Source organism: Pantoea sp. BJFS-204 (assembly GCF_049310725.1).
Lineage (GTDB): Bacteria > Pseudomonadota > Gammaproteobacteria > Enterobacterales > Enterobacteriaceae > Pantoea > Pantoea agglomerans.
On record NZ_JBMOWE010000002.1, the window covers coordinates 56,697 to 169,375 of the forward strand.

Annotated in this window: 120 protein-coding genes (2 of these 120 cut by a window edge); 41 read left to right on the top strand and 79 right to left on the bottom strand. The window is 56.0% G+C overall.

Annotation, left to right across the window (positions count from 1 at the left end; all coding sequences use genetic code 11):
• Positions 1-583, top strand: partial view of an MBL fold metallo-hydrolase gene (locus tag ACO6VX_RS06915; RefSeq protein ID WP_010246210.1) — the 3' portion only. The gene continues 80 nt to the left of window position 1, outside the view; the window shows 583 of its 663 coding nt (coding positions 81-663); the start codon falls outside the window, past its left edge; its stop codon occupies positions 581-583.
• Here the strand turns inward: ACO6VX_RS06915 and ACO6VX_RS06920 are convergent, their stop codons facing one another.
• The 3 genes from ACO6VX_RS06920 to ACO6VX_RS06930 all read right to left on the bottom strand — a co-directional run bounded on the left by ACO6VX_RS06920 (position 584) and on the right by ACO6VX_RS06930 (position 1,759).
• Entirely contained in the window at positions 584-997 is a 414-nt protein-coding gene (locus tag ACO6VX_RS06920; protein ID WP_010669877.1) for a GNAT family N-acetyltransferase, read from the bottom strand.
• 14 nt (positions 998-1,011) lie between these two features.
• Positions 1,012-1,395 (bottom strand): hypothetical protein, encoded by a 384-nt coding sequence (locus tag ACO6VX_RS06925; RefSeq protein ID WP_033757330.1) that lies wholly within the window; start codon positions 1,393-1,395, stop codon positions 1,012-1,014.
• Between the two features lie 184 nt (positions 1,396-1,579).
• Positions 1,580-1,759, bottom strand: a complete 180-nt coding sequence (locus ACO6VX_RS06930; protein ID WP_010246220.1) for a hypothetical protein — start codon at positions 1,757-1,759, stop codon at positions 1,580-1,582.
• A gap of 214 nt (positions 1,760-1,973) precedes the next feature.
• On the opposite strand from ACO6VX_RS06930, the gene ACO6VX_RS06935 reads away from it, so the two are divergent.
• From ACO6VX_RS06935 to ACO6VX_RS06945, 3 genes are all read left to right on the top strand, one after another.
• Positions 1,974-2,303: a hypothetical protein gene (locus tag ACO6VX_RS06935; protein ID WP_010246223.1), complete on the top strand. Its 330-nt coding sequence runs from the start codon at positions 1,974-1,976 to the stop codon at positions 2,301-2,303.
• A gap of 61 nt (positions 2,304-2,364) precedes the next feature.
• Positions 2,365-2,922, top strand: a complete 558-nt coding sequence (locus ACO6VX_RS06940; RefSeq protein ID WP_236352278.1) for a hypothetical protein — start codon at positions 2,365-2,367, stop codon at positions 2,920-2,922.
• A gap of 23 nt (positions 2,923-2,945) precedes the next feature.
• On the top strand, positions 2,946-3,956 hold the full coding sequence (locus ACO6VX_RS06945) for a Ppx/GppA phosphatase family protein (RefSeq protein ID WP_236351819.1): 1,011 nt from the start codon (positions 2,946-2,948) through the stop codon (positions 3,954-3,956).
• Positions 3,957-3,976: 20 nt separating this feature from the next.
• Here the strand turns inward: ACO6VX_RS06945 and ACO6VX_RS06950 are convergent, their stop codons facing one another.
• On the bottom strand, positions 3,977-4,189 hold the full coding sequence (locus ACO6VX_RS06950) for a DUF2767 family protein (RefSeq protein ID WP_010246232.1): 213 nt from the start codon (positions 4,187-4,189) through the stop codon (positions 3,977-3,979).
• Between the two features lie 212 nt (positions 4,190-4,401).
• Between ACO6VX_RS06950 and ACO6VX_RS06955 the strand changes: the two genes are divergently transcribed.
• The 4 genes from ACO6VX_RS06955 to ACO6VX_RS06970 all read left to right on the top strand — a co-directional run bounded on the left by ACO6VX_RS06955 (position 4,402) and on the right by ACO6VX_RS06970 (position 6,753).
• Positions 4,402-4,650, top strand: coding sequence for a DUF883 family protein (locus tag ACO6VX_RS06955; RefSeq protein ID WP_010246235.1), 249 nt, complete (start codon positions 4,402-4,404; stop codon positions 4,648-4,650).
• 169 nt (positions 4,651-4,819) lie between these two features.
• Entirely contained in the window at positions 4,820-4,990 is a 171-nt protein-coding gene (locus tag ACO6VX_RS06960; protein ID WP_010246238.1) for a hypothetical protein, read from the top strand.
• Between the two features lie 363 nt (positions 4,991-5,353).
• A complete protein-coding gene (locus ACO6VX_RS06965) occupies positions 5,354-6,415 on the top strand; it encodes a glycosyltransferase family 9 protein (protein ID WP_010246242.1) in 1,062 nt (353 codons plus the stop codon).
• A complete protein-coding gene (locus ACO6VX_RS06970) occupies positions 6,415-6,753 on the top strand; it encodes a DUF1493 family protein (protein ID WP_061704069.1) in 339 nt (112 codons plus the stop codon). Before ACO6VX_RS06965 ends, ACO6VX_RS06970 begins: the two co-directional genes overlap by 1 nt.
• Here ACO6VX_RS06970 and ACO6VX_RS06975 read toward each other — a convergent pair.
• The 3 genes from ACO6VX_RS06975 to icd form a co-directional block, all read right to left on the bottom strand.
• Entirely contained in the window at positions 6,747-7,754 is a 1,008-nt protein-coding gene (locus tag ACO6VX_RS06975) for a glycosyltransferase family 9 protein (protein WP_124889860.1), read from the bottom strand. The genes ACO6VX_RS06970 and ACO6VX_RS06975 overlap by 7 nt on opposite strands.
• Positions 7,755-8,387: 633 nt before the next feature.
• Positions 8,388-8,585 carry a hypothetical protein gene (locus ACO6VX_RS06980; RefSeq protein WP_236351820.1) on the bottom strand — a complete coding sequence of 66 codons (198 nt, stop codon included), beginning with the start codon at positions 8,583-8,585 and terminating at the stop codon, positions 8,388-8,390.
• Positions 8,586-9,108: 523 nt separating this feature from the next.
• Positions 9,109-10,359, bottom strand: coding sequence for an NADP-dependent isocitrate dehydrogenase (gene icd, locus ACO6VX_RS06985; RefSeq protein WP_010246256.1), 1,251 nt, complete (start codon positions 10,357-10,359; stop codon positions 9,109-9,111).
• Between the two features lie 104 nt (positions 10,360-10,463).
• Between icd and rluE the strand changes: the two genes are divergently transcribed.
• From rluE to ACO6VX_RS07025, 8 genes are all read left to right on the top strand, one after another.
• On the top strand, positions 10,464-11,126 hold the full coding sequence (gene rluE / locus ACO6VX_RS06990; protein WP_029519000.1) for a 23S rRNA pseudouridine(2457) synthase RluE: 663 nt from the start codon (positions 10,464-10,466) through the stop codon (positions 11,124-11,126).
• A 44-nt stretch (positions 11,127-11,170) separates the two neighbouring features.
• Positions 11,171-11,644, top strand: a complete 474-nt coding sequence (locus ACO6VX_RS06995; protein WP_010246262.1) for an NUDIX domain-containing protein — start codon at positions 11,171-11,173, stop codon at positions 11,642-11,644.
• Positions 11,645-11,686: 42 nt separating this feature from the next.
• Positions 11,687-12,799, top strand: a complete 1,113-nt coding sequence (gene mnmA / locus ACO6VX_RS07000; RefSeq protein WP_010669869.1) for a tRNA 2-thiouridine(34) synthase MnmA — start codon at positions 11,687-11,689, stop codon at positions 12,797-12,799.
• A gap of 42 nt (positions 12,800-12,841) precedes the next feature.
• Complete coding sequence (hflD, locus tag ACO6VX_RS07005) at positions 12,842-13,483, top strand: high frequency lysogenization protein HflD (protein WP_010246266.1); 642 nt, start codon at positions 12,842-12,844, stop codon at positions 13,481-13,483.
• Between the two features lie 44 nt (positions 13,484-13,527).
• On the top strand, positions 13,528-14,898 hold the full coding sequence (gene purB / locus ACO6VX_RS07010) for an adenylosuccinate lyase (RefSeq protein WP_010246268.1): 1,371 nt from the start codon (positions 13,528-13,530) through the stop codon (positions 14,896-14,898).
• Between the two features lie 104 nt (positions 14,899-15,002).
• Positions 15,003-15,671 carry a two-component system response regulator PhoP gene (gene phoP, locus ACO6VX_RS07015; protein ID WP_010246270.1) on the top strand — a complete coding sequence of 223 codons (669 nt, stop codon included), beginning with the start codon at positions 15,003-15,005 and terminating at the stop codon, positions 15,669-15,671.
• Positions 15,672-15,673: 2 nt separating this feature from the next.
• A complete protein-coding gene (gene phoQ, locus ACO6VX_RS07020) occupies positions 15,674-17,134 on the top strand; it encodes a two-component system sensor histidine kinase PhoQ (RefSeq protein ID WP_010246272.1) in 1,461 nt (486 codons plus the stop codon).
• A 57-nt stretch (positions 17,135-17,191) separates the two neighbouring features.
• Positions 17,192-18,316 (top strand): cupin domain-containing protein, encoded by a 1,125-nt coding sequence (locus tag ACO6VX_RS07025; protein ID WP_010246274.1) that lies wholly within the window; start codon positions 17,192-17,194, stop codon positions 18,314-18,316.
• Between the two features lie 66 nt (positions 18,317-18,382).
• Here ACO6VX_RS07025 and pepT read toward each other — a convergent pair whose 3' ends face one another.
• The 5 genes from pepT to lolC form a co-directional block, all read right to left on the bottom strand.
• A complete protein-coding gene (gene pepT, locus ACO6VX_RS07030; RefSeq protein ID WP_010246276.1) occupies positions 18,383-19,612 on the bottom strand; it encodes a peptidase T in 1,230 nt (409 codons plus the stop codon).
• A 236-nt stretch (positions 19,613-19,848) separates the two neighbouring features.
• The gene (gene cobB / locus ACO6VX_RS07035; RefSeq protein WP_010246278.1) at positions 19,849-20,682 is read right to left on the bottom strand and encodes a Sir2 family NAD+-dependent deacetylase; all 834 of its coding nucleotides are present in this window, start codon (positions 20,680-20,682) and stop codon (positions 19,849-19,851) included.
• Positions 20,683-20,827: 145 nt separating this feature from the next.
• The gene (gene lolE, locus ACO6VX_RS07040) at positions 20,828-22,072 is read right to left on the bottom strand and encodes a lipoprotein-releasing ABC transporter permease subunit LolE (protein WP_022625849.1); all 1,245 of its coding nucleotides are present in this window, start codon (positions 22,070-22,072) and stop codon (positions 20,828-20,830) included.
• The gene (lolD, locus tag ACO6VX_RS07045; protein ID WP_010246282.1) at positions 22,072-22,776 is read right to left on the bottom strand and encodes a lipoprotein-releasing ABC transporter ATP-binding protein LolD; all 705 of its coding nucleotides are present in this window, start codon (positions 22,774-22,776) and stop codon (positions 22,072-22,074) included. The genes lolE and lolD overlap by 1 nt, the downstream gene beginning before the upstream one ends.
• Positions 22,769-23,968: a lipoprotein-releasing ABC transporter permease subunit LolC gene (gene lolC, locus ACO6VX_RS07050; RefSeq protein ID WP_022625850.1), complete on the bottom strand. Its 1,200-nt coding sequence runs from the start codon at positions 23,966-23,968 to the stop codon at positions 22,769-22,771. The genes lolD and lolC overlap by 8 nt, the downstream gene beginning before the upstream one ends.
• A gap of 248 nt (positions 23,969-24,216) precedes the next feature.
• On the opposite strand from lolC, the gene ACO6VX_RS07055 reads away from it, so the two are divergent.
• Both ACO6VX_RS07055 and mfd read left to right on the top strand, forming a co-directional pair.
• A complete protein-coding gene (locus ACO6VX_RS07055; protein ID WP_003849845.1) occupies positions 24,217-24,426 on the top strand; it encodes a hypothetical protein in 210 nt (69 codons plus the stop codon).
• Positions 24,427-24,654: 228 nt separating this feature from the next.
• Complete coding sequence (gene mfd / locus ACO6VX_RS07060; protein WP_418795773.1) at positions 24,655-28,098, top strand: transcription-repair coupling factor; 3,444 nt, start codon at positions 24,655-24,657, stop codon at positions 28,096-28,098.
• A gap of 144 nt (positions 28,099-28,242) precedes the next feature.
• Here mfd and ACO6VX_RS07065 read toward each other — a convergent pair whose 3' ends face one another.
• Entirely contained in the window at positions 28,243-28,785 is a 543-nt protein-coding gene (locus ACO6VX_RS07065) for a glycine zipper 2TM domain-containing protein (RefSeq protein WP_003849847.1), read from the bottom strand.
• Positions 28,786-29,193: 408 nt separating this feature from the next.
• Positions 29,194-29,766, bottom strand: coding sequence for an Ail/Lom family outer membrane beta-barrel protein (locus tag ACO6VX_RS07070; protein WP_010246294.1), 573 nt, complete (start codon positions 29,764-29,766; stop codon positions 29,194-29,196).
• A gap of 819 nt (positions 29,767-30,585) precedes the next feature.
• Here ACO6VX_RS07070 and ACO6VX_RS07075 point away from each other — a divergent pair.
• Complete coding sequence (locus ACO6VX_RS07075) at positions 30,586-30,819, top strand: SymE family type I addiction module toxin (protein ID WP_010246296.1); 234 nt, start codon at positions 30,586-30,588, stop codon at positions 30,817-30,819.
• A 176-nt stretch (positions 30,820-30,995) separates the two neighbouring features.
• Here ACO6VX_RS07075 and ACO6VX_RS07080 read toward each other — a convergent pair whose 3' ends face one another.
• From ACO6VX_RS07080 to hinT, 7 genes are all read right to left on the bottom strand, one after another.
• Entirely contained in the window at positions 30,996-32,300 is a 1,305-nt protein-coding gene (locus ACO6VX_RS07080; RefSeq protein WP_010246297.1) for an NAD(P)/FAD-dependent oxidoreductase, read from the bottom strand.
• A 212-nt stretch (positions 32,301-32,512) separates the two neighbouring features.
• Entirely contained in the window at positions 32,513-33,055 is a 543-nt protein-coding gene (ycfP, locus tag ACO6VX_RS07085) for an alpha/beta hydrolase YcfP (protein ID WP_010246299.1), read from the bottom strand.
• Between the two features lie 40 nt (positions 33,056-33,095).
• A complete protein-coding gene (gene nagZ, locus ACO6VX_RS07090; protein ID WP_422458001.1) occupies positions 33,096-34,136 on the bottom strand; it encodes a beta-N-acetylhexosaminidase in 1,041 nt (346 codons plus the stop codon).
• Positions 34,137-34,175: 39 nt separating this feature from the next.
• A complete protein-coding gene (thiK, locus tag ACO6VX_RS07095; protein ID WP_031293013.1) occupies positions 34,176-34,958 on the bottom strand; it encodes a thiamine kinase in 783 nt (260 codons plus the stop codon).
• 16 nt (positions 34,959-34,974) lie between these two features.
• Positions 34,975-35,568, bottom strand: coding sequence for a penicillin-binding protein activator LpoB (gene lpoB / locus ACO6VX_RS07100; protein ID WP_022625861.1), 594 nt, complete (start codon positions 35,566-35,568; stop codon positions 34,975-34,977).
• Positions 35,569-35,579: 11 nt separating this feature from the next.
• Positions 35,580-35,948: a YcfL family protein gene (locus ACO6VX_RS07105; RefSeq protein ID WP_010246307.1), complete on the bottom strand. Its 369-nt coding sequence runs from the start codon at positions 35,946-35,948 to the stop codon at positions 35,580-35,582.
• 20 nt (positions 35,949-35,968) lie between these two features.
• The gene (gene hinT / locus ACO6VX_RS07110) at positions 35,969-36,319 is read right to left on the bottom strand and encodes a purine nucleoside phosphoramidase (RefSeq protein WP_009090851.1); all 351 of its coding nucleotides are present in this window, start codon (positions 36,317-36,319) and stop codon (positions 35,969-35,971) included.
• Between the two features lie 358 nt (positions 36,320-36,677).
• On the opposite strand from hinT, the gene ACO6VX_RS07115 reads away from it, so the two are divergent.
• Both ACO6VX_RS07115 and ACO6VX_RS07120 read left to right on the top strand, forming a co-directional pair.
• Positions 36,678-38,276 carry an MFS transporter gene (locus ACO6VX_RS07115; protein ID WP_010246312.1) on the top strand — a complete coding sequence of 533 codons (1,599 nt, stop codon included), beginning with the start codon at positions 36,678-36,680 and terminating at the stop codon, positions 38,274-38,276.
• 3 nt (positions 38,277-38,279) lie between these two features.
• Complete coding sequence (locus ACO6VX_RS07120; protein WP_010669859.1) at positions 38,280-39,419, top strand: glycoside hydrolase family 88/105 protein; 1,140 nt, start codon at positions 38,280-38,282, stop codon at positions 39,417-39,419.
• Positions 39,420-39,473: 54 nt separating this feature from the next.
• On the opposite strand, the gene ptsG is transcribed toward ACO6VX_RS07120, so the two are convergent.
• From ptsG to yceD, 14 genes are all read right to left on the bottom strand, one after another.
• Entirely contained in the window at positions 39,474-40,910 is a 1,437-nt protein-coding gene (gene ptsG, locus ACO6VX_RS07125; protein WP_010669858.1) for a PTS glucose transporter subunit IIBC, read from the bottom strand.
• Between the two features lie 289 nt (positions 40,911-41,199).
• Entirely contained in the window at positions 41,200-41,991 is a 792-nt protein-coding gene (locus ACO6VX_RS07130) for a metal-dependent hydrolase (protein ID WP_033757273.1), read from the bottom strand.
• 18 nt (positions 41,992-42,009) lie between these two features.
• The gene (holB, locus tag ACO6VX_RS07135; protein WP_422458003.1) at positions 42,010-42,999 is read right to left on the bottom strand and encodes a DNA polymerase III subunit delta'; all 990 of its coding nucleotides are present in this window, start codon (positions 42,997-42,999) and stop codon (positions 42,010-42,012) included.
• The gene (gene tmk / locus ACO6VX_RS07140) at positions 42,999-43,631 is read right to left on the bottom strand and encodes a dTMP kinase (RefSeq protein ID WP_187495676.1); all 633 of its coding nucleotides are present in this window, start codon (positions 43,629-43,631) and stop codon (positions 42,999-43,001) included. The genes holB and tmk overlap by 1 nt, the downstream gene beginning before the upstream one ends.
• Positions 43,621-44,640: a cell division protein YceG gene (gene yceG / locus ACO6VX_RS07145; protein ID WP_033757268.1), complete on the bottom strand. Its 1,020-nt coding sequence runs from the start codon at positions 44,638-44,640 to the stop codon at positions 43,621-43,623. The genes tmk and yceG overlap by 11 nt, the downstream gene beginning before the upstream one ends.
• Positions 44,637-45,452 carry an aminodeoxychorismate lyase gene (pabC, locus tag ACO6VX_RS07150; protein WP_061901578.1) on the bottom strand — a complete coding sequence of 272 codons (816 nt, stop codon included), beginning with the start codon at positions 45,450-45,452 and terminating at the stop codon, positions 44,637-44,639. Before pabC ends, yceG begins: the two co-directional genes overlap by 4 nt.
• 91 nt (positions 45,453-45,543) lie before the next feature.
• Complete coding sequence (gene fabF / locus ACO6VX_RS07155; RefSeq protein WP_422458005.1) at positions 45,544-46,785, bottom strand: beta-ketoacyl-ACP synthase II; 1,242 nt, start codon at positions 46,783-46,785, stop codon at positions 45,544-45,546.
• A gap of 85 nt (positions 46,786-46,870) precedes the next feature.
• Positions 46,871-47,107: an acyl carrier protein gene (gene acpP / locus ACO6VX_RS07160; RefSeq protein ID WP_003849865.1), complete on the bottom strand. Its 237-nt coding sequence runs from the start codon at positions 47,105-47,107 to the stop codon at positions 46,871-46,873.
• 154 nt (positions 47,108-47,261) lie between these two features.
• The gene (gene fabG, locus ACO6VX_RS07165) at positions 47,262-47,996 is read right to left on the bottom strand and encodes a 3-oxoacyl-ACP reductase FabG (protein WP_010246337.1); all 735 of its coding nucleotides are present in this window, start codon (positions 47,994-47,996) and stop codon (positions 47,262-47,264) included.
• 10 nt (positions 47,997-48,006) lie between these two features.
• Positions 48,007-48,939, bottom strand: a complete 933-nt coding sequence (gene fabD, locus ACO6VX_RS07170) for an ACP S-malonyltransferase (RefSeq protein ID WP_010669852.1) — start codon at positions 48,937-48,939, stop codon at positions 48,007-48,009.
• A gap of 16 nt (positions 48,940-48,955) precedes the next feature.
• On the bottom strand, positions 48,956-49,909 hold the full coding sequence (locus ACO6VX_RS07175; RefSeq protein ID WP_010246341.1) for a beta-ketoacyl-ACP synthase III: 954 nt from the start codon (positions 49,907-49,909) through the stop codon (positions 48,956-48,958).
• A complete protein-coding gene (gene plsX, locus ACO6VX_RS07180) occupies positions 49,910-50,950 on the bottom strand; it encodes a phosphate acyltransferase PlsX (RefSeq protein WP_022625870.1) in 1,041 nt (346 codons plus the stop codon).
• Positions 50,951-50,975: 25 nt separating this feature from the next.
• A complete protein-coding gene (gene rpmF, locus ACO6VX_RS07185) occupies positions 50,976-51,146 on the bottom strand; it encodes a 50S ribosomal protein L32 (protein WP_003849870.1) in 171 nt (56 codons plus the stop codon).
• Between the two features lie 14 nt (positions 51,147-51,160).
• Positions 51,161-51,682, bottom strand: a complete 522-nt coding sequence (gene yceD, locus ACO6VX_RS07190; RefSeq protein ID WP_010246346.1) for a 23S rRNA accumulation protein YceD — start codon at positions 51,680-51,682, stop codon at positions 51,161-51,163.
• 140 nt (positions 51,683-51,822) lie between these two features.
• Here yceD and ACO6VX_RS07195 point away from each other — a divergent pair, with 140 nt between their 5' ends.
• Positions 51,823-52,410 (top strand): Maf family protein, encoded by a 588-nt coding sequence (locus ACO6VX_RS07195; RefSeq protein ID WP_052270907.1) that lies wholly within the window; start codon positions 51,823-51,825, stop codon positions 52,408-52,410.
• Between the two features lie 11 nt (positions 52,411-52,421).
• Here ACO6VX_RS07195 and rluC read toward each other — a convergent pair whose 3' ends face one another.
• A complete protein-coding gene (rluC, locus tag ACO6VX_RS07200; protein WP_010669849.1) occupies positions 52,422-53,378 on the bottom strand; it encodes a 23S rRNA pseudouridine(955/2504/2580) synthase RluC in 957 nt (318 codons plus the stop codon).
• 573 nt (positions 53,379-53,951) lie between these two features.
• Between rluC and rne the strand changes: the two genes are divergently transcribed.
• Positions 53,952-57,410, top strand: coding sequence for a ribonuclease E (rne, locus tag ACO6VX_RS07205; protein ID WP_422458008.1), 3,459 nt, complete (start codon positions 53,952-53,954; stop codon positions 57,408-57,410).
• 413 nt (positions 57,411-57,823) lie between these two features.
• On the opposite strand, the gene flgL is transcribed toward rne, so the two are convergent.
• The 11 genes from flgL to flgB all read right to left on the bottom strand — a co-directional run bounded on the left by flgL (position 57,824) and on the right by flgB (position 67,795).
• Positions 57,824-58,789, bottom strand: a complete 966-nt coding sequence (gene flgL / locus ACO6VX_RS07210; RefSeq protein ID WP_422458009.1) for a flagellar hook-associated protein FlgL — start codon at positions 58,787-58,789, stop codon at positions 57,824-57,826.
• Positions 58,790-58,803: 14 nt separating this feature from the next.
• A complete protein-coding gene (flgK, locus tag ACO6VX_RS07215) occupies positions 58,804-60,453 on the bottom strand; it encodes a flagellar hook-associated protein FlgK (RefSeq protein ID WP_010246355.1) in 1,650 nt (549 codons plus the stop codon).
• A 123-nt stretch (positions 60,454-60,576) separates the two neighbouring features.
• Positions 60,577-61,539: a flagellar assembly peptidoglycan hydrolase FlgJ gene (gene flgJ, locus ACO6VX_RS07220; protein ID WP_010246357.1), complete on the bottom strand. Its 963-nt coding sequence runs from the start codon at positions 61,537-61,539 to the stop codon at positions 60,577-60,579.
• Complete coding sequence (locus ACO6VX_RS07225; protein WP_031592460.1) at positions 61,539-62,648, bottom strand: flagellar basal body P-ring protein FlgI; 1,110 nt, start codon at positions 62,646-62,648, stop codon at positions 61,539-61,541. The genes flgJ and ACO6VX_RS07225 overlap by 1 nt, the downstream gene beginning before the upstream one ends.
• A gap of 9 nt (positions 62,649-62,657) precedes the next feature.
• Entirely contained in the window at positions 62,658-63,368 is a 711-nt protein-coding gene (locus ACO6VX_RS07230) for a flagellar basal body L-ring protein FlgH (RefSeq protein ID WP_029518984.1), read from the bottom strand.
• Positions 63,369-63,428: 60 nt separating this feature from the next.
• Positions 63,429-64,211, bottom strand: a complete 783-nt coding sequence (gene flgG / locus ACO6VX_RS07235; protein ID WP_003849881.1) for a flagellar basal-body rod protein FlgG — start codon at positions 64,209-64,211, stop codon at positions 63,429-63,431.
• Between the two features lie 17 nt (positions 64,212-64,228).
• Entirely contained in the window at positions 64,229-64,984 is a 756-nt protein-coding gene (locus tag ACO6VX_RS07240) for a flagellar basal body rod protein FlgF (RefSeq protein ID WP_010669843.1), read from the bottom strand.
• 20 nt (positions 64,985-65,004) lie between these two features.
• The gene (gene flgE, locus ACO6VX_RS07245) at positions 65,005-66,261 is read right to left on the bottom strand and encodes a flagellar hook protein FlgE (protein ID WP_033766926.1); all 1,257 of its coding nucleotides are present in this window, start codon (positions 66,259-66,261) and stop codon (positions 65,005-65,007) included.
• 26 nt (positions 66,262-66,287) lie between these two features.
• Positions 66,288-66,962, bottom strand: a complete 675-nt coding sequence (gene flgD / locus ACO6VX_RS07250) for a flagellar hook assembly protein FlgD (RefSeq protein WP_010669841.1) — start codon at positions 66,960-66,962, stop codon at positions 66,288-66,290.
• Between the two features lie 12 nt (positions 66,963-66,974).
• Positions 66,975-67,379, bottom strand: a complete 405-nt coding sequence (flgC, locus tag ACO6VX_RS07255; RefSeq protein ID WP_013357440.1) for a flagellar basal body rod protein FlgC — start codon at positions 67,377-67,379, stop codon at positions 66,975-66,977.
• A 2-nt stretch (positions 67,380-67,381) separates the two neighbouring features.
• Complete coding sequence (gene flgB / locus ACO6VX_RS07260) at positions 67,382-67,795, bottom strand: flagellar basal body rod protein FlgB (protein WP_009090882.1); 414 nt, start codon at positions 67,793-67,795, stop codon at positions 67,382-67,384.
• A 154-nt stretch (positions 67,796-67,949) separates the two neighbouring features.
• Here flgB and flgA point away from each other — a divergent pair, with 154 nt between their 5' ends.
• The 3 genes from flgA (at position 67,950) to flgN (ending at position 69,459) form a co-directional block, all read left to right on the top strand.
• Positions 67,950-68,609: a flagellar basal body P-ring formation chaperone FlgA gene (flgA, locus tag ACO6VX_RS07265; RefSeq protein WP_207253962.1), complete on the top strand. Its 660-nt coding sequence runs from the start codon at positions 67,950-67,952 to the stop codon at positions 68,607-68,609.
• Between the two features lie 104 nt (positions 68,610-68,713).
• Positions 68,714-69,022, top strand: a complete 309-nt coding sequence (flgM, locus tag ACO6VX_RS07270; protein ID WP_010246375.1) for a flagellar biosynthesis anti-sigma factor FlgM — start codon at positions 68,714-68,716, stop codon at positions 69,020-69,022.
• A gap of 5 nt (positions 69,023-69,027) precedes the next feature.
• Positions 69,028-69,459 (top strand): flagellar export chaperone FlgN, encoded by a 432-nt coding sequence (gene flgN, locus ACO6VX_RS07275; RefSeq protein ID WP_010246377.1) that lies wholly within the window; start codon positions 69,028-69,030, stop codon positions 69,457-69,459.
• A 306-nt stretch (positions 69,460-69,765) separates the two neighbouring features.
• On the opposite strand, the gene murJ is transcribed toward flgN, so the two are convergent.
• The 4 genes from murJ to rimJ all read right to left on the bottom strand — a co-directional run bounded on the left by murJ (position 69,766) and on the right by rimJ (position 73,594).
• Positions 69,766-71,304, bottom strand: coding sequence for a murein biosynthesis integral membrane protein MurJ (gene murJ / locus ACO6VX_RS07280; RefSeq protein WP_010246379.1), 1,539 nt, complete (start codon positions 71,302-71,304; stop codon positions 69,766-69,768).
• 122 nt (positions 71,305-71,426) lie between these two features.
• On the bottom strand, positions 71,427-72,347 hold the full coding sequence (locus ACO6VX_RS07285; RefSeq protein WP_346454462.1) for a Gfo/Idh/MocA family oxidoreductase: 921 nt from the start codon (positions 72,345-72,347) through the stop codon (positions 71,427-71,429).
• Between the two features lies 1 nt (position 72,348).
• The gene (locus ACO6VX_RS07290) at positions 72,349-72,987 is read right to left on the bottom strand and encodes a YceH family protein (RefSeq protein ID WP_033779429.1); all 639 of its coding nucleotides are present in this window, start codon (positions 72,985-72,987) and stop codon (positions 72,349-72,351) included.
• Between the two features lie 16 nt (positions 72,988-73,003).
• Positions 73,004-73,594: a ribosomal protein S5-alanine N-acetyltransferase gene (gene rimJ, locus ACO6VX_RS07295; RefSeq protein WP_010246386.1), complete on the bottom strand. Its 591-nt coding sequence runs from the start codon at positions 73,592-73,594 to the stop codon at positions 73,004-73,006.
• 299 nt (positions 73,595-73,893) lie between these two features.
• Between rimJ and grxB the strand changes: the two genes are divergently transcribed.
• The 9 genes from grxB to ACO6VX_RS07340 all read left to right on the top strand — a co-directional run bounded on the left by grxB (position 73,894) and on the right by ACO6VX_RS07340 (position 80,562).
• Positions 73,894-74,541, top strand: coding sequence for a glutaredoxin 2 (grxB, locus tag ACO6VX_RS07300; RefSeq protein WP_033757257.1), 648 nt, complete (start codon positions 73,894-73,896; stop codon positions 74,539-74,541).
• Between the two features lie 114 nt (positions 74,542-74,655).
• Positions 74,656-75,219, top strand: coding sequence for a lipoprotein (locus tag ACO6VX_RS07305; protein ID WP_010246390.1), 564 nt, complete (start codon positions 74,656-74,658; stop codon positions 75,217-75,219).
• Positions 75,220-75,637: 418 nt separating this feature from the next.
• On the top strand, positions 75,638-76,681 hold the full coding sequence (gene pyrC / locus ACO6VX_RS07310; protein WP_404562587.1) for a dihydroorotase: 1,044 nt from the start codon (positions 75,638-75,640) through the stop codon (positions 76,679-76,681).
• Between the two features lie 62 nt (positions 76,682-76,743).
• Positions 76,744-76,989, top strand: coding sequence for a DNA damage-inducible protein I (gene dinI / locus ACO6VX_RS07315; protein ID WP_010246395.1), 246 nt, complete (start codon positions 76,744-76,746; stop codon positions 76,987-76,989).
• A 145-nt stretch (positions 76,990-77,134) separates the two neighbouring features.
• On the top strand, positions 77,135-77,407 hold the full coding sequence (locus tag ACO6VX_RS07320) for a hypothetical protein (protein ID WP_010246397.1): 273 nt from the start codon (positions 77,135-77,137) through the stop codon (positions 77,405-77,407).
• Positions 77,408-77,653: 246 nt separating this feature from the next.
• Entirely contained in the window at positions 77,654-77,908 is a 255-nt protein-coding gene (gene bssS / locus ACO6VX_RS07325) for a biofilm formation regulator BssS (RefSeq protein ID WP_010246399.1), read from the top strand.
• A gap of 94 nt (positions 77,909-78,002) precedes the next feature.
• Entirely contained in the window at positions 78,003-79,115 is a 1,113-nt protein-coding gene (gene solA / locus ACO6VX_RS07330) for an N-methyl-L-tryptophan oxidase (RefSeq protein ID WP_022625882.1), read from the top strand.
• A 294-nt stretch (positions 79,116-79,409) separates the two neighbouring features.
• Complete coding sequence (locus ACO6VX_RS07335; RefSeq protein WP_029519566.1) at positions 79,410-79,985, top strand: cytochrome b; 576 nt, start codon at positions 79,410-79,412, stop codon at positions 79,983-79,985.
• A 1-nt stretch (position 79,986) separates the two neighbouring features.
• The gene (locus ACO6VX_RS07340) at positions 79,987-80,562 is read left to right on the top strand and encodes a YceI family protein (RefSeq protein ID WP_228312204.1); all 576 of its coding nucleotides are present in this window, start codon (positions 79,987-79,989) and stop codon (positions 80,560-80,562) included.
• A 39-nt stretch (positions 80,563-80,601) separates the two neighbouring features.
• On the opposite strand, the gene ACO6VX_RS07345 is transcribed toward ACO6VX_RS07340, so the two are convergent.
• A complete protein-coding gene (locus ACO6VX_RS07345; protein WP_010246407.1) occupies positions 80,602-81,651 on the bottom strand; it encodes a rhodanese-related sulfurtransferase in 1,050 nt (349 codons plus the stop codon).
• 252 nt (positions 81,652-81,903) lie between these two features.
• Here ACO6VX_RS07345 and ACO6VX_RS07350 point away from each other — a divergent pair, with 252 nt between their 5' ends.
• From ACO6VX_RS07350 to ACO6VX_RS07360, 3 genes are all read left to right on the top strand, one after another.
• Positions 81,904-82,827 (top strand): Kdo(2)-lipid IV(A) acyltransferase, encoded by a 924-nt coding sequence (locus ACO6VX_RS07350; RefSeq protein ID WP_010246409.1) that lies wholly within the window; start codon positions 81,904-81,906, stop codon positions 82,825-82,827.
• Positions 82,828-83,356: 529 nt separating this feature from the next.
• Positions 83,357-83,623 (top strand): hypothetical protein, encoded by a 267-nt coding sequence (locus tag ACO6VX_RS07355; RefSeq protein ID WP_010669830.1) that lies wholly within the window; start codon positions 83,357-83,359, stop codon positions 83,621-83,623.
• Between the two features lie 130 nt (positions 83,624-83,753).
• Positions 83,754-84,155, top strand: a complete 402-nt coding sequence (locus ACO6VX_RS07360; RefSeq protein ID WP_010246413.1) for a MysB family protein — start codon at positions 83,754-83,756, stop codon at positions 84,153-84,155.
• Here the strand turns inward: ACO6VX_RS07360 and ACO6VX_RS07365 are convergent.
• The 3 genes from ACO6VX_RS07365 to ACO6VX_RS07375 all read right to left on the bottom strand — a co-directional run bounded on the left by ACO6VX_RS07365 (position 84,146) and on the right by ACO6VX_RS07375 (position 88,600).
• The gene (locus tag ACO6VX_RS07365; RefSeq protein ID WP_010669829.1) at positions 84,146-84,385 is read right to left on the bottom strand and encodes a YceK/YidQ family lipoprotein; all 240 of its coding nucleotides are present in this window, start codon (positions 84,383-84,385) and stop codon (positions 84,146-84,148) included. The genes ACO6VX_RS07360 and ACO6VX_RS07365 overlap by 10 nt on opposite strands.
• A 134-nt stretch (positions 84,386-84,519) precedes the next feature.
• Positions 84,520-87,072 carry a glucans biosynthesis glucosyltransferase MdoH gene (gene mdoH / locus ACO6VX_RS07370; protein ID WP_010669828.1) on the bottom strand — a complete coding sequence of 851 codons (2,553 nt, stop codon included), beginning with the start codon at positions 87,070-87,072 and terminating at the stop codon, positions 84,520-84,522.
• Positions 87,065-88,600, bottom strand: a complete 1,536-nt coding sequence (locus tag ACO6VX_RS07375; RefSeq protein WP_170933489.1) for a glucan biosynthesis protein G — start codon at positions 88,598-88,600, stop codon at positions 87,065-87,067. The genes mdoH and ACO6VX_RS07375 overlap by 8 nt, the downstream gene beginning before the upstream one ends.
• Before the next feature lie 268 nt (positions 88,601-88,868).
• Between ACO6VX_RS07375 and mdoC the strand changes: the two genes are divergently transcribed.
• Complete coding sequence (mdoC, locus tag ACO6VX_RS07380) at positions 88,869-90,002, top strand: glucans biosynthesis protein MdoC (protein ID WP_010246421.1); 1,134 nt, start codon at positions 88,869-88,871, stop codon at positions 90,000-90,002.
• Between the two features lie 296 nt (positions 90,003-90,298).
• Here the strand turns inward: mdoC and ACO6VX_RS07385 are convergent, their stop codons facing one another.
• Positions 90,299-91,759 (bottom strand): phospholipase D family protein, encoded by a 1,461-nt coding sequence (locus ACO6VX_RS07385; RefSeq protein ID WP_010246423.1) that lies wholly within the window; start codon positions 91,757-91,759, stop codon positions 90,299-90,301.
• A gap of 155 nt (positions 91,760-91,914) precedes the next feature.
• On the opposite strand from ACO6VX_RS07385, the gene ACO6VX_RS07390 reads away from it, so the two are divergent.
• Positions 91,915-93,078 (top strand): beta-glucosidase, encoded by a 1,164-nt coding sequence (locus ACO6VX_RS07390; RefSeq protein WP_010669826.1) that lies wholly within the window; start codon positions 91,915-91,917, stop codon positions 93,076-93,078.
• On the opposite strand, the gene ACO6VX_RS07395 is transcribed toward ACO6VX_RS07390, so the two are convergent.
• From ACO6VX_RS07395 to ACO6VX_RS07505, 23 genes are all read right to left on the bottom strand, one after another.
• Positions 93,066-93,239 carry a hypothetical protein gene (locus ACO6VX_RS07395; protein ID WP_010246427.1) on the bottom strand — a complete coding sequence of 58 codons (174 nt, stop codon included), beginning with the start codon at positions 93,237-93,239 and terminating at the stop codon, positions 93,066-93,068. The genes ACO6VX_RS07390 and ACO6VX_RS07395 overlap by 13 nt on opposite strands.
• A 39-nt stretch (positions 93,240-93,278) precedes the next feature.
• A complete protein-coding gene (locus ACO6VX_RS07400; RefSeq protein ID WP_010246429.1) occupies positions 93,279-93,422 on the bottom strand; it encodes a hypothetical protein in 144 nt (47 codons plus the stop codon).
• Positions 93,423-93,554: 132 nt separating this feature from the next.
• A complete protein-coding gene (locus ACO6VX_RS07405; RefSeq protein ID WP_181882715.1) occupies positions 93,555-94,790 on the bottom strand; it encodes a beta-ketoacyl-ACP synthase in 1,236 nt (411 codons plus the stop codon).
• Entirely contained in the window at positions 94,787-95,518 is a 732-nt protein-coding gene (locus ACO6VX_RS07410; protein WP_060679923.1) for a 3-ketoacyl-ACP reductase FabG2, read from the bottom strand. Before ACO6VX_RS07410 ends, ACO6VX_RS07405 begins: the two co-directional genes overlap by 4 nt.
• Positions 95,515-95,991 carry a 3-hydroxy-fatty acyl-ACP dehydratase gene (locus tag ACO6VX_RS07415; RefSeq protein ID WP_010246435.1) on the bottom strand — a complete coding sequence of 159 codons (477 nt, stop codon included), beginning with the start codon at positions 95,989-95,991 and terminating at the stop codon, positions 95,515-95,517. The genes ACO6VX_RS07410 and ACO6VX_RS07415 overlap by 4 nt, the downstream gene beginning before the upstream one ends.
• Positions 95,981-97,141, bottom strand: a complete 1,161-nt coding sequence (locus tag ACO6VX_RS07420) for a beta-ketoacyl-[acyl-carrier-protein] synthase family protein (protein WP_187495684.1) — start codon at positions 97,139-97,141, stop codon at positions 95,981-95,983. Before ACO6VX_RS07420 ends, ACO6VX_RS07415 begins: the two co-directional genes overlap by 11 nt.
• Positions 97,138-97,710 carry a DUF3261 domain-containing protein gene (locus ACO6VX_RS07425; RefSeq protein ID WP_031593666.1) on the bottom strand — a complete coding sequence of 191 codons (573 nt, stop codon included), beginning with the start codon at positions 97,708-97,710 and terminating at the stop codon, positions 97,138-97,140. Before ACO6VX_RS07425 ends, ACO6VX_RS07420 begins: the two co-directional genes overlap by 4 nt.
• Positions 97,707-100,013, bottom strand: a complete 2,307-nt coding sequence (locus tag ACO6VX_RS07430) for an MMPL family transporter (RefSeq protein ID WP_052270896.1) — start codon at positions 100,011-100,013, stop codon at positions 97,707-97,709. Before ACO6VX_RS07430 ends, ACO6VX_RS07425 begins: the two co-directional genes overlap by 4 nt.
• Positions 100,000-100,608 (bottom strand): outer membrane lipoprotein carrier protein LolA, encoded by a 609-nt coding sequence (locus tag ACO6VX_RS07435; RefSeq protein WP_167432690.1) that lies wholly within the window; start codon positions 100,606-100,608, stop codon positions 100,000-100,002. The genes ACO6VX_RS07430 and ACO6VX_RS07435 overlap by 14 nt, the downstream gene beginning before the upstream one ends.
• On the bottom strand, positions 100,602-101,015 hold the full coding sequence (locus ACO6VX_RS07440) for an acyl-CoA thioesterase (protein ID WP_031594668.1): 414 nt from the start codon (positions 101,013-101,015) through the stop codon (positions 100,602-100,604). Before ACO6VX_RS07440 ends, ACO6VX_RS07435 begins: the two co-directional genes overlap by 7 nt.
• Positions 101,008-102,717, bottom strand: a complete 1,710-nt coding sequence (locus tag ACO6VX_RS07445) for a glycosyltransferase family 2 protein (protein WP_346556261.1) — start codon at positions 102,715-102,717, stop codon at positions 101,008-101,010. Before ACO6VX_RS07445 ends, ACO6VX_RS07440 begins: the two co-directional genes overlap by 8 nt.
• Positions 102,711-103,058: a 3-hydroxyacyl-ACP dehydratase FabZ family protein gene (locus ACO6VX_RS07450; RefSeq protein WP_111533662.1), complete on the bottom strand. Its 348-nt coding sequence runs from the start codon at positions 103,056-103,058 to the stop codon at positions 102,711-102,713. The genes ACO6VX_RS07445 and ACO6VX_RS07450 overlap by 7 nt, the downstream gene beginning before the upstream one ends.
• Positions 103,045-104,364: an AMP-binding protein gene (locus ACO6VX_RS07455; protein ID WP_191921496.1), complete on the bottom strand. Its 1,320-nt coding sequence runs from the start codon at positions 104,362-104,364 to the stop codon at positions 103,045-103,047. The genes ACO6VX_RS07450 and ACO6VX_RS07455 overlap by 14 nt, the downstream gene beginning before the upstream one ends.
• Positions 104,361-104,924: a hypothetical protein gene (locus ACO6VX_RS07460; protein ID WP_033757233.1), complete on the bottom strand. Its 564-nt coding sequence runs from the start codon at positions 104,922-104,924 to the stop codon at positions 104,361-104,363. Before ACO6VX_RS07460 ends, ACO6VX_RS07455 begins: the two co-directional genes overlap by 4 nt.
• 7 nt (positions 104,925-104,931) lie before the next feature.
• Positions 104,932-105,186, bottom strand: a complete 255-nt coding sequence (locus tag ACO6VX_RS07465) for an acyl carrier protein (protein ID WP_045140531.1) — start codon at positions 105,184-105,186, stop codon at positions 104,932-104,934.
• A gap of 16 nt (positions 105,187-105,202) precedes the next feature.
• Positions 105,203-105,460, bottom strand: a complete 258-nt coding sequence (locus ACO6VX_RS07470) for a phosphopantetheine-binding protein (RefSeq protein WP_010669816.1) — start codon at positions 105,458-105,460, stop codon at positions 105,203-105,205.
• A gap of 13 nt (positions 105,461-105,473) precedes the next feature.
• The gene (locus ACO6VX_RS07475; protein WP_307380296.1) at positions 105,474-106,274 is read right to left on the bottom strand and encodes a lysophospholipid acyltransferase family protein; all 801 of its coding nucleotides are present in this window, start codon (positions 106,272-106,274) and stop codon (positions 105,474-105,476) included.
• A complete protein-coding gene (locus ACO6VX_RS07480; RefSeq protein ID WP_307380298.1) occupies positions 106,267-106,998 on the bottom strand; it encodes a beta-ketoacyl synthase chain length factor in 732 nt (243 codons plus the stop codon). Before ACO6VX_RS07480 ends, ACO6VX_RS07475 begins: the two co-directional genes overlap by 8 nt.
• Before the next feature lie 230 nt (positions 106,999-107,228).
• Positions 107,229-107,615, bottom strand: a complete 387-nt coding sequence (locus ACO6VX_RS07485; protein ID WP_191924301.1) for a hypothetical protein — start codon at positions 107,613-107,615, stop codon at positions 107,229-107,231.
• A 266-nt stretch (positions 107,616-107,881) separates the two neighbouring features.
• Positions 107,882-109,267, bottom strand: a complete 1,386-nt coding sequence (locus ACO6VX_RS07490; RefSeq protein ID WP_370881057.1) for an efflux transporter outer membrane subunit — start codon at positions 109,265-109,267, stop codon at positions 107,882-107,884.
• Positions 109,264-110,358: an HlyD family secretion protein gene (locus ACO6VX_RS07495; RefSeq protein ID WP_010669812.1), complete on the bottom strand. Its 1,095-nt coding sequence runs from the start codon at positions 110,356-110,358 to the stop codon at positions 109,264-109,266. The genes ACO6VX_RS07490 and ACO6VX_RS07495 overlap by 4 nt, the downstream gene beginning before the upstream one ends.
• A complete protein-coding gene (locus tag ACO6VX_RS07500) occupies positions 110,355-112,040 on the bottom strand; it encodes an MFS transporter (protein ID WP_029518976.1) in 1,686 nt (561 codons plus the stop codon). The genes ACO6VX_RS07495 and ACO6VX_RS07500 overlap by 4 nt, the downstream gene beginning before the upstream one ends.
• Positions 112,041-112,042: 2 nt before the next feature.
• Positions 112,043-112,474: a MarR family winged helix-turn-helix transcriptional regulator gene (locus ACO6VX_RS07505; protein WP_010669811.1), complete on the bottom strand. Its 432-nt coding sequence runs from the start codon at positions 112,472-112,474 to the stop codon at positions 112,043-112,045.
• A gap of 145 nt (positions 112,475-112,619) precedes the next feature.
• Between ACO6VX_RS07505 and ACO6VX_RS07510 the strand changes: the two genes are divergently transcribed.
• Positions 112,620-112,679: the 5' portion of an AraC family transcriptional regulator gene (locus ACO6VX_RS07510; protein WP_052270889.1), read on the top strand. It continues 789 nt past the right edge of the window; only the first 60 of its 849 coding nucleotides appear in the window; the start codon lies at positions 112,620-112,622; its stop codon lies off the right edge, out of view.

Consider the following 112,679-nt stretch of genomic DNA (forward strand, 5'->3'; position numbering starts at 1 on the left):
TGGCTTTATGCTGCGTCACCCTCGCGGCAATCTGTTGATTGGCCGCGTAGAAAATCCGCTCGATCATGAAGTCATGGCCGATACCGGCGGCGTGATCCGCCACTACCTCACCCACTGGCATGAATCCGCGCCCGGTGCGGCGCTGATCCAGCAGCGCTTCAGCAGCGCACTTTACTGCCATAGCCGATCGCTGGGCCCCATCAGCCGTTTTGCTGAGCCTGATGACACCTTTTCGCAGCAGGAGACGCACTTCGGGGATTTCCATCTGCTGCCAACGCCAGGACACACACCGGGCAGTTGCAGCTATCTCTACACCTCGCCGCTGGGGCTGACCTATCTGTTTGTTGGCGATACCGTGACGCGTTCGCATGACCGCTGGATCACGGTGCTGGTGCCGGACAGTAATCCGGCTGAGCTGAGCCAGACGCTGGAGTTTTACCGCTCCCTGCGTCCCGACGTGGTGCTGATGAGTACCACGCGCGGGCATCTCTCCTGGAAAAAAGTTACGCTGCAGAGCTGGCTGGCCGCGATTGATGAAGCAGAACAGCATCCGCTGGATTTGCGTCAGCAACCATTATTCTGATTACAGGGCTTTCGTCAGATAGTGGCGCTGATGATGCCGCGGATAGTTATCCAGGCTAAAGCGCAGCGTATAGCCGAGCTTTTCATAAAATGGTCGCGCCTGAAAACTGGCGGTATCCACCTGGGCAAAGCGGCAGCCGCGATCCCGCGCCTCCTGCTCTGCCGCCTGCATCAGCTTACTGCCCGCCCCCTGCCCGCGTAGCGCCTCACTCACCCACAGCATATCAATCCGCAGCCAGTTTCCGGCGGTTGATCCGGTCAGTCCGGCCAGCTTTCTGCCCTGGTCATCACGAATAAACACGCCGATCGATCTGATCTCATCAATATTAATATATTTGCTGTTGAACGCAGTCAGACCCAGCCTGACTTCATCCAGATCCTGCGTTGTGACCTTATCGGTAATCTCGGGTTGCATAGTGGCTCCGTGGGTTAAGTATCGGAGTGCTGACGATCGTCGTAGCGCTCCAGGCTCAACGCATCAACATCGCGTTTTTCGCTGCGGCTGCAGGGCAGCAGTTTATCGCTGTCGCGGTAGACAAAAAAGGTCGCCTGGTTGCGCTGGTTCACAATCAGCTGATCGCCATTGCGAAAGCGGGTAATCGCCACCTTATCACCCGCCTCTAAACGGGTACGCTGCTGACCGGCGGCAATCTGGAAATGCCCCGGCGGCCACATTAACGTGGTTAACCCATATTCGGCACGCGAAACGGTCATGGTTGTCCGGCCGGGACAGTTAAGCTGAAATTCCGTCTCGCTCCAGGCGGGTGCGATGTGACAGGCCAGCAGGCCCAGGGCAATTAACGCTGCCTTCATGCTGTGTCTCCGCTGATTTTATTGAGGTTTTTTAGCTTAACACATCACAGGACGGAGAAGGGACGCGGGGCAACCCGCAGCAAGACCATTGAAAGATAGAATCGGCGTGCGAAGAAATCTGAAAGTTGAGAAAAAATAAAGTAATCCGGCCAGCGTAACAGGCTGCCACACTGACCGGATATGATTATTCGGCTGCTACCTCGGCGGCCACTAACATCAGTGCCAGCCCGGCATTCTCGCTATCATAAGCCTGCATTGCTGCACGTATATCCGCTGAACAAGCGATCACCTGTTGCTTCTTATCGGCTTCTAACTGGTCAATCGCATGGCGAATAATCATTAGACTTGCTTCTTCTTCGTTCATCATTTATCCCTGAATTTGCCTAAGTGGTGCGCAAAGGAGCCAAGAATAACGTTTATTGATAAGCAAAGTCACCCTTTTACATTCCTGTTGCTTAACGATTAAACAAATCACAAACAGGAAGCGCAGCGTAAACTGCTATGATTAAGTAATCAGTGACGCAGCAGGATAGACTCTGCGCCACGAAACTCCCAGGGATTGAAGCAGGTAGAAAATCATGATGCGTCTCAGCATTTTTATCCTCATCGCGATGGTGACTGGATGTTCATCTGGCCCGAAAGGGGTGGAATGTCCGGGTGAGGTCTCGACAATTTATGGTCAGTCGATGGGGCATACCCAGGGCGTGATTTTTGATCTGGTTAATAGCTTCACCGTGACCCGGGATAAGGTCAGCGTTAAGAGTGGCCCGCTGCAGTCGCTGGATCGCTTTAAATATGTTCCCTCCGCCGTCACGCCTGAGGGCTATTACGCGCAGCGCCTGTCAGATAAGCAGTTCCGCCTGATCAACCCTTACCAGGACACCCAAATCACCTGGACCTGTCCATAAGGGATGAATCCTGCTGCCAGATGGTTTATTGTCAGGAAACGTCAAGCAGCAGGTCTCCCCGATGGAAAAGCGTCTGGATAACAACGGTTATATCGACTTCCCCTTCCCCGCCACCCGCAATGCGGATGGCTCCGTGAATCCCTGTGGCTTTGATCTGACGCTGGAAACCGGTCGTCTTGAGGAGATCGCGGTGCTGAAACATTCAGTGAATCTGCGGCGGCTGGTCGAGGAGATCAATCTGCAGGAGGGGCTGTTTATGACCTTGGCCTGCGACTGGCAGCAGCAGGCAGATGCGGTCTGTGGCTTTATCGATGTGGCTTTTCGTCCCGACCTGCCGCAACACGGCTTTGAGGAGACGCTGCAGCTGGAAGCGAACTTTTATCGCTACCTGACCGGGCAGGAGCAGCAACATCAGATGCCCGCGGAGACGCTGGTCAATTATGCCCGTTCGGTACTCGACTGGAGCTGGTCGCCGTTGCGCCAGCGTCAGCGCGATTATGAAAAGATCACTATTCAGTTCTATTGCCCACAGGCGGATGACGCCGAATGGTGTTTTGATCATCTGCGTCACTTCCTGGTGAGCGTCTATCCGGCCTGCGTCGCCGCCCGTTCACTCTGATCTTCATTGCCCCCGGAGTCGCTATGCGTTCTGCTGCGCTGTCTGCTGTCACGCTGTTCTGCTCACTGTTTTTTGCCGCTGCTGCCCAGGCCGATCGCTGCCAGCAAATTCGCGCCGGTCTGGATATCGGTTCCGGCACCACCAAAATTGCGGTAGCCCGTGTCAATGCCTGCCAGCTGCGCATCGAAAAGATGCTGTATCAGGATCAGCGCGCCGTGGCCTGGAACGAGGCCTTAGCGCATTCAACAGATAATCAGCTCAGCCCGGCGATGACTCATGAAGGTGCCGCCGCCCTGCAGCAGCTTTTAACGCAGGCACGGCGCTTTCATCCACAGCGGATCAGCGGCGTTGCCACTGCGGTGTTCCGCAACGCCAGCAACGGACAGGCGGTCATCGATCAGTTGCAGCGCCAGACCGGTGCGCAAATCAGCATCATCTCGCAGCAGCAGGAAGCGAAACTCGGTTTCCTCTCTGCTAAAGCCGCGCTTAACGATCCGGCGATCCGTGATGAGCAACTGCTGGTCTGGGATATTGGTGGGGGATCGATGCAGATGACTGCCTGGCGACAGCAGGCGGGTCAGCCGGTTGCGGATATCTATCAGGGCAAACTGGCCTCGGTGACGCTGAAAAACTTTATTCTGACGGTGCTGAAGAACAGCCCGGAGGCCAAATCCCCTAATCCGATTGGCTCCTGGCGGCAGTCGGTGCTGCGCTTTGTGCAATTTTATGCCGCTAATGAGGTCAGTCCGCAGATTAAACAGGATCTGGCGAGCCGTCGGGTCATTGGCATCGGCGGCGTCCATGGTTTTTCAATCCGCAATCAGTTACCGGGCAAACCCCATCGTTACAGCCTGACGACATTAAGTCAGCTGTCGCAGCAGCAGGTCTGGAAAGGCGACAGTGAACTCCCGGGCGACTACCGGGCCACTGATGTCAGCAATCTCTTACTGGTTGAAGGTTATATGCAGGCGCTGAAAATTAATGAGGTTACGATTGTTGAGGCCAGTCTGATTCAGGGCGTGCTGCTGCAGTAGCGCAGCGTTTCCGCACTATGCTAAACCTCAGGCTTAATCAGCCGGATAGCATGATCCAGCATCCGCTGCTCATCCCGTTCACTGTGGGCCCGCTGCTGACGTATACGTTTAAGCAGGTCGTAGATTTCGCCACGGCGGGTGTCATGGCCGCGCTCCGACAGCACAATGACCGCATCGCCAATGACCCGGCAGACTTCGTCATAGTCGTCATCATTCAGTGCATCACGTTTCATTGCTTATCCTCCGGCTGTAGCTTTGGCTATGGCTGTGGCAGCGCCTGAGTGCGCCTCTCTTTCCAAAGGCTAGACAGTAAATCCCTTACCCGCAAACGCAGCGCCATTAACAGCCAGAAATGATTTTTTAGCCCATTTTCCTCCGCTGGAGGAGCAGAATTCACTATCTTTGCTACGCTTTGAGGGTCTCACTCAAAACCAAGGAGCAATAAATGTCAGGAAAAATCGAAGATAAAGTAAAAGAAGCCGCTGGCGCAGTTCAGGAACAATGGGGTGCAGCAACTGGTTCATCTGAGCATCAGGCTAAAGGCGCAGCACGCCGTTACACCAACCAGGCAAGCTATGCTGCCCGCGATGCTGCTGACTGTATCAAGGATCAGGTTCAATCCAATCCTGTTGCAGGTCTGGCCGTTGCTGCAGGCGTTGGCGTATTTATCGGCTTCCTGCTGGGCCGCAAGTAATCGCGCTGAACGTCAACAGAACGGGAGCCACTGGCTTCCGTTTTTTTTTGCCTGGACTCTCTCCGCCGGCTGAGAAACATCTGAAAGATAAGCCTTTTCAGGCCAGAATGCGGTAAGTATCTATGCTTAGTCTGGTTTCGTCTCTTTCTGACAACATCAAGGTGACCTTATGAAAACAATTCCTGCCCTGCTGCTGGTTGCAGCGACCTTAACCTCTCTGGCGGGCTGCTCGCAGAAGAGCGACGCAATTAAAGATGATGGCCGCCCTCATGCACCAAGCGGTCAGTCGTCACCGGGCGGTACGCTGGGTTCAGGCCCGGTGGGTCAGCCACAGTCGTAATACCCTGCCCCGGCACACGTGCCGGGGTTTGTTTTATCGCATGTTTTTTAATAGATAGAAGTCATAGAATAATTCCGCTAATAATTAACCTGCTATTAGTTATGGCCGAAATCAGAGTATTTTCCATACTTTCCTTTTTATAAGAATCATCCCATCTCTTTTTAATAATCTCTTACTTCTTTTACACAATTCTGTATATATACCCAGAATAAACAACATTAAAATTGTGGAAACAATTTAAACGAAATTTCTACGGCAGCGAAAAAATAAACCTTAATAATGAACTTTAGTCGCAGAAATATTCTCTAATAACTCACAACACCTTTTGTTAAATATTATTGATACGTTTAAGAGAATTCAGACGTGAAGAAAAAAAAGATTTATCTGATAGACCGACTTTTAACGCTCTATTCTCGATTTTCCAGCAGAACAAAACCACAGGCCTTGCACGACCTGGCCCCACAAACAGTGGTGATTTACTCCACCACGGCACTGGGCGACTTTCTGATGAATACGCCGGCTATCTGGAGCCTGAAAAATCGCTTTCCCGCCAGCAAGTTTATTCTGGTTTCCAGCAAGAAAAATAAGGATCTCGTCAGCCGTTATAACTGGTTTGATAAGATCTATATCTGGGATAACAAACTGGCGAATTTCCTGCCGCTTTTTTTCAAACTGCGCCGTCAGAAACCTGACCTGTCAGTAATATTACACGCCCATTTCCCCTACGATATTATGAGCTCGGTACTGACCGGCAGTAAGGTGATTGTGCGCGATCATTACGGCCGAGAGTCGCCTCTGCTAAATAAATATCTCGATCACTATTCAGGCTATTTTGACGACCATACCATCAAGCGTAAGCTGAAACTGATTGAAGTCCTGGGCGCAGAGACAGAGCAAACCCGGATGCACCTTCCGGCACTGAACAACAGTCCGACTGCAAAGGCTGACCATCGCCGTATCGGTTTTCAGTTAGGGGCATCAAAAGATATTCGCCGCTGGCCGCTGGCCTCCTTCAGCCAGCTGGCGACAGCCTTGCTTGAACGCTGGCCTGACACGGAAATTATCGTTACCGGCACCGCCGCTGAGCAGCCTCTTGAGCAGGAATTTATTGAAAGTTTGCCCCTGCACTACCGTCAGCGTGTGACCCCGATGGCGGGTAAAACGAATCTCAGCGGCCTGATTAGCCTGATTCGCACGCTGGATGTGCTGGTTACCGGGGACACCGGTCCACTGCACATCGCCGTGGCCGCGCAAACGCCGACGGTCAGCCTGTTCTCGACCGCCAATCCGCGTTATACCGGTCCCTGCCAGGACAGCGATCGGCACATCATTATTCACCGCCCGGATAAAACCGCCTCACAGCATCCGATGGCAACGATCAAGGCCGATGAGGTCGGGCAGGCCGTGGCGAAACTGGTGGGGTAATGAACGACCTTTCTCAATCCATCATTGCGCTGATTGAGCACCACAATCAGCCAACCGCACTGGGCTGGTTCCGTAAAGTGGATCGGGCGGGATTTCATCTGCAGCAGTTACCGCTGAGTGAGGTGGATTTCGCCATTCTGATGAGTGATTTTTTTATCACTTTCGGCGTCTGTTCAGAACAGTATGATGACGCCCGCTATTTTCCGGAGCCGCGCCGACGGCGTTTTGCAGTGGCAAACTGGTTTACTGCGGGCACAGCACAGCCTTATCGTCCACTGACGGTCGCCATGCTGTATGAAGCGGCCAGACTGGGACGCTGGCCTGAAGAGGCTTACTGAGTAATGGTATGGGCGAACGCGTCATAGACCTCGCTGCTGCTCAGCGCATTGACCTCACGTGACGCCGGTTGCAGCACCTGATAGTTAACCTGCCACGGGTGCCAGCATGCCGGATCGCTGTCGCCAAACAGCGCGACGACCGGCAATCCCAGCGCCGCACCAATGTGCATTGCCCCGCCATCACTGCTCACCAGCCCCTGACACAACGACATTGCTGCAATTAACTGCGGCAGGCTGGTGGTTGCCACCGCCTTGATCGGCAGATGCGGGCAGAGCGCCATAATTTCACGCGCTTTTTCATCATCTCCCGGATGACGCGGATTATCACGGCTACCGGGTGACCAGAGCAGCATTATCTGGCAGGGATGACGCGCCGCGATTTTTTCAGCCAGCCCGGCAAACCGCGCGGCTTCCCACTGCTGGCTCGGCTTGCGGGCGCTGATTTGCAATGCATAGACCGGAACAGCGGGATCAATCGCACAGCTGTCACGCAGGCTGGCCGCGATTGCCGCATCCGGCAGCAGCGTCAGTTTGCCTGGCGCTGTGGCGCTGAGATTGAAAGGCCGCCCCAGGCTAAACAGGGTTTCGCTGATATGACACGGCGACTGGCTGGGTTGCGGCAGCAGATCGGTAATCAGCGGATGGGGATGGCCCAGGGCGATCACTCTGGCAGGACGCACTGTTTTAACCCACTTCAGGCCATGCTGATCCCAGCGGCTTTTTGCCAGAATCACCACATCGTAACGCTGTTTTTTCAGGGTCAGCATCAGCTTCAGTCGCTGTAAGAGACAGGCCAGTCGTCCCTGCCCTGCCTCACGGTGATGCAGTTTAGTGTAATAGAAGAGCTGCCGGATATCGGGATTATGCTGCAACACTGGCGCAGCGTAATTGTTAGTCAGCACGTCGACCTGATGCTGCCCCGACTGCGCCAGCGCACTGATCAGCGGCGTGGTCAGTAAGGTGTCGCCAATATTATCCCGACAAATAATTAAAAACCGCATGTCTGACATCCTCTGCGCAAAGGCTACGCCGTTCTGGCTGAATAAAAGTAAGACTCGCCCGGTTAACGTTCTGAAAACGGTAACGTAACGGTATAGTCAGCAAATTAGTCAGCGCAGTGTCAGATTGGTTCCATAGTTGCGATATTGTTAAAATATGAGGCCAGCACGACAGGCCAGAGACAGGCCTGAATTATTAACCGGATTATTATTTTTACGGCGTCGGCCATGCCGGGCCAGCGTATAGGAAGGAAAAGGCCGCCCATGGCGTAATACTGGTCAGTTAAGATTAGATTTGTAAAGGCTGTCACGGTCAAACGTGCCAGCTTTTTTCCGGGCGAGCGAGCCGCAGTGCGGGCCAGCGCAGGCCGGGGTCGCTCAGGGGCAGGCAATCCGCAGCGCTGAACAGAATGAGTCTGCCAGGAGAGCCCGCAGGACGCGGGCGAAAGGCGGGGCGGCACAGGATGTGCCATCCCCGGCGGTCCGTCAGGCAGGCGAATGAAGTGAAGGAACCGCGCAGTGGCGCGAGGACCTCCAGCCCCTGAGCGGCACCAGACTGCGTTATCACCTGTCGCTTAACTGACTGGCATTACGCCCATGGCGGCCTGAGGTCTCTGGCTTGATGACCGGGATCGGTCAGTCGCCGCGGGTTGTCAGCAGGCTGATAGCCAGCTTCATCACGGGTTCCGGGTTGATTCCGGTAAACATTTGATGAATTTTTTCAGAAATGGCTTCACCAGTCACCGGCTTATTTTCAGCCACGATTTCCATCACCGCCTGTCCAAATAGCAGGCGACATGCCGCAATGGCATCACTTACCGCTTCATCATCCATAATGCTCTCCCTCTGTATCGGCAGAAGCGTACACGTCTGCGGCAACCGGATCATGCGTAACTCTATTTTTTTGTGGTACAGGTTACAAAAATGGATCAGCTGTAAGGAGCAAATAACGTGGCCCGACACATTTAATGCCGGGCGCTTAACTGGTACTGAAAGAGATTAACAGAGGGTCGTTTAACAAATCAGGCGTGACAGGGTGGATGACAGATATGCGTTCACTCACTCTTTTACCGTGGCATCAGACAATTCAATTTGCAGAGAGAGTAAAATGCCAGTCAGCGGGAAATGATTTAGCAGCACTCTCACGGAGTAAATGTCTTAAACAGCACGGTGCGAAAGCAATAAGCGCTTAGATGAGTAATCGCTATAACGATGATCGCGGCAAAGCCTGGATTGTGGTTGCTGCGTGAAGGTGATTTTATAAACCGTTTTGGGGAGATTTTGAGGAAAGAAAGCGGGAAGTAAAAAGCCAACACGATTTTTACATTCGTGTTGGCTGTATGTTACGTAATGCGGATTACATATTTTCGATGATCGCGTCACCAAACTCTGAACATTTCAGCAGTTTAGCGCCATCCATCAGGCGTTCGAAATCGTAAGTCACGGTCTTGTTAGCGATAGCGCCTTCAACACCTTTAACAATCAGGTCAGCCGCTTCGAACCACTCCATGTGACGCAGCATCATTTCTGCGGACAGAATAATTGAACCTGGGTTCACTTTATCCTGACCTGCATACTTAGGTGCTGTACCGTGGGTCGCTTCGAACAGCGCACACTCGTCACCGATGTTGGCGCCTGGTGCGATACCAATACCGCCAACCTGCGCTGCCAGAGCGTCAGAGATGTAGTCACCGTTCAGGTTCATACAGGCGATAACGTCATACTCAGCCGGACGCAGCAGGATCTGTTGCAGGAACGCATCAGCAATCACATCTTTAACGATGATCTCTTTGCCGGTGTTCGGGTTTTTGAATTTCATCCACGGGCCGCCGTCGATCAGTTCGCCGCCGAACTCTTCTTTCACTAACTGGTATCCCCAGTCTTTGAAAGAGCCTTCGGTGAACTTCATGATGTTGCCTTTGTGGACCAGGGTCAGTGAATCACGATCGTTAGTGATGGTGTATTCCACTGCCGCGCGCACCAGACGTTTGGTGCCCGCTTCTGAACACGGCTTAACGCCGATACCGCACTGCTCAGGGAAGCGAATTTTCTTCACGCCCATCTCTTCGCGCAGGAACTTGATCACTTTGTCCGCTTCGGCAGAGCCCGCTTTCCACTCGATACCGGCATAGATATCTTCGGAGTTTTCACGGAAGATCACCATGTCGGTCTCTTCAGGACGTTTAACCGGGCTTGGCGTGCCTTTGTAGTAACGTACCGGACGCAGGCAGACGTAGAGGTCAAGCTCCTGACGCAGGGCCACGTTCAGTGAACGAATACCGCCGCCGACCGGGGTGGTCAGTGGGCCTTTAATGGCCACGCGATATTCTTTAATTAAGTCGAGAGTTTCCTGTGGCAGCCAGACATCCTGGCCGTAGAGTTCAACTGACTTCTCACCGGTGTAAATCTCCATCCAGGAGATCTTACGCTCGCCGTTGTAGGCTTTCTTCACCGCCGCATCGACGACTTTCAGCATGACCGGGGAAACATCAACACCGATACCGTCACCCTCAATGTAAGGAATGACCGGATTGTTTGGCACTGTGAGCTTGCCCTGATTCAGGGTGATTTTCTGACCTTCCGCCGGAACAACTACTTTGCTTTCCATTAACCTCTCCTGGGCGTTTGTTAATGATTTGTAAGATGCGCGTCAATACTACTTGAATATTTCCGCCACGCCAATCACCGCAATTTCACGTTATAATGCGCCGAATGTTTCTGACTGCAAAGCCCATGCGAAAAACTTCTCAACGAATTCACCAGGATAAACGATTCAGCCGCCCGATGCGTGATGCGCGGCGTTCCCCTGCCCGCCCTGCGGCTCCGCGCCGCGTGATTCTGTTTAACAAACCGTTCGACGTGTTACCGCAGTTCACCGATGAAGCGGGCCGCCGAACACTGAAGGATTTTGTCAGCGTCGCAGAGGTTTATGCCGCAGGTCGCCTCGATCGCGACAGCGAAGGATTGATGGTGCTGACCAACGACGGCGCGCTGCAGGCTGCGCTGACTCAGCCCGGCAAACGCACAGGTAAGATCTATTATGTGCAGGTGGAAGGCGAGCCACAGGAGACGGATCTGCAGCCTTTACGGGATGGGGTTAATCTGAAAGATGGGTTGACGCTGCCCGCGGGCGTAGAAAAAGTGGCTGAGCCTGAGTGGCTCTGGCCACGTCAGCCACCTATACGCGAACGTAAAAACATCCCGACGCAGTGGCTGAAAATCACGCTGTATGAAGGCCGTAATCGTCAGGTTCGCCGGATGACCGCCCACATTGGCTTTCCCACATTGCGATTGATCCGGTACGCGATGGGGAGTTATTCGCTCGACGATCTGGCTCCGGGCGCGTGGCGTGAACTCAGCGAAAGTGCTCTCTGAAAACCGGTTTTTTATAACCTCAGGTTAACAATTGCGGAGAAGTGATGTTTAAACCTCATGTTACTGTCGCCTGTCTGGTTCAGGCAGAAGGTGAATTACTGGTAGTGGAAGAGACGATTAACGGTCGCCCCACCTGGAACCAGCCCGCCGGACATCTTGAAGCGGATGAAACTCTGCTGGAAGCCGCAGAGCGCGAACTCTATGAAGAGACCGGCATCGCCACGCCGATGCACTATTTCATCGCGATAAACCAGTGGATCGCACCCGACAGTACGCCTTTTGTGCGTTTTCTGTTTGGCGTGGATCTGGCGGAAAAAGCGCCAACCCAGCCGCAGGACAGCGACATCGATTGCTGCTGGTGGTTGCCGCCAGCGCAGATTCTCACTGCCTCTAACCTGCGTTCGCCGCTGGTCGCGGAAAGCGTACGCCTGTGGCAACAGGGCACGCGCTACCCGCTACATCTGGTCAGCCCGTTCCGGTGGCCGTTTCACGAGGGTGCGCGCCTGCCTTCTGCATGATAGAATGCGCCGCCTGTTTTTTTATCGTAATGCGAGCGTGTCATGTCTGACAACAGCCAGAAAAAAGTGATCGTCGGTATGTCCGGCGGCGTCGATTCTTCCGTTTCCGCCTGGTTACTGCAACAGCAGGGTTACCAGGTTGAAGGCCTGTTCATGAAGAACTGGGAGGAGGACGATGGCGAGGAGTATTGTACCGCCGCGGACGATCTGGCGGATGCGCAAGCGGTGTGCGACAAGCTGGGTATGAAGCTGCACAAAGTTAACTTTGCCGCTGAATACTGGGATAACGTCTTTGAGCATTTCCTCGAAGAGTACAAAGCAGGCCGCACGCCCAACCCCGATATCCTCTGCAACAAAGAGATCAAATTCAAAGCGTTCCTGGAGTTCGCGGCTGAGGATCTCGGCGCAGATTTTATCGCCACCGGTCACTACGTGCGTCGTCAGGACGTGGCTGGCCAGAGCCAGCTGCTACGCGGTCTGGATGGCAACAAAGATCAGAGCTACTTCCTCTATACCCTGAGCCACCAGCAGATCGCCCAAAGTCTGTTCCCGGTTGGCGAGCTGGAAAAACCGGAAGTGCGCCGCATTGCCGAACAGCTCGACCTTATCACCGCGAAGAAGAAAGACTCGACCGGCATCTGCTTTATCGGTGAGCGCAAATTCCGCGACTTCCTGGCGCGCTATCTCCCGGCTCAGCCTGGCGAAATAGAAACCACCGAAGGCCAGATCGTCGGTGAACATCAGGGGCTGATGTACCATACTCTGGGACAGCGTAAAGGCCTGGGTATTGGCGGCCTGAAAGAGAGCAAAGATGATCCCTGGTATGTGGTCGACAAAGATGTGGCGCGTAACCGCCTGATTGTCGCCCAGGGCGGCGATCATCCGCGTCTGATGTCCGTCGGCCTGATTGCGCAGCAGCTGCACTGGGTTGATCGCCAGCCGATTACTGCCCCGCTTCGCTGCACCGTGAAAACCCGCTATCGTCAGACCGATATTCCCTGTGAGATTATCCCACACGGCGACGATCGGATTGAGGTGCGTTTCGACGAGCCGGTTGCAGCGGTGACGCCGGGTCAGTCTGCGGTGTTTTACCTTGGTGAGGTCTGCCTCGGTGGCGGTATTATCGAACAGCGTCTGCCGTTAGTGGCGGAGTAAGCGGGCTCATCCCGCATTGATGACGCGTAAACAGGAGTAACCGTGGCGAAAAATTATCAGGAAATTACGCTGGCGCTGGCGGGCATCTGTCAGTCGGCCCATCTGGTGCAGCAGCTGGCTCAGCAGGGTCACTGCCAGCCGGAGGCGCTGACCGTGTCGCTGCGCAGCGTACTGGACCTCAATCCTGGCTCAACGCTGGCGGTGTTTGGCAACAATGAAGCCAACCTGCGCCTCGGACTTGAAACGCTGATGGCGGTGCTGAACAGCAGCAGTCGTCAGGGTGCAGGTGCAGAGCTGACGCGTTACACCCTGAGCATGATGGTGCTGGAGCGCAAGCTCAGCGCCAGTAAAACGGCCATGGCGACGCTGGCCCAGCGCATCACTCAGCTGGATCGCCAGCTGGCGCATTATGAACTGGAATCAGACACCATTCTCAGCGCGATGGCTGCCATCTATGTGGATGTGATCAGCCCGCTTGGCCCGCGTATTCAGGTCACCGGTTCGCCTGCGGTACTGCAGAATACGCAGGTACAGAGTAAAGTGCGCGCCACCCTGTTAGCCGGTATCCGTGCTGCCGTATTGTGGCAGCAGGTCGGTGGTGGCCGACTGCAACTGATGTTCTCGCGTCAGCGTTTGCTGCGTGAAGCGAAAACCCTCTTATCCCGGCTGCCACTGACTTACTAAGTCGGTGCGGCAAAACACTGCTAAATGATTCAGGAGTTGCACTGATGGAATTATCCTCTCTGACCGCCGTCTCACCTGTCGATGGTCGTTACGGCGATAAAGTCAGCCCGCTGCGTGCGATTTTCAGCGAATTCGGTTTGCTGAAATTCCGCGTTGAGGTTGAAGTTCGCTGGTTACAAAAACTGGCCGCGACCGCAGAGATCAAGGAAGTTCCTGCATTTGATGCCGACGCAAACGCTTTCCTTGATGCGATTGTCGCTGGTTTTTCCGAAGAAGATGCCGCGCGCATCAAAACCATTGAGCGCACCACCAACCACGACGTCAAAGCGGTTGAGTATTTCCTGAAAGAGAAAGTTGCCGACGTCCCTGCCCTGCATGCTGTTTCTGAATTTATCCACTTCGCCTGTACTTCTGAAGATATCAACAACCTGTCGCACGCCCTGATGCTGGAAACAGCCCGTCGTGACGTGATCCTGCCTTACTGGCAGCAGCTGATTACCGCTGTGAAGGATCTTGCCAGCGAATATCGTGACATTCCGCTGCTCTCCCGCACCCACGGCCAGCCGGCTACACCGTCGACGATGGGTAAAGAGATGGCGAACGTCGCTTACCGTCTGGAGCGTCAGTTACGTCAGCTGAAACAGATTGAGGTGCTGGGCAAAATCAACGGCGCTGTAGGGAATTACAACGCCCACATTGCCGCCTATCCCGAAGTGGACTGGCATGCGCTGAGCGAGAACTTCGTCACCTCGCTGGGGATCACCTGGAACCCTTACACCACCCAGATTGAGCCGCACGACTATATTGCCGAAATGTTCGACTGCATCGCCCGCTTTAACACCATCCTGATCGATTTCGATCGCGATATCTGGGGTTATGTGGCGCTGAACCATTTCAAACAGAAGACCATTGCGGGCGAGATTGGCTCGTCGACCATGCCGCACAAAGTGAACCCAATTGACTTCGAAAACTCCGAAGGCAATCTGGGCCTGGCGAACGCGGTAATGCAGCATCTGGCCAGCAAACTGCCGGTCTCACGCTGGCAGCGCGATCTGACCGACTCCACCGTGCTGCGTAACCTCGGTGTGGGCGTCGGTTATGCGCTGATCGCCTATCAGGCGACGCTGAAAGGCATCTCGAAACTGGAAGTGAACCGCGATCGTCTGCTGGATGAACTGGATCACAACTGGGAAGTGCTGGCAGAACCGATCCAGACGGTAATGCGCCGTTACGGCATTGAGAAGCCTTATGAAAAGCTGAAGGAGCTGACGCGCGGTAAACGCGTCGATGCCGCCGGCATGCAGGCCTTTATCGACAGCCTGGCGCTGCCGGAAGAGGAAAAAGTCCGTCTGAAGCAGATGACGCCTGCAAACTATATTGGTCGCGCTATCCAGATGGTTGACGATCTGAAATAATGCCCGCCGCAGACCGGCCCAGTCCGGTCTGCGTTAACATCTTGTTTAATACATTTCGCGTATACTTTCTGCAGGTTGACTCAAACAGAGTGTAAGGAATTTCTATGCGTGTTCTGGTTGTTGAAGACAATGCCCTGCTGCGCCATCATCTCGCCGTCCAGTTACGTGACATGGGCCATCAGGTCGATGCCGCCGAAGACGCCAAAGAAGCTGACTATTTTCTTCGGGAACATCTGCCCGATATCGCGCTGGTGGATCTCGGCCTGCCGGATGAAGATGGTATGTCTCTGATTCGCCGCTGGCGCAGCGATGCTGTGCGCCAGCCGATTCTGGTGCTGACCGCCCGTGAAGGCTGGCAGGCCAAAGTTGAGGCGCTGGAAGCCGGCGCGGATGACTACGTCACCAAACCGTTTCACATTGAAGAAGTCGCGGCACGCCTGCAGGCGCTGATGCGTCGTAACAGCGGACATGCCTCGCAAATCATCGATATGGCCCCGTTTCAGGTTGATCTCTCCCGCCGTGAACTGACGGTCAATGAACAGCCGGTGAAGCTCACGGCCTTTGAGTACACCATTGTCGAAACGCTGATCCGTAACGCGGGCAAAGTGGTGAGCAAAGACTCGCTGATGCTGCAGCTCTATCCTGACGCTGAACTGCGTGAAAGCCACACCATCGACGTTCTTATGGGCCGTCTGCGCAAAAAAATTCTGGCGTTGCATCCTACTGACGTGATCGCCACCGTGCGTGGCCAGGGCTACCGCTTTGATCTCTGACCATGTCCTGGTTTAATCGTTATCGCCCTATTTCGCTGCGCGCCCGCTTTCTGCTGGCCTCCGCAGCGATCGTCCTCTTCCTCTCACTCTCCTACGGCATGGTGGCGGTGATTGGCTATGTGGTCAGTTTCGATAAAAACACCTATCGCGTAATGCGCGGCGAGAGCAACCTGTTCTTTACGCTGGCGCAATGGCATGACAACAAACTCACCATCGCCCAGCCGGAACGGATGACGCTCAACTTCCCGACGCTGGTGTTTATTTACGATGAGCACGGCAAACTGTTGTGGCAACAACGCGACGTGCCAGAGATCCGCAAGAAGATCCGCCGTGAATGGCTGCTGAAGCCTGACTTCTACGAGATTGATACCAGTAACCGTACCAGCATGGTGGCAATGGGCAATAACCTGAATGCTCAACAACGACTCAACGACTGGGACAATGACAGCAACGATACCTTTACCCACTCGGTCGCCGTTAACCGTTACGATGCCACCACGAATCTGCCCGCACTCACCATTGTGGTGGTCGACTCTATCCCGCAGGAGTTGCAGCATTCTGATGTGGTCTGGTCGTGGTTCAGCTATGTGCTGGCAGCCAACCTGATACTGATCATTCCGTTGCTGTGGCTGGCGGCGCACTGGAGTCTGCGGCCGATTGGCGCGCTGACACAGCAGGTGCGCGAACTGGAGACCAGTCAGCGCGAAAATCTGGCGGATAATCCGCCGCAGGAACTGCGCAGTCTGGTGCGTAACCTCAATCTGTTGCTGACCAATGAGCGACAACGCTATACCCGCTATCGCACCACGCTTTCAGACCTGACCCACAGTCTGAAAACGCCGCTGGCCGTGTTGCAGAGCACCCTGCGCTCGCTGCGCAACGGCAAGGAACTGACGGTGGAACAGGCTGAGCCGGTGATGCTGGAGCAGATTAGTCGAATCTCGCAGCAGGTCGGTTATTATCTGCATCGCGCCAGTATGCAGGCCGATCACAATCCGCTGCAGCGCGATCTGCATTCCGTTTCCGGTCTGCTCGACAAGCTCTGCTCAGCCCTGAATAAAGTCTATCAGCGTAAAGGCGTGGCGATTTCGCTGGATATCTCACCGGAGCTGACCTTTGTTGGCGACCAGAATGACTTTATGGAAGTACTGGGCAACGTGCTCGATAACGCCTGCAAGTACTGCCTGGAATTTATCGAAATCAGTGCTTTTCAGAGCGAAAATGCACTCCATCTCTATATTGACGATGATGGTCCGGGCATTCCCGAGAGTAAGCGCGATTTAGTGTTTGTCCGGGGTCAGCGCGCCGATACCCTGCGTCCCGGTCAGGGACTGGGTCTGGCGGTGGTGCGCGATATTCTTGAGCAATATGAGGGCAACGTCATCGCCTCCGGTAGCGCACTCGGCGGAACACGCATGGAAGTGGTCTTTCAGCGCCAGGAAGTCGAACATCGCCGCGAGTAGAAAACCCTCAGGGCTGTTATACTTGCTGGCATTTACAGCCCTAAGCGGAACCCTTTTATGGACTATCAGCTCGATATTAACTGGCCCGATTTTATTCAGCGTTACTGGCAGAAACGCCCGGTAGTGCTGAAGCGTGGTTTTAAAAACTTTGTCGATCCTCTTTCACCGGATGAACTGGCCGGTCTGGCGATGGAAAACGAGGTGGATAGCCGCCTGGTCAGCCATCAGGATGGCAAATGGCAGGTCAGCCACGGCCCGTTCGAGAGCTATGATCATCTGGGTGAAAACAACTGGTCGCTGCTGGTACAGGCGGTCAATCACTGGCATGAAGCCTCTGCCGCACTGATGCGCCCTTTCCGTTTCCTGCCTGACTGGCGTGTTGATGACCTGATGGTGTCGTTTGCCGTGCCTGGCGGCGGCGTCGGTCCCCATTTTGATCAGTATGATGTCTTTATTATTCAGGGTGCTGGTCGCCGTCGCTGGCGCGTCGGTGAAAAGGTGCCGCTGAAGCAGCACTGTCCGCATCCGGATCTGCTGCAGGTTGAGCCATTCGACGCCATCATCGATGAAGAGATGGAGCCGGGTGATATTCTCTATATTCCGCCGGGGTTCCCGCATGAAGGCTACTCGCTGGAAAACGCCCTGAACTACTCCGTGGGTTTCCGTGCCCCCAGCGGACGCGAGTTAATCAGCGGCTTTGCGGATTACGCGCTGGCTAATGAGCTGGGCAGCCTGCGCTTCAGCGATCCGGATGTGCCTGCACGTGATTGCCCGTCGCAGATTCTGCCGCAGGAGATTGAAGGCGTACGTCAGTTGATGCTGGATGTGGTCAATCAGCCGGAGCAGTTCGCTCAGTGGTTTGGCGAATTCATTTCCCAGTCACGTCACGAACTCGATGTCGCGCCACCGGAACCGCCTTACCAGCCTGATGAAATTTATGATGCGCTGCAACAGGGCGATACCCTGAGCCGGTTAGGTGGCCTGCGTGTTCTGACGATTGGTGATGCGGTCTATGTCAACGGTGAGCGGGTTGAGTGTTCACATCCCGATGTGATGGCGGTCCTGGCGCGCCACTATCGCATCACACTGGACGATCTGGGCGATGCGCTGGATGACCCGTCGGTACTGGCGCAGATCGCTGATCTGGTCAATGCCGGTTACTGGTACTTCGGCGACGAATAATCTGAGCTGATACTGAATCAGGCTCTCTTGCCGCCGTGGCAGAGAGCCTTTTTTGTGTCTGCGGGTTTAATTCTTCTTCTGCGCCGCCAGCTCTGACAGCCGCACAATCACTTCCACCGATTTCGCCATGATATTCAGCGAAGCAAACTCATGCTTGCCGTGATAGTTATAGCCACCGGTAAAGATGTTCGGGCAAGGCAGCCCTTTCCACGACAGCGCCGATCCATCCGTACCGCCGCGAATCGGTTTCACTACCGGCTCAATGCCGCAGTCACGCATCGCCTGTAAAGCCAGTTCGATGATGTGCGGGAACGGCTCAACCTTTTCACGCATGTTGCGATAGCTGTTGGTGATCTCGACGGTGACCGAACAGTCCGGGTGCAGGGTTTTGTTGATCTCTGCGGCAATCTGCAGCAGCGTCTGTTTACGCTGTTCAAAACTCTCCGTTTCGAAGTCACGAATGATATAGAGCATCTCGGCGTGTTCAACGCTGCCTTTGATCTGATGCAGATGATAGAAGCCCTGATAGCCGTCAGTATATTGCGGTTTTTCGCTGGCCGGGACCGCGGCATGAAACTGGTTTGCCAGATCCAGCGCATTGACCATCACCCCTTTGGCGGAGCCAGGGTGCACGTTATTACCGACGATTTTGACGGTGGCCGAAGCAGCGTTGAAGTTCTCATATTCGAACTCCCCTAAATCACTGCCATCAATGGTGTAGGCCCAGTCAGCGGCAAAGCCTTCCACATCAAAGTGAGAAGTGCCGCGACCAATCTCTTCATCGGGCGTAAAGGCAACGCGGATCGCACCGTGCGGCGTATCGCTCGCAGCCAGTTGCGCCATCGCCGTCATAATCTCGGCGATACCTGCTTTATCATCCGCGCCCAGCAGGGTTTTGCCATCGGTGGTAATCAGCGTATGCCCAATCAGCTTGTGCAGCACCGGGAACATCACCGGCGAGAGAATTTCGTTGCCGTTACCCAGCGCAATGTCTCCGCCGCGATAATTTTCAATGATCTGCGGATTAACATGTTTCGCCGTAAAGTCTGGCGAGGTATCCATGTGAGAGATGAAACCGATGACTGGCGTCGGCCAGTCAACATTGGCAGGCAGTGTGCCCATGACGCAACAGTGATCGCTTAAGGAGACATCGACAAAACCCAGTGCCAGCAACTCCTCCTGCAGCTGACGCGCCAGCGTCCACTGCCCTTCACTGCTGGGCACCTGGCGCGCCTGCGGCTTAGCCTGTGTCTCAACGGCCACATAACTTAAAAAGCGCTCAAGTAACTGTTCCATATCCCATCCTTTAAAAGTGCCATCCGGTATTATTAACAGACCAGCCGGTTACAACGTTGCGTAAAATCATTCGCAGACAGGTTAGCGCTGTCGATAACCTTTGGGAAAGCAATAAGCCCGAAAAAAACGGCTGATTACGAGATTGTTGCGGCAAACCTCGCAATGTTGATAAACACCGGGCGGCTGAAATCAGTATGACGGGCAAGAAACGGCGAGGCGGCCATAGCCGCCCCTGCTTACTTATAAAGCGCGCGCAGCAGCTTATGCACAAACTCCGGCACCACTTCGCTCGCCAGGCCGTAATGCCGCTCGGCAAATTCGTTGCCCACCTGGCTTGGCTCCAGGTTCAGCTCAACAGTATGCGCGCCCTGCAGTTTGGCTTCATGGACAAAACCCGCGGCCGGATAGACATGGCCTGAGGTGCCGATAGCGATAAAGTAATCGGCCTGTTCCAGCGCCTGATAAATCTGCTCCATGCCCAGCGGCATCTCACCAAACCACACTACGTGTGGCCGCAGCGCCGAAGGGAACTGACAGCAGGTGCAGCGATCGTCCGGCGTGATATCACCGGTCCACTCAATGACCTGACCGCTGGTGACACAGCGCACTTTTAGCAGTTCACCGTGCATATGCAGCACCCGGCTGTTTCCGGCACGTTCATGCAGATTGTCGATGTTTTGCGTGACCAGCAAAAAGTTATCGCCTAATACCTGTTCCAGCTCCGCCAGCGCCAGATGGGCCGCGTTAGGCTGAATCTCTGCCTCCTGCAATTGCTGGCGGCGCGCATTGTAGAAGCGCTGCACCAGTGCAGGATCGCGCTGAAATCCTTCGGGCGTCGCAACATCTTCTACGTGGTGCTCTTCCCACAGGCCGTCAGCGGCTCGGAAGGTCCGGATGCCGGACTCCGCTGAGATGCCTGCGCCGGTCAGCACGACAACATGTGGCTGAGGATGGGCGGCCAGTTCGGCCTGACGATCGCGCTCAAATATGCGCTGGCGAAAGCGCTGATGCACTTTTCTCCGGGTTTTCTTCAGGCGGGCAAGTCGTATGCGGCGACGTGGTGTACGCATAAAATCTCCTGGCGTAGCAGCTGCGGCGAGCCGCTCTAAACAGATTCCGGGTTAACATCACCCGATAGTAACGGTTGCTGAGGGCCGCGCCCAACAGCAAAGGTCTTAAACAGATGCGGCGCGAAAGGATTCGCGCCGCGTTTTTTCACTGACCGCTTAATACCCGAGCCGGGTCAATGCGGCTGGCGCGTCTGGCGGGATACCAGCTCGCCAGCAGGCTCAGCAGAATCGCGGTAATCAATACTGAGAACACATCAATCCAGTGCAGTTCCGACGGCAGGAAATCAATGAAGTAGATATCACCTGCCAGCAGATGATGGCCGGTAACCGACTCCAGCCCGCGCACCAGTGAGGTCAGATTCAGCGCCACCAGCACGCCCGCGATCACGCCGCTGACGCTGCCCAGCAGGCCTGCCAGCAAACCGTACCAGATGAAGATGGCGCGGATCAGCCGGTCTTTGGCACCGAGGGTACGAAGCACCGCAATGTCACTGCTCTTATCCTTCACCGCCATCACCAGCGTTGAGACAATGTTAAAGCAGGCGACGCCAATCACCAGCACCATCGCCAGATACATGATGGCGCGGATCATCTGAATATCGCGGTACATATAGCCGTAGGTGCCAATCCAGCTCTTGATGTAGACGTAGGAACGGGTCGCTTCACCGGCATCCCGCACCAGTTTGACCGCCTGGAACGGGTCGGTCATCTTCAGGGCGATGCCGGACACGCTGTCACCCATCTCCAGATAGTGCTGTGCATCGGCGAGTGGCACCAGCGCCAGGCTGTGATCGAGCATGCCGCTCAGTTGCAGAATACCGCTGACCTGAAGCCGGATACGTTTAGGCTGAAGCAGTTTGTTATCACCATCGTTGTTGGGGATCATGATGGTGATCCAGTCGCCCTGCTTCACGTTCAGCGATTTAGCAATGCCGCCGCCCAGAATGATCTGCTGCTTACCGGCGGCAAAAGAGGACCAGCCGTTATCTGCCACAAACTGTGGCAGGGCACTGAGACGCGGCTCCTGTGCCGGATCAACGCCCTTTACCTGCAGCGCTTCCAGCCGGGCGCCGCTCTCAATCAGGCCGGTGAAGTTCACATAAGGCGCTGCCGCCGCAATGCCGGGCACCTTTTCAATCGGGGCAATCATCGACTGCCAGTGCTGGAACGGCTGATTGACCGCCTCGATCTCGCCGTGCGGCACCACCGCCAGAATGCGGTTGTTCAGCTCACGCTCAAAACCATTCATGGCGCTCAGACCGATAATCAGCACCGCCACGCCCAGCGCAATACCGATGGTGGAGATCACCGAAATCAGCGACACCATGCCGCCACGACGGCGGCCACGGCTAAAGCGCAGGCCCAGCAACAGGGATAACGACGAACCCATTACACCGCTCCTGCCATGGTGAGCTGATCGCTTAACTGACCATCACGCATCTCCATCTGACGCGTCATGCGTTTTGCCAGCATCAGATCGTGGGTCACCACCAGAAACGCGGTGCCCTGACGCACATTCAGTTCGCCCAGTAATTCAAAAATGGCGTCGGCGTTGCGTGCATCGAGGTTACCGGTTGGCTCATCCGCCATCACCAGCCGTGGGCGGTTAACCAGCGCCCGGGCAATCGCCACGCGCTGGCGTTCGCCGCCTGACAGTTCTGAAGGCCGGTGCGCGGCGCGATGGTCCAGCCCGACCGCGGCCAGCATCTCACGGGCGCGATCCTGTGCTTCCGTTTTAGCCGTTTTGCCAATCAGCAGCGGCATCGCCACGTTCTCCAGCGCGCTGAAGTCCGGCAGCAGATGGTGGAACTGATAGATAAAGCCCAGCTCGCGGTTACGCAGCTCCGCTTTGGCCGACGAGGACATGGCATTCAGTGACTGGCCATCAAACACCACGTCGCCCGATGTCGGTGCATCCAGGCCGCCGAGCAGATGCAGCAGCGTACTTTTACCGGAACCGGAGCTGCCGACAATCGCTGTCAGTTCACCGGGCTGGAGGCTGAAAGCCACATTGCGCAGCACATCGGTCTGCACGCTGCCTTCCTGATAGCGTTTGCACAGGTCGCGGCACTGCAACAAAGGAGTGTTACTCATAACGTAAAGCCTCAGCAGGTTGAACGGCGGCAGCGCGCCACGAAGGATAGAGCGTAGACAACAGCGCCACAATCATGGCGCTGAGGGCTATGGTGACCACCTGCCACACATTAATATCAACCGGCAATGCGGCACCATCAAGGAACAGGCCAATCACCGGCATTAAGTTGTTGAGCTGGCTGGCCAGCAAGACACCGAGCAGCGTGCCGAGCAGCGTGCCGATAATCCCGGCGCTGGCACCCTGCACCATAAACACCGCCACTATTTGCCGGCGCGTCAGGCCCTGGGTTTGCAGGATCGCCACTTCGCCCTGCTTCTCCATGATCAGCAGGCCTAACGAGGTGATGATGTTAAAGGCAGCCACGGCGATGATCAGGCTCAGCAGCAGGCCCATCATGTTCTTCTCCATACGCACTGCCTGGAAGAGATCGCCTTTGCGCTCACGCCAGTCTTTCCAGACCAGGCCCGCAGGCAGTGTCTGCTGACTCAGACTGTCGACCGACAGCGGTTTATCCAGCCACAGTCGCCAGCCGGTAATGTTACCGGCCGGATAGCGCATCACGCGCGACGCATCCTGAAGATTGACCAGAATCTGATAACCATCGACTTCGCTGTTAGCGGCATAGGTGCCCGCTACGGTAAACAGACGCTGACTTGGCACGCGTCCCATCGGGGTGAACTGGCTGACCGACGGCACCATCAGACGCAGTTGATCGCCACGTTTTACGCCAAGCTGGGATGCCAGCTGTTCGCCAAGGATGACATTATACTGCCCGGCCTGCAGCACGCTCTGCCGGGTATTGACCAGGAAAGGGGTAAGCGGATCTTTTTCAGCCGGCTCAATGCCCAGCATCACGCCAACGGAGACGCTGTGCGGGCTTTGCAGCACCACATTGGCGGTGGTCAGCGGCGCGATACGGCTGACACCCTGCAGATTCAGGGAGCTGGCGGGTTGCTGTTGTGGATTGAGACTGCCTTTGTCGCTGGTGATCAGCGCCTGAGGCATCAGGCCAAGAATATTGCCTTCGAGTTCACGCTCAAAACCGTTCATCACCGATAACACGGTGACCATCGCCAGCACGCCGAGCGTAATGCCAATCGTTGAGAGCCAGGAGACAAAGCGACCGAAGCGATCCGATGCTCGTCCGCGCATATAACGCAGACCGATAAATAGCGCGACAGGTTGATACATGGAATCCAGTAAGCCGTTGCCTGAAAATAGGTAGTGGGATGATAAAGGAGCGGCTGGCTTTATGAAACCTCTAACCCTCTGAGTCGGCAGCAAAGTTGCATCCGGATGCGTCACTTTGCGCGCCAAAGCAGCGGAATAGCCGATAAAGCCGCCGCTTATTGGCTGATTATTCAGCGTCCAGGGGGGTAGACTACAATCAGTACCATGATCACGGGTGATTTATTGCCGGGCAGTATGAGGTAGCGACCATGTTGAAATTTCCCAAAGGCAGCATCGTTAAACATAAATCCGGGGAGATCAGAGGCGAAATCATCAACGTCTTTGAGCAGGGAAACGCACCAGCCGGCTACTACGTTAAGTGGGACGACGGTAACCTCAGCTATCATCCTGAGCAGGAGTTATCCTGGGCGAATATCGACCGCCCACGCATGCATTACACACAGCAATCCATAAAATAAAATGCCCGTTTAACCCCGTCGCTGCATGGCGACGGCGGTTTTTTCTGATCCCTTGCCAGACTCCGTCTATCCTCTCTTTATCCGCACGATTACCGCTGACGCCCGGTAATGGCTGACCGATCCCCTGGTTCAGCGCGGCGCGGCAGGAAAATTGTGCCGCAGAGGTGATCCCCCTGACATAATATGGAATGATTACGTCCTGGAAAAATGGAGCAACCCCGAGATCCCATGCCCGAACAGACTCGTTATACCCTGCCCGTTAAATCCGGCGATCACCGTCAGCTCGGCCAGCTCATAGGCGCGGCGCACGCGGTGGAGTGTGCCAGCATTACCGAACGAAATGCTGGTCCGGTGTTAATGATTACACCCGATACCCAAACCGCTCTGCGTCTGCTGGATGAAATCCGCCAGTTTACCGATCTGCCGGTGGCGCACCTTGCCGACTGGGAAACGCTGCCCTACGACAGCTTTTCGCCGCATCAGGATATTATCTCCGCCCGCCTGTCGACCCTCTACCAGCTGCCGGTGATGCAGCGCGGTATGCTGATCATGCCGGTCAACACCCTGATGCAGCGCGTCTGCCCGCACAGTTTCCTGCACGGTCATGCGCTGGTGATGAAGCAGGGGCAAAAACTGTCACGCGACCGGCTGCGCGACCAGCTTGAGCAGGCCGGTTATCGCCATGTCGATCAGGTGATGGAGCACGGTGAATACGCCACGCGCGGCGCCCTGCTCGATCTGTTCCCGATGGGCAGCGATCAGCCCTACCGCATCGACTTTTTCGATGATGAGATCGACAGCCTGCGCCTGTTCGACGTCGACAGTCAGCGCACGCTGGAAGCGGTCCCCGAAATTAACCTGCTGCCTGCGCATGAGTTTCCCAGCGACAAAGCCGCCATTGAGCTGTTCCGCAGCCGCTGGCGTGAAACGTTTGATGTGCGCCGTGAGTCGGAGCATGTCTATCAGCAGGTCAGCAAAGGCACGTTGCCAGCGGGCATCGAATACTGGCAGCCGCTGTTTTTTGAGCAGCCGTTACCCAGCCTGTTCAGCTATCTGCCCGACAATACCCTGATTGTGAACTGCGGCGATCTTGAAGGCAGCGCCAGCCGCTTCTGGCAGGATGCCGAGGCGCGCTATGAAAATCGCCGCGTTGATCCGATGCGTCCACTGCTGGAACCGGTCACCCTGTGGCTGCGTCCGGATGCATTAATGGGAGAGCTGAAAGCCTGGCCGCGCATCCAGATGACCAATGAGGTGCTGCCCGCCAAAGCCGCGAATACCAACCTCGGTTATACCCCGCTGCCTGACCTGACCGTTCAGGCGCAGGCAAAAGCGCCGCTGGATCATCTGCGTCAGTTTATTGAGACCTTCAGCGGCACCGTGGTCTTCTCGGTCGAAAGTGAAGGCCGCCGTGAGAGCCTGCAGGATCTGCTGGCCCGGATTAAACTGCGTCCTCAGCCGGTGCACCGCTTCGATGAGACCGGCGAAGAGCGTTTCCGACTGATGATCGGCGCCAGCGAGCGCGGTTTTATTGATACCCAGGGCAACCGGGCGCTGATTTGCGAAAGCGATTTGCTGGGCGAACGCGTCAGCCGTCGCCGTCAGGATACCCGTCGCACTATCAATCCGGACATTCTGATCCGTAACCTGGCGGAGCTGCATCCCGGCCAGCCGGTGGTGCATCTGGAACACGGTGTGGGTCGCTATATCGGCCTCACCACGCTGGAAGCCGGCGGCATTGAGGCGGAATACCTGATGCTCTCCTACGCCAACGACGCCAAACTTTATGTGCCGGTTTCATCGCTGCACCTGATCAGCCGCTACGCGGGCGGTGCCGACGATAATGCACCACTGCACAAACTGGGCAGCGATGCCTGGTCGCGCGCACGGCAGAAAGCGGCTGAGAAAGTGCGTGATGTGGCGGCTGAACTGCTGGATATCTATGCTCAGCGCGCCGCCAAAACCGGCTTTGCCTTTAAGCATAATCGCGAGCAGTATCAGCTGTTCTGCGAAAGCTTCCCGTTTGAAACCACCCCGGACCAGGCGCAGGCGATCAACGCGGTGCTGAGTGATATGTGCGAGCCGCTGGCGATGGACCGTCTGGTGTGCGGCGACGTTGGTTTCGGTAAAACCGAAGTAGCCATGCGCGCGGCGTTTCTGGCGATTGAGAACCATAAACAGGTGGCCGTGCTGGTGCCGACCACCCTGCTGGCACAGCAGCATTACGATAACTTCCGCGATCGCTTCGCCAACTGGCCGGTTCGCATTGAGATGCTTTCCCGTTTCCGTACTGCCAAAGAGCAGGCGCAGGTGCTGGAACAGGCCAGCGATGGCAAGATCGACATCTTAATCGGCACCCATAAGCTGCTGATGAGCGATCTCAAATGGCACGATCTCGGTCTGCTGATTGTCGATGAAGAGCACCGTTTCGGGGTGCGTCACAAAGAGCGCATCAAGGCGATGCGCGCCGATGTGGACATTCTGACGCTGACCGCAACGCCAATCCCTCGCACCCTGAATATGGCCATGAGCGGCATGCGCGATCTCTCGATCATCGCCACGCCACCTGCCCGCCGTTTAGCGGTGAAAACCTTTGTCCGTGAATTTGACGATCTGGTGATCCGCGAAGCGATCCTGCGTGAGGTTCTGCGTGGCGGGCAGGTCTACTATCTCTACAATGACGTTGAAAATATCGAGAAAGCGGCGCAGCGTCTCAGCGAACTGGTGCCGGAAGCGCGTGTCGCGATTGGCCATGGTCAGATGCGTGAGCGTGATCTGGAACGGGTGATGAACGATTTCCACCATCAGCGTTTCAACGTGCTGGTCTGTACCACCATTATCGAAACCGGTATCGACATTCCGACCGCCAATACCATCATCATTGAGCGGGCCGATCACTTTGGCCTCGCGCAGTTGCATCAGCTGCGTGGTCGCGTCGGACGTTCGCATCATCAGGCTTATGCCTGGCTGTTAACGCCGCATCCGAAGTCGATGACCGCCGATGCGCATAAGCGGCTGGAGGCGATCGCTTCGCTGGAAGATCTGGGGGCCGGTTTTGCGCTGGCAACGCATGACCTGGAGATTCGCGGTGCTGGCGAACTGCTGGGTGATGAGCAGAGCGGACAGATGGAGACGCTGGGCTTCACGCTTTATATGGAGCTGCTGGAGAATGCGGTCGAGGCGCTGAAAGCGGGTCGCGAGCCGTCACTGGAAGATCTCACCAGCAACCAGACCGAGGTGGAGCTGCGGATGCCCGCCCTGCTGCCCGAGACCTTTATTCCGGATGTCAGTACCCGTCTTTCACTCTATAAACGCATCGCCAGCGCGGAGGCTGAAGAGGAGTTGCAGGAGCTGAAGGTGGAGATGATCGACCGCTTTGGCCTGCTACCCGATCCGGCGCGTAATCTGCTGGATGTGGCGATTATCCGGCTGAAAGCCCGCGCTGTCGGTCTGCGTAAGATCGAAGCCAGCGACAAAGGCGGTTATTTCGATTTTGCGCCGAAGAACAACGTGGATCCGGCATGGCTGATAGGCCTGCTGCAGAAAGAGCCTCAGCAGTGGAAGCTGGACGGTCCGACACGACTGCGGTTTACCCGTGAGCTATCGGAAAGAAAGGTGCGGCTTGAGTGGGTGCAGGGATTCGTTTCGCAACTGGCTCAACGGCAGGCGTAACACCCTGCCCGTGCGTTGCTGAGCTAACCGGTAAAGCGCCGGTTAGTTTGCCGCAAAAAAAGGCGCATCCTGAGATGCGCCTTTTTCATTACTGCTGTATTACGTTGTGCTGTGTGGCCGCGTGAGCGGCAAAGCTTTGCCCAATTACGCCTGATCGCCGTTGAGAACCAGCTGACCATTGCGATCCAGTGGAATACGCGTGCCGGGGTCATTTTCCATACGGATTTTACCCTGCTGATCGCCTATTTTATAGGTCACGTCATATCCCAGTTTTTTCTCTTGTTTGTCGTAAACGGTTTTGCAGCGCTGTTCGGTTGTGGTGTAGGTATCCCGATCCTGCAGTCCGCCCTGGACCTGATTACCGGCATAACCACCCGCTACCGCACCTGCTACTGTCGCCACATCTCTGCCGCGACCGCCACCAAACTGGTGACCCAGCACTCCACCTGCCACTGCACCTAATACAGACCCGGCAAGACGGTTTTCATCCTGCACGGCCCGACGGTGGGTCAGAGTGACATTACGGCACTCCTGACGAGGCTGTTTAATGCTCTCTTTGATTGGCGTTGCAGACAGTACCTGAGCATATTGAGGACCGCGATCAAACACGTTCATGCCTGCTACGGCTGCAACACCCAGAGCTGCTGCCACACCAATACCGATACCCGCTAACATTGATTTATTCACAGGAAGTTCCTCCTGAAAAGTGTTACCGCGCAATCCTGCTGCTAAAGCATCCTCGTTAACTGAGGTATAACCGGCGTGCGCGACGCGCCGTGTTTGTTGAGATGAAGTTTTACAGATGGACCGAAAATGCAACATCAGATAAATGGAGGAAATTGGTCACTTTGCTATCAGGACCAGTTTTTAGGAGAGTTCTGAGGCTGGAAAGCCGCACTGACAGTTTCAGGGAATTATGGATAATAATAGTAGAATCAATCAGCTAATAATAACTAATCGGAAGTAAAGCCGGCAGTCACGTTATCAGTTTGCACATGAAAACATTTAAAGCAAATTCGCCGTCTGCCCCTCACTTACCCGGCGCAGGAATAAATAACCCCAGCCAGACGGCCGGGGTTACAGGCTTCAGGCAACTTAGAAACGATAGCCAACGCCGATGTTAAAACCATTGATGGCAACATCTTCGTTATATTTTACGCGAGTACCTTCATATCCAACACTCACAGAGAGATTGCTGATAGGATTAACCACGACACCCGCACCGTAGGCAAAGGATGTTTTGCTTTCGCTGTAAGAACCCGAATACTGTGCGTACTGTGACTGGTAATTGGCTTTATCTTCTACTTTGGTACGCGCGACCCCAATTAAGCCGTAGAAACTGACATAGTCATTAATACGGTATGCCGGACCCGCCATCAGGGAATAATATTTCGCTTCAATTTTTTCATTATATTTCTCAAGACCGTCAAAATAATCATTCTGCTCGGAATAACTGTCATCGCCTTTCATGTAGCTGAATGAGCCAATAACACTGAGAGGAGAATTCCATTCATAGCGATACTGAACATTGACACCGCGGATGTTTTTAAAGTCTTCAACTTTGCTTTGCGCATAACCAACCGAGACCGTGTGATTATCAGCCAGTGCATTGCTGCCCACGAGCAGACCGCCACACAGTAATGCCAGCATCGTCATTTTAGAAGTCATGTAATTAATTCCTTTTCATAATTTAACATTATTTCCCTGCGCTTAACGCAGGACTTCGTTCCCTGAATCACCAATACCCGACGGACAGGATAATTTTTTATCTATCCGCCTGTATCGGACAGGAATTTCATGTAGCGCTCCGCGCCTGATGTTCAGATCGGTCGGAGAGCATCTATTCATACCTGGATTTTTTAAAACAGGCTGGCCTGAGTCAATGTGAAACTTAAACGCCAACCTTATTAAATGGCACTTCGGCCATTTAATTTAGGTTAAGTAAAGAATTTAACCACAGGACTCATCCTGGCGGTTAGTTATCAATCAATTCTTAATGGCACTATTAGACCAAAAAGAATTAGAGGTATCAAGACCGAGTTGCCATAAAAAAGCCAAACCCCTGAAAACCATTACGGCACATACATCCAGAAAATTATCCTGCCTTATACAATCCATTAACGCAGATTATTAACTGACCTGTATATCCATAACCCATTAAAAGATTAAGTTACAGTTCTATTTAAACCTCTCTGAATAAATGAAGGTATTCGGAAAGATAACACCTGCATTTTTCCAAGAAGCGTTACTTTCAAGCTGACTGCGAAGAAAAAATGAACGAAAGCCAGACCGGAGAAAAACTATCTGTTTTCAGAGACAGCTCGCAATTTATTACTCAGCTTTCAGCGAGTTTACGTGGCAGGAGGTGTATATTTAAACAGGTAAAAACAGAACAGGAAGCACATAACGAGAGATTTTTTAGCGCGGACTGAAGGTGGTGGAACACCAACAGCCCGCTGACCACCACCAACTGATAAGGAGTTGATTATGGCTGACACGCATCATAAGTCAGGGACCCGCACGTCCACAACCGCCGCTGGTGAATCGCGAGCACATTATTACAGAGTGGGATACCGGCCTAATAGGGGCCAGCCGAACCCACTGCCGCAGCTCACCATTAAAGGCCGCTGGCTGGAAGCGCTGGGATTTACGACCGGGCAGAAGATCGAGGTGATCACCGGGCCGGGACAGCTGCTTATCCGGCTAGCGAATGAAGGATAATTGACTGACCTGTAAAGTAAAATCCCGGCATTAAGGCCGGGATTTCTTATTAATCATCATACAGGAAACTGATGTTTAATTTATCTTAATGTGTGACCCTCAAGGACATAAAAAAAGCCCCCTCTGAATCGAATCGAGGAGGCTTACCATTAATTAGCCAGCGTTATTGCTGTTGCTTAGTGCAGCTTCAGCCGGGGACGAATAACCCGGTTAATACTGCCGACCAGCATCATCAGACCGGTTTTGAAGTAGCCGTGCAGCGCAATCTGGTGCATACGGTAAAGCGAGATGTAGACAAAGCGCGCGATGCGCCCTTCCACCATCATTGAGCCACGCATCAGGTTGCCCATCAGGCTGCCGACTGTACTGAAGCGGGAGAGCGATACCAGCGAGCCATGATCTTTATAGACATAGGCTTTCAGCGGTTTACCGTCACGCTGCGCCAGAATGTTGTCCATGGCGCGTGAAGCCATCTGATGCGCTGACTGGGCGCGCGGTGGTACAAAACCGCCGCCCGGCAAGGCGCAGGAGGCGCAGTCGCCAATCGCGTAGATGTCATCGTCCAGCGTGGTTTGCAGCGTCTCTTTGACCACCAGCTGATTGATGCGGTTGGTTTCCAGTCCGCCAATCTCTTTCAGGAAGTCGGGTGCTTTAATCCCAGCCGCCCAGACCATCAGATCGGCTTCGATAAATTCACCGCCTTTGGTATTCAGGCCATTACGCTCGGCGCTGGTGACCATGGTCTGCGTCAGCACGCGAACGCCCAGCTTGGTCAGCTCCTGATGTGCCGCAGCAGAGATGCGTGGTGGCAGTGCAGGCAGGATACGTTCACCCGCTTCAACCAGTGTCACATTCAGCGCTTCGCGTCCCAGGCCTTTGAAGCCGTAGCTGTGCAGCTGTTTCACCGCGTTGTGCAATTCAGCTGACAGCTCAACGCCTGTTGCCCCGCCGCCCACGATGGCGATGTTAACTTTCTCGACCCGGCCTTCGCTGGCGGAGAATTTCAGGAACAGGTTGAGCATTTCGTTATGGAAACGACGCGCCTGATGCGGATTATCCAGGAAGATGCAGTGATCTTTGACGCCTGGCGTACCGAAATCATTCGAGGTGCTGCCCAGCGCCATTACCAACTGGTCGTAGGCCACTTCACGCTGTGGCACCAGCACTTCGCCCTGCGCATTCAGCACTTCGGCCAGGCGGATCACTTTTCGGGTGCGATCGATATCGGTGAGTGAACCCAGCTGGAACTCAAAACCGTGATTGCGGGCATGAGCCAGATAGCTCAATGCATCTATGCCTTCGTCCATTGAGCCGGTCGCCACTTCGTGCAGCAGCGGCTTCCACAAGTGACTGTGGTTACGATCAACCAGGATAATCTCGGCCTTCTTTTTACGACCCAGTTTATGGCCCAGCTGCGTGGCCATTTCCAGGCCGCCCGCTCCCCCTCCGACAATAACAATTTTCTTAACAGACGTAGTCAACAAAGACCCCCTCAAATTGTGAACCAAAAGTTAACCAAAGGTTAAATTAAACCTTAAGAAACATAGGGTTGGCGAAGTTAAAATCGCAATCTGTTGGGAGAATAGCATGGCGGGAAGAGGAGAACATAAGAATATTGATATACATCAAAGCGGGAAAATAAAACTCAGATAATTACGTAATAAAAACAGGCACCTTGCGGTGCCTTTGCTGCTTAACCTAATGTTTTAAAAGCTTTTATCCGCTTAAGATGTGGGGATATATTTTTGAATTTGTGCCCTTCCGTCTCATCCCAGACAATTTCATAAAACGGATGCAGCTGGTCAGCAATGTGCTGGCTGTCGAGCGCCTCATCGTGACGGGAGAGAATGGCCAGACAGCGGTCACGATTACGCTCGCGAAAATCGCTGACGCACTTCGTTGCGATATCCTGATACTCCTCCGGCCGGTCGATCTTCCCTTCCATGTTCGCCTGCGGCGAGAGGTTGGGATTAAAAATCACCTGCCGTATGCCGCACAGAAATCCAATGCGCTCTGACCAGAAGCCGCCCAGTCCGACGCCGCAAATCAGCGGCCGGTCGTCGTCAGAAAGCGTCAGCATCTTATCGGTCTCTTTTAGCAGAAACTGCATGTCATGTTTGGGATGGCGGGTGCTGTAACTGATCAACCTGACGTCAGGATCGATAAATTGCAGTTGCAGCACTTTTTCGTGATTGCCCGGACTGTTGGAATCAAAACCGTGCAGATAGATGATCATGATAATCCTCAAGGTAGTGATAGCGCCGGGCAGTCACTGCTTACCACGACGCCTTATGAGCCAGCCAGCGTTCCTGAAGCGCACTCAGTTGCTGAGCATTATTTTTCCAGCGATGCGTTCCCCGCAGTTCATCGCGGGTAAACCTGCCCTGATGATACAGCTGTGTAACCCGCTCTGACCCGACCGGGATCAGGTTATCCAGTACACTGATGGCGCCCTGACGCTGATTGCAGACCAGAATCATGTCACAGCCCGCGGAAAGGGACTGCTGCGCCCGCTCAGGATAGCTGCCCATCACCGCTGCGCCCTCCATCGACAGATCGTCGGAGAAAATAATACCGTCAAAGCCCAGTTGCTCACGCAGCACGGTTTTAAGCCAGTATGGCGAACCACTGGCGGGCAGCGGATCAACTTCGGAGTAGATGACGTGTGCCGGCATGATGGCGTCCAGTGCCTGTTCGGTAATCAGCTTGCTGAAGATTGCCATGTCATGTTCACGCAGCGTCTTTTCGTCCCGCGGATCGCGTGGAGTCTCCTTATGCGAATCCGCACTCACCGCACCGTGACCCGGGAAATGTTTGCCGGTGGTCTTCATGCCCGCCTCGTGCATCCCCGCAATAAAGCGGCGGGCGACGTCAAGGGCGATGGCCGGATCGGCATGGAAAGAACGGTCGCCAATCGCGGCGCTGATATGACCAATATCGAGTACCGGCGCAAAGCTGATATCGATATCCATGGCGATCATCTCGGCCGCCATTTGCCATCCCGCCTGTTGCGCCAGTTCACCGGCGGTATCCAGGTCGTGCAACGCAGCAAAAGATTGCATGGCAGGCAGCTGGGTGAGGCCGTCACGGAAACGCTGCACGCGACCGCCCTCCTGATCCACCGCCACTACCAGCCGGGTGTGAGAGGCGGCGCGGATCTGCCGCACCAGCTCTGCCAGCTGAGCGGGATCATGATAATTTCGGGCAAATAAAATTAAACCGCCCACCAGCGGATGCTGCAGGATGTCGCGCTCTTCGCCATCCAGTTCATAACCCTCGACGTCAAGCATCAGTGGGCCGGGTAAATCTGATCTCATATCATGAATCCTGTAGCGAAACGCACCTGCGTAACGCGATTAAATCTGTTCCCAGCTCTGTCGAGCCAGCTGTTGTAATGTGTCGTCGTCACGCTGACCAGCACGGAGCTGATACCAGCTGGCCATCAGCAACTGCAGCCAGGGCTGCCAGCGTCTGACCTGCTGCACCAGCGCGGTAAGCGGCAGCTGCATCGCCGCGGCATACTCAGCCAGCCAGTCGGCCTGGTGCTGCGGATCGCTGGCACAGACAGCCGCCAGCTCCAGCGCCACGTCGCCATCGGCGGCATACTCCCAGTCGATCAGACGCAGACCTTCGGGACCTTGTATGACATTTCCGGCATGCAGATCCATGTGCAGCGGAGCCAGCCGCAGCGGGTGAGGTTCACCCTGCTGCGTCAGACGCCTGAGCGCCTGCAACCAGCGGTGATGCCGCTGGGGAGTGAGCTGCCAGTAGCGCCATAACAGCGGCAACAACTGCAGACGATAGCCGGTCAGCGGCTGCTGATGCAGCTGCTGTAGCAGTGCCACGATCTGTGGACGCTGCTGGCTGAAGCGGTGTTCATCCAGCGCTTCGCCTGCGCACCAGGTCAGGATAATCCCCTGACGATGGCCCGCCACGGGCTGCGGTGCCACTCCGCTGGCTTGCAGTTTGCATAACAGACGGAATTCGCGCTGCCGATCCACAAACGGAATAACAGGTTGCGGTGCCGCCCGCGCGATAAAAGTTCCGCGCGGGCTGACAATCTTCTGGCTATGTCCGGTCAGACCGGCAAGCGAGGTAAAGGATATCTTTTCTGGTTCGCCGGTGACCTGCTGAATCATCCGCTGGAAAGCGGGATTAATTCTGTGCAATGCCGTTGCCGGACCAGATGATCTCGCCTGTCTGAACCAGCATCAGTTGCATTTGCAGCGTCGGCGCTTTGACATCGCCACGCGCGTTGCTGTAGAGCACATACTGAGCGTTAACGTTACGCGCCAGGCCAATCGCTTTACTGCGCGAGTTCAGGCTGTCATCCGGCGATAATCCCAGCGTCTGCTTGGCCTGCGCCAGTTGGTCAGCAGAAACCAGGGTGAATTTGCCGTTGTTATTCAGCGCATTCTGGATAGCTGCCGTCGCTTTCTCGCTTTGCAGCGCACCGTTGGTGCTGTTTTTAACGCGATCCACCAGCAACACGCTGCCCGGCTCGGCGCTGGCAGCCTGTAACATCTGCGCCACCAGCGGCTGAACGCTGGCATCCCAGTTGATAGTGACCAGTTTCGGTGGCTGCGGCACTGGCTGCGGTTGCGGCACCGGTTCAGGTTGTGGAACGGGCTGCACCGGCTCCACAGGCTGGGTCGGTTCAACCGGTGCAGGCTGCTGCTGTTTCACGACACAGCCGGTCAGAATGAGCGCCATCAGTAGCGCTCCGGTACGATTAACACTGCGTATCACGTAGAAAATCCTTAAAGATAGAGATAAAGACGAACCTTGCTGGCCGTCAGGTTACCCAGTTGCGAAGTGGCGATAATGCTGCCCTGCGCCGGAACGGTAACGGTCTGCGCCGGTTCCTGCGGGGTGATTTCCAGCCCTTTGTCGTCATACCAGTAGTAACGATAGTGCACAACAACCGGTGTTTCGCGCTGATTATAGAGCACGCTGGTGGCACGCTTCAGTCCATCGTTCTCATCCAGCGTCGGTTCATCGGTAATGATCCCTGCCGACAGCACAGAGGACTCCATCACCAGCGACTGCGACGTATTGATCATCGGTTTTTCACTGCTGCAGGCCGTCAGGCAGAGCAGGATCGGCAGGCCAGTCAGCCAGGATCGCATAGCACGCTTCCGTTATCAGGTCAGTTAGAGAGCATCGGTCCCAGCGGTTCACCGCCCAGCAGATGCATATGAATGTGATAAACCTCCTGACCACCATGTTGATTGCAGTTCACAATCAGACGATAACCATTTTGATCGATACCTTCCTGACGGGCGATTTTCGCCGCGGTAGTAAACATACGTCCCAGCGCATGCTCATGCGCCGCTTCCGCCTCGTTGACCGTTGGGATCAGCACATTCGGCACGATTAAAATATGGGTCGGCGCTTTGGGCGAAATGTCGCGGAAGGCAGTGACCAGCTCATCCTGATAAACCACATCAGCGGGGATTTCGCGGCGGATAATTTTACTAAAAATGGTTTCTTCTGCCATGGTGCAATTCCTTTAGCCTGAGTCTTAATCAATCAGTATGCGGGAGAAATTTGTTTTCTTTCAACCTCAGGACCACTTTTCTTGCATTGTTCGCCTGCCTTTGCAGCAGCACCCTCTCTCCGTGACCCGCACGCTGTTCAGAATGCTAACAACGCCCCTGCCACACCAGAAAATGAAACGCTGTTTTATAAATTAGAATTTCGCCACCCTTTTCTTTGTATGACTGCCACTTCAGCGCCAGCACTTGCCAAATTGCGAAGGTTTAGCCGCCCCGTCAGTTCTACTTTGCTAACCAGTCCGGGTGAGATGACCGGCGTCACCAGGGATAAACCGCCATAAACATCAAGGAGCATCAGACATGCGCTCACGTAAAATTGGTCTTGGCCACTATCTGGCCTACGGTTCCGGAGATTTTCTTGGAGCAGGCACCACGGCGCTGACCGCCGCCTGGTTGCTCTATTTTTACACCACCTTTTGTGGGTTAACCCCGATTCAGGCTACGCTGATCTTTGCCGCTGCCCGCGTGCTGGATGCGATAGTCAGTCCGCTGATGGGCTTTCTGACCGATAACTTCGGTTCGACCTGGCTGGGCAAACGCTTTGGCCGCCGCAAATTCTTTATCCTGCTCGGCATACCCTCTGTATTCAGTTATAGCCTGATGTGGCTCAGCGACATGAGTTTCTGGTGGTATCTCTGCACTTATTTGCTGTTTGATATCGTCTACACCATGATCCTGGTGCCTTATGAAACGCTGGTACCGGAAATGACCGACGATTTCAAACAGAAAACCCGCTTCTCCGGTGCCCGCATCGGCCTGGCACAGCTGTCGGCCATTCTGGCCGCCTTTTTACCCGGTATTTTGCTGGGTATGCTGGGCAAAGATAATCCTCTCTCCTTCTTCTACGCCAGCCTGGTGTTCTCGGTAATCTGCGCGCTGGTGCTGACGCTGGTGTGGTGTTTTACCTGGGAGCGTCACCCCGATGACTTTTCCGCCGAGTCACGCCGTGCAGAGCAGGAAAAGCAGCAGCTGACGCTGATGCAGAATCTCAAAAGGCTCTATGTCGAGCTGGCTTCAACCTTACGCATACGCATCTTCCGCCAGCACCTTGGCATGTACCTCGGCGGCTATATCGCCCAGGATGTGTTTAACGCCGTCTTTACCTGGTATGTGGTATTTGTGCTGATGCAGAGCGCTCAGGTCGCCTCCAGCCTGATGGGCACCATGGCGGTGCTGCAGTTTATTGCCGTGATGGCGATGATTCCGCTCTGCATCCGTATGGGACCTGCGCCCGCCTACCGTCTGGTGGCTGTGCTGTTTGGCCTTGCGGCGCTCTCCTACGCTGGATTGTGGTATGCCGGAATGAACGACAACATGTCACTGCTGTTGGTGATCTCCGCCCTGGCAGGTCTGGGACGTGGCGGCATCAACTATGTGCCATGGAACACCTATACCTATATCGCCGATGTGGACGAGGTGATCACCGGACAGCGCCGTGAAGGAATTTTTGCCGGCATCATGACCCTGACGCGAAAAGCGTCGCAGGCTGGGGCAGTCATGCTGGTCGGTATCGTGCTTCAGCTCTCCGGCTTTGTCTCTGGCCAGGCGACCCAGGTACCCGGCGTCAGCCACACTATCCTGGCGATTCTCAGCGTCGGTACCGTGGCCGTGCTGGCCTGCGGCTTTATCGTGTCACTGCGCTTTAAACTTAATCTCCAGACCCACACTGTGCTGCGTCAGGAGACGCTGAAGATGCGCGACGCAGGCCGCATCGTGCCGGAAAGCATCACGCCGGAAGCACGCGGAATTGTAGAAACGCTGGCTGGCATGCCTTACGAAAATCTTTGGGGCAACAACAACATTGGCTTCCTTAATCGTAATAAGCCAGCGCCGGAAAAATTGTCCGCACATCCCACTTTAAACCCTTCTTTAAACCCGACCTTAAAACGACAGGAATAAACCATGACTGTATTTCCCGTTAAACACAGCAAATTATTGTGCCAGCCCGAACATCTGTTGCCACGCAGCGAACTGGTACAGCTGATTCAAAAGCTGACACAGAATCTGGTTAACATCACCGATGAGACAGGCGAATTTTTATTACGGCTGGACGATGGCCGGGTGATTGATACCAAAGGCTGGGCGGGTTGGGAATGGACACACGGCATCGGTCTGTATGGCATGCTGCACTACTATCAGCAGACCGGTGACCAGCAGACGCTGGCGATCATTGATGAGTGGTTTACGCAGCGTCTGGCGGAAGGCACGCCGACCAAAAATGTGAATACCGTTTGTCCTTTTCTGACGCTGGCCTACCGTTACGAAGAGACCGGGAACCCGGCCTGGGTGCCGGTGCTGGAGCGCTGGGCAGAATGGGTCATGTATGAGATGCCGCGTACCGAACAGGGCGGCCTGCAGCACATTGTCTATAACAACGAAAACCCGCAGCAGCTCTGGGACGATACGCTGATGATGAGCGTGATGGCGCTGGCGAAAATTGGCCAGTTGCTGAAGCGCGATGAGTGGATTGAAGAAGCGAGTTATCAGTTCCTGCTGCACACCCAGTATCTGATGGATCGCAAAACCGGCTTATGGTTCCACGGCTGGAACTTTGACGGCCGCCATAACTTTGCTGATGCACGCTGGGCGCGCGGTAACAGCTGGGTGACGATTGTCATTCCCGACTTCCTGGAGATGATGAACTGGCCTGAGCATCACGCTACCCGCCGTTTTCTTCAGCAGGTGCTGGAGACCCAGGTTAAAGCGCTCAGGGAGTGTCAGCACAGCAGCGGATTGTGGCACACCCTGCTTGATGATCCGCACAGCTACCCGGAAGCCTCCGCCACCGCCGGGTTTGCCTATGGCATTCTGAAAGGGGTTCGTAAGCGTTATCTGCCCGCGGAGTATCGCGAGGTGGCAGAAAAAGCGTTGCGCGGCGTGATTGCCAATATTGATGACGATGGCGAGTTAAAACAGGTCTCCTTTGGTACCGCAATGGGCAAGGATCTGGATTACTACCGCACGGTTCCTCTGACCTCTATGCCCTACGGCCAGGCGATGGCCCTGCTCTGCCTGACAGAGTATCTGCGCGTTTACCTCTGAATCCCGGCCAAAAAAAAGCCCCGCTTAGCGGGGCTTTTTCATCGCTGTAAATCATTACATGCTGCGGATGTAATCATCCATATCGGTTTTCAGGTTATCGGATTTAGTCCCGAAAATCGCCTGCACACCGGAACCGGCAACCACCACGCCACGGGCGCCGAGGTTTTTCAGTTCAGTCTGATCCACTTTCGCCACATCGGCGACGCTGACACGTAAACGGGTGATACAGGCATCCAGGTTGGTGATGTTCTCTTTACCACCAAACGCCGCCACCAGTTTGCCCGCCATCTCGGTACCGGTCGCGGTAGATTGCTCGCTGCTGCTGCTCTCTTCACGGCCAGGTGTTTTCAGATCCAGCTTCGCGATCAGTACACGGAATATGGTGTAGTAAACCAGACCATAGATGATACCAACAATCGGGAACAGCCAGATTTTACTGCTGTTGCCGCTCAGCACGATAAAGTCGATCAGACCGTGAGAGAAGCTGGTGCCATCACGCATCCCAAGCAGGATACAGATTGGGAATGCCAGACCCGCCAGCAGCGCATGGATCACATACAGGATTGGTGCCACGAACATGAATGAGAATTCAATCGGTTCAGTGATACCGGTCAGGAATGCGGTCAGCGCGGCGGAGATCATGATACCGCCCACTTTGGCGCGATTTTCAGGCTTCGCTGAATGCCAGATAGCAATCGCTGCCGCTGGCAGACCGTACATTTTGAACAGGAAGCCGCCAGAGAGTTTACCTGCGGTCGGGTCACCCGCCATATAGCGCGGGATATCACCGTGGAACACCTGACCTGCCGCATTGGTGTATTCACCGATCTGCATCTGGAAAGGAACGTTCCAGATGTGATGCAGACCAAATGGCACCAACGCACGTTCAATTACGCCATAAATACCAAAGGCGACAACCGGGTTTTGATAGGCAGCCCACTGTGAGAACTCCTGAATCGCGGAACCTATCGGTGGCCAGATAAAGGAGAGCAGCACGCCGAGAATGATAGCTGCCAGACCGGAAATAATCGGCACAAAACGCTTACCGGCAAAGAAGCCCAGATATTCTGGCAGCTTGATGCGGTAGAAGCGATTAAACATGTAAGCGGCGATGGAACCGGCGATAATACCGCCCAGCACCCCGGTGTCGGCGAGGTGTTTAGCCTCGATCTCCGCCGCAGGCAGATGCAGCACCAGCGGGGCAACCACCGCCATGGTTTTCACCATGATGCCATAGGCAACAACCGCTGCCAGCGCCGAAACGCCGTCATTATTGGTAAAGCCCAGCGCCACACCAATAGCGAAAATCAGCGGCATGTTGGCGAACACCGATCCACCCGCTTCTGCCATCACATGCGAAACCACTGCAGGTAACCAGCTGAAATTGGCTGAACCGACCCCTAACAAAATACCGGCAATCGGCAGAACCGATACCGGCAGCATCAGCGATTTACCGACCTTTTGAAGGTTGGCAAAAGCATTTTTGAACATAGCGTGAAGCTCCTGAGTAAGAGTGCATATTTGCGCAGTGCGCGTGGCAAAGAGGGAGGATTCTTTGCCGGGCTGGCGGTGACCGCCTTTTGATTTATTACGAAGGGTAAAATAATTCCCGATTTGTTACTTTGACGGGTATCACGTTTCGACAATCACAAGGGCGCACTTTACGAAATTTCTTACTGATCCGCACCAGTAATCGGCGATAAAAAGCTGACCCTGTCTGAAAAAACAGGGTCATATACGCAGGTTACAGATTAATTACAGAGGCTGAAATAATAGCTGATCAGGCGCCCAGCTGGCTCATCGGGATATGAAACAGCGTTGAGAAGTTTTGGGTGGTGGTGGCTGCCAGCGTTTCTAAATCCACCCCTTTTAGTACAGCCAGATATTCGGCAACATCGCGCGTATAAGCGGGCTGATTCTCTTTACCACGAAAAGGCACCGGGGCCAGATAAGGCGAATCCGTTTCCACCAGCATCCGATCCAGCGGCACATAGCGTGCGGCTTCACGTAACTGCTCGGCATTGCGGAATGTGACGATGCCGGAAAAAGAGATGTAGAAGCCCATATCCAGCAGTTTTGCTGCGGTGGGCTGATCCTCAGTGAAGCAGTGCAGCACGCCGCCGCAACGTTCAACCTGCTCTTCACGCAGAATCGCCAGCGTATCTTCGCGGGCATCACGGGTGTGAACAATGATCGGTTTGTTCAGCGCAATACCGGTACGGATATGCTCCCGGAACGAGCGCTGCTGCTGATCTTTCGTTTCTGGCTGATAGTGATAATCCAGCCCGGTTTCACCCAGGGCCACCACCTGAGGATCGGCAGAGAGCCGACGAAACTCCTCAACATCATAGGCCTCTTCCTGATTCAGCGGATGCACACCGCAGGAGAGCGCTATATTTTTCCGTTCGCCGACCAGACTTTTAAGGGTATGAAAACCCGGCAGCGTGGTGGCGATTGCCAGCATAAATTTCACATCACGCGCCGCCGCTTTGGCGATTACATCATCCAGGTCACGATGGTTCTTTTCATAGTCCAGGCCATCAAGATGGCAATGGGAATCCACAATAAACATAATTACTCTCAGATAGGTTTAGCCGACAAGCGCGGGCTTCTGTTTGTCCGCCCAGCTCAGAAGCTGATCGGTCAGCAATAATTCGCGATTCACCGATGCCACATGCAGTAGCTGCTCGCGACAGCGCATCCACTCCTGGAGGCTGCTGTTGAGCGCGCTGGCTGAAAAGTATCCGGCCAGCAACTGCACCACATCCTGACGATCGATATTACTCAGCCACTGACCTGCATGTTGCTGCCACTTCATTGCATCCAGCAGCAAAGAGAGCAGCCAGCCGATACGCGCTGCCGCGTCGTCGGCGTTCAGCGCAGGCAGCAGTTGCAGGATGTCCTGCTGCAACGCAGCGGACAGCGCATCGCAGAGCTTCTGCCGGGCCTGCCACGGTCCGTTTTCCAGCAGGCTCAGCGCCGCACCGGGTGCACCTGCGCTCAGACGCAGAGCCGCCAGCAGCATCTGTTCGTCGTGCGCAGCGTGCTTCTTCAGCCAGAGCAGGCTTTGTCCTTCGTCCGGCGGCGTCAGATGCAGCGCCATGCAGCGGCTGCGCAGCGTGGCCAGCAGGCGCGAGGGATCGCGGCTGCTGAGAAAGAACCAGCTGTTGGCTGGCGGCTCTTCCAGCGTTTTCAGCAAGGCGTTGGCCGCCGCTTCCGAAAGCTGCGCGGCATCCGGCAGCCAGACCACTTTCGCGCCGCCCTGCTGACCAAAGTGGTACATTTTTTCCGTTACCTGCCGCACCGCGTCGATGCCCAGGGTAGCTTTGCCCTTCTCCGCCTCAAGCCGATACCAGTCAGGATGGGTATTGGCCTGCATCAGCTGGCAACCGTGACACTGTCCGCAACTTTTCAGGCCATCCCGCTGCTGGCACATCAGCCAGCGGCTCATCCCCCAGACCAGCGCCTCATCGCCCATACCTGCCATCGCCTGGATCAACAACGCATGGTGAGCGCGATTCTCCTGATGCTGGCCAATTACCTGGCGATAAGGCTGATTCAGCCACGGGTACCAGTTCATCACGCCTGCTCCGCCAGCCAGCCATCCAGCGCCGACTGAAGTGACGCTGTCACATCACCCAGTGATTGTGTAGCATCGATGGTGATGATGGTGGGGTCCTCCGCTGCCAGCGCCAGATAGCGGGCGCGGGTGCGTTCAAAGAAACGCAATGACTCCTGCTCAATGCGATCCAGCTCACCGCGCGCACGGGCGCGCTGCAGACCGATGTCGGGTGTCACATCAAGATAGAGCGTGAGATCGGGGCGGAAATCGCCTAACACGGTATCGCGCAGCGTCTGCATCAGACCGGCGTCAAGTCCACGTCCGCCCCCCTGATAAGCCTGAGAGGAGAGATCATGACGATCGCCGATCACCCAGGCACCGCGCGCCAGCGCCGGTTTAATGACCGTTTCCACCAGCTGAACCCGCGCCGCATAGAGCATCAGCAGTTCCGCTTTATCTGTAACCTGCTCGCCCTCAATACCCTGCTTAACCAGCACCCGCAGCTGTTCCGCCAGCGGCGTTCCGCCAGGCTCACGGGTAAAGACCAGATCGTGAATGCCACGGGCACGCAGCGTGGCGACGATGGCATCACGCGCGGTGGTTTTACCGGCGCCTTCCAGGCCTTCAATGACGATAAACTTACTGTTCATTTTTTTCCTTTAGCGTCTGCCGGTAAACCTGCACCGCCTTGTTATGGCTGGCAAGATTAGTCGTAAAGGTATGGCCGCCCTTGCCGTCCGCAACAAAGTAGAGATAGTTGGTTTTCTCGGGATGAGCCGCTGCCTGCAGAGAGGCTTTACCCGGCATGGCGATCGGACCCGGCGGCAGACCGTTAATGATATAGGTATTGTAAGCGCTGGCCGTCTCAAGATCTTTGCGGGTCAGCGTCCCGTTATAGCTGTCGCCCATGCCATAGATGACGGTGGGATCGGTCTGTAACCGCATACCGGTGCGCAGGCGATTGATAAATACCGAGGCTACGCGCGCGCGCTCTTCGCTGACGCCGGTCTCTTTCTCAATGATTGAGGCCATGGTCACCAGATCCTGTGGGGTTTTATAGGGCAGATTATCCGCCCGTCCCTGCCACACCTCAGCAATGGTTTTTTTCATCCGATCATGAGCGCGCTGTAGCAGCGCCATATCGGTGGTGTTAGCCGTGTAAAGCCAGGTATCCGGGAAGAAGTTGCCCTCCAGCTGCTCAGGCTCCACTTTTAGTGCGCTGGCAAGGGTGGCGAACTGATCATCTTTCAGGGTATGCCGGATATAAGGCGCTTTGCGCAGCTCACTCAGCCACTCTTTCAGCCGCTGGCCTTCCACGAACCGCACCGGGAACTGCGCCTCTTTACCGCTGGCCAGCAGCTGTAACAGCGAGCGCACCGTCATGGTTGGCTCAAGGCGATAGGTACCCGCCTTGAAGGTCGCCAGTTCCGGTTCCAGACGCAGCAGCGCGCCAAACCAGATACTGTGCGGAATAATCTTCTGCTCTTCCAGCTGCGCTTCAAGTGCGACCCGGCCCGTGCCGGCAGGCAGCGTGTAGATCGTTTCCTGCTGCAGGGTTAACGGGGTGGCCGCAAACCGCTTAACCTGCCAGTAACTCAGCACAGCCGCGAGACCCACGATCGCCAGCAGGCTGACGACGATTTTTTTGCTTCGAATCATGATGCATCCATTATCTTTTCACAGCTTGCGCGCAACTGATTAAACAGCGAACGCTCAGTAAACTCTACCGCTTCTATCTGTCGGACCGGCAGGACCGGCATCAGCGCATTACATATCACCACTTCATCGGCGGCCAGCAGCTGCGCCGGTTCGCTTTTTATTACCTGGCAAGCCTGGCCTTCGGCCGCAAGTTGCGCCATCAGACTTCGCCGCATAATGCCATCCACACCCGACGCTGACAGATCAGGCGTGAAAATTTGCGAGCCCTGACGCCAGAATAAATTGGCCGCACAGCATTCCACCACCCAACCTTCAGTGTCAAGCACCAGCGCCTCGTCGGCGTCTGTCTGGTCAAGATGAGCTCTGATCATCACCTGCTCCAGACGATTAAGGTGCTTGATACCGGCAAACTGTGGGTTTCGTGCCAGACGGATCGGGCTGAGCCGGAGTGACGCGCCACGCTGCTGTATATCGGCGTAGTGTTGCGGCCAGGGCGCCAGCGAGACGATCCGCGTGGATTCACCACAGCCGCGCCGGCTGTAGCCCCGCCCGCCGCTGCCCGCGCTGATAATCACTTTTAGCACCGCCTGGGTTTGTTGCTGCGCGGCCTGTCGCATTTCAGTCTCAAGCTGAAGCCAGTCGACGCCATCAATCCATAACCGCTCACAGCCCTCTTTGAGGCGCTGAATGTGACTTTCCAGCAGCACGATTTTACCCTGACGCACCGCGGCGGTAGTAAAACAGCCATCCCCAAACTGCAGGCCGCGGTCGCTGGCGGCCAGCATCGATTGTTTTAACCCGTTAATCCACATGGTTCTCTCCTGAGCGTGACTCGTGATTTCAGCGCATTCTGCAGGATAAAAAAAGGCCCGCATCGCGGGCCTTTTTAGCAATCAACAACGATTACACTTTACGGAAGATCAACGAACCGTTGGTTCCGCCGAAACCGAAGGAGTTACACAGGGTGTACTCCAGACCGGGAACCTGACGCGCGGTGTGGGGCACGAAGTCGAGATCGCAGCCCTCATCCGGATTGTCGAGGTTAATGGTCGGTGGAATGGCCTGGTCGCGCAGCGCCAGAATCGAGTAGATCGATTCAACCGCGCCTGCCGCACCCAGTAAGTGCCCGGTCATTGATTTGGTCGAGCTCACCATCACGCTGCTGGCTGCTGCCCCAAAGACCGATTTCACCGCCCGCGCTTCCGCTTTATCACCCGCTGGCGTGGAGGTGCCGTGCGCGTTGACATAGCCGATCTGCTCTGGCGTAAGCTGAGCATCGCGCAATGCGTTGATCATTGCCGCCGCGGCGCCTGATCCATCTTCTGGTGGTGAAGTCATGTGGTAGGCATCGCTGCTCATACCAAAACCTACGATTTCCGCGTAGATTTTCGCACCACGTTTCTTCGCATGCTCATACTCTTCGAGTACCACAATGCCAGCGCCGTCACCCAGCACAAAACCGTCACGATCTTTATCCCACGGGCGGCTGGCCGCTTGCGGGTTTTCGTTACGGGTTGAGAGAGCACGTGCTGCACCAAAGCCACCGACGCCTAATGGCGTACTGGCTTTCTCTGTGCCACCCGCCAGCATCACATCAGCATCGTTATAGGCGATGATACGTGCGGCATGACCGATGTTATGCACACCAGAGGTACAGGCTGTCGCGATAGAGATACTTGGACCTTTCAGGCCATACATGATGCTGAGATGACCCGCCACCATGTTAACGATGGTTGAAGGCACAAAAAATGGGCTGATTTTGCGCGGGCCGCCGTTAACCAGTGAAGTATGATTCTCTTCAATCAGACCTAAACCACCGATGCCGGAGCCAATTGCTGCGCCTATACGGCTTGCATTTTCGTCGGTAACTACCAGACCACTGTCCTGCATGGCCTGCATACCGGCCACAATGCCGTACTGGATGAAGGCATCCATCTTGCGCTGATCTTTGCGCGAGATGTAGTCATCACAATTAAAATCTCTTACCAGACCTGCAAAACGTGTTGCATAAGCACTGGTATCAAAATGGTCGATCAGGGTAATGCCGCTCTGACCGGCAAGGAGAGCACTCCAGGTAGACTCTACGGTATTGCCGACAGGAGACAACATGCCAAGACCAGTCACAACTACACGACGCTTAGACACGTTCGTCCTCCAGGGAGGGGAAATAGGGAACTATGTGGGACAAACAAAAAAATCAGGCGGTCGAGCGACCGCCTGAAGATATTCATTAGCCTTTATGGCTATTGATATAGTCGATCGCTGCCTGAACGGTAGTGATTTTCTCAGCTTCTTCGTCTGGAATCTCAGTATCAAACTCTTCTTCCAGAGCCATCACCAGCTCAACGGTATCAAGAGAATCGGCACCCAGGTCTTCTACGAAAGATGCAGAGTTGGTGACTTCTTCCTCTTTCACACCCAGCTGCTCACTGATGATTTTCTTAACGCGTTGTTCGATATCGCTCATACTATTTAATTTCCTATCAAAACTCGCTTTCGCGATGGTTTTCGTAGTGTATAAAATGGTGAAAAAGATGCAACAAAATCCCGGCTGGTCGAACCACGATTTTGCGTTATTTTGCGGTTCTAACCGCAAATAAAGCAAATCATTTCGTGATTTATCAGACCATGTACATTCCGCCATTGACGTGCAGCGTTTCACCTGTGATGTAGGCTGCTTCGTCAGAGGCTAAAAATGCCACAGCATTGGCGATTTCCTGAGCATCGCCTAAGCGACCCGCAGGAACTTCCGCCAAAATACCGGAACGTTGATCTTCGTTCAGTGCCCGCGTCATGTCAGTCTCAATAAAGCCTGGAGCCACGACGTTGACGGTAATGCCACGTGACGCGATTTCGCGCGCCAGTGATTTGCTAAAGCCAATCAAACCCGCTTTTGCTGCCGCATAGTTTGCCTGGCCCGCATTACCCATAGTTCCAACAACGGAACCAATGGTGATGATACGGCCCACGCGCTTTTTCATCATGGCACGCAGGACCGCCTTGGAAAGGCGGAATACCGATGTGAGGTTGGTATCCAGGATATCCTCCCACTCATCGTCCTTCATGCGCATGAGAAGATTATCACGCGTAATGCCTGCATTATTGACTAAAATATCCACTTCGCCAAATTCAGCACGAATATTCTCTAAAACAGTGCTGATTGAGTCAGCGTCAGTCACATTCAGTAACAGGCCTTTGCCCTTGTCGCCAAGGTAAGCACTGATGGCGTCGGCGCCACTCTGGCTGGTTGCAGTTCCTACCACTTTAGCACCGCGTGCCGCCAGTGTTTCTGCAATCGCACGACCAATGCCGCGACTCGCGCCGGTAACCAGCGCAACTTTACCTTCAAAGCTCATGATTTTCCTCTTATTCCTTACCGAGTGCAGCCGTCAGGGATGCAGTATCGTTAACGGCAGCCGCTGTCAGGCTATCGACAATACGTTTCGTCAGTCCGGTCAGGACTTTACCTGGCCCCATCTCCAGGAGCTGCGTCACGCCCTGTGCTGCCATCGCTTCCACGCTCTCGGTCCAGCGAACCGGGCTGTAGAGCTGACGGACCAGCGCATGGCGGATGGCCGCAGCATCGGTTTCAGCTTTCACATCGACGTTGTTGATCACCGGTACCGCAGGCGCGTTAAAGGTGATGCTCTCCAGCGCCACCGCCAGTTTATCGGCCGCAGGCTTCATCAGTGCGCAGTGAGAAGGAACGCTGACCGGCAGTGGCAAGGCACGCTTAGCGCCCGCTGCTTTACAGGCGGCACCCGCACGTTCAACGGCTTCTTTGTTACCCGCAATAACCACCTGGCCCGGCGAGTTAAAGTTAACCGGTGAGACAACCTGACCCTGCGCGCTCTCTTCACAGGCTTTGCGGATAGCCGCGTCATCCAGGCCAATAATCGCCTGCATCGCGCCAGTGCCTTCAGGCACCGCTTCCTGCATCAGTTTGCCGCGCAGTTCAACCAGCTTCACTGCATCCGCAAAGTTAAGCACACCCGCGCAAACCAGCGCTGAATATTCACCCAGGCTGTGACCAGCCATCAGGGCTGGCTGTTCACCGCCCTGCTGCTGCCAGACACGGTAGATTGCCACGGAGGCGGCTAACAGTGCAGGCTGAGTCTGCCAGGTTTTGTTCAGCTCTTCAGCCGGACCCTGACTTACTAATTGCCACAGATCATATCCCAGCGCGTCAGAGGCTTCACGGAAGGTCTCTTCTACCAGCGGATACGTTGCCGCTAATTCAGTCAGCATGCCCACGGTCTGTGAACCCTGACCGGGGAAAACAAATGCAAATTGCGTCATTTTTCGTTCCTGTCAATCAAAAGCGAACCAGCGCAGAACCCCAGGTGAATCCACCACCAAAGGCTTCCAGCAGAATAAGGTGTCCGGGTTTGATGCGGCCATCACGGACCGCTTCATCCAGTGCGCTTGGCACCGATGCGGCAGAGGTATTGCCATGACGATCCAGTGTGACGACCACTTTATCCATGGTCATGCCGAGTTTTTTCGCGGTGGCGCTGATAATGCGCAGGTTCGCCTGATGCGGCACCAGCCAGTCCAGCATTTCACGATCGAGATTATTGGCCTGCAGCGTTTCATCAACGATGTGAGCCAGCTCGGTGACGGCAACCTTGAAGACTTCGTTGCCTGACATGGTGACATAAGCGGGCTGATCCTGATGCGCACGATCCTGATAAGGCAGCGTCAGCAGCTGTGAATAGCGACCATCAGCATGAAGATGGGTAGAGATGATCCCCTGCTCTTCGCTCTGACCCAGCACGACCGCGCCTGCACCATCGCCAAACAGGATGATCGTGCCGCGATCTTCCGGATCAAGTGCGCGTGCCAGGACATCAGCACCAATCACCAGCGCATGTTTCACCGCGCCATTTTTGATGTATTGATCGGCCACGCTCAGTGCATAGGTGAAACCTGCACAGGCGGCAGCGAGGTCAAACGCCGCGCAGTCTTTGATTTCCAGCATTTGCTGGATCATGCAGGCAGAACTGGGGAAGGCATGACTGGAAGAGGTTGTGGCGACAATAATCAGCCCAACATCGTTCGCTTCAATGCCTGCCATTTCAAGGGCGCGTTGCGCCGCGCTGAATCCCATGGTGGCGACGGTTTCGTCAGGCGCAGCAATACGACGCTCGCGGATGCCGGTACGGGTAACAATCCACTCGTCCGACGTCTCCACCATTTTTTCCAGATCGGCATTGGTGCGGATCTGGCTTGGCAGATAACTGCCCGTACCGATAATTTTGGTATACATCTAGGCTTTGTCACTCCTGGCTAATACAGCATCAAGGCGCGCAGCAATTCGCTCGGGAATTTGCTGCCTCACCGCCTGCTCTGCCTGTTCTATCGCCACAGCGAAGGCGTGTTGATTTGCCGCACCGTGACTCTTGATCACTGTTCCGCGCAATCCTAACAGACAAGCGCCATTGTACTGGTCAGGGTGGAGATGCCCGAAGCGCTTCGTCAGACGTTTCTGAATCCAGCGCCCCAGCAACTGAAGCCACCATGACCGTTTTTTACCTTCCCCTGATGACTTCAGCAGAGAAAGAAACATTCTTACCACGCCTTCCATAGTCTTCAGCGTGACGTTTCCGACAAAACCGTCACAGACCATCACATCCGTTTTACCGGTGAGCAGTTCGTTACCTTCAAGGTAACCAATATAGTTGATTTGCGGTGATTCTCGCAGCACTGCCGCGGCGTCGCGGATCGTTTCCAGCCCTTTGGTCTCTTCATGACCAATATTGAGCAACGCGACACGGGGCCGTGCAATACCAAGCACATGCTCAGCCATTACCGACCCCATTACAGCAAACTGCACCAGCATCGCACTGTCTGAGCCCACATTTGCGCCCAGATCCAGCACCACGGTTTTACCCTGTTGCTGGTGCGGTAAAACGGACATCAGCGCCGGACGTTTAATGCCATCCAGCGGTTTTAATAAGAGTGTCGACAGCCCCATCAGCGCACCGGTATTCCCGGCGCTGATGCAGGCCTGCGCACGTCCCTCTTTAACCATCTCCAGTGCCACACGCATTGAGCTGCCGCGACTGTTGCGGATGGCCTGAGCGGGCCGCGCATCACTTGCAATAACCGATTCGGCAGGGATGACCTGCAAACGCCCCATCAGGGAGGAATCCGCTTTGGCAAGCAATGGCATGAGAGTGTCGGGGTGTCCGACCAGAAGAAGGAATAGTTCCGAATGAGAGGCCAGTGCCTGCAATGCTGCAGGCACTGTCACGCAGGGACCGAAGTCCCCGCCCATGGCATCAATCGCCAGGGTCAAACGTGTCAAGGTATCGCCTTGCTAAGCAAGAAACTTACTTAACGATAACCTTGCGACCGCGGTAGTAACCGTCCGCAGTGATGTGGTGACGCAGATGAGTTTCGCCAGAAACTTTATCTACTGACAGAGCAGCAGTGGTCAGCGCATCGTGCGAACGACGCATACCACGCTTAGAACGGGTGGGTTTATTCTGTTGTACGGCCATGGACCTTACTCCTATTACTTACGCTTTAAACTGGCTAATACGGCAAATGGATTTGGTTTCTCCACCTCTGCAGGCAGTTTACCAAAGACCATGTCCGCCTCGGACACTTCACAGTGTTCAGAATCGTGCACCGGAACGACCGGCAGCGCGAGAATAATTTCATCCTCGACAACCGCCAGCAGATCGATCTCACCAAACTCGTTGACATCGACCGGCTCGTACGCTTCCGGCAATGCCTCGGCCTGCTCTTCAGAAGAGACAGGGCTGAAGCAGTAACTCACTTTTACGTGATGAGGAAAGGTCTGGTTGCAGCGCTGGCAACGCAACGTCACTTGTACTTCAGCAGTACCCGTCAGTACTGCCAGACGTTGGTTATCAACCGCAAACGACATGGCACAATCCACATCACTGTCCACACTAACGACCGACTCGGCCACACGCTCCACCTGTACAGATGTGTAGACACCCTGATAATCAAGGCGCTTCTGAGCAGTGCGGACAGGGTCCAGCGTTAGGGGTAATTTTACCTTTTGCATAGGGCGCGCATATTAACTTTGTAATGTCATAGAGTCAAAGAAAAAGGCCGTTAAACAGCATCTTTCAACCACTATTCGCATCCAGTGCGGCGCACAGTTTAAAATGACTGTCACCAATTCGCTATCACTATTGAAAAAAAATGACGCCATCGATTCTTTTAGCTTCAACCTCGCCCTTTCGGCAGGCATTACTGCATAAACTGGGCCTGCCTTTTATTACCGCCGCGCCTGAGGTTGATGAGTCACCTCAGCCCGATGAAACCGCTGAAGTGCTGGTGACCCGTCTTGCCGTGGCTAAAGCGCAGGCGCTGGCAAAAACGTATCCCAGCCACTGGATAATCGGCTCCGACCAGGTTTGCGTGCTGGATGGCGCAATCGCCGGTAAGCCTCACACGGCTGAGAATGCGCGGGCGCAACTGCGTGCCGCCAGCGGAAAAGCCATTACCTTTTATACCGGTCTGGCGCTATTTCATCCGGCCAGTGGCACGCTGCTGCACTGCTGTGAGCCCTTTGTGGTTCATTTCCGCACGTTAACTGACGCTGAAATCAGCGGCTATGTGGAAAAGGAGCAGCCGCTTCAGTGTGCGGGCAGTTTTAAAAGTGAAGGTCTGGGGATTTGTCTGTTTGATCGGCTGGAGGGACGCGATCCCAATACGCTGGTCGGGCTGCCGTTGATCGCGCTCAATGAGATGTTGCAGCAGGCCGGCATCAATCCTTTAACGAACTGATGCCGGAGAGATTACGCTTTCCGCTGACGCAGCTTAAGCAGGCATTGCTTCAGGCCATCATCCAGTGGCGCCTCGACCCGCATCACTTCGCCGGTGCCGGGATGCGTAAAGGTCAGCGCCGCAGCATGCAGGAACAGGCGTTTTAAACCGGTTGCCGCCAGCTGACTGTCAAACTCACGTTCTCCGTAGCGATCGTCGAAGGCAATGGGATGCCCGGCATGCAGCGTATGGACGCGAATCTGATGCGTACGACCGGTGACCGGGCTCGCTTTCACCAGCGTGGCAAACTCGAACCGCTCTTCTACTTTAAAGCGGGTTTCTGAGGCTTTGCCTTCGCTGCTGACGCGCACCACGCGCTCACCGCTCTGCAGGATGTTTTTCAGTAGCGGCGCCTGAACCACCTTCAGGTGTGACGGCCAGTTGCCGCGCACCAGGGCCAGATAATCTTTCTGCATCCCCTTTTCGCGCAGTTGCTCATGGAGGGAGCGCAGCGCCGAACGCTTTTTAGCGACCAGCAGAATGCCGGAGGTGTCACGATCCAGGCGATGCACCAGCTCCAGAAAGCGTGCTTCCGGTCGCAGGGCACGTAACCCTTCAATCACCCCGAAGCTGAGTCCGCTACCGCCATGCACGGCTGTGCCGGAAGGCTTGTTCATCACCAGCAGCGACTCATCCTCAAACAGGATGGCATCGGCCAGTGACGCCACTTTCGCCAGTTTGGGGGAAACGGCATCTTCGTCGCGTTCCGCTACCCGAACCGGCGGAATGCGCACCTCATCGCCCTCCTCCAGCTTATATTCTGGCTTGACGCGCTTTTTATTCACCCGCACCTCGCCTTTGCGAACGATGCGATAAATCATGCTTTTGGGCACACCCTTGAGCTGGGTGCGCAAAAAGTTATCAATGCGTTGTCCGGCATTTTCAGCCGTGATGGCGACAAAATGTACGCCGGGATTCTCTGTTTTCATGGCGGCGATTCTAAATAGTGTCCCCTGATAGCGCCACCCCTTTTTCTGTGCTTAACTCTGGAGTTGATGTGACGGCAGGTCGCCTCTCTGCTGGCTTTTTCAGCAAAGCGCTGTTTTGTCCGACACATTAGCGATTTAAATGTAAAGAAACTTCACAAGCTGGCTAAAGTCGCCTTGCTATATGAAGGTTAGCAATGGAATAATGCTTGAGTTTCTTACCTGAACCATTTCAGGGCAGAAAAAGAGCGAAATTGTCATTTTGCCGGATTGAGCAGACACGCAGCAATGGCGTAAGACGTAATGCGAAATCAGGCACTTAGCGGGCTGCGGGTTGCGGCCTGGACAACAGTATGGGATGCACGGGTTTTCTTTATTCTCTCAGGCATTTCCACTATCTGGTGCTGTTTTCCCTTATGAAAAACAGGCCACCGACGTTATTTGCGCCCCTCGCGCGGTCGACAGCCGTGAGGTTGACGACATTGCACTAAGTCACGGGGCCATCGGTTGATACTCGTCCAGGGTAACTATGCCCGCAGCTGTAATCACTCATGAAAGAATAACGAGTAAGTCACGATGAAAAGAATGTTAATAAACGCAACTCAGCAGGAGGAGTTGCGCGTTGCCCTGGTTGACGGTCAGCGTCTGTACGATCTGGATATTGAAAGTCCTGGACACGAGCAGAAAAAAGCCAACATTTACAAAGGTAAAATCACTCGCATTGAACCCAGCCTTGAAGCTGCGTTTGTCGATTACGGCGCAGAGCGTCACGGTTTCCTCCCGTTAAAAGAAATCTCCCGCGAATACTTCCCCTCCAGCTATAACGCGCATGGTCGTCCGAATATTAAAGACGTGCTGCGTGAAGGTCAGGAAGTCATTGTTCAGATCGATAAAGAAGAACGCGGCAATAAAGGCGCTGCGCTGACCACCTTTATCTCTCTGGCGGGCAGCTATCTGGTACTGATGCCGAACAACCCACGTGCAGGCGGTATCTCTCGCCGTATCGAAGGTGACGATCGTACCGAGCTGAAAGAAGCCCTGTCGGCGCTGGAACTGCCGGAAGGCATGGGCCTGATTGTCCGTACTGCGGGCGTCGGTAAATCAGCCGAATCGCTGCAGTGGGATTTAAGCTTCCGTCTTAAACACTGGGAAGCGATCAAGAAAGCCGCTGAAAACCGCCCTGCTCCGTTCCTGATCCATCAGGAAAGTAACGTGATTGTGCGTGCCTTCCGCGACTATCTGCGTCAGGACATCGGTGAAATCCTTATCGATAACCCGAAAGTACTGGAACTGGCGCGTCAGCATATCGCTGCGCTGGGCCGTCCGGACTTCAGCAGCAAAATTAAGCTCTACACCGGTGAAATCCCGCTGTTCAGCCACTATCAGATCGAATCGCAAATCGAATCCGCTTTCCAGCGTGAAGTCCGCCTGCCTTCCGGTGGCTCGATTGTGATCGACAGTACCGAAGCACTGACCGCTATCGATATCAACTCAGCACGTGCAACACGCGGCGGTGATATCGAAGAAACGGCGTTCAACACCAACCTTGAAGCGGCCGATGAGATTGCTCGTCAGCTGCGTCTGCGTGACCTGGGCGGCCTGATCGTTATCGATTACATCGATATGACGCCGGTACGCCATCAGCGCGCGGTTGAGAATCGTCTGCGTGAAGCTGTCCGTCAGGACCGCGCCCGCATTCAGATCAGCCACATTTCACGTTTCGGCCTGCTGGAGATGTCCCGTCAGCGTCTGAGCCCGTCATTAGGTGAATCCAGTCATCACGTCTGCCCACGCTGTAGCGGCACCGGCACCATCCGTGATAACGAGTCACTGGCGCTGTCGATCCTGCGTCTGATTGAAGAAGAAGCGCTGAAAGACAACACCAAAGAAGTTCACGCCATTGTTCCGGTTCAGGTGGCCTCTTACCTGCTGAATGAAAAACGTGAAGCGGTTAACGCTATTGAAACACGCCAGGGTGGCGTGCGGGCTATCATCGTTCCTGATGACAAGATGCAGACCCCACACTACTCCGTGCTGCGCGTGCGCAAAGGCGAAGAGACGCAGACCCTGAGCTATCATCTGCCGAAGCTGCATGAAGCCGAAATGGCGATGCCGTCGGAAGAGGAACATGCTGAACGTCGTCGTCCTGAGCAGCCTGCTCTGGCCGCGTTTGTAATGCCTGATGCGCCTCCGGCACCGGTAGAAGTTGAGCCAGAAGCGCAACGCGCTGAAGCCCAGCCAGCCGCAAAAGCAGCACCTGCTGTGGCTGCGCCTGCTACCGTCAGCACCGGCTTCTTTGGCCGTCTGCTTGGTGGCCTGAAAAAAATGTTCGCAGGCGAAGAAGCCCCTGCCGCTGCACCCGTGGCCACTGAGGTTGCAGAGCCGCAGAAAGCGCCTGAAAGCGAGCAGGAAAACGGCAACGGCCGTGGCGAGCGCCGCAACAACAATAACAACCGTCGTAACAATAATCGTCGTGAGCGTACGCCGCGCAACGGAGATAACGCGCAGTCGCGTGAAGGCCGTGAACCACGCGAAAACCGTGAGCCTCGTGAAAACCGCGAACCTCGTGAAAGTCGTGAACCGCGCGAAAGTCGCGAGCCACGTGAAAGTCGCGAGCCGCGCGAGGGTAACGATAATCGCCGCAACAAGCGTCAGTCCCAGTCTGGTGAAGTGCGTGAAGAGCGTCCGGCACTGAGCGAAGAAGCGCGCCAGCAGCGTGATGAGCAGCAGCAACAGCGCCGTGAACAGCGTGCTGAGCGTCAGCGTCGTCGTCAGGAAGAGAAACGCGCCGGTGAAGAAGCCGCCAAAGTGGCTGAGCAGCCAGTAGTGGTAGCCGACGTTCCGGACGTGACCGAGCCGCAGGATGATGAGCGCGTACAGGTTATGCCGCGTCGCAAGCCGCGTCAGCTGAACCAGAAGGTGCGTGTTGATGATAACCGTCCACCTATGCCAGCCGAAGCCAGCGACTTTGCCCAGCCAGCTGAAGTGCGTCAGCCTCAGCAGACAGAGGTGGCTCAGCCACAGCCTGAGTTCCAGGCACCGCAGGGTGAAGAGCAGGATGACAACGACAACCGTGATAACGCCAATATGCCGCGTCGTTCACGTCGTTCGCCTCGTCATCTGCGCGTCAGCGGACAGCGTCGTCGTCGTTACCGTGATGAGCGTTATCCGACTCAGTCAGCAATGCCGCTGGCCGCTGCAGCTGCATCACCAGAGATGGCATCCGGTAAAGTCTGGATCCGTTACCCGGTGAGCCAGGCCAGCGAAGAGCAGGTTCAGAATGTGACTCACGAGACGCCAGCGTACAACCGCGAAGAGACAGCAGACGCCGCGAGTGCGCTGCCTGTTGCTGCCGCTGTTGAATCTGTTACTCAGGAAGCGCCAGTGCAACAGGCCGAGCCGCAGGCAGAAACGCCAGTGCCGGTTGTGAATACTGACGATACTCGTGCTATCGACGCGCCGGTTGACGAGCAGCCTTCCGTTGTTCCGGCGGCAGATGAAGCAAAAGCGGAAGCGGTAGCAGCCGAAGCCGTGCCTGCTGAGCCTGTCACCGAAGCGCCGGTTGTGACACCTGCGGTTGAGACTGCACAGCCTGCAGCGGTTGCAGAAGAAGCACAGTCTTCAGAGGTTGCTGAGCAATCGGCTACCGACGTCAGCGAAGCGATCGCAGCAGAAGTTGAAGAAGTTCTGAATGCGCCGGTCGCTGCTGAAGCTGAAACAGCGCCAGTTCGTGAACCTCATGCTCCGGTGGCCGCACGCGATGTCGCCCCTGCAGCACCGGTGACTGCGGCCGAACCTGTTGCATCAGTGCCTGCAACGGCATCCGAGCCTGCAACTGCCTCAGTGCCGAATGACGGTACGCGCTGGAAGCATTTTGCCTCTGCGCCGATGACTAAAGCACCTGCGCCAGTCTGGCAGTCAGAACCGGCACCGCACAGTGACTGGGTGCGTGCACCCTATGAGTTCGACGGTCGCGGTTCTGCGGGTGGTCATAGCGCCACACATCATGCCACAGCCCCGGCGACCAAGCCGTAAACGCATAAGCTGTTGTGAACTGAACCCCGGCCTGCAAGCCGGGGTTTTTTTATGCCTGCGATTCTGCCCGCCAGCGGACAGAGGATAATTAGCCTCCCCTCCTCGTTTATCAGGAATCAGGAAAGTGTGTGCGTGTGTGCGTGTGTGGAAGCGTGGAAGCGTGGAAGCGTGGAAGCGTGGAAGCGTGGAAGCGTGGAAGCGTGGAAGCGTGGAAGCGTGGAAGCGTGAAAGCGTGAAAGCGTGAAAGCAAGACTGACATGCGAGCTGACTGTCGCTGTAAATCAACCCGGTTTAATTTCTATGGTTCCCGCCACCGGCTGAATCGCAGGCAAAAAAATCCCACCCTCCTTTAGCGGGAGGGTGGGAAAAAGTAAGCGCATCCGGTTAAAGTACGCTCAAAATTTCAGGTCAGACTACGAATTCATCTGGAACAGGGACATCTTAGACATGTCGGTAAAGGTCTTATAGGACGCCTGTAATGCCGTCTGCTGCATGGTGTAGTTAGAAGCTGCTTCGGTTAAATCCACGTTAACCAGGTCACTCATCTGCGAGCTGTAAATCACACTACGGTCATCGCCCTGGGCATTCAGCGTATCGATCTCACCAAGCTGGGTACCAATCTCAGAACGCACGGTTGAGACATTATTCAGCGAGTTACCCAGGCCACGGTTGGTTTTATCCATCGCCGCCTGGAAGGTCTGTTTGGTTGCGGCGTCAGCATCATCCTGCGGCACTTTCAGCGCAGCAATGGCGCTATCCAGCATCTTAAACACATTCGTTTCGCTGGCGCTGCCATCCGGCTCTTTGGTGGCATTGCCGGAGATCGCCATAAAGATATTGTCACCGGTATGGCCCACAGTCATGGTACGGCTGGTATCGACCTTCTGAGTGATCGCCTCGGTGCCGCCTGCATAGCCGACGCCGGTGCCTGCCGCATCCACAAATGGCGCACTGTCAGTTTTATAACCGGCAAAAATATAGCGGCCATTGGCATCCTGGCTGTTTGCCTGGTTCAGCAACTGGGCGCGGATACCCTCCAGCTGGGTAGCAATCGAACCACGGTCATCGTCGCTCAGCGTACCGGTTGAACCGTTGACGATCAGCCCTTGCGCAGCAATGATCCCATCGGTGACGCCTTTCAGCGTATTCTCTTCCAGTGACAGACCCTGCTCGGCAAAGGTACGCGCCAGCGCATACTGCTTGCCCTGCTGCTGGGTTTGTGACAACACGACAGCACGAGACGCGGCAATCGGATCGTCCGAAGGATTATTCACACGGCGGCCGCTGGAGAGCTCCTGGCCTGATTTCAGCCAGGAGGCCTGTGAGTCAGTGATGCCGCGTACCTGCTGCTCAAAAATCATATTTGTACTGATTCGCATGTTATCTCCTGCCCTTAGCGAATATTGATCAATGCATTAAACACGGTGCTGGCAGTCTGCAGCACCTGCGCATTGGCCATGTAATATTGCTGATATTTGGTCAGGTTGGCGTACTCCTCATCGAGGTTTACCCCAGAGACCGATTGCTGGCGCTGGGTCAGCTGACTGACCACGCTTTTCTGAGTGGTGCTGGTGGTTTCCAGTGAACTGGTTTTGTTACCCACACTACTGACGATGGTGGCGTAGGCCTGAGACAGCGTGGCGTTACCGCCGACCAGTTTCACATCCTGCAGATTCAGCAGTTTTTGCGCATTACGGTTATCACTCTCACCGCCGACAGCACCCGCGGCGGCCACCTGCGATTCACTGGTGATCGCGACTGACATATCGTTGATGGCGTTCTGGACCGGCTTCACCAGGAAACTGTCTTTGGCAGCAGGTGCAGGCGTGCCGGCGACAGTCAGTTTCAGGCCGTCAAAGCTCAGCGTGGTGTTGCCACTGGCATCAGTACCTGGCGTGATGGTAACGGCCGTACTGTCTGAGGCGCGGGTTGCGGTCCAGTTATTGCCGTCATAACTCACGGTGTAATTGGATGCTTTCAGTGCACTGGTATCGGTCCACTCAGCGGTGACGGACGCGGCGGTGCTGTTTTTACTGTTGCCCACCACGATCGGGCTGCCGATATTAAAGAAATCGACGCCCTGATTGCCTTTGCTATCGAAGCCCTGCTTGTGAACATCGTTGAAACTGGTGGTAAACGCCGCCGCTAACTGACCCAGCTGGTTCTGTGCCAGATCCAGATCCTGAGTACGGAACGCCAGCAGACCGCCCAGCGAACCGGTGGTGATCAGCTTCTCCGGGATCTCGACGTTGCCCGCCTGCTTATCGACATAGCCGATGGTGGTGCGTGTCGGATCGCTGCTGGAAGGCATCGCCACCAGATCGTGAGATTTGTCGCCGTTCACCAGCGTCAGGCCATTGGCCATCGCGACCGTGTAGCCGCCATCCTGCTGCGATACCGTCACACCAACCACGTTATTCAGGGTATTCACCAGCTGATCGCGCTTATCGAGCAGATCGTTTGGTGCGGCACCGTTTGCCGTGCTCAGTTTGCCAATCTGTTTGTTCAGATCGGCAATCTGGCTGGTGAGGGTATTGACCTGCTTGATGCTGGAATCGACATCGGCATTGACGCTGTTCTGCATATTGTTCAGGTATTGCGCTGACGTCTGGAACTGGCTGACCAGCCCCTGCGCATTGCTGAGCATCGACTGACGCGCCGACGGATCGTTGGCGTTGCTGACCACGTTCTGCAGGTTGGTAAAGAAGCCCTGCAGCGAGGTCGACAGGCTGGTAGTCGAGGTCGACAGCAGATCGTCAATGTTAGAAATCTGGCTGTGCTGGGTGCTTACCGCGCTGTAGTTCGCGCTGGAACCGCGCAGCTGCGTAGCAATAAACGCATCATATTCACGTTGTACACCGGTGATATTCACGCCGTTACCATAATAGCTATTGCCCTGCAGGGTACTGTTCGCCTGCGCCAGTACCGTGGTCTGACGTGAATAGCCCGCCACGGTGTAATTGGAAATGTTGTTACTCGTGGTGCTCAGAGCGGCCTGCGCGGCACTCAATCCGCTCATCGCGGAGTTAATTATGCTGGACATCTCGGTTCCTTACGTTCCCCGTCAACCGGGCTGGCAGACATCAAAGTGGGCGCCAGCAGGCGAAAACGCTTCTGGCTATAGGGATGTTATCGGCTTGCTAAAGTGAAACTTGAGGCGCAATGATCAGAACAGGTCGCCCATATCCTGACTGTAAGCTTTGACGACTTTGTCGCCCATACTTTTGAATTGCTGAATCATTCCCACCAGCTTTTGCGCATATTTTGGATCGGTGGCATAACCGGCCGCCTGTAAGGCCTGCGCACCCTGCTCTGCGCTTGAGGCGTTCGTCACCGCCGCATAGCGTGGGTTTTTGGTCAGGAGTTTGACGTAGTCGGTCAGCGCCTCGAAATAGGAGTTATAGACGCGGAAGCTGGCACGCACTTTCTTCGCTTCGCCCTGCTCATATTCGGTGGTCATGATATCGGTGGTGTCACCTTTCCAGTCACCGCTGGCTTTAATTCCGAACACGTTGTAGCTCGGTTTGCCGTCGCGGGTCAGGATCTGACGCTGGCCCCAGCCCGACTCCAGCGCAGCCTGCGCCAGAATCAGGTGATGAGGAATGCCACTCTGCTGGCTGGCAGCCTGCGCCGGTTGCGTCAGCTGGGCGATAAACTCGCGGCTGTCACTGGGCAGACCCGTCGGTGAAGCGACCGGCGGCAGACGCGGCATTGCCTTACGCACAATCTGCTCCAGCTGCTGCGCCGGCAGTGGTGTTGCCCCGCTGGTGCTGAGAATAAAGCTGTTATCCAGCTTCATCGGCACCGTACCGGCTTTTTCATCCGGCGCGGTGGCGGGCTGCATCTGTTTAACGATGGTTTCCGCCAGGCCGAGGCCACGTTTCCCCATCTCCTGTGCAATCTGCTGGTCATACATAGAGGTAAAGAGTTTGGTCTGCTCGTTGCCCATAATGCCGTCCTGCGGCAACGCCTCGCGCATACTCTTCAGCATCATCTGTACAAACATCCCTTCGACCTGACGCGCAACCTGCAACGCTTGTCCTTTCGGATCGTTGCTGGCCTGGCGTTTCAGTTCATTCAGGGAACGGCTGTCGAAAGCCGAACTCGTCAGAGATTGCATATCAGCCATCAGATAATTTCCAGTTTGGCACGCAGACAGCCGGCACTCTGCATCGACTGCAGAATTGACATCAGTTCGATAGGTGACGCACCCAGCGCATTCAGCGCACGCACCACGTTGTTCAGGTTGGCGCTGGCGTTGACGCGTTGCAGCGCACCGCCGGTCTGGCGCAGATCGATCTGAGTCTGCGTCGTCGCCACCGTCTGACCACCGGCCAGTGGAGTATCAGGCTGACTGACGTTCTGCTGCTGGTTAACCGTCACCGACAAGTTGCCCTGCGCTACAGCACACTGATTCAGCGTCACTTCACGGTTCATTACCACCGAACCGGTACGGGAGTTGATGATGACTTTGGCATCTTCAACCGGGATCGACACATTAATGTTCTGGATCTCAGCCAGCAGACGCACCTGCGCACCATTATTAGGCGATACGCGGATCTGCACGGTACGGGCATCCAGCGGCTGCGCTGCGCCGTAACCGCCACGGGCGTTAATGGCATCAGCAATCCGCTGCGCCATTGAGAAATCTTCGCTGTTAAGCTGCAGGTTAATGGTGTTCTGCGTACCAAAGTTGCTCTGCAGTTCACGCTCAACGGTTGCACCGCCGGTAATACGGCCTCCGTTCAGCTGGTTAACCTGAACACTGCTGCCGCCCGCTGACGCACCCGCGCCACCGACCAGGATATTACCCTGCGCCAGCGCATAAACCTGGTTATCGACCCCTTTCATCGGCGTCATTAACAGCGTGCCGCCGCGCAGACTTTTGGCGTTACCCAGCGACGAGACCACCACATCCAGGTTCTGTCCCTGACGGGCAAACGAGGGCAGTTTAGCGGTGACCATCACGGCCGCCACGTTCTTCAGCTGCATGTTGGTTCCGGTGGGAACGGTAATACCAAGCTGTGACAGCATGTTGCTCACTGTCTGGGTAGTAAATGGCGTCTGGGTAGTCTGGTCACCGGTGCCATCCAGCCCCACGACCAGGCCGTAGCCCAGCAGCTGGTTATCACGAACGCCCTGTACCGTGGTTAAATCACGAATCAAATCGGCTTTTGCCAGCAGGCTGAAGCCCAGCAGCAGCGCCAGCCCGGCGCGTAACAGCGTTAACTTTTTCATTGAAACCTCTTACATCGGCGAGATGTTCAGGAAGAAACGCTGGAACCAACCCATGGTCTGCGCCTCATTGATGTAACCATTTCCGACGTACTCAATACGTGCATCGGCGACAGCGGTAGATAACACGGCGTTACTGGCGCTGATGGTGCGTGGGTTGACCACGCCCGAGAAGCGAATGAACTCCGTGCCCTGATTAATGGCGATCTGTTTTTCACCGACCACGTGCAGGTTGCCGTTTGACAACACCTGATCCACGGTGACGGTAATGGTGCCGGTAAAGGTGTTATTGGCGGATGCGCCGCCTTTACCTGCGAAATCATTTTTGCCTTCGGCGCTGAGGTTGGCTTTTTCACCACCTGCACCCACCAGGCCTGCCAGACCGGTCGGCACCGCGCTCACACCAAAGCTGTTGCTGCCATCGCGGCTGGCATTGGCTGAGGAGCTCTTGCTGGCGCTGACGTTTTCCTGCAGCGTAATGGTCAGGGTATCGCCAATGTTGCGTGGACGGCGATCCTCAAACAGCGGCTGATAGCCGTAGTTAAGCGGCGCGACGCCCTGGAATATAGAGCCGTTGACCACCGGTGGCGCGGACGGCATTGGTTGCGCTGTAGTTGCACCTTCGACCAGCGGGGTACGCGGGACCAGGGCACATCCGTTGAGAGTTAGCAGCAACGAGGCGACTAACCAATGTCCAGGCTTGAGAATCTGTTGCTTCGCCACGGCGTCACGACCTTATTAATGTCTGTCATTCAGGCCAGCACGGGCTGGCCCTGTTCGGGATTAAAGCTGAGTTAATTTCGCCAGCATCTGATCAGAGGTACTGATCGCCTTGCTGTTGATTTCGTAAGCGCGCTGCGTCTGGATCATGGTGACCAGCTCTTCCGCCACGTTAACGTTCGAGGTTTCGGTATAGCCCTGATAGAGCAGGCCCGCGCCGTTCTGGCCTGGCGTGCTGTCCGTCGGAGCGCCCGATGCCTGCGTTTCCTTGTAGAGGTTTTCACCCACGCTATCGAGACCGGCGTCATTCATAAAGGTGCTCAGGGTTAACTGACCGACCTGCGCGGCCTGGGCCTGTCCCTGCTGCGTTACGCTGACCACACCGTCACGCGACACCGTGATGCTGGTGGCGTTAGCCGGAATGGTAATGCCTGGCTGTACCGGGAAACCGGAGTTGGTCACCAGCTGGCCGTTCTGATCAACCTGAAACGCGCCGTCACGGGTATAAGCAGAGGTGCCATCCGGCATCTGAATCTGAAAATAACCCTGGCCGTTAATGGCGATATCTTTTGAGTTGCTGGTCTGCGACAGGTTGCCCTGCGTATGCAGACGTTCAGTGGTCACCGGACGTACACCGGTACCGATCTGCAAACCCGATGGCAGCGTTGTCTGTTCAGATGACTGTGTGCCCGGCTGGCGCATGGTCTGGTACATCAGATCTTCGAACACGGCACGCGAACGCTTAAAGCCGTTGGTGCTGACGTTTGCCAGGTTGTTGGCAATGACGTCCATGTTCATCTGCTGCGCATCAAGACCGGTCTTAGCGATCCATAAAGAACGAATCATGTTGTTATCCTCGTGCCTTAGCCCATGCTCAGGAGCTGGTTGGCTTTTTGTTCATTTTCGTCGACGTTGGTGATGACTTTCATCTGCATCTCAAAACGTCGGGCGTTGGCGATCATATCGACCATGGTTTCTACCGGTTTAACGTTGCTGCCTTCCAGCACGCCAGGCATCACCTGCATGGTGGCATCAGCCTGCAGCGCGGCACCGCGGGTCGCCTGCGTCGACGCAGTAGGCCGGAACATGCCGTCATCACTGCGCTGCAGCTCCTGCCCGGTAGCCCTGACCAGCTTCAGCTTGCCCAGCTGAACCGTGGCGTTCGGTGAATCACCGGCATTCAGCCCGGTGATCGAGCCGTCGGCTGCAATGGTGATTTCAGTGCCCTGCGGGATCACAATCGGACCGCCATCGCCCATCACAGGATTGCCCTGAACCGTCAGCGTACCGGTCGGACTGATTTGCATATTGCCGTTGCGGGTATAGGCTTCGCTGCCGTCAGCGGTACGCACCGCCAGCCAGCCATCCTGCTGCACCGCCACATCGAGCGGACGCTCGGTGTAATCCATCGCGCCCTGACTCATGTCGGCGCCCGGTGTCGAGGCGGCGACCAGCGTACGGGTTGGCAGCGACCAGCCACTCACCGGCACGGCGCGCAGCGCATTCAGCTGTGCACGAAAACCCGGTGTAGAGGCGTTGGCGAGGTTGCTGGCGGTAACCGCCTGCTGATCCAGCGTCTGGCTGGCCGCGCCCATCGCGGTATATATCGCGTGATCCATATGGCAATCCTGTTAGCGAATTAACGTAAGTTAACCAGCGTGTTGAGAATCTGGTCCTGAGTTTTGATGGTCTGCGCATTCGCCTGATAGTTACGCTGCGCGACGATCATGTTCACCAGCTCTTTGCTCATGTCGACGTTGGAAGATTCCAGTGCGCCAGCCGTCAGTGAACCAAAGGTGCCGGTATTCGCCAGACCGATTGCTGCCTGACCGGATGCACTTGACGCAGACCAGACGTTGTCACCCTGTGACTGCAGACCTTCCGGGTTAGAGAAGCTCGCCAGAACAATCTGACCCAGCAGCTGGGTTTTCTTGTTGGAGTAGCTGCCGGTGATGGTGCCGTCATCATTGATCGCGTAGCTGGTCAGATCGCCAGGTGCATAACCATCCTGGGTCGGGCTGCCAAAGGTGGTGGCGCCGGTGTTCTGCTGCAGGCTGCCCAGCATGCTCAGGTTGATCGGCTGATTGGCGACTGCGCCATTGGCTCCGCCCACGTTCAGTGTCAGGCCGACGGTGCCATCGGTCGTCGTGCTGACGACAGCGCCGGTGGCATCCAGCTTAGAGACGCTGGTCAGCTTACCGCTGGTGTCAAACGCCATTCTGAAGTCACCCGCCGAACTGCCGGTGTTGCCATCAATGGTGCGCACGGTCCAGCTGTTGCTGGTGGTGTCTTTCACGAAATACATGTCGAGCGCGTGGTCATTACCCTGCGAGTCGAACACGGTTGCCGTGGTTTTCTTGTTGTAGCTGTCTGCGTTCGCCGTCGAGAAGGTGGCCACAGATGGCGTTTTGTCCGTTGAGTTCAGGTTGGCAACCAGACCGGCGGTAGTGGTCGCGCGGGCTGACATCTGCTCGGTAGGAATACGCAGCGCCACCGGGTTAGCACCTGACTGGATTGTGGCCGGTGAACCGCTGGCCGGATAGCCGGTCACGTTCAGACCCTGGGTGTTGACCAGGTTACGGTTGGCATCCAGCGTTAACTGACCATTGCGTGAATAGAAGACGCCGCCGCTGCTGTCGGTCATACGGAAGAAACCGTTACCGCTCAGCGCAACGTCCAGGCCACGGCTGGTGGTGGTGGTCGCGCCGTCGTTAAAGTTCTGGATTACCGCAGCAACTTTGGTACCGAGGCCGACGTTAGAACCGGCAAACATATCGGCAAACGCGATGGTGCTCGATTTAAAGCCCGCAGTGGCGGAGTTGGCAATGTTGTTACCGATGACATCAAGGTTACTTGAAGCAGCACCAAGGCCGCTGACCGCTTGGGAAAATGACATGTGTTTGTTTCCTGTCTACAGGTTAATCAGAGAATCTGACGTACGTCGTCAAGGGTGGCGGAGCCCATGGTGCCGAGATCCAGTTTTGTGGTGTTGTTCGCAGTACTCACCCCATTGACGTAGGCGTAGTTAAGCGGTTGTGCCACCAGTTGTGTGTTGCCATTGCTTGCGGCAATCGCAACGCTGTATTTACCATCCGGGGCGACAGAGCCATCTGTCAGCTTGCCGTCCCACGAGAAGGTGTGCACGCCAGCGCTCAGCGCGCCCAGATCGACGGTGTCGATCACCGTGCCACTGGCATCTTTAATGGTGGCCGATGTGCCGGTTGAAGCGGAGGCCAGCTCAACGCCAAATGGCGTTGTGGTGCCGTTGCCTACCAGAACCTGTCCGCCATTGACCATTACGCCATGCCCAATCAGCGTGGAGCTCTGCAGCGACTGGCTGGTGCTGATCTGGCCGGAGATCGATCCCAGCGTGGTATTCAGTTTTTCAATGCCGCTCAGGGTATTGATCTGTGCCAGCTGCGTGGTGAGCTGGCTGTTATCCATTGGATTGGTGGGATCCTGGTTTTTTAACTGCGTCACCAGCATGGTCAGGAACTGATTCTGCAGATCCTGCGCATTGTTGCCGGTGCCACTGGTGTTAGAGGAGCTAAGGACCGTGGGGTCCAGTCTTTCGTTAACGCCTACCGCGATAGCCATAATTTTTCTCCGTTATTGCCCGATCGTCAGGGTTTTCATCATCATCGACTTCACGGTGTTGAGCACTTCGACGTTGGCCTGGTAGCTGCGTGACGCCGACATGGTGTTGACGCTTTCAGAGACCACATCCACGTTCGGCATCTTCACGTAGCCTTTGGCATCTGCCATCGGATTGCCCGGGTCATAGACCAGCTTGGCAGGTGTAGGGTCATCCACGACTCTTGCCACTTTCACGCCGCCGGTGGCTGAGCCTGGCGCCGCATCGGTCTGGAAAACCACCTGCTTTGCCACGTAAGGCTTTCCATCGGGGCCGGTGACGCTGTCGGCGTTCGCCAGGTTACTGGCACTGACGTTTAATCGCTGTGATTGCGCGGTCATCGCTGAACCGGCAATGTCAAAAATATTCAGCAAGGCCATAATTATTGTCCTTGTAACACGCTCATCATGCCTTTGATCTGGCTACTGATGAGGGTGAGGTCGGTTTGATATTTCAGGCTGTTATCCGCGAACTGCGTACGCTCACGGTCCATATCTACGGTGTTGCCGTCGGCAGAAGGCTGGTCAGGAATGCGATAAAGCATATCCATCGATGGCACGCCGTTTGTCTGTGCTTCAATGTGGCGAGCTGACGTGACTTTTAACGCCATGCTGCTGCCTTCCGCACGACCATTGGACATCACCCGACTCAGCTCGCTGGCAAAGTCGATATCCCGGGCCTGATAACCAGGGGTATCGGCGTTGGCAATATTTGACGCCAGGATCTCCTGACGTTGAGCACGCAGGTTGAGGGCCTCCGTACCAAATTTCAGCGCCGCATCCAGTTTGTCGAGCATGTTTCCTCCGCGTATGAGAATTTCGAGCTCGCAGCTTAATTTGAAAATGCAAGGGGTCATCGTCTGAATAAGGCCTCAAATGACCGCTATTTTGACAATTAAGGATTTTTCTTAAGGGGTACACTCGTCGCCATCATCAGTGAGGAAATGCACAATGCGTCGATATCTGACCCTGCTGACCAGCCTGCTGGTCGCGATCGCCCTGCCGGTTTCCGCCGGGGATCTCAATGCACAACTGAATCAATTTTTTAAAGCGCGTGACGCCCAGCATGCTGATGGCATGGTCGTGGTGGTACGCACGCCACAGGAACAGTGGCCAGTCTGTGAGGCGCCACAGTTCACCCTGCCCGGCAACAGCCGGTTGTGGGGCAATATGAGCGTGGCGGCAAACTGTGGCGAGAACCGCCGTTATATTCAGGTACAGGTGCAGGTCACCGGTTCCTATCTGGTGGCGAACCGGCTGCTGAGCCAGGGCAGTAGCGTGAGCGAGAGTGATTTCACTCTGCAGACCGGCCGCCTCGATACTCTGCCCGCCCGCGCCCTGCTGAATGCGGACTCGGTCGCAGACGCCGTGGTGCTGCGCGATATCCAGCCAGGACAGCCGATTAATCCCTCCACGCTGCGTCAGCCGTGGCGTGTCAAGGCGGGTCAGAATGTGATGGTGATTGCCAGCGGTGACGGCTTTGACGCCAGCGGTGAGGGCAAGGCGCTGAATAACGCCGCCCGATCGCAGTCGGTCCGGGTCAGGATGGGAAATGGCCAGATTGTCAGCGGTAAGGTACGCGAGGATGGGAATATTCTTATAACGCTGTAAAGTGTTAAAGAAGCCAGTAGTGCTGCCGATAGAAGAATCAACGAAGCGATAACGCTATTCTGATTCAGGTGGCAGACTTCCCCTGACCGTACAGGAGCCCGAACATGAGCATTGACAGAACGCAACCTCTGAAACCCGCCAGCACCGTACAGAGCCGCGATAGCAGTGAGTCCGGCAGCAGCAAAGTGCGCCAGAGCGCCAGCCCGGTGGCAGCAGCCACGACCCCTGCAGCAGCCCAGGTCAGCCTGAGCAGCGCGCAGTCGCAGCTGATGCAGCCGAGCAGCAAAGATATTAACGTCGAGCGCGTTGAACAACTGAAAACCGCCATTCGTAATGGCGAACTGAAGATGGATACCGGCAAAATCGCCGATGCGCTGATTGCCGACACCAAGGCGTATTTAGAGGGTAATTAGTTCCCATGAGTAATTTGCAGACCACCTTAGATAAGATGCAGGACGTGCTGGCGTCGCTCTCAGCCGTGCTGGAAGAAGAGCAGCAGCAGCTGGCAGCCGGAAACATTAACAGTAATCTGTTGCAGCGTATTACCGAAGATAAAAGCGCGCTGCTCAGTACGCTGAACTATCTGGATGAGATGCGCCGCACCGCTGAGCAGAGTCAGGCGACATCGGCACCTTATCGTGGTCAGAACGACATGGCGCGCCGCTGGGACACTATCCAGCAGCACAGCCGTCGTCTGCAGGATGCCAATGTTCATAACGGCCTGCTGCTGCAACACCAGATCCGCTACACCCAGGATGCGCTTGACGTGCTGAAGCCGCATCAGACCCAGGCCTTTTACGGCCCGGATGGGATGGGTAAAGGCCAGGCGACGTTAAGTCGCAAAGCCTGAACCGGAAAGTAGCGAAAAAAAATCCCGCCTGGTGCGGGATTTTTTATTGGTGCGTTTTTTCCTTCACCATGATGAGCTTTAAAATTGAGCCTGCACAGGGAACAGGGGCAGATCGGAAAGACGCTAAAGCCAATCCCTGGCCGCTCGGCCCGCGCGATTACGCACCTCATCCCTGAGGTGCGCCCGTTGCCGGGCCAACGCGTTGCGTTGTTCAAAAACGCTCCCGGCGTTTTTGTCCATGGCGCGGGACGCTTTCCTCCTCTGCCCCTGTTCCCTGCGCGTTGAATTTATTTATTGCGGCAAGCTTTACACAGCGGTGCGACGCGCATAGTCGCGCAGCCGGAAGCCCAGCAGTCCCAGCGCCAGGAAGTAAGCCCCGCCGCCCACACCACAGACCGCGGCCAGACGCAGCAGCCGCCACAGCATCGATCCCTGCTCCCAGGCTGGCATCCACTGCAGCATGGCAAACAGCGCGCCTGCCATCACCACTACGGCTATCAGCAGGCGGATCAGGAAGCTGCTCCAGCCCGGCTGCGGCATAAAGATATTCTTCTTACGCAGCTGCCAGTAGAGCAAAGACGCATTCAGACAGGCTGCCAGCCCAATCGACAGTGACAGACCGGCGTGTTTCAGCGGACCAATAAACGCCAGGTTCATTACCTGCGTCATGATCAGCGTGATAATCGCGATTTTAACCGGCGTTTTGATGTCCTGACGGGAATAGAAGCCCGGAGCCAGCACCTTGACCACGATCAGCCCCATCAGTCCGACGGAGTAGGCGATCAGGGCGCGCTGCGTCATCAGAGCATCAAAGGCAGTGAATTTGCCGTACTGGAACAGCGCCACGGTCAGCGGGCCGGAGAGCATGCCCAGCGCCACCGCGCTGGGAAGCGCCAGCAGGAAACAGAGGCGCAGACCCCAGTCCATCAGCCGGGAATATTCATCATGGTTGCCGCTGGCAAAACTTTTGGCCAGCGACGGCAGCAGAATGGTGCCCAGCGCCACGCCCAGCACACCCGAGGGGAACTCCATCAGGCGGTCCGCGTAGTACATCCAGGAGACCGAGCCTGAGACCAGAAACGAGGCGAAGATGGTGTTGATGATCAGTGAGATCTGACTGACAGAAACGCCCAGAATGGCAGGTCCCATCTGACGCATGACCCGCCAGACGCCCGCATCACGCAGATTCAGGCGTGGCAGCACCAGCATCCCGAGTTTCTTCAGGTGTGGCAGCTGATAGCCGAGCTGCAGCACGCCGCCAGCCACCACGGCCCAGGCCAGCGCCATTACCGGTGGGTGGAAGTGCGGCGCGGCAAACAGCGCAAAGCCAATCATGCTGACGTTCAGCAGGGTCGGTGCAAAGGCCGGTACCGAGAAGCGGTTCCAGGTGTTCAGCACCGCACCCGCCAGTGACGCCAGCGAAATCAGCATAATGTAGGGAAAGGTCACCCGCAGCAGCGAGCTGGTGAGCGCAAACTTATCGGGACTGTCGGCAAAGCCGGGGGCCGTCACCATGATGACCCAGGGCGCAGCAATCATGCCCGCCACCGTGACCAGCGCCAGCGCCAGCGTCAGCAGGCCCGAGACGTAAGCCAGGAACAGTTTCGTCGCCTCTTCGCCCTGCTTGCTTTTATATTCAGCCAGAATGGGCACGAAGGCCTGAGAAAAGGCGCCTTCAGCAAAAATACGCCGCAGCAGATTGGGAAGTTTAAACGCAACAAAGAACGCATCGGTCGCCATTCCGGCGCCAAACACCCGCGCCACGATGGCATCACGGGCAAAGCCCAGTACGCGGGAAAACAGGGTCATAGAACTGACCGCTGCCAGCGATTTCAACAAATTCATAATTGACGGCGCATCCTGAAAAGAATCGGCAAAAAAGGAGAATTAGCGCGGGCACCCAGAAGATGCCCGGCGACAGTCTACTGCCACGGAGGGAAATGACCAGCATGGAGTGTTACAAGGCGTTATTCCTGCGTCGCCTCACGCCACAATTTTTCCACCACACGCTGCGCCATCAGCGCCTGCTCACCGCTGGTTTCAGGCTTCGTCTGATTTTGTACGCAGTCGATGAAATGGCGAGCCGCACCGCTGAAACCGCGCTGGGTCAGATGACTCTGCCAGGCGGGCGGTGGCGTAATCAGCAGCCCGTCACGCCGTTCTTCCTGCCAGTCGCGCATTTCACTGATGTCGATGCACTTACCGTCACACACTGCGCTGACCCGCTCGCGCTGACTGCCTGCGCGCCGGTGCATGCTGGTGGTAATCGACAAGCCCTCAACAGCGAAATGGTGCTCAGCATAGAGCATCTGCCCCTGTTCGTTGGTGTCGATGCGTCCCTGAACCTGGCGAAAGGGTTTCCCGCCCAGCCAGAGGGCGGTATCCACCACATGCAGGTAGTCATCGAGCAGGGTAAAGCGGAGATCCTGTGGCCCGACGCTGTCGCTACGGTGCTTTTCAATCCGCAGAGAAGTCGCGCTAGCCATCTCCGCCCGCAGCTGTTGATAGCGCGGGGCAAACCGCCGGTTAAACGCCACCATCAGTTTACGCTGCCGTTTTTCCGCCAGCGCCACCAGCGCCTCAGCCTGTTCCAGGTTTTCAGCCAGCGGCTTATCGACGCAGACATCCTTTCCTGCCAGCAGCAGCGCCCTGACCACTTCATAGTGCGTGGCGGTGCTGCTGTGGACAAAGACCGCGTCGCAGGCCGCGGCTAATTCATTCAGCGAACCAAAATATGGCATGCGATAGCTGTCACAGAGCGGCCGGGCTTTGGCCTGGTTCGGGGAAAACGCTCCAGCCAGGGTCCAGTCCGTCGCCGCCGACAGCACCGGCAGCCAGGCTTTCTGCGCGATACCGCCTAATCCCACTACGCCAATACGTAAGGTCATCTCAGCTCTCCGGTTGCAGCAGTTGGGTGAGTTGTGCCTGAAGCGCTGCAACCTGCTGTTCCAGCGTTGCGACCCGCGCCGCCAGATCGCCCTGCTCTTCCGACGCGTCTGCGGCCTGCGGCTGGTCAGGCTCATCGCCCAGCAGATGCATAAAGCGACTTTCGCGCTTGCCAGGTTCACGCGGCAGACGGATCACCTGAGCACTGTCGTCGCGCTGCATCAATCCTTCCAGCGTTTGCTCAACTTCGCTGACATCACTGAACTCGTGCAGACGGCCGCTGCGCGTACGCAGTTCGCCTGGCGTCTGGGGCCCGCGCAGTAACAGCAGCGTCAGCAGAGCGACTTCTGCGCTGTTAAGCTTTAGCGTGCCAAACGCGGAGTTGCAGAAACGCTGCTCATATTTCACGACCCGCTGCCCGGCGGCGCTGCTGGCGGTGATCAGATGCCGTTTTTCCAGCTGATCGAGCTGATCCTGCACCTCACTTTCGCTCAGCTCCATCACCGGCTCGCGGTTCGATTTCTGGTTGCAGGCCACCACCACGCCATTCAGTGACAGCGGATACTGTTCCGGCGTGGTGACCTGCTTCTCCAGCAGGCAGCCCAGCACGCGCATCGCCTGCGCCGATAAAGTCATCTTCATGCTCGCATCCTCATTATTATCCACGCCGGTCAGGCGTCCATTCCCGCAGGGTTAAGGCTGTCAGCACGTGATCCTGCCAGCGTCCGTCGATCAGTAGATAATCTTTCGCGTAACCCTCTTTCTCAAAACCGAGTCGCGCCAGCAGATCGCCGCTGCGCTGGTTGTGCGGCATGTAGTTAGCCATGATGCGGTGAATATGCTGCTGGCGCTGCATATAGCGGATTGCCACCTGCAACGCTTCGAACATGAACCCCTGCCCCTGCCACTTTTCACCCAGTGAATAGCCGAGATAACAGGCATGAAAGGATCCGCGTAACACGTTGCTGAAGTTCGCCACTCCCCTCACTTCGGTTTCATCGCTGTCCATTAAAATGAAATAGAAGGCCGAACCCTGCTTATGCATGTCGGAAATCAGCCCAAGCCGCGCCTGCCAGCCCGAGGGGTAGCAGTGGCTGTCATCACGCACCGGCTCCCACGGTTTTAAAAACAGGCGGTTTTCCGCGTAGTAATCTGCCATTCGCCAGGCATCACGCTCGTGAACCAGACGGACCACCAGCCGATCGGTGGTTAATCGCACCCTGGGCGCGGCAGAACGATAGCCAAACATCCTGACTCCTGAAATCAATGGCTGATAGAGATGAGCCGTCATTACCCGGCTTTCACTATAACCGCCGCCTGGGCTCCGGTAAAACGTTACAGCGGTTTAGCGATAAAGAGGCTGATTTTGCTCGGGTCGCACCGCGGATAACCCCTGCTGCAGGCAGCATTAGCAGCGGATCCTGCAGCGCGCCTGACAGGCAGGTTTGCCCTGTGGAGTAATCTCTTCCATACTTTTTACGAGCCCGAAAGCAGGATGAATTGATTCACTCTGTTAAACACTAAACCTGTAAAATCCGGGAGATCAGGATGAAGCTCTATATCTACGACCACTGCCCTTTCTGCGTTAAAGCGCGAATGATTTTTGGCCTGAAAAACAAACCGGTTGAGCTGGTGGTAATGCTCAACGACGATGAAGAGACGCCGAAACGACTGATCGGACAGAAAATGGCGCCCATTCTGCAGAAGCAGGATGGCAGCGCGATGCCTGAGAGCATGGAGATCGTACACTATGTCGATCAGCAGGATGGCGAGCCGCTGATCATCGGCGCGCTAAATCCGGCGATCGGCGACTGGCTGCGTCACATGAACAGCTATGTCAATAAACTGCTGCTGCCGCGTATTGCAGAGGCGGCGTTTGCCGAATTCGCGACGCCGGAGGCGCGTGACTATTTCCGCAACAAAAAGCAGGCGAGCATCGGTGATTTCGACACGCTGAAAAGTCATTCTGCCGGCCTGATTAAGAACGTCAGCGACGATCTGCGCAAGCTGGACAAATTAATCGCCCAGCCCAATGCGGTGAATGGCGAGCTGTCCGAAGATGATTTTAATCTCTTCCCGCTGCTGCGCTCTCTGACGCTGGTGGCCGGAATCGACTGGCCGAGCCGGGTCGCTGACTACCGCGATAACATGGCTAAACAGACCCAGGTGAATCTGCTCTCCTCGATAGCTCACTAACCCCTCCCGATGAGAGACGCTGCGGCGTTTCTCATCTCTTTCCTGATGACACCCGCTACGCATTCAGGCAGGCTATGGCCTGTTTATTGGCTCTGATATTCAGGATAAAGATCGATGAAAAAGGCTTTTTTCGGGCTGACTGCCCTGTTGATCGCGCTGCTGGTGAGCGGCTGTAATCAACTGACGCAATACACCATCAGCGAACAGGAAGTAAACCAGGCGCTGCAGAAGCACAACAACTATGAGAAAGATATTGGCGTTTCCGGGCTGGTTAATGCGCACATCGTCCTGAACAACCTGACCAGTCAGATTGGCCGTGAAGAGCCAGGTAAAGTGACGCTCTCTGGCAATGCTAAAATCAATGTGACGTCACTGTTTGGTCCGCAGCAGGCCGATATGCAACTGAAGATGCGTGCTCAGCCGGTCTATGACCAGCAGCAGGGTGCAATCTATCTGCGCGATCTGGAAATTGTTGATGCGCAGGTTGCTCCGGAAAAAATGGCCTCCATTATGAAAACGCTGACGCCTTATCTGAATCAGTCGCTGAAAAACTACTTTGATCAAAAGCCGGCTTACGTGCTCAGCGCCGACCGCAGCAAAGGCGAGTCGCTGGCGAAGAAATTTGCCAAAGGACTGGAAGTGAAACCTGGCGAACTGGTTATTCCCTTTACGCAGTAACGCCAGTCAGTTAAGCGACAGGTGACAACGCAGTCTGGTGCCGCGCTGAGGCGTGACGGTGGGCCAGAAGTCCACGCCGGGAAGCGTGGACAGTTCGGGGCCGGCCAGGGAGGGCCGATCCCCGAACGGTTCGTCGGCACGACGTCAAAGCCGAAGGTACCGCGTGAGCGGCGCGAGGACGGCCCGGCAGCAGCAGAGGTGCACTGGCCCGCACTGCGGCTCGCTCGCCCGGAAAAAAGCTGCCACGTTTGACCGTGACAGCCTTTACAAATCTAATCTTAACTGACCAGCATTACCCTGTTGGGCAGCGGATTTTCTTTGACAGCATAAAAAGCAGGTGCAAACGGTTGCCTGAATCCTTATGCTTAGACCCCGGCCAAAACACGCCTTTTGTTTCCCTTCTGCCGGAGCTTCACTGATGACAGCACAACCTCAGCAACTTACCCTGCGTCGCCCTGACGACTGGCATATTCATCTGCGCGACGATGAGATGCTCAACACGGTCCTGCCCTATACCAGCGCGGTGAATGGGCGTGCCATTGTGATGCCTAACCTGGTGCCACCGGTGACCAGCGTGGCAGCAGGTGAAGCGTACCGCGATCGCATCCTGGCGGCGCTGCCCGCCGATCACGCCTTTACGCCGCTGATGACCTGCTATCTGACCGACTCGCTTGATCCTGATGAGCTTGAGCGCGGTTTCACCTCCGGTCTGTTTACCGCGGCTAAGCTCTATCCGGCGCACGCTACGACGAACTCCAGCCATGGCGTTACCGATATCGCCTCCATTGCCCGCGTGCTGGAGCGGATGCAGAAGCTCGGTATGCCACTGCTGATCCACGGCGAAGTCACCGATGCGCATGTCGACATTTTTGACCGCGAAGCCCGGTTTATCGAAACGGTTATGGTGCCGCTGCGCAGCCAGTTTCCGGCACTGAAAGTGGTGATGGAGCACATTACCACTCAGGACGCCGCAGAATATGTTGCCGCCGCCGATGAGACGCTGGGCGCGACCATTACCCCGCAGCATTTGATGTTTAACCGCAATCACATGCTGGTGGGCGGTATTCGTCCGCACCTCTATTGCCTGCCGATTCTTAAACGCAACGTGCATCAGGAAGCATTGCGCAAATTAGTAGCGAGTGGTCATCCGCGCGTCTTCCTCGGCACCGACACAGCACCGCATCTGCGTCATCTCAAAGAGGCCAGTTGCGGCTGCGCGGGGGTATTTAATGCGCCAGCGTCGTTACCCGCTTACGCCACCGTTTTTGAAGAGCTGAACGCGCTGGAACATTTTGAAGCGTTCTGTTCGGAGAATGGCCCGCGTTTTTACGGCCTGCCGCTGAATGAAGGGACGATTACTTTGGTGCGTGAGTCCTGGCAGGTGCCAGAGTCCATCGCGCTCGGCAGGCATTCACTGGTGCCGTTCCTGGCGGGTGAAACGCTGAACTGGCGCATCGCATAATTTTACTTGCCTCCGGCCTGTCGATACTGTAAATATATACAGTATCTTAAACGGAGGCTGTTATGCGCGTTGAAATTACCGTATCAAATACCCGACCTCTTCCTGCTGGTGCGATAGAAGCGTTGAGCGATGAATTATCGCGCCGCATTGATGAACAGTTCCCTGACTCGACCAATCACGTCAAGGTACGTTATGCCAGTGCCAATAATCTCAGCGTGCTGGGCGGTGGAAAAGAGACGCGCGACCAGATCAGCGAGATCCTGCAGCAGACGTGGGAAAGCGCTGACGACTGGTTCAATACTGATTAACCGCCACTGTGATTTTTTTCCGGGTGTCGCCACCCGGTTTTTTTATCTTTTCTCCCCTCTCGCACTTACCCCGTCCTGCATCTAGACTCTTAATGATCAATGCCCTATCCTTGCGCTCGTCACGCATAACAGGAGGTGCGACACCATGACTACTGATAAACCGGAAGAGGCGATGACCTTTGGTGAGTTGTTAGCACTGATTGGTGATCAGAAGCGTCGTTTAACGGTGCTGGAAAATGCCTTTTCCAGTCTGATTTTCTGTCTTGACGATCGTGCCAGTCAGCTACTGGTACACAATCTGTCGCTGGAAGCCCAAAATCAAAACCATGATGAGCAGCTTCAGCAGCACTTTGCCCGTCTGGCAGAAACACTGCAAAAACGCGGCGGCGGCGTAGTGCCAGAAACGCCGGCTCTCTGAGTCCGGTCACGCGGCTAAGCCCGCTTTTTGCCTGTCGTTTGACTGCTGATAAAAATGCCTGCCCGTCAGGCATTTTATTTTTTTACGCCCGCCTTTCAAACGCAAATATTCTGTGAGAAGCTGACTCACGGCATTTTTTAAACAGTGATACCCTCGTTTACTGTTATAATTGTTTCGCTATTGGAATAAAAAAGCCGCATTGAACCTCATCATGCACTTCGTTTAACGAGTAATAAGGAGGTTATAATGGACAGAAGAAAAGATGTTATACAGACTCACCCACTGGTGGGCTGGGATATCAGTACCGTTGACAGCTATGACGCCATGATGATCCGCCTGCACTCGTTGTCGTCGCAGGATCAAAAAGAAGAAGAAGCGGATGTTGGCCCGACATACTGGCTGACAACGGATGTGGCAAGGCAATTTATCTCGATCCTCGAAGCAGGCATCGCCAAGATAGAATCAGCCGAGCAGATAGAACGACTCCTCAAAAAGCATTAATTTCTGCCGCATCAAAGAGGCGCCCTCAGGGGTGCCTTTTTCGTTTCTGTTTCTGGTATGCTTTTGATTATCTGTCTCTTAGAGCGTAGTTACCATGATTTATGATCTTATCGTCGTTGGCAGCGGTTCCGTGGGCGCGGCGGCAGGCTACTATGCCACCCAGGCGGGTTTATCGGTGTTAATGATCGACAGCGCCCATCCTCCCCATAATCAGGGCACACATCATGGCGAGAGCCGGCTGATTCGTCACGCCTATGGTGAAGGTGAACGCTATGTTCCCCTGGTCCTGCGGGCGCAAACGCTGTGGGATGAGCTGGAACAGCGTGCCGGTGAGCGCATCATGCATCGCAGCGGCGTACTTAACCTCGCCCCGAATCAGTCGCCGTTTATTCAGAACGTCATCGACAGCGCGACCCGCTGGCAGCTCAATATTGAGGTGATGCAGCCTGATGACGTGCGCAAGCGGTGGCCACAAATCAATGTGCCTGAGGGCTATCTGGGCGTATTTGAGCCGCAGTCCGGCTATCTGAAATGTGAACAGGCGGTACGCAGCTGGATCCAGCTGGCGGAGCAGGCGGGCTGCGCGCAGCTGTTTAACTGCCCGGTTTCAGAGCTGGGTCGCGATGGCGATCTGCAGCAGGTCACTACCCTGGATGGCGTCTATCGGGGCCGCAAAATGTTGATCAGTGCGGGCACCTGGGTTGGCAAATTAGTTCCTGACCTGCCGGTCGCCCCCACCCGCAAGGTGTTTGCCTGGTATCAGGCAGATGGCCGCTACAGTGAGAACAATAAGTTTCCCGGTTTTACGGTGGAAATGGGCGATGGCAGCCAGTTTTATGGCTTCCCGGCGGATAACAACGCCCTGAAAGTGGGTCGTCATGATGGCGGTCAGCTGATGCAGCAGCCTGAGGATCGTAAACCTTTTGGCGCGGTGGCGGCCGATGGCAGCGAAGCTTTTGGATTCCTCCGTCAGTTTTTACCTGGCGTCGGTGTCTGTCTGCATGGCGAAGCCTGCAGCTACGATTTTAGCCCGGATGAGGACTTTATAATTGATACCCTGCCGGGTGAACCAGACCGCTTGTTAATCACCGGGCTCAGTGGACACGGGTTTAAATTCGCCAGCGTATTGGGCGAACTGGCTGCAGAATTTGCCCAGCAAAAACCGTTCTCTTTTGATCTGACACCCTTCCGCCTCTCACGTTTCTGACTCGATAAAGGGTGGTATCAGCCTGATGCCGCCCGACTGACAGACTTTGACGAAAATTGACTATTACTGACATAAAGTCAGAATATATTTCGCCCTTTGGGTAAATTCCGGCTCTTTTTAGTTGACGACCAGCGCCTCAGAAATAACTCATTCAGTAATATTGCGCATTTCACACCTGATTTATTCAACCTTTTCACAATATAAAATTAAAGTTATAGAAGCGTAAGGATGATTGCTTTTATATTTCATAATGTGGATGCTTATTTCAGATTATTACTTCATGAAAACCTCATTATGTTATTACGTAATTCATCTCATCAGTTTGGCCTGGTTGCCGTGCTGCTGCACTGGTCGATGGCGCTGGCAATTTACGCCATGTTTGCGCTGGGATTATGGATGGTCGGCCTCGGCTATTACGACAGCTGGTATCACGACGCGCCTGAGATCCATAAAAGCATCGGCGTGATCCTGTTGCTGACGCTGATCGTTCGCCTGCTGTGGCGCGTTATTTCACCGCCGCCAAAACCGCTTAGCAGTTATTCCCCGCTGGTACGCATCAGTTCGGTGGTGGCCCACCTGTTACTGTATACCCTGCTGCTGGCGATTCTGATCAGCGGCTATCTGATCTCCACCGCCGATGGCAAACCCATCTCAGTATTCAGCTGGTTCACCCTGCCCGCGCTGTTCAGCGGTGCTGGCGAACAGGCTGATCTTGCGGGCGACATTCACCTCTGGCTGGCCTGGACGGTTGTGGTCCTGTCACTGCTGCATGGGCTGGCTGCGGTAAAACATCACTTTATCGATCGCGATATCACTTTAAAACGGATGTCGGGTTTGCGTTTCACCTCTCCCTCTGAAAAGGATAAATAATATGTTTAAAAAGACCCTGCTGGCGATGACCGGTGCCAGTCTGCTGCTTGGCTCACTCACCGCCTCTGCCGCTGACTACAAAATCGATAAAGAGGGCCAGCACGCCTTTATTCAGTTCCGTATACAGCATCTGGGTTACAGCTGGCTCTACGGCACCTTTAAGGATTTTGATGGCCGCTTCACCTTTGATGAGAAGGATCCTGCCGCAGATAAAGTCGACGTCACCATTAACACCAGCAGCATCGATACTAACCATGCTGAACGTGACAAGCACCTGCGCAGTGCGGACTTCCTGAACACCAGCAAAAACCCGCAGGCCACGTTCAAATCCACAGCGGTAAAAAAAGAGGGTGATGAGCTGAAGATTACTGGCGATCTTACGCTGAATGGCGTGACCAAACCGGTAACGCTTGAGGCGAAAATGCTGGGTGAAGGTAAAGATCCTTGGGGCGGCTACCGCGCTGGCTTTGAGGCTGAAGGGGAAATTGCACTGAAAGATTTCAACATCACCAAAGATCTGGGGCCAGCTTCGCAGAAGGTTCAGCTGATGATCTCGGTTGAGGGTGTACGCCAGTAAAACAGCAAGCCGCCTGAAGCTGACTTCAGGCGGCCACGCTTATTTCTTCAGCGGCGAGGGAATGGTCATGTTTAACAGGCCACGCGACTTGTTAAAGATCTTGTTGCCATTTTCACGTCCTGCCCGACGTGCGCGCTGCTCTTCCGGAGAGAGCTTCGCCTCTTCCTGGCAGATCGGGCTACAGCAGTTCTCAAACTTCTCCGCGCAGCTTTTGCACTGAATAAACAGCAGATGACAACCGTCATTGACGCAATTAACGTGGGTATCACAGGGTTCGCCGCACTGATGACAGTTCGACAACACATCGTCAGAGATCCGCTCACCCATCCGCTCATCAAAAACAAAGTTTTTGCCTTTGAAGCGTACCGGTAATCCCTGCTCACGGGCGCGTCGGGCATACTCGATGATACCGCCCTCAATGTGATAGACATCCTCAAAGCCGTTGTGCCGCATCCAGGCGCTGGCCTTTTCACAGCGGATCCCGCCGGTGCAGTACATCACGATCTTTTTGTCTTTCTGATCCTGCAGCATCTCAACCGCCATCGGCAACTGATCGCGGAAGGTGTCAGCAGGCACTTCCAGCGCATTATCAAAGCGACCCACTTCATATTCATAGTGGTTACGCATATCCACGAACAGGGCGTCAGGATCGTCCAGCATGGCGTTAACGTCCGCCGCTTTAAGATACTGACCCACATCGCTGGCATCAAAACTGTCGTCTTCAATACCGTCCGCGACAATACGGTCGCGTACTTTCAGACGCAGCACCCAGAACGATTTACCATCATCATCCAGCGCAATATTCATCCGCAGGTTGTTCAGCGCCGGATCAAAGCCATATAGCCATTCTTTCATCTTTTCATACTGGCTGGCTGGCACGCTGATCTGCGCATTGATGCCTTCGTGGGCCACGTAGACGCGACCAAAGACCTTAAGAGCTGTCAGGCCAAGATAGAGCGCGTCACGGAATGCTTTGGGATCGGCAATCTGGAAATATTTATAAAAAGAGACAGTGGTGCGCGGCTCGGTTTCAGCCAGCATGCGCGCCTTCAGCTCTTTATTGGAAACGAGGTTATGTAACACTGGCATGGTGTTCGTCCTGTTATCAATAGAAGAAATTTAGCGCGCACATGATACCTGATTTCACCGGGATGCAAAGGCCAGTGACCAGATTGATCGCCTGTTGCCGTTTTTTGCAGCAACATTGGACTATTAACCTTTGTTCATTGATGGCACGTTCCGATAGTGATATTTAAGCGCACGTCAAAAACTGGCACAATGGTGTAAATCAACGAGATATCAGCACCGCACGGTGCGCGACGCAGGAAAATTAACCTTCACATGACTCAGTTGCCTCAGTTTTCACGAGAACTGCTTCACCCGCGCTATTGGCTGACCTGGCTGGGTGTCGCTTCTCTTTATCTTTTGGTGCTACTTCCTTATCCCCTGCTTTATGTTCTCGGCTGTAATATTGGCCGCATTGGGATGCGTTTTATGAAACACCGCGTCAGTATTTCCCGGCGTAATCTGGAATTAAGTTTTCCGGATATGCCGGTAAATGAACGCGAAGCGATGGTTAAACACAATTTCGAATCGGTCGGCATGGGATTAATTGAGACCGGTATGGCGTGGTTCTGGCCTGACTGGCGCATCAATAAATGGCATACGCCTTCGGGGCTGGAGCATATTCAGCAGGCGCGCGATAGCCAGCGCGGCGTGCTGCTTATCGGCATGCACTTTCTGACGCTGGAGATTGGTGCACGCATGTTTGGTATCCATAACCCTGGCATTGGCGTCTATCGCCCGAATGACAACAAACTGATCGACTGGCTTCAGGTCAAAGGTCGGATGCGGTCAAATAAAAGCATGCTCGATCGTAAAGATCTCAAAGGAATGATCCGCGCACTGAAACAGGGTGACATTATCTGGTATGCGCCCGACCACGATTATGGCCCGCGCAGCAGCGTCTTTGTCCCCTTCTTTGGCGTAGAAAAAGCGGCAACAACGGTGGGTACTCATCTGCTGATCCGCACCGGTAAACCGGCTGTCATCCCTTTTGTGCCGCGTCGTCTGCCTGGGGGTCGCGGCTATGAACTGATGATACTGCCTGACATCAGCGGCGAATTTACGCTGGAAAGTGATGTCGCAACCGCAACCAGAATGAATCAGGTTGTTGAAGAGGGTGTGCTGCTGGCACCTGAACAATATATGTGGCTCCACCGCCGCTTTAAAACGCGCCCCGAGGGCGAACCCTCCCGTTATTAATCTGTTCGCGCTAAATGTCTGTCAGGCATTTAGCGCGTTTTACTCCCCTCTTAAATAAATCACTCATGGCTGACTCAGCCTGTAAGCGAAACCGCAGGTCCAGTAATTAATAAACACCTATATTCATAATATAATTTCTCTCTTTTTAAAGTTAAAAAAGCTAATCAATTAACAGGACGGCAGGCGGCATTCAGCCTGTTTCGCTATTTATTAATTAATATTGCAGCGAGTGCTATTAAATCTGTTATGGCGCTGATTATTCTGCACGCCAGGCCTAATCCTATTTAGCTGGTCTTAACGGTGTCTCACCGCTTATGAATCGATAAAAATTAACTTATTTTACAAGCGATTGCCTTGCTGATTTAGCTTATATTCCATTTTACATTTTTTCAACACCCCGATAGACCATTATGGAATTTGAACTCATTAATGCTTATCGGTAGTTTCGTTTGTAACAGTCAGGCCTTTAAGGGCTCTGGCCAGAATTATAAAAAAGACAACACAGCAAACCTCTAATGGGACAGTTAATATGAACAAAGGTCTCTACTATTACGTTACAATCGGTACCGATCAGGAAAATTATCACTTTCTTCATCGTAAAGGGTGCAAGCGTATGCCTGATAAAGAAGAGGTCATATTTATCGGCACGTTATATAATTTGAGTCAGGCCCTCTCCATCGCCAGAATTAATTTTAAGAAAGTTAAGCCATGTATAAAATGTTGTATCCGCTACTCAGCCCCCGTGATTCATGAGTCCGTTCAACCTGTTTTGCATTTCCCGCAAAAGATGATCTGACCCTGACTGGCGGGAAATGGCTTATTTCCCGCCAGTTGCACCGGCCTGACCTTTCCCTCCTTCAGATTTCGTCTATCCTTCACTGAAATCAAATAAATCCATAGTCAAAGACCCGTGAAGGAGAAGAGCGATGAGCATGTACAGTACCTTAGAGGAAGCCATCGATGCTGCACGTGAAGAGTTCCTCGCTAACCACCCGGAGCTCGAGGAAGGGGATGCATCAATCAGCCAGTTTGGTCTGCAAAAGTATGTGATGCAGGATGGCGATATCATGTGGCAGGCTGAATTCATGGCAGAAGAAGGTGAAGCAGGCGAATGTCTGCCTTACCGTAGCGGTGAAGCGGCACAGGCCATTTTTGATGCCGATTTTGACGAAGTTGAACTACGTCAGGAGTGGTTAGCAGAAAATACCCTGCACGAGTGGGATGACGGCGAGTTCCAGCTGGAGCCGCCGCTGGACACCGAAGAGGGTGAAGCCGCCGCGCAAGAGTGGGAAGATGATAACAGCGATTCCGATCGCAGTTACTCGTAAGGACCGTGGCTGGCATCCACCGGTAACAACAGGGTATCAACCACCAGCGACAGCGGCAGGTCGAGGATCGTCAGGACCCGCCATCCGCTGTCGCGAACATCCCACTGTACGCCGGGATAGTACTGATTACCGTGCCCCTGCCCGGGAATGGTACGGCTGATAATACTGCCGCATCCGCTTAAGCAGAGCACAGCCGCGACGATAACACCCGCCTTTAAGCACCCTTTCACCACACATATCCGCCATGAAGAAACAGCCATTGAGATCGTCACGCGCTGCTCGCGGTGACTGCCAGCAATAAATTTATCAGCGAATCGCTGTTTTAATCCGATAAAAAAAGCGGCATCGCTGCCGCTTTTTCAGATTACGCGTTGTTTGCCAGCGCGTTGGGGTTGAGCGTGAGTTTTTGATAACTCTCAACCCACTGATGATACTTGTCCGCATCTTCCCACAGTCGGGTATGAACACGGGCCAGCACCACCGGATCGCTGATCAACTGCAGACGCTGTTCGCGGCCCAGTTTATCCGGCGCATCGCTCAGCGCCTGATCAACCCGACGGTCACGCGCATAGTCCAGTAACTGACTCTGCTTGTGGCGCGATGTAGCCAGTGCCGTTGCCAGCGCGTTGAAGGCAGGATGGAATAAGGCATGCATAAAGCCATTTTCCAGCGCGCGCTCACGGTTCAGCACCACATAGCGATCCGTATCCACCAGCTCCTGCGGCGGCGAGTACTCTTCCGGGATCAGGAACAGCTTCGCTTTCTTGCTCTTAATGCCCAGCGTTGCGCGGCTCGACATGACCGAGACAAACGGCGACAGAATCAGTGAGAAGACGATCGGTGCCAGCCACCACAGGAAGTTAAGATCCAGCAGTCCCATACCAATCGCCCACACCAGACCCAATGCCATCTGCGAACCGTGACGTTTAAACGCCTCGCTCCACGGTGTCGCATCGTCATCACGCTGCGGTGAGTTCCACACCACTTCCCAGCCGAGGAAGGCGCTGACCACAAACACCGTATGGAACAGCATACGCACTGGTGCCAGCAGCACCGAGAACAGCGTTTCCAGCACCAGTGAAGCCAGCAGCCGCAGAGGTCCGCCGTAGGCCTTCGATCCTTTAAACCAGATCAACACGACACTCAGCATTTTCGGCAGGAACAGCAGCACCATGGTGGTTGAGAACAGCGCTATTGCCAGTTCCGGACGCCACTGCGGCCAGACCGGGAAGAGCTGCCGCGGTTGCAGGAAGTAGGTCGGTTCCATCAGCGTATGCACTACCTGCAGGGCAGTGGAGAGCGCCAGGAACATAAACCACAGCGGAGCCGAGAGGTAGGACATCACACCCGTCAGGAACACTGCACGGTGAACCGGGTGCATCCCTTTCACCAGGAACAGGCGGAAGTTCATCAGGTTGCCGTGACACCAGCGGCGGTCACGTTTCAGCTCATCCAGCAGGTTCGGTGGCAGTTCTTCATAGGATCCCGGCAGGTCATAGGCAATCCAGACGCCCCAACCGGCACGACGCATCAGCGCAGCTTCTACGAAGTCATGCGACATGATTGAACCCGCAAAGGAGCCTTCTCCCGGTAACGGTGCCAGGGCACAGTGCTCAATAAAGGGTTTCACGCGGATAATGGCGTTGTGACCCCAGTAGTGAGACTCGCCCAGCTGCCAGAAGTGCAGACCGGCGGTAAATAACGGACCGTAGACGCGGGTCGCAAACTGCTGACAGCGCGCATAAAGCGTATCCATACCCGATGCTTTCGGCGACGACTGGATGATCCCGGCATTCGGGTTGGCATCCATCATGCGTACCAGACCGGTGAGACACTCTCCGCTCATGACGCTATCGGCATCCAGCACCACCATGTAGCTGTAGTTGCTGCCCCAGCGACGGCAGAAGTCATCGATGTTTCCGCTTTTACGCTTCACGCGACGACGACGACGGCGATAGAAAATCTTGCCTGCCCCGCCAACATCCCGCACCAGTTCCATCCAGGCTTTCTGTTCGGCAATCGCGATATCCGCATCGTAACTGTCGCTGAGGATGTAGACGTCGAAGTGTTCAGCGTTACCGGTACGAACCACCGACTCCCAGGTCGCACGCAGACCGGCGTAAACACGCTCAACGTCTTCATTACAGATCGGCATAATCAGCGCGGTACGATGTTCCGGGTTAAGCGGTTCATCTCCGACCGTTGAGTAAGAGATACTGTATTTATCACGTCCAATCAGCAGCTGCAGGAAGCCCATCAACGCCGTCCAGAAACCGGCAGAGACCCAGCAGAAAAGTATGGCGAACAGGAACAGGATGCCGGTCTGCAACAAATAAGGCAGGATCTGCATCACTGACTGCTGCCAGTTCTGATTGATCATCTCCATCGGATCCAGAAGCGTCCAGCCCTGATACGGCAGAATACTCTTCATGTACCAGGTGGCGACCACGGTCTGGAAAATGGTCAGGATCAGCAGAATGTAGCGGCGAATTGAACCGACATGACGCCACTTCTCCTCGGCACGCCGCTCTTCGGCATTGCTATAACGCGGCACCGATTTGTGTCCACGCAGTGAGTCCCAGGCACGGGCGACCGGGTTGGTACGCCAGGCTTCCGGGAACATCAGTGAGCGTTTGACCTTCGGCATCGCCTTCAGCGTGGTGCGGTCGAGGTAATCTTTACCCAACTGCTGACCTTCGGCCAGCGAATCGGGCCAGGCCATTTCAACCCGCGATGAGACCGATTTTAACGGCGCATCGTCGGGACGGTCACTGGCTGCGACATCCCTGCCCAGCACATCATGGATGAAGTGGAACTCGCTGGCATTCTGCAATGAGACGCTCAGTCGGGCCTTCCCTGCCGCATCCAGCGGCAGAGATTCCACATAACGTTGAGGTGTAAAAGTCGATTTATTCATTGGCAGGTAACTGATAGCTCCAGGTTTCCGTCAATGTCTTGTCGCCGCTAACCAAGGCCGCACGCATTTCGGTGGACTGCTTGGCATCTTTCACACGCAGACGCAACACCAGACGCCAGCCTTTGGTGACCGGGTTATAACGTACGCTCTGCTCAACCACATCAGCATTTTTACCCACGCTGACCTGCGGTGCCACCTGACTGTTTTCCGCCATCTTGCTCATGTCTTTACCCACGAAGTCGATGGTGAAAGCCACGGTGCCATCCGGCTGACGCACCAGATTAGACTGCTTCACGTCACCCGCTGAACGCAGGGTATTTTTGACCCAGGCGGTATCATCGGAGTGCAGCTGGTTTTCGTCGCGCGAGAAGTGCAGACGATATTTGAAGTTCATCTCTTTGCCAGGCTCTGGCAGCGTCTCCGGCGTCCAGAACGCAACGATGTTGTCGTTGGTTTCATCTGCCGTCGGGATTTCAACCAGTTCAACCCGGCCTTTACCCCAGTCGCCTATTGGCTCAACCCAGCCGCTTGGACGAAGATCATAGCGGTCATCAAGATCCTGATAGTTGTTAAAGTCACGCCCACGCTGCAGCAGACCAAACCCTTTCGGATTCTCAATGGTGAAGGTGCTCACTGCCAGATGACGCGGGTTGTTCAGCGGACGCCAAATCCACTCCCCGTTGCCATTGTGGATAGAGAGACCGTCAGAGTCGTGTAGTGCCGGACGGAAGTTGTTCACCGTCGATGGCTGGTTCTGACCAAACAGGAACATACTGGTCAGCGGTGCAACACCCAGTTTGCCGACGTTATCACGCAGGTAAACTTTTGACTGCACATCAACCGTTGAAGCGTCACCCGGATGCAGCACAAAGCGATACGCACCCGCCGCACGCGGCGAATCGAGCAGCGCGTAGATCACCAGCTGTTTGTCCTGTGGTTTAGGACGCTGAATCCAGAACTCTTTAAAGCGCGGGAACTCCTCACCGGACGGCAGCGCCGTATCGATGGCAAGTCCACGCGCCGACAGGCCATAAACCTGACCGGCACCGATGACACGGAAATAGCTCGCGCCCAGGAAGCTGGCGATCTCATCGTTTTTACCCTTGTTGTTGAGTGGGTAAAGCACTTTGAAACCGGCAAAACCGAGGTTTTTTACCGCATCCGCGTCATGTTTTACATTACCGAAATTAAAATAATCGGGGTTGTATTTAATCTCGCGCACCGCGCTGGCGGTCACTTCGTTGATCTGCACCGGGGTATCGAAATACATTCCCTGATGATAGAACTCCAGCTTGAACGGCGTGCGCAGTTTGCCCCAATACGCTTTATCGTGGTTAAACTGGATCTGCTGATAATCAGCAAATTTCATTTCACGAAATTGAGAGGGTAAATTGCTTTTAGGCGCTTCGAAGCTTTTCCCTGCCAACGCTTTGGCTTGTTTGGCAACATCGTCGATGTTAAACGCCCAACTGTTATTGGCGTACAACGCCAGCAGAACTGCAGTACCAATCCAGCGTACCTTCATCAGTCCGGCTTTATTTTTTTCTTTAGTCGGCACATCCCCCCCTTTCGTGTGCTTAAATCAAACCCGTTTATCTTAAAGGATTATTCGGTTTTCCGACAGCTTATGCGCAACATTGTTCCCGCATTTCGTCAGGCTTAACCCTGCTTTTAGGACAATTAGACACTACGGATTCCACTGATAGTATACCTGGTTTATCCCAGGTAGAATTTTCACAGAGCATAATCCGGTTTCAGGGTGAAACCGGTTAAACGTACTAACGAACTGGAACTTTATGAGTACTGTAAAACCTGAACGTGAATACTTCCTCGACTCCATCCGCGCCTATCTGATGTTACTGGGGGTGCCGTTTCACGTTTCCCTCATCTACTCCGCGCAGAAATGGGCAGTAAACAGTCATGAAGCGTCGTTGTGGCTGACGCTGCTGAATGATTTTATTCATGCGTTTCGTATGCAGGTGTTTTTCGTCATTTCGGGCTATTTCTCCTACATGCTGTATCTGCGCTATCAGCCACGTCGCTTCCTGAAGGTGCGTCTGGAACGGGTAGGTATCCCAATGCTGACCGCCATTCCGCTGCTGACGCTGCCGCAATTTTTTATGCTGAAAGAGTGGACGGATAAGCTGGCTGACTGGCCCCGCTTCACGCCCTATCAGAAGTTTAATAACCTGATGTGGGAGCTGATTTCACACCTGTGGTTCCTGGTGGTGCTGGTGATGCTGACCACGCTGGGGATGGTGACCTTCCGCTGGTTGCGCGATCAGCATCGCACCATTGATTATTCGCGGGTTGGCTGGGGATCGCTGACGGCGGGCGTACTGGCGTGGGCACTGCTCTGGTGCGTGTTCCGGCGTCTGGTGTTTATTTTCCAGCCTGCGTGGCTGATGGATGGTTTGTTTAGCATCATAGTGATGCAGACGCTCTTCTATCTGCCGTTCTTTATGCTGGGAGCGCTGGCGTGGAAACATCCCCCGCTGAAGCAGCTGTTTGTCCGCTTCAATCTGGTGATGTGGGTCGGTGCGCTGCTTATGTTTGCGGCCTATTGCGCCAACCAGCGACTGAGCAGCGGTGAGGGCTGGTTGTATGAGCTGGATGCGATTATCTCGACGCTGATGGGCATTTGCATGCTGAACGTCTGCTTCTGCTTTGGTCATAAGCTGCTGAATTCACATTCGCCGCGCATTATGTATCTGGTCAATGCGTCACTGTTTATCTATCTGGTGCACCATCCGCTGACGCTGCTGTATGGCATTTACGTGACGCCGCGGATTGAAAACAACACGCTGGGCTTCTTCGTTGGCCTGCTGATGGTGTTTGGCATCGCGTTTCTGCTGTATGAGATTCACCTGCGCATTCCGCTGCTGCGGTTCCTGTTCTCGGGGAAATTTGAGCGTAAACAAGCACAATGACAGGCGATCAGTGACCTCGGGCCATAAGTGAGGTCAGGCTATAAATGATGTGTCTCACAGACAGCTTAAGAGTTTAAAGCGATGGGCGCATACGCCAGTAGCAAAGCATAGCGGGCCAGGGACAAAAACGCCGGGAGCGTTTTTGAACAACGCAACGCGTTGGCCCGGCAACGGGCGCACCTCAGGGATGAGGTGCGTAATCGCCCGCGCTGAGCCCGCCAGGGATGGCGGGTTTTGCGTCTTTACGGAGGGCGCATGCTTCCTGAGCCAGCGCCTGTACCCAGGCAAGGTCCAGCTTACAGCAGCCACTCAATCGGCAGTCGCCACACCAGGCGTACCTGCAGGCGCTGCCACCAGGAGCAGCCTGGCTCGTGTTTATGCACAATCTGCTCCGGCTCACCCGGATACTCCAGCCAGTTTACCCTGCCCCACTTATCCAGCCGCAGCGTCCATGCCCGATCGCGCATTGACTGGCTGAAACGCTGATGCGTCTCTCCGGCGAGCGCCGCACTCTCAATCACCAGTCCCATTTCCGTATTCAGCACCGCTGAACGGGGATCGAAGTTAAACGAGCCGATAAACAGCGTCTGTTGATCCACTGAGAAGGTTTTGGCATGCAGGCTGGAGCCGGAGTTACCGGTTAATCCCCGGTCGTGCGGGGCATCAGGCACGCCCGCCTGCGGTTTCAGCTCATAGAGCGCAATACCATGACGCAGCAATTTTTTGCGCCACTTAGCGTAGCCGGCATGGACAATCGACACATCGTTAGCCGCCAGCGAATTGGTCAGAATGGCAATTTTTACCCCTTTGCGCTTCAGCGACAGCAGCTGAGCGACCCCTGCGCGGGTCGGCACGAAATAGGCCGAGATGATGTCGAACTGCTTTTGCGGCGTGCCTATCACCTCCAGCATTCGCTGCGGCAGCAGGCTTCTGGCACGCGCTTTGCCCAGCCCTTTACGCGGATCATCGCTCAGCAGGCGCGCTTTTGCCCAGGTCAGAGCCAGCGTGCCCTCTTCCAGCTCCTGTAGCAGCGAAGAATTTTCCAGCCGCTGAAGATAGCGCTGCACCGGTTCACTGTGACGCCACTCTGCTGGCAGACTCACACTGTCCTCTTCCGGCTCCTCTTCATCCAGCACCTGCTGCAGCGGCGAGACCGGCTTGCTGCGCCAGTAGCGCTCAAAATCCTCTGCGACTTCTTTAACCACCGGGCCTATTGCCATGACGTCGAGATCGGCAAACAGCGGTTCATTGCCGGTGCCGAAATATTCGTCGCCGATATTGCGCCCACCGACCACGGTCGTGACGCCATCCACCGTAAAGCTTTTGTTGTGCATGCGGCGGTTCAGACGGGCAAAGTCGGTGAGATAACCCAGCGCGCGCAGAGTGCGAAACGAGAACGGATTAAACAGCCGCACCTCAATGTTGGGATGGCGGTTGAGCTGGGCCAGCGTGTCGTCCAGGCCCGGCGTATTATTGTCATCCAGCAGCAGCCGCACTTTCACCCCGCGTCGGGCAGCTTCCAGCACGGCGCTGAACAGCAACCGGCCAGAGAGATCGTTTTGCCAGATGTAATACTGGATATCGAGTGAACGCTCCGCTTTTTGCATCAGCAGATAGCGGGCAGCAAAAGCATCCAGCCCGTCGCTCAGCTGATGGACGCCGCTCAGCCCCGGATGGCGCAGACACTCTGGCTCCAGCTGTGTTTCCAGCCAGCTGGACCGTTCCAATGGCTGGGAGAGCTCAAACGCTTCGGTCATGACATTTCCCTGTAAAATGCAGTTATTTTTATTATTCCCCGGTCCGACCTCTGATGCTATTCCTCTGTTCTGAGTTAGTGAGGGGTCACGGGCGTTTTTTAGTCTAGACTTAACCGGACGATCTGTGACCGGCATTATCCCGGCAGGAGAGGAATATGTCTCATCAATCCCTTACAGATGCCCGCCAGCGCTATCATCCCAGCCTGTTTCGCAGCTTTTTCCAGGGCAGTTTCCCCTGTTCCACTGCCTGCCGTACGCCCGGTAAACGGCTGGATATGGTGATCAGCAGCGGACACGATATGCTGCTGGAAAAAGATTATGCCGCCCTGGCTGAGCAGCATCTGCTCACCGCCCGCGACGGTGCGCGCTGGCATCTGATCGAAAAGATCCCTGGCCAGTATGACTGGCAGAGCTTTCTGCCGATGGTCGACGCTGCGCGACGTCAGCAGATGGAGATCATCTGGGAGCTGGCTCATTTCGGTTATCCCGATCATCTTAATATCTGGAAAGCCGAGTTTGTTGACCATTTTAGTCGTTTCGCTCGCGCGATGGCACAACTGATGCGCGATCAGGGCATCGAACGCCCCTTCTTTACACCGGTTAATCAAATCTCATTCTGGTCATGGGCCGGGGCGGATGTGGCCTGGTTTAATCCCCATGCGGCGCAGCGTGGTAAAGAGCTGAAGCGCCAGCTGGTTCGCGCCTCGCTGGCGGCGATACATGCCATTCGCGAGGTCTATCCGGAGGCGCGCTTTGTGCTGACTGACCCGCTGGTGCAGATCGCTCATCATCCTGATAATCCGGACAGCAAACCCTATGCCGATGCGCAGCATCAGGCGCAGTTCGAAGCCTGGGACATGCTGGCCGGTCGCGTCGATAAGGAGCTAGGCGGCAGTGAAGATTGCCTGGATATCCTCGGCCTGAACTACTATCCCGATAACCACTGGTTTTTCCCCGACCAGCCGATGTCGCTGGAGGATCCGGAGCGTGTGCCGCTGCATATTCTGCTGGCGCAGTGCTGGCAGCGCTACCAGCGTCCGATGCTGATTGCCGAAACCGGCGCTGAGGGTGAAGCGCGCGCCCCCTGGCTGCAGGAGATCAGTGAAAACGTGGCGGTGGCGCTGGATCAGGGCATTGCGGTGGAGGGGATTTCGCTCTATCCGGTAGTGGAGTATCCGGCCTGGGCCGATGACCGGCGTTCCCCTGGCCCGCTGCTGGGATTAGCCGATCCCAATGGCAACCGTAATCTGCATGAGCCGCTGGCGCTGGTATTGCGCAGTCAGCAGATTAAGTTTGCGACACGAAATCAGACGTGCTGAGAAGGTGGCTTTTTAGGGTAACAGGAGCGAACGTCGAGAGAGGGATCGGCAGGATGACGTACGTCGGTCAGCCAGACCATGGTAAACAGGAAGGTCACCCCGATCAGGCAGGCCGCCAGCAAACCGATAATTGCGATTAATTTGTCATCTCCGGAGTCCATCGCCTTCTCCTTATTCAATCCGTTGAATCCCTGTGCGTGTCAGCTCATCCAGAGCGTAATCATCAGGACAAAGATTATAAGCGTTACCGAGGTCACCGCAAGCACCACTATCGCAAAGTGCGCATCGTCAAGTGACTGGCGAATTGGCTCATCGTGATCGTCGGGTGGCAAGGGTAAAGACATAACTATCCTGTGAAAAACATGGGCCGCCGGGAGTGATGCGGTGAGTGACAGTGTAGATGAAAGGCTGATTATCGTCCGGTTCTTTCGTCCGAAAAATAAACTGGCCCGTGCCAGCGCGGCACGGGCCTGAGATCAGACGCCGCGCCAGCGTTTGAAGATCAGTGAAGTATTAATGCCACCAAAGGCAAAGTTGTTGCTCTGGATATAGTCGGTTTCAAGCTCACGCGGCTCACCCATGATGTAATCCAGCTGGCCGCCATCTGCTGCCGGTTGCGTCAGGTTCAGGGTTGGCGCAAACCACCCTTCCCGCATCATCTCAATACTCATCCAGGCTTCCAGCGCCCCACAGGCACCCAGCGTATGGCCAAAATAGGACTTCAGCGAGGAGATCGGCGTCGTTTCGCCAAACACCGCCGCCGTCGCCAGACTTTCGGCCATATCACCCCGTTCAGTGGCGGTGCCGTGCGCATTTACATAACCAACGTCTGCGGCCGTGATACCGGCGCTTTGCAACGCCCGCTCGATGCAGATCTGCATGGTTTCCCGCTGCGGCTGAGTAATATGGGCGGCATCGCAGTTGGTATGGAAACCGGTGAGCTCGGCGTAGATCGTTGCACCGCGTGCCAGGGCATGTTCCAGCGACTCAAGGATCAGCGTGCCCGCCCCTTCGCCAATTACCAGACCATCGCGCTGCTGATCAAAAGGTGCAGGTGTGGTGTGCGGCGCGTCATTACGCTGGCTGGTGGCAAACAGGGTGTCGAACACCGCGGCTTCCGACGGACAGAGCTCTTCTGCGCCGCCAGCCACCATCACCGTCTGATACCCGTGACGAATCGCTTCCCAGGCATAGCCAATCGCCTGGCTGCCAGAGGTACAGGCGCTGGAGGTCGGGATCACCCGGCCGCGCAGGCCGAAAAAGAGTCCGGCATTGACGGCCGTGGTATGCGGCATCATCTGCACATAGGTGGTGCCGGTGATATTGTTGGTGTGCTTTTCGGTCAGCATGGTGGCGAACTCGCTGACCGGCCCGGTGCTGCCGGTGGAAGAACCGTAGGCGATACCCGTTTCTCCGCTGGTCAGCACCGGATGGTCAATCAGGCCCGCCTGGGTCAGCGCCAGCTCGGTCGCGCGCGTTGCCAGCAGCGAAACGCGGCCCATGGCGCGGATACGCTTGCGGGTGTAGTGCGCCGGCAGCACAAAGTCATCCACCGGTGCGCCGAGCAGCGTATGCAGCCCGTCGTAGATCTGCCACTCCGGCATAAAGCGCACCGCATTGCGGCCCGCACGGATCCGTGCCGAAACTTCAGCCCAGGACTCCCCAAAGGCGGTTACGCCGCCCATGCCGGTTACGACTACCCGCTGGATCACAGCATGCCTCCGTTTATAGAAATGACCTGACGCGTCACGTAGCCTGCGATATCGGACATCAGATAGCTCGCCAGTCCGGCGACCTCTTCAGCCGCGCCCATGCGCTTCATCGGCACGATCTTCATCGCTTCCTCAATCACCTGAGGTTCCAGCCCCTCCATACCGGTATCAATCAGGCCTGGCGCGATGCAGTTAACGGTGATTTTGCGTTTCGCCAGCTCAATCGCCAGCGCCTTAGTGGCACCTATAATGCCCGCTTTCGCCGCGCTGTAGTTCACCTGACCGCGATTACCCATTATCCCCGACACCGACGAAAGCGTAATAATGCGGCCGCCGCGCCGCAGACCGATCATCGGCATCACGCAGGGCTGGATCACATTGTAAAAACTGTCGAGATTGGTGTGGATGACGCTGTCCCACTCCTGATCCGTCAGGGCAGGAAACGCCGCATCGCGGGTGATACCGGCGTTGCTCACCACACCATAATAGGCGCCATATTGCTCAATATCCGCCTCCAGCGCAGCGCGGGTTGCCGCCCGATCGGCCACATCAAATCCCAGCACACGGCCGCTGCCGCCTGCGGTTTCGATCTGCTGCAGGCACTGCTCAGCGCCTGCGCGGTCACGGTTGAAATGGACGATAACCTGATAGCCATCCTGGGCGAGACGCAACGCAATCGCGCGGCCAATCCCTTTACTGGCGCCCGTCACTAATACCGAATCTGTCATGGCTGATTTCCTTGTGACATCAATTGCTGTAATTCTGCTTCATTGGGTTGATACGTATTCAGACGACCGCTGGCAAGCCGCTGGGTGCCGTAATGAATGTCGCCCTCAAAGCTGCCCATGCGGTCATCGCGCATCAGCAGCGTCATTCTGATATCCAGCGTAACACTGGCGGGAAAGAGGGATCGCTCTGCCCGCCAGCCGCGTCCGCCCAGCAGCATGCCGGGCGGGATAAGGGTGGCGCCGCCCTGCTTTGCATGCCAGCCAGACCAGACGCCCACGGTTTGCGCCATCATCTCCACGCCAAACCAGGCGGGCAGTTCACCCTGAGGCGTCAGAAACGGTGTCAGTACGCCACCGGCGCAGGTCGACACCTGACAGTGGACCTGCTCATCATCAACGGCGATCAGCTGATCAAGCAGCAGCATCGGCGCAGCGTGCGGCAGCCAGCGTGCCGCGGGAGAATTAATAACCATGTTGGCGTCCCAGAATCAGACAGGTGTTGTTGCCGCCAAAGGCGAAGGAGTTAGAAGCGATGACAGGCCGTTGCAGCGCCTGCGGCTGTAATAACAATCCGCAATCCGGCAGCGTCTCATCCGCCGCCATCTCACTGAAATCCTGCGCGGGCAGCGGCAGATTGTTTTGCAGGATCAGCGCACTGAGGGCGGCTTCACACACTCCTGCCGCGCCGAGCGTATGGCCGGTCAGATGTTTGGTCGAGCTGCACGGCACCGCATTGCCAAACAGGCGCTGAATCACGGCGGCTTCCATCTGGTCGTTAAGCGGCGTTGCAGTGCCGTGCAGGTTGATATAACCCACCTGCTCTGGCAACAGATTCGCCTGTTGCAGCGCCATACGCATCGCCCGTTCAGCGCCCTCGCCCTGCGGATGGGGAGCGGACATGTGCCAGGCGTCAGACGATTCGCCAGCTCCCAGTAGCGCCAGCGGCTGCGGTTCCCGCGTCAGCAGCATCAGTGCGGCCCCTTCGCCAATCGAGATACCGTCGCGATCGCGGCTGAAAGGGGCGCAGCGACGTTCAGAGAGCGACTCCAGGCTGTCGAATCCGTTGATCGGCATCCGGCTCAGCGAGTCCGCACCGCCCACCAGCGCCACATCCACCAGCCCCGCCGCGATCAGCCGCTCACCACTGATAATGGCGCGGGCGCTGGAGGAGCAGGCGGTTGAAATGGTATAGGCCGGGCCATCCAGGCTTAGATAGTGAGCCAGGAAACGGGAGGGATCGCCCAGCTCCTGCATCTGATAGTGATAACCGGACTGACTGCCGCCAATCTGCTGATCGCCCTCATCCACGCCCGAGGTGCTGGTTCCCAGCACAACTGCCACTCTGCTGGCACCATAGTGCGCAATCGCCGCGTCGAGCGCCGGACGGATTTGCGCCAGTGCGGCCAGCAGCAGCTGGTTATTACGGGTGTTGTGCACGCTCAGGGCAGCAGGAATCGATGGCAAATCACCTTCAACTCTGCCAAGCCAGCAGGCGCGGTCGCCGCTCAGCCAGCCATGACGCAGCTGCATGCCGGGTGCCTCACCCCTGGTAAGGCTGGCCGCAATCTGCTGAGTGTTATTCCCCAGGGCATTCAGCATGCCGATGGCAGAGATGTAAATCATGAGCCGTCCAGATGTTGAATGCGGATCTGATAGCCAAATGCATGCTGCTGAATGCTGATGGGCTGGCGCTGATTACCGCGTTGCAGATAATCGATTTCGGTAACCAGCTGGTTATCGGCATCGATCAGCCGTCGCTTTAACCCCTGATCCTGCAACGTCCAGCCTGGCGGCAGCTGTTTTTGCCACAGCTCCCGTGGCCAGTAGCTGAGCATAATATCCGCCAGCACCTGACTGGCAGGCGGCATCTGCGGCAGCGGCATCAGCTGCTGGGTGTGAATACCGCTGGCATCGTAGCGCAGGCTGAACAGGCGAATACCCACCGAGGAGAGTCCGGCCAGATCAATTTGCTGTTCATCGGCGCTGAGCAGCACCAGCAGTGACTGACTCTGGCCTTTCACCTGTCCGGTCAGCAACTGCTGCTGCTGGAAGGCGGGACGGATGCCCGGCGGTGGCAGCGTCACCTTCACGCCCGGTTTCAGCCAGGCGGTGGGACGACTGCTGTCGGGTGCAGGTCCGGCACAGGCGCTGAGCAGCAGAGCCGTCAGCAGAATAAGAGCGGCGCGGATCATCGTTTACTCCTTGATCGGGTGGGTCGCATCGCCAGCGGCGACAGCAGGAAAGCGCTGAAGATGCCGCTGCATAACACTGTGCCAAAACTGGCAATCGCGCTGGTGCTGCTGAATACCAGCATACCCAGCGTCAGTAAGGTGGTAATCATCGCCAGCGACACTGCCAGCAACGAGGTCAGCGGCGTACCCTGCGGGTTGCTGAAAAAGAGCGTGTAGTTAATGCCGATGCCCAGCACCAGAATCAGTGCCAGCAGCGCAAACAGGTTCAGCGACGCGCCGATCCAGCCCAGCGTTGCCAGCGCCATCGCCAGCGACAGCACTGACGGCAGCGCGCTGCGTAAGCCCGCCTTTAACCCCAGTCGCAGGACAAAACTCAGGGTGATCAGCAGCAGCGCCAGCGCCAGTAACCCGCTCAGCAGGGTGCGCCAGAAGCTGAACAGCGAATCGTAACCTGATTTGCGGTCAATCCAGCTGACGCCCGGATGCTGTTTGGTCAGCTCCGCGAGTGCAGCGCTGTTTTTTACACCGCTGGTGGGGATCAAAACACCGCTGCGCCCGTCTGGCAGCGTCAGCCACAGCAGTCGCCAGCCTTCACTCAGCGGACTCGACAGCCACGCCTCTGGCGTTACCGGCATCGGGGTCAGATCCGGTGCCGGCAGCGTGATACCCGCCTGCTGCAGGCGGGCCGTAATATCCGGTACTGCCTGTTTCAACAGCTGAAGATCCCGCTGTTGCTGCGCCAGCGACGTCAGCGGCAGCAGACGATAGTGCTGCAGCCAGCCCTGCTGCTGCGCCTGGTGCAGATCCGGTGCCAGTTTTTCCAGCCGCTGCAGCGTCTGCTGCGCGTCATCGCCCCAGACCACAAACCAGGTCTGATCGGCGCGCTGTCCGGTCAGGGTTGCCAGCTGGCGATCCTGCTCCAGCAGATGCGCAGGCGCACTTTGCAGATGGGCGATGTCATCATCCACCTTTAACTGGGCGATACCGGCCAGCGCGAAGATCGCCATCGCCACCGGTAATCCGACGCGCAGCCCGCGCTGGCGACGCCAGGCGGCAAGCCAGCGCGCCAGCGGCACCATCAGCGGCACCGGACGCACCGGTAATCCGCGTACCAGCCACGGATAGATGAGAATCACCGTCAGACAGGAGGCCGTTAATCCGCTGGCGGCAAACACCGCCAGCTGCCGCAGCCCCGGGAACGGTGCCAGCAGCATCAGCAGCCAGGCGATGGCGGTGGTCCCGAGCGCCAGCAGCAGCGTGCCGCGGACTTTTCGCAGGCTCTGCCACGGCGTCTGCTGATCGCCGTGCACCATGCGCTCGGTGAGATAATAGAGCGTGTAATCCGCAGAGATGCCGACAATACTCAGGCTCATCACCAGCGTCATCAGATGCAGTTCACCGAAGCAAAGCAGCGTCATCACCGTGCCCGCCATCGCGCCGATGGCCACAGACGTGACCGTCAGCAACAGCGGGCGCAGTGAGCGAAAGACCAGCAGCACCAGCAGGACGACGCCACCCAGCGTCACACTGCCCAGCGTTTTAACGTCATGCTGCGCACGCTGGCTGGCGTTGTCGCTGAACAGCACCGTGCCACGCGTCAGCAGTTTCGCCTGCGGCCAGCGGCTTTTAAGCTGTTGCTCCAGCGCGCTAAGTCGGGTAACCAGCGCATGACTTTGCTGCATACTGAAGGCGTTGTTCGCCAGTTCGCCATGCAGAAAATACCACTGCTGACCCTGTGCATCTTTTACTGTCAGCCAGCCATCATGCAGCGTCATGCGCCCGGCGTTTTGTGCCAGCGCCAGCTGCGAACCCCGCACCAGCATCAGGGGATCGCCCTGCAACTCTTTGCTGCTGACGCCAGAGAAGGCCGAAAAGAGCTGCGCCAGCAGCCAGTCAGCCTGCGCCTCGCCGCCGTTCTGCAAGCGGTCGCGCGTCACCTCATCGATCAGGCCGTTACGGTGTTGCCAGGCAAAGCGGCCCCACTGCTGCTGCTGTTGCCCGTCGAGATCACCCTGCACCTGTTTCAGGTCAGGCAGCGCGCGCAGCTGGGCCAGCCACCAGGCGGCGACCTGGGGATCGTCCTGCTCACCGGGTGAAACCAGCCACACCAGCTGGCGATCCAGCCGCTGCATAAAGCCCTGCTGCAGCGCAGGCGGTGCCGCCCCCAGATTCTGCTGCGGCAGCAGCGCCAGCACGCTGCTGTTGAGCTGACTGCGCGGCAGCAAAAAAGAGAGCGCAGCCGCCAGCAGCAGACAGAGGGCCAGCCACAGGAGGGCCAGCAGCCGATCGTTACGGCCCGGCAAAACGCGCCTGCTCCTCGTCGCTTAACTGCGGCGGTTCAATTCGGGTGTTGCTGAGCTCTATTTGCGTTTTATCGCCCTGCTTATCATCCAGATTGATACTGTCCAGGAAGGCGCTGCCCGCCAGCGAGATACGGTTGAAGATTTTGTTGAGCGGCGCCACTTTGGGCGTCAGCTCCAGCGTCCAGGCTCCGTTGCCGCGATCGCTGAAGGCCACGCTGAAGTTCTCGTTCAGCACTTTCTGGTCGGCCTGGAACAGCGCCCGCAAGAGATGGTTGAACTGAAACATCTGCGGGTTGCTGTCGGCGGTGATCACCTGAGGCTTCTGGCCGCTGAGGCTCTGCACCATGCGTTTATCATCCAGCAGCAGCGTCATCACAAAGGGTGTCTGCTGATGCCACCATAAGCCCTGCTCGCGAGCGATCAGCATCTGCCCGTGCGAGACCAGCGGCTGACGCATGCCGGAAATGGTGCGCGTCTGGATAAAGTCTGCCCGAATCACCGGCTGGCTGGCAAAACGCTGCTGCAGCTGATCCAGCGTGACCGCGCTGGCGGCACTGGCCCACAGCAGCAGGCTGGTAAGCACAATTTTCAGCATCCTTTCACTCCTAAACGTTCCAGTAAAATATCGGGTGAAACAAAGCACAACGCCTGACTCTCCTGCTCCACCGCCACCTGCAGAGTATGCGCTTTGGTGGTGATCTGGCCGGCAGCATTTCGCACTTCATAGTCGATGCGCAGACGGTTCTCATATTCCGTGATCCGGGCGCTGACGCGAATCGTCTCTTCGCAGCGCAGTGGCTGGCGGTATTTGACCCGGGTATCGACCACCGGCCAGACGTAGCCGCTGGCGGCCATCTCGGCATAGCTGTAGTTAATGCTGCGCAGCAGGGCTTCACGCGCCACTTCGAAAAAGCGGAAATAGTTGCCGTGCCAGACCACGCCCATGGGATCGCAGTCGTGGAATGAGACGGTCAGCACGACTTCAGCATGATGTTCAGTCATGGTCAGACTCCTTGTGGTGCGCCTGTTGATCAGGCAGCGTCCAGAAATCGAAAAAGTTAAACCAGTCGAGCGGCGCCAGCAGTGCGTAATGGGCCAGCCGCGCTGCGTAACGATCGACCGCCTGTTGCAGTGCCCGCTGACGTTGCGCACGCGGCAGCAGCAGCGGATCGGCGAAAGGCTCACAGTGAATACGCAGTTTACCCTGTTGCTGCAGGGCGAACATCAGCAGCACCGGACAGCGCAACGCGGCCGCCAGTACAAACGGCCCCTGTGGAAAGGGCGCGGCGCGGCCCAGAAAGTCGCTCCAGATCACCCGCCGCTCGCCGCCGCGCTGCGGATTAACCGCAGTGCGATCCCCGACAATCGCCACCCATTCGCCCGCATCCAGCTTCTGTTGCAGCAGGATAGCGGTCTCCGGCCCGATATCGCTCACCGGCATCAGATTCACCCCCGCCTGCGGGGCGATGGTTTCCAGCACCGCCCGAAAACGCCGGGCGTTGTCGGTAAACACCAGCGCATTAATCACCAGTCCGCTGACCTGCTGCGCCATCGCGCGACAGGCTTCAATGTCACCAAGATGGGAAGCGAGAATCAGCTTGCCCTGCGGCGTGGGTGTGCGGATCACCGCTTCTGCGCCTGGCGCAAAATCGATGTCACGTCCCCAGCGCAGATCGCCGCGCCAGCTGGCCACTTTATCCAGCATTGCCCCGGCGAACCGCAGGAAATGGCGGTAGCTGTTAAGCCGTGGCGGTAACGCAATCTGCTGCTGCTGCGCGGCGGTAGTGACCTGCGCCAGCCACTGCCGGGAAGCGCGTCGCGCGCGCTGACCGCTCAGCCAGTAGACCGCCACTACCGGCCAGAGTAGCAGCGTAAAGGGGAGCCGCCCGCCGTAGCGATAGACCGCCAGCATAAAACGTAATCCCCACTGTCCGCGCCGCTCCGTTTCCGCAGACCAGTGCGTCGGCGGTTTACGCATCGCCAGCAGATGAGGAATGCGCGGCAGCATGCCGAAAAACAGCCGGGTATGCATCCAGGAGATGCGCAGGTTGTCGTAGAACGCATCGAAGTGTGACAGCCCGCTGGCCGGATAGGTGACGCGGGTCGGGATAAAGCGACTGCGGGTTCCCTGCCAGTAGAGCCGCACCATGATCTCGGTATCAAAATCCATGCGCTGACCGATGGCCCGGCGATCGCACAGCGTCAGCGTCGCGGCCAGTGGATAGACGCGGAAGCCGCACATGCTGTCGCGGATCGACAGCGACAGCGTTTCAATCCAGACCCAGAAGTGGGTGATGTAGCGACCGTAAAGGCGTGATTTGGGGATCGAGTCGTCATAGAGCGGCTGACCGGAGATCAGCGCGTCGGGATAACGCTCCGCTTCCGCCAGCATCAGCGGCAGATCTTCCGCCTGATGCTGGCCGTCCGCGTCAAGCTGCACTGCATGGGTGAAGCCGCGTGCCGCCGCGGCCCGCAGTCCGTGGATCACCGCCGCGCCTTTACCCTGATTGCTGTCGAGTCGCAGCAGGCTGAGCTGCGGGGCGTGCAGCGTCGCCAGCTGAAGCTGTGTGGCCGCATCGCTGCCATCATCCACCACGATTACCGGCAGATTAAAGGGTGCCAGCCGTGCCAGCACTGACGCCATCATCGCGCCGTGGTTGTAGCAGGGGATCACCACGCAGGGTGAAAACGGGGCGCTTAACACAGCGCGATCTTCCCGCTGCTGGCGATCTGCTCGCCGTCGTTCTTCAGCAGGCTGTAACGGAAACTCAGGCGGGATTTTTCAGCGTCCCAGTCCAGATGCAGTTGCAATAGCGAGTCGGGTAATACCGGCTGCTGAAATTTAATGTTATCAACGGCGGCAAACTCTTTACCGGGCGCAAGCAGTGATACGCCGTAGTGCATCACCCAGTCGAGCTGAGCCACACCCGGCAGAATGGGCAGATGCGGAAAGTGGCCCTGAAACCAGAAGAGTCCGGCATCTATCTGCAGGATCAGCGTGACGCTGTCAGCCCGCAGCTCCCGGCTGCGTTCAATCGGCAACATGAAAAAGTTCCTCTATTTGCGGCCAGGCGCGTTTGCTTTGGCTGGTCACCGGAATGGTGGTCACAATCCGCCAGTAGCGCGGCATCGCCAGCGGTTCCAGCCAGCGCTGCAGCTGGCGTTTCCACTGCTGCCTGCGCTGATGCAGAGCCGCCTCATCCAGCGCGCTGTTCAGCGCCAGCACGACACCAATCGCCTGACGCTCATGACGCGTGACCACCAGCGCCACGGCATCCTCGATTTCCGGCAGGTCGGTCAGACGGCGCTCTAACTCGCTTAATGAGATGCGCTTGTCACCGATTTTTACGATGCGATCGTGGCGTCCTGCAAGCTGAAATCCGCCGTCCGGCTGCATAGTCAGTCGATCGTCGAGCTGCAGCCCGCTGTCACCGGCAATCAGCGGCGACCAGACCTGCCAGCGATCGGGCGTCACCTGCTCCAGCCTGACCTGCGGGAAGCGGCGCCACGGCGCCTCCGCCCGATCGCATTGACGCCAGGCCAGAATGCCGGTTTCGGTGCTGCCGTAGATTTCACTGACCTGACAGCCAAAGCGCTGCCAGACCTGCTCCGCATCAGAGTCGCGCAGTGCGCCACCGGCAGAGACAATCAGTTCACAGGCGGGCGCTTTCAGCGTGCTGTCCAGCCGCGATAAAAAGGCCGGGCTGCTGATAAAGGCATAACGAACGTCGCGCGGAAGCTGGGCCAGCTGTTCACCGTAAAACAGCGGCTGGGCGGCAAACGGCAGCCTGAGCATCATCGGCAGGAAAAGTCGAAACGATAAACCGTACAGATGCTGATGGCTGACCGAGGCGATGACCCGGCACCCACGCAACTGTTCGGCCCACAGGCTGCTGAGCCAGCGGCTCTCCTGCTCCATCACCGCCAGCGACTTCACCACCTGACGCGGCGCGCCGGTGGATCCCGAGGTGAAGAGCACCAGTTCTGCACTCTCCGGCAGCGGCGGCAGCGGCCCCTGCGTTTCTGCGTCGTCCCACGCCAGCAGCGGCAGGCTGACCGCCAGCGGCATGTCGCACAGCACGCCATCCAGCCGATCCTGCCTCTCATCCAGCAGCGCGGCGCGGCAGTGACCCGGCATCACCGGCGTTTTACCGGCATACCAGCATGCCAGCAGCGCCACACAAAAACGGTAACTGTCATCAAAACAGAGCGCCCAGTGGCTGCCCGGTTGTGCTGCCAAGCGCTGGCGGAGCGCCACGACCTGACGATGCATCACGCTGAGCATCAAACGTTGATCGCCGCGCCAGGCAATCTCGCGATCGTCTCCCGTCAGCCAGTCGGCCACCCTCATGCTTTTCGCCTCACGCGCTGACGTACCAGCCATTCAGCACTCATCAACGCTGCGATTAACAGATAACTTATGCCGCCATTCCACAGCGTCCAGAGCCGCAGATCGCCCAGCAAACAGGTATAGATCGCCATGCTGCCGTTGCCGATAAAAAACAGGCACCAGATTTGGGTGACGCGGCGGGTATAGCGCACTGCCGCAGGGGGAAGCACGGGCTCACGCAGCCGGGCGATGCGTTCCACCAGCGGCATCGCACTCCAGAGTGAGGCGCCAAACACCAGCAGCATCGCCAGATTGACCGCCACCGGATACCACAGCAGCAGATGCTGAGTGCGTAATAGCTGGCTGCTGACACAGAGCAGTGCACCGAGCAGCGCCAGCCAGCCCATGACCGCGCCCATGGCGTTTTGCTGACGACGCAGCTGCAGCCAGCGCAGGCCAAACAGCAGTGCCAGCAGCCAGAACAATCCCTGCCAGCGCGGCTGGGTCAGCGCCAGCCAGACCAGCAGTGGCCAGGCCAGTAGCGTAAGCAGATTCAGCAGGCGAAGCGTAGCAGCAGGCACGGCGGGATCAGGCGTCTTCGCGCATCAGTTGTTCCACGGCATCCACCACATCCTGCACGGTGCGCACTGCGCGGAAGGTTTCCGGTTTGATTTTACGGCCGGTACGTTTTTGCAGATGAACCACCATATCGACGGCATCAATGCTGTCGAGTTCGAGATCTTCATACAGACGTGCCTTGGGATGGATATCCTCAGGCGCAATTTCAAACAGGCTGGTCAGCAGCGAAGCCACTTCCTGATAGATCTGTTCTTTGTTCATCATAAGGTTGTCTCCGCTTTCAGCCGCGCTGTTGGTTGACGAACGCAGCCAGCGTCGCAACAGAGAAAAAGTGGGCGCGCAGGGTTTCACTCTCAGCGGACAGCGCCACGCCGTAGCGATTTTTCACTGCCAGGCCAAGTTCCAGTGCATCAATCGAGTCCAGCCCCAGTCCGTCGCCAAACAGTGCAGCGTCGGTCTCTATATCATCGGGACTGAGATCTTCAAGGTTCAGCGTGTCGATAATCATCTGTTTGATATCGTTAATTAATGAATCCATACCGGTTTTCGTCTTACCTGTTCTGGGGGACCAGCGCCTGCTGTAAATGGCGGGTCAGGCGACGCGCGGCCAGCGGCTGCGCATCGGGATTGCTTTCACAAAACGACTGACTGTCGATTCGCGTTTGTACACGCACGGTAAACAGTGGTTTAACCGGCGGAATCTGATACCAGCGGCTCTGTTTATCGAGCATACGCTGGCTACAGGTGATGTGAACCACACGCAGATCGCATCCGGCGCGCACCGCAATATTGGCTGCCCCGCGCTGCAGAGTCAGTGGATGACCGTAGCGGGTGCGGGTGCCTTCCGGAAAGATCAGGATATTGTCGCCGCGCGCCAGTCGCTGCTGGCTGTCCGGCAACAGCGTATCCGCTTCACTGTTGATCAGATAGTCCGCGGCGCGGATCACCCCACGCATAAAGGGGTTCTTTTGCAGATCGGCTTTAACCAGACAATCCATCTCTGGCAGTACCGAAGCGATCATCACGTAGTCGATCAGTGATGGATGATTAGCGACAATCAGGCATCCGCGATCCTGTTGCAGCAGCTCTGCGCCTTCAATCCGGTAGTCATAGACCCCGGTCATCCGGCAGAATCGCAGAAAGCAACGGAAGCTAAAGGCGATAGCGCGTCGGGCCAGCAGGCGGCGGCGCAGCGAATCGCGCTGTACCAGCAGCAGCAGATTGAAGCCAATCAGCGACAGCAGCAGCCCGCCTATGCCAAACAGCGTAAAACTCACCGCCGTCATCACCAGCCGCCAGCAATAGTTCATGCGGCTGCCGGTGTAGTGCGCCGGTTGTGAACAATCAGCCATGATGTCTCTCCCAGTGCCATGTCAGGCGTTCGCCCGGCAGGCTGAAGGAGGGCGATTCCGCCAGCCACTGCTGCAGAAAGCGCAGGCTTTGCGGTAACCCTGTTTCTGCCCTCTCCTCTCTGCCAGCACGGCCAGTGCAGTGCAGCTGGTCGCCCGGGCGCAGCAGCAGCGCCACCGCATAGGGAAAGTTCACACGCTGTTCCGGCAGCCACAGCAGATAGTAGTCAGGCACGATGCCGTCGAAATCGACCAGCAGTACCTGCTGATAACCCGCCTGATGCAGCGCGCTGACTTCGATCAATCCCTGCTGAAACGAGTCGACTCCGGCGGCGATTGAGGTGGAGACCAGTGGTGCTTTGGCTGCAATAGTCAGGCTGCCGACCGCCGAATTGTGAACCGACATGGCAAAATCCGTGGGTGACATAGACTGCTGATCGGCCAGGGTTGTGAGGATACGCAGATTACGTTCCAGTTCACCGTGACGACTGGTGAACACGATAGCGTCAACCTGCTGACGCGCAAGCAGCGCCAGCCCACACTCTACCGCCGCACGACTGCCGCCGCTCAGACGACGTGCTGTCATCATCGGTAAAAATTGCGGCTTTGCCATCGCCTCTTTAGGGTCTATGACGATGCCCTGTTGCGCCCAGTGCTGCCAGCCCTCGCCCCCGTGTAATCCCGGAGCCAGAGCCTGCCAGTCGACCAGTGAGTAAGCGAGTCTCATCTCAACACTCTTTTTGTCATATGTGTGGCGTCGGCGTTCATCGGGGCGTCACCCCGGCCCTCTGCAAAAAAAGTGCGTCCGGGAAACCCTCTGCCGATTCCGCATCAGGCCTTCACGGTAGAGGGTTACTCAGTGGTTCAGCAATAGCAGCTCATCTGATTTGTCGGCCGGCTGCCGGAGATCTTTATGCTTTGATCGGCTGTCGACACATCATTGCGACAGCGCACGCATTACTGAGCGGCAAGAGCAGAGAGTCGTAACTGAATATCCTGATCGAGATTGGCAATCCAGCGGTTGTAGTTATTGTGGATCTCGCCCTGCCCCGCTTTCAGGTTCTCACTGCTGACATAATCGATGCGGTAGTTCTGGCTGGTATACGTGATGCGAATAGTCGCCACGAAATCACGCTGGGCCAGACGACCATTGATCACGCCAGGCGAAACGGGAGTCATGACCCATTTCCGGCCAATACCCGCTTCAATGATCGCCAGTTTCATCTGGTTGTCGCTGTAACGCTGAGTGAGCGTTTGATTCACGTTATGAATCGGCGCAGTGCGCGCACAGCCGGTTAATAAAGCAGCGACCACGGCCAGTGCGAAAATAGTTTTTTTATTCATGATGAATCCCTTCTTTTATTTTTATATCAGTAAGTTAAACGGTTAATCCGCCTCGCGCAGGCTAAGCTTTCAGTGCGCTTTTCCGTCTGGCTGGCTTAAAACCCGCGCATGATACCACCGAATGTAAAGACAGGTAAGCAGAAGTATGCATGGGTTTTAGGGGGTTATTTGGGGGATTAAAGCGGGGGATATGCGCAGTCGCCGCGACAGCGCAGAGGCCGATCCCTGCCGCAGAAACTCTGGCTGCGGCTGGATCGGTCTGGGGATTACTGTGTGGAGGCGGGTGTCCAGCCACCGCCCAGCGCGCGGTAGAGATCGATCTGCGCCAGCAGCAGGTTATTTTTGACAGTCACCCGATTCAGCTGCGTTGAAAACAGGGTGCGCTGCGCATCCAGTTCATCCAGATAGGAGGCGTAGCCGTTCTGATAGCGATTGCGGGCAATGCGCAGCGCTTCCGTCACATAGGCTTCCTGCTTTTGCAGCTCCTGAAGTTGTGCCTCACGCTGCCTGATAGCGTCTATTGCATCGTTAACTTCCGAGAAGGCGTTGCGCACCACTTTTTCATAGCCATAAAGTGCCTGATTTCGCGTCGCCATTGAGACATCCACCTGCGCCGTCAGTGCTTCACGGTTCAGCAGCGGTGCCAGGATGCTGCCGCCCACGCTCCACAGCCGGAACGGATCATCCGCGAGCTGGTGCAGCACCGAACTCTGCAGGGTGCCGGTCGCGGTGAGGTTAAGCCCAGGCAGCAGCTTAGCGCGCGACGATGCCAGGCTGGCATCTGCGGCCAGTAACTGGCGCTGAGCCTGCACAATATCCGGACGGCGATTGAGTAGCTCTGATGGCAGCAGTGACGGCATCCGCTGCGGTGAAATCTGGTCAAACTGCTGACGACGGGCGATGCTGCGCGGGTTCATACCCACCAGAAGGCTCAGCGCATTCTCCTGCTGGGTGATCTGGTGCTGCAACTGAGGCATCTGCGCTTTGGCCGACTGATATTCCGAGGCGGCCTGCATCCACTCCAGCCTGGAGGTGTAGCCGGTTTCAAACTGACGCTGTGCCAGCTTCAGCGAATTGTTGCGGGTCGCCAGCGTCGCCTCCGTGACCCGCAACTGCTCATCCAGCGCGCACAGGTTGAGATAACCTGACGCCACCGAACTGGCGATGGTCAGCTCGGCGGCAGACGCAGCGGCCTGCTGCGCCGCTAAACTCGCCTGCGATGCGGTGATGCTACTGCTGCGTGCTCCCCAGAGATCGACCTCGTAGTTCGCCTGTAATAAGCCCTGAAAAATATCGGTTTCATAGGGCTGGCCCGTCACTGACGAGAGCGTACGCTCCCGGGTCGCGGCCACACCGGCGCTCAGGGTCGGAAAGTTATCGCCCTGCGTGGCGCGCAGCTGGGCGCGATACTGGTCAACCCGGGATCGCGCCGTGAGGATATCGGGGTTATTGCGCAGCGCCTGCGTCACCAGCCGGTTGAGATTTTCATCATGAAAAGCGCGCCACCACTCCGCCTCCGGCGCAGCAGATGGCCCGACACTATTGCGCCAGGCGTCGGGGATCGGCAGAGAGGCCGGTGCCTTTTCAACCTGCGTGGCGCAGCCGGTCAGAAGGAGTGCCAGTGCGCTTACCATTAAGCCGCGCCGCATCATGGCGCGCCCTCACCGGCGGGTTGTGCGGCGGTGTCGATGTTGACTTCGACCGACATACCCGGGCGTAACTGATGCATATCCTGGTCATTGATGCGGATGCGAACCGGAATGCGCTGCGCAATTTTCACGAAGTTACCGGTGGCGTTGTCGGGCGAAATCGCGCTGAACTCTGAGCCTGCGGCCGGAGAGATAAATTCAACCTGACCCGTAAAGCGTTTGCCATCCAGCGCATCGACCCGAATCGTCACCGGCAGGCCTGGACGAATATTTGCCAGCTGGGTCTCTTTCAGATTCGCGATAATCCATTTGTGATTAGGCACCACCGAGGTCAGGCGCGTACCTGCCGTGACATAGGCGCCAGTGCGCACCGCCAGCTGGCCGAGCTGGCCATCATCGGGCGCGGTAATCCGGGTATTCGCCAGATCGATTTCCGCCAGCTCCAGCGCGGCGCGGGCGCTGTCGACATCGCCTTTCAGCGCGTCACGGTTAACGATGACGGTTTGCAGATTCTGCTGGGCGACGGCGATCTGCGCCGCAGCCTGACGTACCTGCGCCTGCGCCTGGGCGTCTGCGGCCCGGGCGGCATCGCGCTCGCGCACCGACAGGGATCCATCCGCCGTGAGATTTTCGACACGCTTCAGATCGAAGCCGCTTTTCAGCGCCTGTGCTTTGGCATTCTCCAGTGCCGCTTTATTGCTCTGGATGGTCGCTTCTGCGCTGCGACGCTGCTGCAGGTTATTGTTCAGCGCCGCCTGCTTCATCGCCAGCTGCGCCTGCGCCTGATGCACCCGCTGGCGATAGATACGGTCGTCAATCGTCATCAGCAACTGCCCTTTTTTCACCGGCTGCAGATCGATCACTTCGACTGAGGTGAGATAGCCATTAACCTGCGGGCTGATAAAGGTCACCTGACCGCGCACATAGGCATTCTCGGTGCTTTGTATTGCGCTGGTGAAGGGCCAGAGTTGCCAGGCATAAAGAATAACCAGTACACCAATCACCACAATGCCGCTGCCTGCGGCGATAGAAAGAATACGGCGGCGATTCGCGCGTTCGCGTTCCGCCGCCTGAAGCTCATCCTGCTGACTCATTGTTTCTCCGTTGATTCCTGTAATGCGGCCAGCTGTTGCTGCTCACGCAGGTTAAATTGCGCCTGACGCCAGTCAAGATAACGACGACGGGTCAAACGCCAGATCACCCACATCAGGGTGACCAGTGCCAGCGCGGCAGTTAACAGGTAGGTGTCGTTATAGGCGAGCACGTTGGCCTGCAGCGTGGCGATTACCTGTAACTGGCTGGTGCTCTGCGCGCCGCGCAGAACGTCATCACCCACCAGCGAATTAAACAGCGCATTATACTGGCTGAGCCGTTCGGTGACGTTGGGATCGAGCAGTGAGAGCTGATCGCCCAGCAGGCTGGAGTGATATTTTTCCCGCCAGACCTGAAACGTGCCAAGAATAGCCGAGCCGATCAGCCCGCCAAGGTTCTGACTCATGCCAAACAGCACCACGAAGCTCACCAGATTTTTCGGCTGAGTCACCACGCTGCCAATGCCCATCAGCATCGCGGGTGCCATGAAAAAGGCGCTGCTGAAGCCCAGCAGAAACTGACTGAAATACATATTGCTGGCGCGGGTCAGCGGACTGGATTGCGCATCCATCAGCGAGGCGATAATCATCACTACCAGCGAGGTGACAATCGGCCAGTTAAGATGATTGGGCTTGATAGTCAGCGCACTGGCGGCGATGCCCGCAATAACCCCGGCCATGATCGCCAGCGCCAGACCGCGCATTTGATCGTTCTGCAAGCCAATCTGCTGCAGAAAGCCGATTGCGCCGGTGTTCTGTTCCGCCAGTACGATACGGATCATGATCATCACAATGCCAAGCCGCACCATCATGCCGCTGCTGAGCCAGCGGGTATTGATCAGCGGGTTGCGCCGGTTATGCTCAATGACGATCGCAGCGACAATCAGCGTCAGGGCGATCGCGGTACAGATACCGAGCCAGGGCGTGGTAAACCACCACTCAATACGGCCCAGCGTCAGTACGCCGCACAGCAGCGCCATACCGGGTGCCAGCAGGATAAAGGTGACGAAATCCATCTTTTCAAAGGTTTTGATGCGATCGCCCGGTGGCAGTTTCACCAGCAGTACCCCGCCCAGCGCAATCAGCGCCAGACCGAGTTCAAACAGATAGAGACCGCGCCACTCGTTGAGCTGCAGCAATTCCGAAGAGAATAAGCGGGCCAGCGGGATAGCCAGTTGCGATACCGTCAGGCCAATCACCAGCGCTTTCAGGCGATGTTTCGCAGGCCAGGCCTGTACCTGATAGTAGATGCCCAGAGAGCTGAGCGCCGCAGCCACCATACCGTGAGCGGTGCGCACAATGATTGCCGAACTGAGATCGTTGGCGAAGAGATGGAAAAACGCCACCAGTACATACAGCACCAGAAACGCCTCGGTAAAGACACGCAGGCCAAACTGCTGGCGGAATTTGACCAGCAGCAGGTTAATAGAGATGTTGCCCATCACATAGACCGCAGGCAGCCAGGCAATCTCATTCGACCAGGCACCAAAAGTCCCCTGCAGGTTGACCAGATTCGCCGTGACCAGCGCGTTACTCAGCGCACCGGTCAGCGAAATAAGTAAACCGATCAGGCCAAACGCCAGGCGTTTTGGCATCGGATGCAGCGGCGTCGAGGGCGATCCCGGCAGCATCGGTTTTTCGTGCGGCAACCACTCGCGTGCAGCGTAGGGATTTCGCTTTGCCACTGCTACATACTTCCCATGCGGCTCAGGAGTTGTTGCAATACGCGCTCGGTCACGGCCAGATCCTGAGGGTCAATATCGGCCAGCATTTCAGTACGGAGTGCGTCAGCCTCGGTTTTCACTTTGGCGAACGCTTCGTTACCCTTATCAGTCAGCACCAGGTGACGCTTACGTCGATCTTCTGGCGGCTGTACCCGCATCAGCAGTGACTGTTTCACCAGCCGATCCACCAGCGGTACCATGCTGGCATCTTCCAGCCCCAGCAGCTGTGCCAGCTCGGTCTGGGTCATGCGTTGCGGCTCACTGGCAATCAGCCCGATGGCCATCCAGCTGCTCATGCTTAAGCCGCTATCTTTAAGGTGACGATCCACCGCCAGGCGCCAGGCATGTGCGGTCAGATGCAATAAGTGGGTAAAGGTACGCGTGTGCTGAGACAAATGTTAGCAGCCTAATAGTAAGAGTTCTAATTGAGTGATGGCGTTATTATACGCAAAGCGAAACGCCAATGAAAAGCGTCCGGTCTGTTAAAAATTAGTGGATCGCGGCAGAATGTCCAGAGGCCGCAACCGGGAGCCGGATAACATGAAACAGGCATCAGCAAACTGGGTCGATCTGCGCCGTGACGCCGTCAGCGGTATTGAG

Coding starts and splice junctions, on each gene's coding strand:
- pyrC (WP_404562587.1), top strand. CDS start 75,638: ATGACAGCACAACCTCAGCAACTTACCCTGCGTCGCCCTGACGACTGG.
- ACO6VX_RS07485 (WP_191924301.1), bottom strand. CDS start 107,615: ATGAATAAAAAAACTATTTTCGCACTGGCCGTGGTCGCTGCTTTATTA.
- flgM (WP_010246375.1), top strand. CDS start 68,714: ATGAGCATTGACAGAACGCAACCTCTGAAACCCGCCAGCACCGTACAG.
- ACO6VX_RS07340 (WP_228312204.1), top strand. CDS start 79,987: ATGTTTAAAAAGACCCTGCTGGCGATGACCGGTGCCAGTCTGCTGCTT.
- ACO6VX_RS07475 (WP_307380296.1), bottom strand. CDS start 106,274: ATGGCTGATTGTTCACAACCGGCGCACTACACCGGCAGCCGCATGAAC.
- ACO6VX_RS06970 (WP_061704069.1), top strand. CDS start 6,415: ATGAACGACCTTTCTCAATCCATCATTGCGCTGATTGAGCACCACAAT.
- flgG (WP_003849881.1), bottom strand. CDS start 64,211: ATGATTCGTTCTTTATGGATCGCTAAGACCGGTCTTGATGCGCAGCAG.
- rpmF (WP_003849870.1), bottom strand. CDS start 51,146: ATGGCCGTACAACAGAATAAACCCACCCGTTCTAAGCGTGGTATGCGT.
- flgB (WP_009090882.1), bottom strand. CDS start 67,795: ATGCTCGACAAACTGGATGCGGCGCTGAAATTTGGTACGGAGGCCCTC.
- ACO6VX_RS07395 (WP_010246427.1), bottom strand. CDS start 93,239: ATGGACTCCGGAGATGACAAATTAATCGCAATTATCGGTTTGCTGGCG.
- fabG (WP_010246337.1), bottom strand. CDS start 47,996: ATGAGCTTTGAAGGTAAAGTTGCGCTGGTTACCGGCGCGAGTCGCGGC.
- lolD (WP_010246282.1), bottom strand. CDS start 22,776: ATGAGTAACACTCCTTTGTTGCAGTGCCGCGACCTGTGCAAACGCTAT.
- ACO6VX_RS07360 (WP_010246413.1), top strand. CDS start 83,754: ATGAGCATGTACAGTACCTTAGAGGAAGCCATCGATGCTGCACGTGAA.
- hinT (WP_009090851.1), bottom strand. CDS start 36,319: ATGGCAGAAGAAACCATTTTTAGTAAAATTATCCGCCGCGAAATCCCC.
- tmk (WP_187495676.1), bottom strand. CDS start 43,631: ATGAACAGTAAGTTTATCGTCATTGAAGGCCTGGAAGGCGCCGGTAAA.
- ACO6VX_RS07415 (WP_010246435.1), bottom strand. CDS start 95,991: ATGGTTATTAATTCTCCCGCGGCACGCTGGCTGCCGCACGCTGCGCCG.
- flgD (WP_010669841.1), bottom strand. CDS start 66,962: ATGGCTATCGCGGTAGGCGTTAACGAAAGACTGGACCCCACGGTCCTT.
- murJ (WP_010246379.1), bottom strand. CDS start 71,304: ATGAATTTGTTGAAATCGCTGGCAGCGGTCAGTTCTATGACCCTGTTT.
- ACO6VX_RS07465 (WP_045140531.1), bottom strand. CDS start 105,186: ATGATGAACAAAGAACAGATCTATCAGGAAGTGGCTTCGCTGCTGACC.
- ACO6VX_RS07305 (WP_010246390.1), top strand. CDS start 74,656: ATGAAAAAGGCTTTTTTCGGGCTGACTGCCCTGTTGATCGCGCTGCTG.
- ACO6VX_RS07345 (WP_010246407.1), bottom strand. CDS start 81,651: ATGCCAGTGTTACATAACCTCGTTTCCAATAAAGAGCTGAAGGCGCGC.
- ycfP (WP_010246299.1), bottom strand. CDS start 33,055: ATGATCATCTATCTGCACGGTTTTGATTCCAACAGTCCGGGCAATCAC.
- ACO6VX_RS07390 (WP_010669826.1), top strand. CDS start 91,915: ATGTCTCATCAATCCCTTACAGATGCCCGCCAGCGCTATCATCCCAGC.
- ACO6VX_RS07025 (WP_010246274.1), top strand. CDS start 17,192: ATGGACTATCAGCTCGATATTAACTGGCCCGATTTTATTCAGCGTTAC.
- mfd (WP_418795773.1), top strand. CDS start 24,655: ATGCCCGAACAGACTCGTTATACCCTGCCCGTTAAATCCGGCGATCAC.
- ACO6VX_RS07335 (WP_029519566.1), top strand. CDS start 79,410: ATGTTATTACGTAATTCATCTCATCAGTTTGGCCTGGTTGCCGTGCTG.
- rne (WP_422458008.1), top strand. CDS start 53,952: ATGAAAAGAATGTTAATAAACGCAACTCAGCAGGAGGAGTTGCGCGTT.
- mnmA (WP_010669869.1), top strand. CDS start 11,687: ATGTCTGACAACAGCCAGAAAAAAGTGATCGTCGGTATGTCCGGCGGC.
- solA (WP_022625882.1), top strand. CDS start 78,003: ATGATTTATGATCTTATCGTCGTTGGCAGCGGTTCCGTGGGCGCGGCG.
- mdoC (WP_010246421.1), top strand. CDS start 88,869: ATGAGTACTGTAAAACCTGAACGTGAATACTTCCTCGACTCCATCCGC.
- ACO6VX_RS07355 (WP_010669830.1), top strand. CDS start 83,357: ATGAACAAAGGTCTCTACTATTACGTTACAATCGGTACCGATCAGGAA.
- ACO6VX_RS07480 (WP_307380298.1), bottom strand. CDS start 106,998: ATGAGACTCGCTTACTCACTGGTCGACTGGCAGGCTCTGGCTCCGGGA.
- ACO6VX_RS07420 (WP_187495684.1), bottom strand. CDS start 97,141: ATGATTTACATCTCTGCCATCGGCATGCTGAATGCCCTGGGGAATAAC.
- ptsG (WP_010669858.1), bottom strand. CDS start 40,910: ATGTTCAAAAATGCTTTTGCCAACCTTCAAAAGGTCGGTAAATCGCTG.
- ACO6VX_RS07455 (WP_191921496.1), bottom strand. CDS start 104,364: ATGAGGGTGGCCGACTGGCTGACGGGAGACGATCGCGAGATTGCCTGG.
- ACO6VX_RS07400 (WP_010246429.1), bottom strand. CDS start 93,422: ATGTCTTTACCCTTGCCACCCGACGATCACGATGAGCCAATTCGCCAG.
- ACO6VX_RS06920 (WP_010669877.1), bottom strand. CDS start 997: ATGCAACCCGAGATTACCGATAAGGTCACAACGCAGGATCTGGATGAA.
- ACO6VX_RS06945 (WP_236351819.1), top strand. CDS start 2,946: ATGCGTTCTGCTGCGCTGTCTGCTGTCACGCTGTTCTGCTCACTGTTT.
- ACO6VX_RS07285 (WP_346454462.1), bottom strand. CDS start 72,347: ATGACCTTACGTATTGGCGTAGTGGGATTAGGCGGTATCGCGCAGAAA.
- phoP (WP_010246270.1), top strand. CDS start 15,003: ATGCGTGTTCTGGTTGTTGAAGACAATGCCCTGCTGCGCCATCATCTC.
- ACO6VX_RS07130 (WP_033757273.1), bottom strand. CDS start 41,991: ATGTTTATTGTGGATTCCCATTGCCATCTTGATGGCCTGGACTATGAA.
- dinI (WP_010246395.1), top strand. CDS start 76,744: ATGCGCGTTGAAATTACCGTATCAAATACCCGACCTCTTCCTGCTGGT.
- phoQ (WP_010246272.1), top strand. CDS start 15,674: ATGTCCTGGTTTAATCGTTATCGCCCTATTTCGCTGCGCGCCCGCTTT.
- ACO6VX_RS06995 (WP_010246262.1), top strand. CDS start 11,171: ATGTTTAAACCTCATGTTACTGTCGCCTGTCTGGTTCAGGCAGAAGGT.
- lolC (WP_022625850.1), bottom strand. CDS start 23,968: ATGTATCAACCTGTCGCGCTATTTATCGGTCTGCGTTATATGCGCGGA.
- yceD (WP_010246346.1), bottom strand. CDS start 51,682: ATGCAAAAGGTAAAATTACCCCTAACGCTGGACCCTGTCCGCACTGCT.
- ACO6VX_RS06935 (WP_010246223.1), top strand. CDS start 1,974: ATGATGCGTCTCAGCATTTTTATCCTCATCGCGATGGTGACTGGATGT.
- flgE (WP_033766926.1), bottom strand. CDS start 66,261: ATGTCATTTTCCCAAGCGGTCAGCGGCCTTGGTGCTGCTTCAAGTAAC.
- ACO6VX_RS07240 (WP_010669843.1), bottom strand. CDS start 64,984: ATGGATCACGCGATATATACCGCGATGGGCGCGGCCAGCCAGACGCTG.
- icd (WP_010246256.1), bottom strand. CDS start 10,359: ATGGAAAGCAAAGTAGTTGTTCCGGCGGAAGGTCAGAAAATCACCCTG.
- acpP (WP_003849865.1), bottom strand. CDS start 47,107: ATGAGCGATATCGAACAACGCGTTAAGAAAATCATCAGTGAGCAGCTG.
- mdoH (WP_010669828.1), bottom strand. CDS start 87,072: ATGAATAAATCGACTTTTACACCTCAACGTTATGTGGAATCTCTGCCG.
- ACO6VX_RS07075 (WP_010246296.1), top strand. CDS start 30,586: ATGGCTGACACGCATCATAAGTCAGGGACCCGCACGTCCACAACCGCC.
- ACO6VX_RS06980 (WP_236351820.1), bottom strand. CDS start 8,585: ATGGATGATGAAGCGGTAAGTGATGCCATTGCGGCATGTCGCCTGCTA.
- ACO6VX_RS06950 (WP_010246232.1), bottom strand. CDS start 4,189: ATGAAACGTGATGCACTGAATGATGACGACTATGACGAAGTCTGCCGG.
- ACO6VX_RS07320 (WP_010246397.1), top strand. CDS start 77,135: ATGACTACTGATAAACCGGAAGAGGCGATGACCTTTGGTGAGTTGTTA.
- ACO6VX_RS07195 (WP_052270907.1), top strand. CDS start 51,823: ATGACGCCATCGATTCTTTTAGCTTCAACCTCGCCCTTTCGGCAGGCA.
- flgK (WP_010246355.1), bottom strand. CDS start 60,453: ATGTCCAGCATAATTAACTCCGCGATGAGCGGATTGAGTGCCGCGCAG.
- ACO6VX_RS07350 (WP_010246409.1), top strand. CDS start 81,904: ATGACTCAGTTGCCTCAGTTTTCACGAGAACTGCTTCACCCGCGCTAT.
- ACO6VX_RS07435 (WP_167432690.1), bottom strand. CDS start 100,608: ATGCTGAAAATTGTGCTTACCAGCCTGCTGCTGTGGGCCAGTGCCGCC.
- cobB (WP_010246278.1), bottom strand. CDS start 20,682: ATGCGTACACCACGTCGCCGCATACGACTTGCCCGCCTGAAGAAAACC.
- fabD (WP_010669852.1), bottom strand. CDS start 48,939: ATGACGCAATTTGCATTTGTTTTCCCCGGTCAGGGTTCACAGACCGTG.
- ACO6VX_RS06975 (WP_124889860.1), bottom strand. CDS start 7,754: ATGCGGTTTTTAATTATTTGTCGGGATAATATTGGCGACACCTTACTG.
- ACO6VX_RS07055 (WP_003849845.1), top strand. CDS start 24,217: ATGTTGAAATTTCCCAAAGGCAGCATCGTTAAACATAAATCCGGGGAG.
- ACO6VX_RS07175 (WP_010246341.1), bottom strand. CDS start 49,909: ATGTATACCAAAATTATCGGTACGGGCAGTTATCTGCCAAGCCAGATC.
- ACO6VX_RS06925 (WP_033757330.1), bottom strand. CDS start 1,395: ATGAAGGCAGCGTTAATTGCCCTGGGCCTGCTGGCCTGTCACATCGCA.
- ACO6VX_RS07470 (WP_010669816.1), bottom strand. CDS start 105,460: ATGGATTCATTAATTAACGATATCAAACAGATGATTATCGACACGCTG.
- pepT (WP_010246276.1), bottom strand. CDS start 19,612: ATGGAACAGTTACTTGAGCGCTTTTTAAGTTATGTGGCCGTTGAGACA.
- rimJ (WP_010246386.1), bottom strand. CDS start 73,594: ATGTTTGGCTATCGTTCTGCCGCGCCCAGGGTGCGATTAACCACCGAT.
- rluC (WP_010669849.1), bottom strand. CDS start 53,378: ATGAAAACAGAGAATCCCGGCGTACATTTTGTCGCCATCACGGCTGAA.
- lolE (WP_022625849.1), bottom strand. CDS start 22,072: ATGGGTTCGTCGTTATCCCTGTTGCTGGGCCTGCGCTTTAGCCGTGGC.
- ACO6VX_RS07440 (WP_031594668.1), bottom strand. CDS start 101,015: ATGACTGAACATCATGCTGAAGTCGTGCTGACCGTCTCATTCCACGAC.
- flgJ (WP_010246357.1), bottom strand. CDS start 61,539: ATGGCTGATATGCAATCTCTGACGAGTTCGGCTTTCGACAGCCGTTCC.
- flgN (WP_010246377.1), top strand. CDS start 69,028: ATGAGTAATTTGCAGACCACCTTAGATAAGATGCAGGACGTGCTGGCG.
- ACO6VX_RS07290 (WP_033779429.1), bottom strand. CDS start 72,987: ATGAAGATGACTTTATCGGCGCAGGCGATGCGCGTGCTGGGCTGCCTG.
- rluE (WP_029519000.1), top strand. CDS start 10,464: ATGTTTCTGACTGCAAAGCCCATGCGAAAAACTTCTCAACGAATTCAC.
- nagZ (WP_422458001.1), bottom strand. CDS start 34,136: ATGAGATCAGATTTACCCGGCCCACTGATGCTTGACGTCGAGGGTTAT.
- ACO6VX_RS06960 (WP_010246238.1), top strand. CDS start 4,820: ATGAAAACAATTCCTGCCCTGCTGCTGGTTGCAGCGACCTTAACCTCT.
- flgL (WP_422458009.1), bottom strand. CDS start 58,789: ATGCGAATCAGTACAAATATGATTTTTGAGCAGCAGGTACGCGGCATC.
- ACO6VX_RS07495 (WP_010669812.1), bottom strand. CDS start 110,358: ATGAGTCAGCAGGATGAGCTTCAGGCGGCGGAACGCGAACGCGCGAAT.
- ACO6VX_RS06955 (WP_010246235.1), top strand. CDS start 4,402: ATGTCAGGAAAAATCGAAGATAAAGTAAAAGAAGCCGCTGGCGCAGTT.
- ACO6VX_RS07490 (WP_370881057.1), bottom strand. CDS start 109,267: ATGATGCGGCGCGGCTTAATGGTAAGCGCACTGGCACTCCTTCTGACC.
- flgC (WP_013357440.1), bottom strand. CDS start 67,379: ATGGCCTTGCTGAATATTTTTGACATTGCCGGTTCAGCGATGACCGCG.
- ACO6VX_RS07115 (WP_010246312.1), top strand. CDS start 36,678: ATGCGCTCACGTAAAATTGGTCTTGGCCACTATCTGGCCTACGGTTCC.
- ACO6VX_RS06940 (WP_236352278.1), top strand. CDS start 2,365: ATGGAAAAGCGTCTGGATAACAACGGTTATATCGACTTCCCCTTCCCC.
- ACO6VX_RS06930 (WP_010246220.1), bottom strand. CDS start 1,759: ATGAACGAAGAAGAAGCAAGTCTAATGATTATTCGCCATGCGATTGAC.
- yceG (WP_033757268.1), bottom strand. CDS start 44,640: ATGATTCGAAGCAAAAAAATCGTCGTCAGCCTGCTGGCGATCGTGGGT.
- ACO6VX_RS07450 (WP_111533662.1), bottom strand. CDS start 103,058: ATGTTGCCGATTGAACGCAGCCGGGAGCTGCGGGCTGACAGCGTCACG.
- thiK (WP_031293013.1), bottom strand. CDS start 34,958: ATGATTCAGCAGGTCACCGGCGAACCAGAAAAGATATCCTTTACCTCG.
- ACO6VX_RS07105 (WP_010246307.1), bottom strand. CDS start 35,948: ATGCGATCCTGGCTGACTGGCCTGCCGATCCTGCTCTGCCTGACGGCC.
- ACO6VX_RS07410 (WP_060679923.1), bottom strand. CDS start 95,518: ATGACAGATTCGGTATTAGTGACGGGCGCCAGTAAAGGGATTGGCCGC.
- ACO6VX_RS07225 (WP_031592460.1), bottom strand. CDS start 62,648: ATGAAAAAGTTAACGCTGTTACGCGCCGGGCTGGCGCTGCTGCTGGGC.
- purB (WP_010246268.1), top strand. CDS start 13,528: ATGGAATTATCCTCTCTGACCGCCGTCTCACCTGTCGATGGTCGTTAC.
- ACO6VX_RS07425 (WP_031593666.1), bottom strand. CDS start 97,710: ATGATCCGCGCCGCTCTTATTCTGCTGACGGCTCTGCTGCTCAGCGCC.
- grxB (WP_033757257.1), top strand. CDS start 73,894: ATGAAGCTCTATATCTACGACCACTGCCCTTTCTGCGTTAAAGCGCGA.
- ACO6VX_RS07385 (WP_010246423.1), bottom strand. CDS start 91,759: ATGACCGAAGCGTTTGAGCTCTCCCAGCCATTGGAACGGTCCAGCTGG.
- ACO6VX_RS07070 (WP_010246294.1), bottom strand. CDS start 29,766: ATGACTTCTAAAATGACGATGCTGGCATTACTGTGTGGCGGTCTGCTC.
- holB (WP_422458003.1), bottom strand. CDS start 42,999: ATGAACTGGTACCCGTGGCTGAATCAGCCTTATCGCCAGGTAATTGGC.
- ACO6VX_RS07120 (WP_010669859.1), top strand. CDS start 38,280: ATGACTGTATTTCCCGTTAAACACAGCAAATTATTGTGCCAGCCCGAA.
- pabC (WP_061901578.1), bottom strand. CDS start 45,452: ATGTGGATTAACGGGTTAAAACAATCGATGCTGGCCGCCAGCGACCGC.
- flgA (WP_207253962.1), top strand. CDS start 67,950: ATGCGTCGATATCTGACCCTGCTGACCAGCCTGCTGGTCGCGATCGCC.
- bssS (WP_010246399.1), top strand. CDS start 77,654: ATGGACAGAAGAAAAGATGTTATACAGACTCACCCACTGGTGGGCTGG.